The sequence below is a fragment of the Mesorhizobium oxytropidicola genome (assembly GCF_056174625.1).
The window spans coordinates 229,450-344,792 of record NZ_CM149692.1; the positions used below are offsets into that span (position 1 = coordinate 229,450).

Below are 115,343 nucleotides of genomic sequence, written 5' to 3' on the forward strand. Positions count from 1 at the left end.
GACAGGCCGTGCTCGTGCAAGGCGTCAAGGATGGCGCGGTCGGCATCGGCGCCTGAAGGAGCCGGCAGCATCCGCTCGGCGAGCGTGATGGCGCCGAGGCGAACGGTTTCGCGCACGCGCACGGCGCGGCGCTCGCGGTCGAAGCTCGTCTGCCGGCGCGTTTCGATCCGGTCGGTGAGCGCGGCGCGAATGTCGTCCTCGCTTATTGCTGCGGCGGCCGTGATGCGGGCGTTCTGCGCCTTGCCCTGCAGGTCGGCGACGACCAGAAAAGGCTCGCCTGCCAGCGGGTCGGCGGCATCGAGCATGGCGCCGGAGCCATTGGCCAGCACGAAGCGCCCGCGCTCGCCGCGCGCCTTGGCGACGCGGTCCGGCCAGGCGTTGATGAGAAGAGAACCCGCAGGTGCAGCTTTGCTGTTTTCGTCCCGCCCACCTGCCTGGCCAGCCGCTCAGCCAGTTGCCGCGCGGCGGTGGCACGAGGCGATCTTTCCCCGCGAAAGCGCATCAGCCGCCGTTCGAGATCGGCGCCATCGCCGCCAAGGCCGCGTTCGGTGAGCGATACGGCGAGCATAGCCGCCTCGAAGGCATGGCCGCCCTTCGCAGCCTCGGCGACCATATGCGCCAGCCGCACCGGCAGAGCGAGCTTGCGCATCGACGCGCCGGCTTCCGTCAGGCGCCCTGCCTCGTCGATGGAATGGAGCGCGCGCAGCAGCACCCTTGCCTCGTTGAGCGCCGGCGCCGGCGGTGGATCGAGGAAGGCGAGGCCGGTCGGGTCGGCGACGCCGAAGGCGGCACAATCGAGCAACAGGCCGAAAGGTCGGCCTCAAGGATTTCCGGCGGCGTGAAGGCGGGAAGTGCTGATGTCTGCTCGGCGCGCCACAGCCGGATAGCGACGCCGGCCTGCGTGCGCCCGGCGCGGCCGGCGCGCTGGTCGGCGGATGCCTTGCTGACGCGCACCGTCTCCAGCCGTGTCAGGCCGCTGGCCGGCTCATAACGCGGCAGGCGCGACAGGCCGGAATCGATGACGACGCGCACGCCGTCGATGGTGATGGAGGTTTCGGCGATCGACGTCGCCAGCACCACCTTGCGGCGGCCCGGTGGCGCCGGCTTGATCGCGGCGTCCTGCGCCTTGCCGTCGAGCTGGCCATAGAGCGGGACGATGTCGGTGTCGGCGCCGACCTTGCCAGCCAGCCGTTCGGCGGTGCGCTCGATCTCGCGCTGGCCGGGCAGGAAGGCCAGCACGCTGCCGCTCTCGTCGGCAAGGGCGGCTCGGATCGCCTTGGCCATGGCATCCTCGATCGGGACGCCGGCCGGCCGTTCGTCATAGGAGACATCGACGGGGAAGGCGCGGCCCTCGCTTTCGATCACCGGCGCGCCCGACAGGAGTTTGGCGACACGGGCACCATCCAGCGTCGCCGACATCACCAGCAGTCTGAGGTCCGGCCGCAACGCACCTTGCACGTCGAGCGCCAGCGCCAGGCCGAAATCGCCGTCGAGCGAGCGCTCGTGGAATTCGTCAAAAATCACCGCCGAGACGCCGGGCAGTTCGGGATCATCGAGGATCATGCGCGCCAGCACGCCCTCGGTGACGACCAATATCCTGGTTTTCGCCGAAGTGCGGTTTTCCATGCGCATGGCATAGCCGACGGTCGCGCCCGGCTCCTCATCAAGCAATTGCGCCATGCGACGGGCGGCGGCGCGGGCAGCGAGCCGGCGCGGCTCGAGCAGCACGATCTTGCCGGCACCCAGCCACGGCGCATCGAGCAGCGCCAGCGGCACCAGCGTCGTCTTACCGGCGCCGGGCGGCGCCACCAGCACCGCGCTGTTGCCGGCGCCAAGCGCCGCGCCCAGCGCCGGCAGCACGGCTGTGACCGGAAGCTCCGGCAGGGATCTTGTCGTCATCGCGTCCGAATATCAGCGGTAACGGTCGCCGTGCAACCGGCGTGGTCTCAAAGCCGGGTGCGCGCAAACGGGTTCCAGCGCACGGTGCCGAGCCGCACCTCCTCGCGCACCATGGTCAGCAGGCCGGCCCCACCGACGATCGCGAGGCCGACCAGCGACAGCCAGTCGGGGTATTCCTGGAAGAACAGCGCGCCGAGGATCACCGCCCAGACGATCTGCGAATAATGCGTCGGCGCGATCCGGTTGGCGGGCACATATTTGGCGGCGAGCAGCTGCATGAACTGTCCGCCCGCGGTGAAGGCGCCAGCCATCGCCAGCCAGACGAACTGCATGGCATTCGGCAAGGTGAAGGAGGTGGCGGCGGCGCCGACCCCGTTGAACAACAGGCCATAGCCGACAAGCACGCCGAGCATCGATGTGCGCTTCTCCTGCTGGGCAAGTGACCGCAAGAGAATGACGCTGGTCGCGGCGAGGAAGGCATTCACGAAGGCGGCAAGATGGCCGAGGTTCAATTCGCGGAACCCAGGCCGCACCACCAGCATCACTCCGGCAAAGCCGGCGAACACGGCCAGCCATCGCCAGGGGCCGACCTTTTCCTTCAGGATGACGGTCGACAGAATGGTGACCAGCAACGGCGCCAGGAAGATCAGCGCGTAGACTTCGGCCAGCGGAATGTGGGTGAAGGCATAGACGCTGAGCACGCCGGACGCGATGCCGGCCCAGGCGCGGGCCTGCACGGCCCATGGCCGCTTCATGCGCCAGAAATCGCGCCAGCGCTCGCCCACCGGGCGGGTGAAGAACAGGAAAAAGCCGGCAAACAAAGTGGCGAAGAAGCCGATCTCGAAGACGGTGAACTGTCCGCCCAGGCTCTTGATAACGGCATCGCTGCCCGAATAGCTTGCATAGGCGAGCAGGGCGAGCAGGATTCCGTTCGGCACGTTTTTCCATTTCCGGGGAGAGAGTCGTTGAAAATACTGGCGCTCGGTGCGCATCCGGACGACATCGAGATCTTCATGTTCGGTACGATGGCCGCCTATGCGGCGCAAGGCGCAGAACTGACTTTTGCCGTGGCCGCGGATGGGGCCAAGGGTGGCAAGAGTGATGCCACGGTTCTTGCCCGTGTCCGAGGAAGCCACGGCGGCGGCAGCACTACTTGGCGCCGCGCCGCGCTTCCTCGACTTTCCCGATGGCGGACTGGTGGCCGATGCCGCGCTGATCGGTACGCTGAAAACGCTGATCCGCGAGACCGGGCCGGATCTGGTGATCACGCATGCGCCCAACGACTATCACGCCGACCACCGGGCGCTGTCGGACGGCGTGCGTATCGCGGCCTCGTTCGCGGTTCCGGTGCTGCATGCCGACACGATGGGCGGCACCGGGTTCTCGCCGACGCACTATGTCGACATTTCCGCCTACCGGGATATCAAAACACAGGCGATCCGCGCGCACCGGTCGCAGCGGCCGGAGCAATATGTCGACAGGGCACGCATCCAGAATGAATTTCGCGCCGGTCAATGCAACGCTGTCCCCGGTTCTTTGGCCGAGGCCTTTCGCTTCGAGCCGACATTTCCCTTCGCCGACATACGTGCCTTGTTGCCGCCCGCGCCACCTGTGCGGCCGGTGACGCCAAACACGAACGCCGTCAGCGAAGCCGGCTGAGCGACTGCCGGAGGAACCATCCGGCGGTCATTTCCCAACGATTTCAATCACCCGTTTCGTCATGCTGCGGCGCAGCAACGAATTCGCTTGCCTTGTTTAGTAAAAATTGCATTACTAAACAAATTACTAAACATCTGCCGCGCTCCGGCGCCGCCATGTTTGGGCCTCTGAGGAGAGAGGTTGAGGGCTCTTGAAACCGTCATCCGGGCGCGTTTCGCAAATGGGAGGAAGGCATGAAATCGAGCTTGAAAATGGCGTTGGGACTGGCCTCGGCGATTGCAGCGTCGACAGCCGTCTCAAACGCCGCGCACGCTGAAGACCTGACGCTTTGCTGGGCCGCCTGGGACCCCGCCAACGCACTCGTCGAACTGTCCAAGGATTTTACCAAGCAAACCGGCATCGGCATGAAATTCGAGTTCGTGCCGTGGACCAACTATGCCGACCGTTTCCTCAACGAGCTGAACTCGCACGGCAAATTGTGCGATCTGATCATCGGCGACAGCCAGTGGATCGGCGGCGCCGCGGAGAACGGCCACTACGTCAAGCTGAACGACTTCTTCGACAAGGAGAAGATCAGCATGGACGACTTTGTGCCGGCGACCGTGGTCGGCTATTCGGAATGGCCGAAGAACACGCCGAACTACTGGGCGCTGCCGGCGATGGGCGACGTCGTCGGCTGGACCTATCGCAAGGACTGGTTCTCCAAGCCTGAATTGCAGAAGGAATTCAAGGAAAAGTATGGCTGGGATCTCGGCCCGCCGGCCACTTTCGACCAGTTGAAGCAGATCGCCGAATTCTTCCAGAAGCGGCAGATCGACGGCAAGACCGTCTATGGCGCCTCGATCTACACCGAGCGTGGCTCGGAAGGCATCACCATGGGCGCCATGGACGTGCTCTACAGCTACGGCTTCCAGTATGAGAACCCGAAGAAGCCCTACGAGATGGAAGGCTTCGTCAATTCGGCCGACTCGGTCAAAGGCCTGGAATTCTACAAGGCGCTTTACGACTGCTGCACCCCTCCGGGCGCATCGAACAGCTACATGGGTGAAGGCGTCGATGCCTTCAAATCCGGACAGGTGGCGATGCACATGAATTTCGCCTTCACCTGGCCCGGCCTGCAGAAGGACGAGAATGTCGGCGGCGACAAGATCGGCTATTTCGTCAATCCCAAGGGTCCCGGCGGCGCCCAGTTCGCCCAGCTCGGCGGCCAGGGCATCTCGGTGGTGTCCTATTCCGACAAGCACGAAGCGGCGCTGAAATACATCAAGTGGTTCGCCAACAAGGACGTGCAGGCCAAGTGGTGGTCGCTTGGCGGCTATTCCTGCCTGAACGCCGTGGTGAAGGATCCGAAATTCCCCGCCAGCCAGCCCTACGCCCAGGCCTTCCTCGACTCGATGGCCATCGTGAAGGACTTCTGGGCGGAACCGAGCTACGCCCCGCTGCTGCAGGCGTCGCAGAAGCGCTTCCATGACTATGTCGTCGCCGGCCAGGGTTCGGCCAAGGATGCACTCGACGGCCTGGTCAAGGACTGGACCCAGGTGTTCCAAGACGATGGCAAGATGTAACCGGCTCCTCCCGAGCTAGGCGGAAGCGTCCCGTGCCGCCCTTGGCACGGGACGCAGTTCAGATAAATTCCATCACAGAGACGACCCAAGTGACCGAAGCAGGACTGACCATGCTCAATCGGACCGCGGAGAACGTTGCCCGGGCGACCCCGGAACCGTTGGCCCGCAAGGTCCGTGGCATCAGCGACAAGGGCCTCGCCTGGCTGTTCATCTCGCCGACGATCCTGTTGCTGCTCGCCATCAACATCTTCCCGCTGTTCTGGGCGATCTATCTGTCGTTCACCAATTACCGGGCCAACCGGCCGAACGAAGTGGTGAAGAATCTCGGCTTTGCCAACTACCAGCGCATCCTCGGCGACCAGGACATCTGGATCGCCATGCAGACGACGGCGCATTTCGTGTTCTGGACCATCCTGTTGCAGACGCTGATCGGCTTCACGCTGGCCTGGCTGATCGACCGGAAGTTCCGCGGCCACGCCTTCTGGACGACGCTGATCCTGGTGCCGATGATGCTGTCGCCGGCAGTGGTCGGCAATTTCTGGCGCTTCCTCTACGAGCCGCAGATCGGCCTGTTCTCCTATGTCATCTCGTTCGTCAGCGGCATTCCGCCGACAAGCATCCAGATGCTCTCCAACGTGTCGCTGGCGCCGTGGTCGATCATCATCGTCGATACCTGGATGTGGACGCCCTACGTGATGCTGATCTGCCTCGCCGGGCTGCGCTCCATCCCCGAATACATCTATGAGGCGGCCGAGGTCGACCGCGCCTCCAACTGGCGGCAGTTCTGGTCGATCACGCTGCCCATGGCGCTGCCCTTCATCATGCTGGCGGTGCTGTTTCGCGGCATCGAGAACTTCAAGATGTTCGACATGGTCAACCTGCTCACCGGCGGCGGGCCTGGCTCGACCACCGAAGTAGCGTCCATCACGCTGAAGCGGCAGGCTTTCGAGAGCTGGCGCACCGGCTATTCCTCGGCCTTCGCCATCATCCTGTTCGTCGCGGTGTTCGGCCTCGCCAACATCTACGTCAAGGCGCTCAACAAGGTGAAGCAGAGATGAGCCTGACCACTGCCCATTCGGTCGTCGCACCGTCAGCGAATTCGAAGCGCATCGCCGGCGCGATCATCATCGCCTATGCGCTGATCTCGATCGTGCCGCTCTTGTGGATCTTCGCCACCAGCTTCAAGACGCCGCCGGATTCGATCGCCTATCCGCCAAAAATCGTGTTCCAGCCGAGCATCGAGGGCTATTGCAATCTGTTCACGACCCGGACGCGGCAGACGCCGGAATACATCAACTCGCTGGGGCCAGCGACCGGCTTCTGCGACGAGACCGTGCGCAAGCGCAACATGGTGATCGCCGGCCCGTCGAACTTCCTGCCGCGCTTTGTCAATTCGCTGATCATCGCCTTCGGCTCGACCTTCTGCGCCGTCTTTCTCGGCACGTTGTCGGCCTATGGTTTCTCGCGCTTCAAGGTGCCGCTGGCCGACGACCTTCTGTTCTTCATCCTGTCGACGCGTTTCATGCCGCCGATCGCGGTCGCCATTCCCATCTACCTGATGTACCGCGAGCTTGGCCTGTCGGACACGGCGCTCGGCATGATCCTGCTCTACACGGCGGTCAACGTGTCGCTGGCCGTGTGGCTGCTCAAGGGCTTCATCGACGAGATCCCGCGCGAATATGAAGAAGCGGCGATGATCGACGGCTATACCAGGCTACAGGCCTTCTGGCGCACGGTGCTGCCGCAGGCGACCACCGGCATCGCGGCGACCGCCATCTTCTGCCTGATCTTCGCCTGGAACGAATATGCCTTCGCGGCACTCCTGACCTCGGGCACGGCGCAGACCGCGCCGCCGTTCATCCCGACCATCATCGGCGAGGGCGGCCAGGACTGGCCGGCGGTGGCGGCCGGCACGACGATCTTCCTGGTGCCGATCCTGGTTTTCACCATCCTGCTTCGCAAGCAATTGCTGCGCGGCATCACCTTCGGTGCGGTGCGCAAATGATTGGTGTCGGAATAAGTCGACCCCCACTCCGTCGAGCTTCGCTCGACACCTCTCCCCCGATCGACGGGGTAGAGGAAGGGCGCGAACTTCATTCAGCCAGGCTCCCTTCCTCTCCCTCCGGAGGGGGGAGAGGTGGCGCTGCGAAGCAGCGACGGAGTGGGGGAACCACCAGGCAACTATCTCTCCCCTTAAACGGGGAGAAGGAAGGGAGCTACGCATGACGCGCCCCGCCATCTCCAGGAAATCATCTTGGCCCCGTTGGGCAAGGCGCGGGCTGATGGAAAACATCGCCACGGCGCTGATCGCCATCGGCTTCCTGATGCTGTTCCAGCCCTTCGCGCTGGCGCTCTACACCTATTCCTTCATCACGATGCTTGCCGGCACCGTGATGTTCATCATCGTCTCGAAATTCCCGGAATAATCATGGCCGAGATCCGTGTTCAGCATCTGAGAAAGGCCTTCGGCGATTTCGTCGCCGTGCAGGATTCCAACTTCGTCGTCGAGGATGGCGAGTTCTTCGTCATGCTCGGCCCGTCGGGCTGCGGCAAGACAACGACCTTGCGCATGATCGCAGGGCTCGAACTGCCGACGGGTGGCGAGATCCTGCTCGGAGGCGAGGACGTCACCATGCTGCGGGCACGCGAGCGCGACATCGCTTTCGTGTTCCAGCTGTTCGCGCTCTATCCGCACATGAATGTGCGTAAGAACATCGGCTTTCCGCTCTTGGCACAAGGCATGCCGTCGGCCGAAATCCGCACCCGCGTCGAGGAGACGGCGAAGCTTTTGCGAATCGACCATCTGCTCAACAAATCCGTGTCAGGCCTTGCCGGCGGCGACCGTCAGCGCGTGGCGCTCGGCCGCGCCATTGTGCGGCGGCCAAAATGCTTCCTGATGGACGAGCCGCTCGGCACGCTGGACACAGAATTCCGCGACCTCATGGTCCACGAGCTGCGCGAACTGCACAACCGCATCCACGCCACCACGGTCTATGTCACGCACGACCAGATGGAAGCGATGTCGATGGCCGACAAGATCGCTGTCATGAACCACGGCGTCATCGAACAGTTCGGCACGCCACGTGAGATCTATGACCGTCCCGCAACCATGTTCGTCGCCGACTTCATCGGCTCGCCGCCTATGAACTTTCTGGGCTTTGGCGGTGGGCTCGCCAAGGGTGCGAAGGAGATTGTCGTCCAGGGCGCGAAGGTCGCGGTGCCGGAGGTGCGCGAGGATATCGCTCCTGCCGACATGGCGCTTGGCATTCGGCCAGAACACATCCGCTTCGACGATGCCTCGAAGCTGCGCGGCGCCATTTACGGCACTGAATATCTCGGCACCACGCAGATCGTCGCGGTGGAAACCGCGGACGGCATCATCAAGGCGCGGGTGCCGGCCGAAATCCGGCTCAATGCCGGCGACCATGTCGGCCTGGCCCTGAATAGCGCGCGGCTGTCGCTGTTCGACAAGGGATCGGGCCGCGCGGTGAGAACCGCGGTCCACGACACCGCCTCTCTGGGGAGAGCGCAGCATGGCTGACGTACACATCAAGAACGTGACCAAGAGCTTTGGCGAGCATGTCGCCGTCAACGGTCTCGACCTGCATATAGCGGACGGCGAATTCGTCGTGCTGCTCGGGCCGACCGGGGCCGGCAAGACGACGACGCTGCGGCTGATCGCCGGGCTGGAGCGGCCGGATGCCGGCACGATCGAGATCGGCGGCCACAACGCCACGACGCTGTCGCCGGCCGAGCGCGACACGGCCTTCGTGTTCCAGCAGTACTCGCTCTATCCGCATCTGTCGGTCTACGACAATCTCGCCTTCCCGCTGCGCTCGCCGGCACGCAAAATCCCGGAAGACCAGATCCGCCGGCGGGTCGAGGAGGTGGCGAAGATGGTACGCATCCATCACAAGCTCGCCAACCGTTCGACCAAGCTGTCGGGCGGCGAAATGCAGCGCGTCGCCATCGGCCGGGCCCTGGTGCGCAAGCCGGCCATCTATCTGATGGACGAGCCGCTGTCGTCGCTCGACGCCAAGCTGCGGGCGGATTTGCGGCTCGAGCTGAAGCGCATCCAGTCCGAACTCGGCGCCACCATGCTCTATGTCACGCATGATCAGATCGAGGCGATGACCATGGCCGACCGTATTGGCATCCTCGCCGACGGCGTGCTGGTGCAGATCGGGTCGCCGCGGACGATCTATTCGGAGCCGGCAAACCTGCATGTCGCGGCAAGGCTCGGCCAGCCGGCGATCAATCTTCTGCCGACCGGCCTGCTGCCCGATGGCGGCGCGCCTGCCGGCACCAGGACGATCGGCGCACGCACCGAACATCTGACGATCGAGAAAGCCAGGAATGGTCATGCCGACGGCGTCGTCGACTGGGTCGAACATCTCGGCGACCAGAACCACCTGCATGTGACGGTGGGGCCGAAGAAGCTGGTGACGCTGACCGACCCGGACACCGATCTGGCGCAAGGCGACAAGGTGATGATCCGCTACCGCTCGCCGCTCTATTTCGGCGCCGATGGACAAAGATTGATGTGAACGGCTTCGGTGTTTCCCCTGCAAGGGGCAACGCCGCTTCTGATTGACGATCGCGAATACGGGACGAATTCGATGAAGCACTTTTTCAACCGCAGGGAAACGATCGTCAGCGAGGCTCTGGACGGCCTGTTGCGCACCATTGGCTCCGGCGAGCTCGCGCGCCTCGACGGCTATCCCGAGATCAAAGTCGTGCTGCGCGCCGACTGGGACAAGACGGAGGTCAGCGTCGTTTCCGGCGGTGGCGCCGGGCACGAGCCTTCGCATGCCGGCTTTGTCGGCAAGGGCATGCTGACGGCGGCGGTCTCCGGCGAGATCTTCGCCTCGCCAAGCGTCGAAGCGGTGCTGGCGGCCATTCGCGCGGTCACCGGCCCGGCCGGCTGCCTGCTGATTGTCAAGAACTATACCGGCGACCGGCTCAATTTCGGCCTGGCCGCCGAGAAGGCGCGCGCCGAGGGGTTTCGCGTCGAGATGGTGATTGTCGCCGATGACATCGCGCTGCCCGACATCGCCCAGCCGCGCGGCGTTGCCGGCACCCTGTTCGTCCACAAGATATCAGGCCATCTGTCGGAGGCCGGCCATGATCTGGCCGACATCGCAGTGGCGGCGCGGGCGGCGGCGAAGGACATCGTCTCGCTCGGCATGTCGCTGTCGTCCTGCTCGATCCCCGGCCAGCCGCGCGAGGACCGGTTCGGCGAGAATGATGGCGAGCTTGGCCTTGGCATCCATGGCGAGCCCGGCGTCGAGCGCATCGCGGTGCAGAGTGCGGACCGGTTGGTCGCGATCATGGCCGAGCGCCTGGCGGCGCGGCTCGATCCCCAGGCCAGCCATGCCTTGCTGATCAACAATCTCGGCGCGGTGCCGCCGCTCGAAATGTCGCTGGTTGCCAATGCGGTGCTCGCCTCGCCGCTGGCCAGGACCGTCAAGCTGGCGATCGGCCCCGGGCCGCTGATGACGGCGCTCAACATGAACGGCTTCTCGCTGTCGCTGATACGGCTCGATGCGGCGCGTGAGGCCGCCCTGCTCGCACCGGTCGGCCCGCACGCCTGGATGCCGGCCAAACCGGTCGCGGCACCTGTCATCGTGCCGATGGCGAAAGCCGCCGGACAAAGTGCTGTAGACACGGCCAGCCAGGATGCCGGCACCAGGCGCCTCATCGTCACGGTCTGCGAAAAACTGATTTCACTTGAAGCTGCATTGAACGGGTTGGACGCCAAAGCCGGCGACGGCGACACCGGCTCAACGGTGGCGACCGGCGCGCGCAGCATCCTGGAACGGCTTGATGCCCTGCCATTGGCCAGTCCGGCGGCAACCCTTGGCGCAATCGGCGACATATTGAGCGCGTCGATGGGCGGCTCGAGCGGCGTGCTGCTGTCGATCTTCTTCACTGCGGCGGCACAGGCCCTCGGCGGCGGGGCCAGCTTGTCCAAGGCACTGCTTGCCGGGCTTGAGCGGATGACTTTCTACGGCGGCGCCAAACCGGGCGATCGCACCATGGTCGATGCGCTGGAGCCCGCGCTGAAAGCGCTCGACGCCAATGGCCTGGAGGAGGCAGCAACAGCCGCCCGGCGCGGCGCTCAAGCCACGTCCGCCATGGAGAAGGCGAAGGCCGGACGGTCCGCCTATGTCGGCACCAAACTGCAAGGCGTGGTCGACCCCGGCGCCCATGCGGTGGCCGAGGTGTTCGCGGCCGCCGCCACGCTGCTTGTCTCGGCCTGACGCATGCACCAGTTGTCGAATGACCGTTCTTTCGCTACTGCCGGCAGACTGGAAACCGGGATTTTGGGCGACATGGCGGCGTTGAACCTTGCCAGGCTGATCGCGGTGGCCGCCGATACGGTTGCCGCGCACGCCGAGGAATTGACGGCGCTCGACCAGGCGATTGGCGACGGCGACCATGGGCTGAACATGAAGCGCGGCTTCGAGGCCGTGCGGGCCGATGCTGACGCGTTCGCCGCAAAGCCGCTGCCCGACGCCCTGAGGGCGATCGGCACCAAGCTGGTGATGACGGTGGGCGGTGCTTCCGGCCCACTCTTCGGCACGCTGTTCATGGCGCTCGGCAAGGAGATTGCGGCGGACCCCGATCGCGACAAGCTGACGGCGGCCTTCGGCAAGGCGATCGAAGCGGTGGCCGCGCGCGGCAAGTCGCAGATCGGACAAAAAACCATGCTCGATGTGCTGCAGCCGGTGCATGACGCCCTGGCTGGCGGAAAGACGGCGGCGGAGATCGCCGACATTGCCGACGCTGCCGCCGAGGCGACCGTGCCGATGAAGGCGCTGCGCGGCCGCGCCTCGTTCCTCGGCGACCGCTCGATCGGTCATATGGATGCCGGCGCGCGCTCGACCGCGCTGCTGGTGCGCGCGGTGGGGCAAGCGATCGGGGAAAGCGCATGAGCAATGTCGGGATCGTGATCGTGTCGCATTCGCCGCTGGTCGCGGAGGGCACGGCCGACATGGTACGCCAGATGGTGGGCGACGAAGTGCCGCTTGCATGGTGCGGCGGAAACGGCCATGGCGGACTCGGCACCAGCGTCGAGGCGATCATGGGCGCCATCGACAAGGCGTGGTCGGAAGCCGGCGTCGCCATCCTTGTCGATCTCGGCGGCGCCGAGACCAACTCGGAAATGGCGGTGGAGATGATCGGCGAGCCGCGTGCGCAGAAGATCATCGTCTGCAACGCGCCGATCGTCGAGGGCGCGGTGATGGCCGCGACCGAATCCTCCGGCGGCGCCTCGCTGAAGGAAGTGGTGGCGACGGCGCACGAATTGTCGCCGTCGTGAGTGAACGGGATTTCTGAAAATGTCCGCAGCCGCCGAAGCGACCGTCCTGATCACCCACGATGTGGGCCTGCACGCGCGTCCGTCGGTGAAGTTCACCAAGCTGGCCAAGACGTTTGCCGCCGACGTGGAAATCGCGCTTGCCGCCAACGGGCCATGGTTCGACGCCAAGAGCATCGTCAAGGTGATGGCGGCCAAGGCGCCGAAGGGCACGGTGCTGCACATCAGGGCCAGCGGCAACGGCGCCGATGATGCGGTGCGCGCACTGATCGACCTGGTGCAGCGCGATTTCGACGAGGACGCCGGTCATGTCCGCTCGGCGTGAGGCTGGCGCGCGCGTTCGCCGGCCCGCGGGGAATGCGGGCCATGCGGATTGAGGGTGTTCCGGCCTCGGCCGGCTATGCCGAGGGGCCGCTGTTCAACCTCGACCGGCCGCCAGCCGTCTACGCAGGCAAAGCCACAGCTGCTGAAGAGAAGACGGCGCTGCAAGCCGCGATCGGCAAGGCGGTGAGCCGGCTTACCGCCATGGTGGAGGCCACCGACAGCGATGCCGCCGGCATACTCGAATTCCACATCGCCATGTTGGAGGACGACGCGCTGAGCGGCCCGGCCTTCGCATCGATCGCTTCCGGGCGGACCGCCGACGTGGCCTGGCGGCAGGCACTCGATGCCGAGATCGCCGGCTACGAGGCCTCCGACCAGGACTATTTCCGCGCCCGCGCCACGGATTTGCGCGACATCAGGGACCAGGTGCTGCGCGCCCTGACCGAGGACGGAGACCGCGCCGCGCCTTCCGGTGCCATCCTCTGCGGCGAGGACATCGCGCCGACGCGCTTTCTCGAAACCGACTGGAGCCATGGCGGCGGCATCGCGCTGAAGGCGGGCAGCGCGGCCAGCCATGTCGCCATGCTGGCGCGCTCGCGTGGCGTGCCGATGGTGGTAGGGCTGCGCGAACCGCTTGCCAGTCTTGCCGGCATGGCGCTGCTCGACGCCGAGCACGGCAGCATCGTCCTGGCGCCGTCGCCGGCGGAGATCGGATCGTTCCGGCAGTCGTCCTCTTCCTTCGCCACCCGCCAGGGCAAGGCACAGCGTTTTTTGGCGCGGCCAGCGGTGACCAGGGCCGGCACGGTGGTGCGCGTGCAGGTCAACATCGCCGACCCGTCCGATGTCGACGGCATCGACATCGCGACGTGCGACGGGGTCGGCCTGATGCGCACAGAATTCCTGTTCGGCAAGACGTTGCCGAATGAGGAGACGCAGTATCGCGCCTATCGCAAGGTGCTGGATTGGGCCGGCGACAAACCGGTGACGATCCGCACCGTCGACGCCGGCGGCGACAAGCCGGTGCCGGGCTTCACCGTGGAGGAGGGCAATCCGTTCCTCGGCCTGCGCGGCATCAGGCTGTCGCTGGCGCGGCTCGACATTTTTCGCGTACAGATCAGGGCATTGCTGCGCGCCGCGCCACACGGCAATCTCAGGGTCATGTTTCCGATGATCGCCATGGCCGATGAGTATGAGCGCGCAGCCGCTCTGTTCGCCGAGGAACAGGCCGCCCTTGCCGCGCGCGGCGTCGCCCACAAGATGCCGCCGCTCGGCATCATGGTCGAGGTGCCGTCGGTGGCCATCGCGCCGGAGGCATTTGCCGGCGTCGCCTTCTTCTCGATCGGCTCCAACGATTTGACGCAATATGTGATGGCGGCCGCGCGGGACAACGCTGCTGTCGCCCATTTAAATTCGGTCCGCCATCCGGCGGTGCTGCGGCTGATCGGCTCGATCACCGCCTTCGGACAGGAAAACGGCATTCCCGTCAGCCTGTGCGGCGATGCCGGCGGCGACCCGGCCGCGATCCCTTCGCTGCTCGAAGCGGGCTTGCGCGATCTGTCCGTCGCGCCGGCGCAACTCGCCATGGCCAAGGCGGCCATTTCAGATGTTTCGGTGTAGGGCTGGCATGGTCGACATCAAACCCGAACCCGGCTCCGAAGAGGCGATACGCGCCTACAAGACGATCCTGTCGCAGGTCATCGACCAGCGCCCGTCCGGCATGCGCCAGCGCCTTGCCGACGCGCTTGGCAAGCACCGCAGCTTCGTGACGCAGATTTCAAGCCCGGCCTATACGGTTCCGATTCCGTCGAAGCATTTGCCGGCTATTTTTTCTGTCTGCCATTTCAGCCCGGCCGAGCGGGATCAGTTCCTCGCCGCCTACCATCAGGCGCATCCGGGAAAAATGTCGATCGCGGCGGGCATGCGCAAGACGCGGCATGTGTCACTCGTCGTGCCCGATTTCGGCGACGACAAGCAGAACGCGGCGCTCGACCGGGCGATCAACGAATTCATCCAGAAGATCACCAGCATCGCCGGCAAGGGTGGCGGCTGACCATTCTTGCCGGGCTGTTTGGGAGGACGCCATGAAGAAATTTATGAACGCGGTGGACACAGTGCTGACCGAGAGCCTCGACGGTTTCGTGGCCGCGCATGCCGATATCCTCGTGCTTGGCGAGGAGCACAAATTCGTCCGCCGCAGGACCTTGCGGCCGGGCAAGGTGGCGCTGATCTCCGGCGGCGGCTCCGGCCACGAGCCGCTGCATGGCGGCTTTGTCGGCCATGGCATGCTGGATGCCGCCTGCCCCGGCCAGGTGTTCACCTCACCGACGCCGGACCAGATGCTGGCGGCGGCGCAGGCCGTCGACACCGGCGCCGGCTGCCTGTTCATCGTCAAGAATTACGAGGGCGATGTGATGAATTTCGACATGGCGGCGGAAATGTCCGATGGCGTCCTGCAGGTGGTGACCAATGACGATGTCGCCGTCGAGAATTCGTCCTATACGACCGGCCGGCGCGGCGTCGCCGGCACGCTGGTGGTGGAAAAGATCGTCGGCGCGGCGGCTGAGCATGGCCTGGCACTGCCGGTGCTGAAGACGCTGGGCGAACGCGCCAACGCCGCGACCCGCTCGATGGGTGTGGCACTGACCAGTGGCACCGTGCCTGCCGCCGGCAAACCGACCTTCGACATCGGCGACGGCGAGATGGAATTCGGTGTCGGCATCCATGGCGAGCCCGGCCGCCGCCGCGACACGTTGAAGAGTGCCGATGCGATCGCGGAAGAGATATGTACCGCCATCCTGGGCGATCTCGGCGACAGAGCGAAAGGCCCGGCGCTGCTGTTCGTCAACGGCTTCGGCGGCACGCCGCTGATGGAGCTCTATCTGATGTACAACAGCGCGCGCAAAATTTTCGACAAGCGCGGCGTGACGGTAACCCGCTCGCTGGTCGGCAGCTATGTCACCTCGCTCGACATGGCCGGCTGCTCTATCACGCTGACCATGCTCGATGACGAAATGACCGGTTGGTGGGACGCGCCTGTCCACACGGCGACCTTGCGCTGGGGCATGTGACGCTGGCTTCGGCCGCGCTTTTCTGCGACCATCCCGGACAATTCATTTAGCGATAACATTTGTCCTGGTTGATGCTGCCGTCCCTCACCTGCGCCGAAGAAAGACTGCTGCTGCGTTTCGCCGATCCGGAGGCTGCGGCAGTCGGCGAAGAATTGTCGGCAAAGGCTCTATCAGCGCTGCTGGACAATGCCGAATTCCACGGCGTCCTGCCGATCATGCTGCGCAAATTGCAGGAGCGTGGCGACGCGCATCTGCCGTCGGACGCCGGTTTGCGGGAGAGACTGGACGATCTGCGCGACAAGGCGACGATCGCCACCGGCCAGTCGATGCTGCTGCAATATCATGGCGACCGCATCATGAAGGGGATAGCGGCGCAAGGCATTCCGGCGCGGATCGTCAAGGGACCGGTCTTCGCGCGAAAGCTCTACCGCAACGTTTCCGACCGGCCGTTCACCGACATCGACATCCTGATCGAGCCCGCCAACCTTGCACGGGCAAACCAGGTGATCGCGGCATGCGGCTTCGTGCTCGGTAGCGACGAGGCCGAATCCTACCAGCTGCAGGAATTCAAATGGCTGGAAAAGGAGAATTCCAGCCTGCTGGTCGAACTGCATGGCGACCTGGTGCATGACACCGGGATGCGGCGGCGCCTGTCGCTGGGGTTCCGCAAACTGGGCATCATCGACGGCGAAGCGACGGACACGCCGGCGGCGCTTCTGACGATCGCCATCGTGCACGCCGCCGGCGGCCACAAGTTCCATCGCCTGCAGCTTTGCGTCGACGTGCTGCAAGGGGTGCGGGCGCTACAATCGTCGGAATCAGAAACCCGCCTGCTCGACGCCGCCCGCGTGACAGGCATCGAGCTCGAATTGGCGATCGTGCTCAACGTGACCGGCGAGCTGTTCGGCGAGGCCCACGCGCTCGAGCTCGCCGGCCGGATCAAACCAGACCTTTCGATACGGCTCGCCAAGCGGTTGATCACGACAACCACGCTGCTCCGGGTCAATTCCCGCGAGAAGATCGGCTCGCGCCTGCGCCGCGATGCCTTCCGCTGGATACAGCGTCTGGCCAAGGCCAGGCCGTACGCCGCCTGAACCTCCGGTTCAGTCCTGCCTGGCCAATGTGGCGCCTATCAGCGCCGCCGCATCGGCCGGGTGCGCGCCCACTTCCAGCGTGAATGTCAGCACCGAGGACACCAGTCTGCCGATCGTCGCCAGCCGGCGCTTCTGCAGCGGCAAGAGGCCGGTCAAGCCGGTGCGGACATTGTCCATCGCCAGCGCCACCATCGCGTCGGTCCGGGCCATGGGCACGAGCCGGGTCTCACTGTCTGCGGACCGCGCCAGATGCAGCAGGGCCGCCACCGGCCTGGCGACCGGGCTTTCGATGCGGACAATTTCGCTCAACCGTTCCAGCGAGACGGCCTGTTCGCCATTCCTGTCCCATACAGGGCCGAGGCAGGGCGCAACCTGCGGGATCATTTCGGCAGTCTTCTGGTGGATCTTGACGTGGCGCGGCAGGCCCCAGGCCAGGGGCTTGCCCGAAGCGACGTTCAGGATCATGGCATCGTCGGAGCAAAGGCCAAAGCCTTGCGTTGCCAGCGCCAGCGACGTCGTCGTCTTGCCGGTGCCACTCGGCGCGTGGATCAGCACGACGGCATCGTGCCCCGGCAGTGTCAGCCCGGCGGTGTGCAGCATATGCTGGCCGCCGGCGTCGAGTGCGGCATCCAGCACCAGCATCGACGGCGTCCAGGTGGCTTTCGCACCAGGGCGAACCCGGAGTTCAGCCCACCGTCCCTCATCATTGATGGCAACGGTCTGGCGCCCGGGAAAGACGAGATGGGTGATGCCGCCCTCGGTGATCATCCGGCAGTAGCCGTCTTCGGGTATGTCGCCGTCGAAGACGAGCGATCCTCCGGGTGCCTCGTCCAGAACATCCGCCTCGGTGATATCGAGGCGAAAGCCCGGCTCGACAGCACCTTCGATGCGCAGGATGCCCAGCATCCTGTCGAAATCCTGCCACAGTTCGGGGCGTTCGGCCGATATGCCGAGGATTTGACCGTTGAGACCGTAACACGCTGAAGGCCTGGTCAAGCGGGGCGCGCCTTCGAGGCATCGGCGTGGTGGCGATAGATCTCAACCATGCCCGGAAGGCTGTCACTGACCACCGGCCTGCCGTCTAGGCAGACCCAGCAATGCGCCGAGACGCGTGGCGTCTGCAGCGACTTCGGATCGACGCCAAAACGCAGCTCCGGATCGAAGCCGGCGAGGCGCAGGAAACGATGGCCGAGCAGGCCTTCGCGCAGGCATCTGCGGTCGCGCATCAACCAGGGATGGCGCACAGTGCGGTTGACGCGGGCGACGATGTAGGCGGCGGGCAAGCCGCGATAGGGCGTCGAGGAGGCAAGCGGCGCCCATTTCAGCACGTCCTCAAAGCTGCGCCTGGCGATCAAGGCCGGCATCAGCCGGGCGCTTGCCCAGAGATGGCAGCGAAACAGGGCACGCAGGAGCGGATTGTCAGCCATCAAGCGCCTGGGGCGGCAAGAATACCTTCCGAGACCAGATCGGCGGCCAATGCCGCCATATCCTCGTCGAGCGTATCCTTGTCGACCTCGAACTCCTGGCAAAGCAGGCCGACGATCTGATCGAGGCTGCGCGCGCCATCGACCTTGTCGAGGAAGGCTTCGGTCGTGCCGTTGCAGGTATAGAGCTGGCCGCTGCGCGCCAGAAGCACGACCGCACCGTCGCCGACATGCTGAACCGAGGCATCGTCCGCCAGCCGCAAAATCGTTCCAGAGACAATTTCCATCGCCAACCCCGACAAGCCTGCAAGAACCCCGAAATGAGATAGCGCGGTGGTGGGGCGCTGTCTATCGGCCGGCCGGGGGAGATGGCCCACGTTGCTTTGCCTTTGCGACGGAGTCCTGCCGATCGCAGAATGCGGCCTCAACTGCTCCCGGCCGAAAACCGTCCCAGAAATAGTCGTCGCGATGACGCCCCAGGCAAGTGTGTTGACGGGCCGGACAGTTGCGTTCCTTCCCCTAAGTAAGGTAAGGACTCCCGGGGTTTTGGGGAGATAGCGTATGCGTTACAACTGGGAGCGGGCTCCGACGACTTTCGAACGTCATCGGAAAACCCTGGCGGCAGCCATTTTGATCTTCGGCGGCGTAGGCCTCATGCTTGTGGCCCTGCCGATCTAGTGCAGTCGACATTTTGTCCAATGAATGCCGTTCGTTAGACGGCTATCGGTTGGTCAGTGAGGTTGCCCGGTCACGGCGATGAAGCGGCGGTCGCGTCCTTCAAAGCCCTGACTGAAGCGCTGAACCAGCACGGCGATCACTGCCGGTTTGCCGGGAGGTGTGTACTCATAGGATTCCGACAGGCTGTAGGAAGTCGGGCAGTTTCTCGATCCCGGCACGGCCTTGTCCTCATGCAAGGTCTTGAACGGCTTGCCGTCCTGGCCCTGCAGCGTCAGCCGGAAGCCGAGCGCCTTGCCAGTCTTATCCCCTTGAAGCGTCTTGTTGCCTTGAAGTGCCTGGTCGCCCTGCTGGGTGTCGTCGAAACTCCCTGAACAATCGACCGTGCTGTTGGCCAGGATCTCGTCCAGCTGGATCGTCGAAACATCCGTCTCGTCGTAGAGCGGCGAAAGCCATTTCTGCGACACCTGCTCGAGGCGCGAAATGTCGTTGTAGCCGACGATCTCGCCGGGAAAAGTGAATTTGTCGGAGGCAGTCTGCTTGCCGCGCGCTGCGATAGCGTATTTGGCCAAGATTGGTGCCGCTTTGGCAGCCGCTTGCGCCCTCGCCTGTTCGAGGGTCAGCGTCGCGTCCTCGGATTCGTCGACGATCAGGATTGGCTTGCCGCCGACGAATTCATCGCTGCGGGTGTCGATGATATCGATCTCGGAATAACCGGAAGCCGAGGCGCCGCCATCAAGCTCACCATATTGCTCGAAGGCGAAATAGCTGCCATCGGGCGAAAAGCCGATGATGCGCCTTGCCGCGGCGTCTCCGGCCAGAGCAGTTGCGGTTGAGATGGCGAGCACCGCGCCGATCGTCAGCGCAAACACCGGTTTTGCCATGATTGGCGCTGGATGGCGCATTGTTCATATCCTCCGCCGAGACGACGTCACTTCACGATACGGGACGTCAGGGGTCAAGCCGGGACCGGCTCAGACGAAAATCAGGGAAGACAGCGCCGGAAAAAACAGCATAGGCTGTTGGCAAAGACGGCAAACGGTTCCTGGGGAGGTTACGGATGGCTTCACGCTACCACGAGGTCTATGACGGCTGGAAACGCGACCCGGAACAATTCTGGGCGGACGCGGCCGGCGCCATCGACTGGTATTCGCCCTGGGACAAGGTGTTCGATGCCACAGCGGGCGTCTATGGCCGCTGGTTCACCGGCGCGACCTGCAACACCTGCTACAACGCCATCGACCGGCATGTCGCCGGCGGGCGCGCCGACCAGATCGCGCTGATCCATGACAGCGCCATCACCGGAACGGTGAAGAAATTCACCTATGCCGAGCTGAAGCGCGAAGTGGTGGCGCTGACCTCGGTGCTGAAGAACCGGGGTGTCGCAAAGGGCGACCGCGTCATCATCTACATGCCGATGGTGGCGGAGGCGGCCATAGCCATGCTCGCCTGCGCCCGCATCGGCACCGTGCATTCGGTCGTCTTCGGCGGCTTTGCCTCACATGAATTGGCCACCCGCATCGACGACGCCAAGCCGAAGCTGATCATCTCGGCCTCCTGCGGCCTGGAGCCGGGCCGGATCGTTGCCTACAAGCCGTTGCTCGACAAAGCGATCGAGATGTCCCGTCACAAGCCGGATGCCTGCCTGATCCTGCAGCGTGACCAGATGCGCTGCGATTTGAAGGAGCATTTCGACATCGACTATGCCGATGCCGTCGCGCGCGAGCGGGCGGCCGGCGCCAATGTCGACTGCGTGCCGGTGCTCGCCACCGACCCGCTCTACATCATCTACACCTCAGGCACGACCGGCCAGCCCAAGGGCATCGTGCGCGACAATGGCGGCCACATGGTCGCGCTGAAATGGACGATGGAAAACGAGTTCGGCGTCAGGCCGGGCGAAGTGTTCTGGGCGGCGTCCGATGTCGGCTGGGTGGTCGGCCATTCCTACATCGTCTACGGCCCGCTGCTGCATGGCTGCACCAGCATCCTGTTCGAAGGCAAGCCGATCGGCACGCCCGACGCCGGCACCTATTGGCGGGTGATCTCGGACCATGGCGTCGTCGCGCTGTTCACCGCGCCGACTGCCTTCCGCGCCATCAAGGGGCAGGATCCCAAGGGCGAGTTCGTTCCCAGATACGATCTGTCGAAATTCCGCACCCTGTTCCTCGCCGGCGAGCGCGCCGACCCCGAAACCATCAAATGGGCGGAGCAGAAGCTCAACGTGCCGGTGGTCGACCATTGGTGGCAGACCGAGACCGGTTCGCCGATGACCATCAACCCCGCCGGGCTCGGCCTGCTGCCGGTGAAATACGGTTCGCCCGGCGTGCCGATGCCCGGCTATGACATCCGCGTGCTCGACGATGCCGGCCACGAGGTGCCGCGCGGGACGCTGGGCAATGTCGTGGTCAAGCTGCCGCTGCCGGCCGGCTGCCTGCCGACGCTGTGGAACGCCGACCAGCGCTTCCGCCAAGCCTATCTCGAGGAGTTCCCCGGCTTCTACAAGACGGCCGATGCCGGCATGCTCGACGAGGACGGGTATCTCTATGTCATGGCCCGCACCGACGACATCATCAACGTCGCCGGCCACCGGCTGTCGACCGGCGCCATGGAAGAGGTGCTGGCCGCCCATCCCGATGTCGCCGAATGCGCCGTCGTCGGCATCGCCGATGCTATGAAGGGGCAAATTCCATTGGGCTTCGTGGTGCTGAACGCCGGTGTCGTGCGCGACGGCGGCGTCATCGAAAAGGAGGTGGTCGCGCTGGTGCGCGAGCGCATCGGCCCGGTCGCCGCCTTCAAGACCGTGGTGACGATCAAGCGCCTGCCCAAGACGCGCTCGGGAAAGATCCTGCGCGGCACCATGCAGAAGATCGCCGACAAGGAAGCGTGGACCATGCCGGCGACCATCGACGACCCGGCCATCCTCGACGAGATCACCGCAGCGATGAGGGCGCGCGGGATCGGCGTTTGAGGTCAATGCGGCAAGTGGTTCCGCGCAACCTTCCCTTGCCGGTTGGCCAATCCTGACCGGCAAGCAATACTTTTATTGTGCAATGCAGCAAGCCACCCTACAGTGAGGGCGGGGGCCATCCGACGGTGCGGTATGGCTCAGCAGAAAATTACGTTTGGCGGCGTCGACATATTGCGGTTTCTCGCCGCCGTGCTTGTGATGGTCTACCACTATGGCTTCTGGGTGTGGGCTTATCCCGATGGCATCTCGGCGCAGGCCACGGGTGGTGTTCCCCCGCAGCCTGGTATAGGCGCCTGGGTCGGGTCAGGCTGGGTTGGCGTCGAGATCTTCTTCGTCATCAGCGGTTTCGTCATCGCCTTCAGCGCCGAAAAATCGACGCCGCTGCGGTTCTTCGAAGCCAGAGTGAAGCGACTGGCGCCGGCCGTCTGGATTTGCGCACCGGTCACAGCTGTGCTGCTTCTTCTGATCGGCCTGAGCTGGCCGACCGATGCGGCGGTCCGGCTGGTCCGCACCGGCCTGTTCGTGCCCTATGGTCCCTGGGTCGACAGCGTCTACTGGACACTCGGCATCGAGATCGCCTTCTACGCCATCGTCTGGGTCCTGCTGCAGCTTGGCCGCTTCCATCTGATGGAGGTGGTCGCCATCGCCATTGGCCTGGTCAGCACGCTGTTCTGGTGCCTCTATTATCCGCTCGGCTGGGCCGACTTCGCCGAGACGCGCTGGCTGCAGCTTACCCTGGTGCACCACGGCTGCTTCTTCGCCGTCGGCGTGCTGCTCTGGCTGATGCGGTTCAAGGCGCTGACGCCCTCGCGCGTTGCCTTCTGCCTGCTGTTCCTCGGCGGCGGTGTGCTGCAGATCGCCAGTTCCGTCGACCTCCACAGCGTCAAGGTCAATGCGGTGATGCCCTATGCACCGCCAATCCTGATCTTCCTCGTCGCGATTGCCTTGATGGCATGGTCGCTGCGGCTCGACCTCAGCTGGAGCGGCTGGCGCCGGATCGGCCTGATGACCTATCCGCTCTACCTGATCCACGACGTCGTCGGCGCTGCCATGCTCGGGCCGATGGTCCGTGCCGGGCTGCCTTATCTCCTGTCGATGGCGATGGTCTCCGCGACGATGATCGCGGTAAGCTGGCTGGTGGCCACCGAGGCCGAACCGCGCATCCGGCTGCTGCTCGACCACACCGTCTTCCGCTACCGGCTCAAGGCCGCTTAAGACGCCATCGTCCGGTTGAGGAAATTCGTGTTCGTTCCTGCCGGCATCAGGTCCGGGGCGTCGGCCTCCAGGCCGTGCAAAACCTGATCAGGCGATGGCGCCGCCACGCCTGCTGTCTGGTAGCCGACCTCCAGCTCTTCACGGAAAGATCCATTGACGCTGCCATCATGGAGGTCGACATGAATTCGGCGCCGGAACGTGTCAGGGCTTCACGAACCGATAGGCGAAGCGATCGGTCTCGCCTTTGATCGAGGGATCGAAGACCTTGATCGAGCGCGGATCGTCCTTGTTCGCGAGCGTTGTGCTTTCCGCGTCCAGTACGAAGCCGGCCGCCTCCACCTCCTCGCGAACGGAGGCAGGGTCGATCCGATGCAGCGCCTGGGTGTCGCTCGTGCCCGACCCAGCGGCGGCGGCGTGGTCGACGATGACGTAGGACCCACCGGGCTTCAGCCGCTTGTAGACAGCTCGATTGAAGTCGGCCGCCGTCGCACCCTTCTTCTGAATCAGCGCGGTGTGGAGGTCGTGGTAGAACAGGTGCAGCCACAGGACATCCGCTGGCTGCGTGACCTCCGGCATCGCGACGAGGTCCGCCGAGACGGCTTCGACATTCTCTCGGCCCGGCTCCTTCGCGAGCGTCCGCATGCGGCCAACCGGATCGTTCTTGAAGTCGGCGACTTCGGCCGGCACGAAGCTGTAGACCCGACCTTCGGGACCTACGACGTCGGAGAACAGGCGCGTCCAATCGCCGTCGCCGGGGTAGACGTCAATGACTGTGGAGCCCGCATCTACACGTGCGAACCGGATCAACTCGGATAGCTTGGATTGGTCGTACATCGGAATCTCCTTTACGGTTGGGCATTAGACGAGCGCGCGGCGTACAATGGGGCGATTTTCGGCTGATCCACCGTCTACCCCGAACCGATGGCCGCAGAGGGCCAGCGCTCCGCAGGCCCGGACGCGTCCATCCGCGAGGCCCGGGCCAGCGCTTGCGTGTCGACGTATTCCCGGATGGTGGTCAGTCTGCCGTCCCGGACGGTGATGGCGAAGATCCAGTCGTCCTCGAACGTCTTGTTCGTGGCTTTGATCTTCCCCCTGGCGAAGCCGACGACCAGCACCCGGTCTCCCTGCGCTACGAATTCCCGGGGTTCGGTGGACGTTTCTATCGACTTGGATGCCGTCTCAAGCAAATCCGCCAGCCCGGCGTGTCCGTGGCGCGTTCCGGCCAGCGGCCAGTCCTCGCCCGGGATGATCCACTCGATGTCTTCGGCGACCAGGGCCAGCAGAGCCTCCTTGTCGCCGCTGCCGATCGCGGCGAAGAAGTCCTTCACGGTCTGGATGTTCTTCTCGATACTCATGGGAATTTCTCCATTTCGCTTGGGTCGGATCTTACCCGACCCGATCCGGGCATCGTGGGCCTGCCTGTTGGCACGTCGTGCTCATCCGTCGAACTTGGCCAGGTCCTTAAAGATCAGTTGACCCCAGCTATTTCCGCGCGCCTGGACCAGCAGCCCACCTTCCGACAGCCCGCCAAGTTTGATCGGCGAGAAACCGAGCTTTTCCGCGAGCGCAGCAATCTCCGCTGCGGCAGCGTCATCGTCGCTCGCCAGAAATACGACTCTTCTGCCACCATGTAGGGCCGGATCCTGATCAAGGACGGCAGCGACCAGATGGTTGAAGCCCTTGACCAGTTTTGCACCAGAAAATGCCTGTGCAACGAACTTGGAAGAAGGCTGTCCCCCCAGTTTTTCAGGAGGCACGCCGTAGGCATTTGTCATATCGACGATGGTCTTCCCCTGCCAGGTGGCGAGCGCCTTCGCGACATCCGGGTGCGACTCGAAACGAACAGCCAAAAAGATGATGTCCGCCTTGACCGCGTCCGCCAGCGTTTTGGGAATGATCGTGGGCCCAATCGCGGCGGCATCGGCTGCAAAGCTTTCCGGGTCGCGCGTGGTTGCAACGGACACGTCGATGCCCTTGCGGGCAAACGCCTTGGCCACGGCCTTGCCGATATTGCCGAAGCCGATAATTGAATAGCTCACAATGTTTCTCCTAATCTTGTGTTGGAACTAAAGTTTGAGAAGCGGGATCACACTACTGGCGGGGCTGAAGGGCCAGCCACAGGACCGCGCCGGGCTCAAACCTGCGCCATGCCTCCATCAACGGCGAGATCCACACCGGTGATGTAAGAACTATCATCGGAGGCGAGGAACGTGACAGCAGCCGCGATTTCCTCAGGTTTGCCCCTGCGACCCATGGGGATCTGTGAAGCAAACTGGGCGACCGCTTGCTCGGCTTGCTCAGGGGTAAGGCCCGCCGTTGTCTCCAAGGCGGGGGTCTCGATGGCTCCGGGGCTCATCGTATTCACTCGGATTTTGCGGTCTTTCAGCTCTAGAGTCCAAGCGCGCGAGAAGTTGCGCACTGCCGCCTTACTCGCGGCGTATGTGCTAAACCCCGGCAACCCCAACACGTTCGAAACCGAAGAATTCAGAATAATCGAACCGCCGTCTTTGAAGAGGGGAAGGGCCTTCTGCACCGTGAAGAACAGCCCCTTCACGTTCACGTCGAAGGTCTGATCGAAGTGGGCCTCAGTAGCTGCTGCGAGCGGTGCGATTGTCCCTGCGCCGGCGTTCGCGAAGAGAACGTCGATGTGACCATGTTTCTCTTTCACGATGGCATAGAGCCGGTCCAGATCTTCCAAGCGCGACACGTCGCCGACGACCGTCGTAACGTTTCTCGTGATGAAAGCTGCGGCCTCCTTCAGCTCTTTCTCTCGTCGCCCAGTGATTACGACGTGTGCACCTTCTTCTACAAAGCGCTTGGCCGTCGCCAAGCCAATCCCGCTGCTTCCGCCTGTGATGACTGCAACCTTACCTTCGAGTTTTTTCATAATCTTTCGCCTTTGGTCGTGTGTTTTGGTTTTCGTAAAGTTTGAGAAGCGTGGCCCTCGCCGGGGTCAGAGTTGTGCCAGGCCGCCGTCGACGGCGACCTCACTGGCGGTCATGAAGCTGCTGTCCGACGATGCGAGAAAGGCCGCCACCGCCGCGATCTCCGCGGGATCGGCCATGCGCTGGAGCGGAGTCATCGCGCCGTAGGCCTTCTGGCCCTCCTCGCCCAGCGCTTCCTTGGCGAGTTCGGTCGCCGTCGCCCCGGGCGACAACACGTTGACCCGGATGCCGGTGCCCTTCAGGTCCTCCGCCCAGGTCCGCGCAAGATTGCGCACTGCCGCCTTGCTCGCGCTGTAGGCAGTGAAACCCGGGGCGCCTGTGGTGCCGGCGCTCGATCCGGTCAGGATGATCGAAGCGCCCGGGCCCATCAGCGGCAACGCCTTCTGGACCGTGAAAATCGTACCCTTCACATTGGTGTCGAAGGTTTCGTCAATGTGCTCGGCGGTGATCCGGCCGAGCGGAAGCGGGCCTCCGGCCCCGGCATTGGCGAAGACGATGTCGAGGCTTCCGCGCTCGGCCTTCACCGCCGCGTAGAGCCGGTCGAGGTCGGCCTCATCCGAGACCGAGCCTTTCACCGCGCGGGCATTGGGCCCGAGGTCCGCCACAGCGGCGTCGAGCGCTTCCTGTCGGCGGCCGAAAATGAAGACGAAGGCGCCCTCCTCGATGAATCGCTTTGCCGCGGCGCGGCCGATGCCGGTGGCGCCGCCGGTGATGACGGCGGTCTTTCCATTCAATCTGGTCATGACGTGCATCCTTCCAGGCTTCCGCCTTGGTCATTCGGGAAAGCCCCGAGACCTTGAAGATGGGTCTGCTGAGGTCAGGCGTTGAGTGAGGAAGCGCGCACATCGGTGGTGCGAAATCGATCCGGTACGGCTATTAACGGCAGCCGCGACGATAAGGTTCCGCCATTTAGGATTAGGCCGCGCTTGTTGGCATGGGCTATGATAACCGCCCCGCGCCACCCACATACGAGATGCTGTTCGATGTGTTGGACACGGGCTTTGGAAGGCGCACCGCGCGGTGCGGGATTGCACCATGATCGACTGGGATGACGTTCGCTACTTTCTCGCCGTCGCGCGCGGAGGCTCGGTGCGGGCTGCCGCCACGCGCCTCGGGGTGAATCATTCAACTGTGCTGCGACGCATCGCCCAGCTCGAGGAACGCCTCGGGGCGCACATGTTCGAAAAGCTGCCTTCGGGCTACCGCCTGACGGCTGCGGGCGAGGAGGTCCTCGAGCTCGCGGACCAGATGGAAGCGTCGTCGCTCCAGCTGGAGACGCGCGTCTTCGGTCGCGACCAGAGCGTGCGCGGGCTTCTGCGCGTGACGCTGGCACCGACCCTCGCGACAAACCTGCTCATGCCGGACTTCGCCGATTTCGCGCGTCTGCATCCGGATATCGAGATAGAAATCCTGTCGTCCGGCGAGCTGGCAAATCTGACCAACCGAGAGGCCGACGTGGCGATCCGCGTCGTCTACGACCGCAAAACCCTGCCGCTCAATCTTCACGGCCTGAAGGGGCCGGAGCTGTTCGGCGGCGTCTACATGTCCCGGGATCGACTGGCCGCATGGCGTGCGGGCGCGCCTGACCCCATCCGGTGGATCGTCATAAGCATTCATGGAATCCCGCAATGGGCCAGTGAGGGTGAGGTTCGCACCGCCGAAGTTCCGTTCAGGGTCACGGACGGCGAGGCGCAGATCGTCGCGGTGCGGCAGGGGCTCGGGATGACGACACTGCCATGCTTCATTGGCGATGCCGACCCCCTGCTGGTGAGGGTGCCGGGCGCCGACCTGCACATGTACGGAACGGTTTGGCTTCTCACGCAGGGCGAGACACGCAAGACGAAGCGCGTGCGGCTCTTCACCGAGTTCGTATCCCGCAGGCTCGCCGCCTACGCGCCGCTTCTCACGGGACTGTCCGTATCGCGCGACTGACGCCCCGGCAGGTCGCCGGGATTCCAGCCTTGGCGCATGAACAGTGCTTCATCGCCAATTCCGTCAAGGCGGAAATCCGGGTAGCCGCTGCCTAGACCGCTGCCTTGCTGCGCACTTCGGACTTGTCGAGATAGTAGGTCGAATATTTGTCGAAGAATTTCTCCGAAGCGCCGAACGATCCGTATCTGGCGAGCTTCTTCAGGTCGACCTTGTTCAGTACCGCGCCGACGATCTTGTTGGCGACGTAGGGTTCGGATTCCAGCATCGACCGCACCATGGCGCGTGGCGTGCGGCCCCATTCGGTGACCAGCACGAAGCCATCGACCAACGGGGCGAAGGCCTTGGCGTCGACCACCGGCCCGAGCGGCGGCAGATCGACGACGATGTATTCGAAGGTCTCCTTGGCGTTCTCGATGAAGCGCCGCATTCCGGCTGAGGACAAGAGCTCGCTGGTGTGCGAAAAGTTGCCGCGCAGCACGGCGGGGATGATGGCGAGCTTGGTCTGCCGGTCGATCTTGCCGACCGATTGCCAGGTCTGGCCGTTGACCACGGCCTCCATCAGGCCCTGCTCGGCCTCCATGCCGAGGCTGCGGCTGAGGCCCGGATTGCGCAAGTCACCGTCGATGAGCAGCGTCCTGGCGCCATTGGCGGCAAGCAGCCCGGCGAGATTGGCCGCGACCGTCGACTTGCCTTCGCCGGGAAGCACCGAGATGACGCCGACGACTCGGCTGCCTTGCCCTTCCATCACGACATCGAAGGCGATCTTGGCGCTGCGCAGCGTTTCGGCGAACATCGATGCCGGAGCGTCGATGCTGACCCGCATGCGCGCGCGCCTTTCGATGGCGGCCGGCGACCTGGCTGCCTTGGCATCCGGCTGAGCCTCGGCCGGCTTGTCCTCCTTGGCGGGTCTGCTGCCGACGGTCGGCAGGTATCCGAGGAATTTGAGGCCGACGCGGTCGCGGACCTCCTCGCCGGTCCGGAAGAACCGCTCGTTGAATTCGTTGAGGCCGCCGAAGCCGGCGCCCATCAGCACGCCGAGCACGAGCGACAGTCCGAGCACGATGATGGTGCGCGGGCTCGAGGCGGAGAGCGGCGTCGAGGCATCCGAGATGATGCGGATCTTGCCGACCGGGAAGGATTGCTGCTGCGCGGCCTCCTCGTAGCGGCCGAGGAACGTCTGATAGAGCGTGGTGAGCGCTGTCGCCTTCTGGTCGAGATCGCGCAACTGGACCTGCGACTGGTTGTCGATGGAACTCTTGCCCTGTGCTGCGGCGACATTGGCCCTGAGCGCGGTCTCGCGGGCCTGCGCCACCTCATACTCGTTGCGATAGCTTTCGGTGAGCTGCTTCAGCTCGCCGAAAATCTGCGCCGATATGTCGGCCTTTTCCTTGGCAAGCGCCACGGCTTGAGGATGATCGGGACCGAAATTCGCCTCGACATCCTGCTGCCGCTTGGCGACGGTGAGGTAGCGGGTCTTGAGCGCCGAAATGACCGAGCTGCTCGGCTGGTCGGCCGATATGGCAGCATCCTTGAAGGCGTTGTCCGAGCCACCTTCGACAATCGACTTGTATTGCTGGTAGCGGGCGCTGGCGCGCGCCGTGTCGGCCTGCGCCACGATGAGCTGAGCGTTGAGGTCGGCAAGCTGCTTGTCGCTCATCAGCTGGCCATCGCTGTTGGCGGACAGGCCGTGTTCGGCCCTGAATTTCTCGACTGCCAGCGATGCCTGCTGCGAGCTTTCGCGCAGTTCCGTCAGCCGGCCCTGCAGCCAGACCGCCGCACGCTCGGTGGCGTCGAAGCTGGCATCGAGCTGATCGGCAAGATAGGCGTCGGCATAGGCTTTGGTGATGGCTTTCGCCAGTCCCGGGTCCGTCGCCTGATAGCCAAGCGCGATGACGTAGCTTCGTCCGACGCGATCCGCCCGGATCTCGTTCTGCAGCTTGAGGATGGCGTAGTCGCGGCCCGCCGCGGCAATCATCGCATCGCGCGTTGCGGGGTCGAGCTTGCTGAAGTCACCCATGCCCGGCATGGGCGCGCTGGGGTGGACATACTGGATCAGGCCGCGGATCAGGCCGACGCCCCGGGCAAGCGCCGACTGCGGCGGATTCATGAACGCTTCGTTCTGGTCGAGTTTGAGCTTGTCGACGACCACCGCGGCAAGCCGCGTCGAGGTCAGGATCTCGATCTGGCTCAGAATGGCGCTATCGGTCTGCATGGTCGTCGACGCCGCCGAAATGTCGTCGACGATCTTGTTCAGGCCCTCGTCGATCAGCACGCTTGAGACCGACACATATTTGGGCGGCGTTGTCTGCAGATAGAGCATGCCCAGGAAAAGACCGATGGCGGCACACACGGCAACCACCTTGACCTGCCGCGCAGCCATACCGAGCAGCCGCTCGATATCGATGAAGTCGTCGCCATTTGCTGCGTCCGAATTCGGCAGTGGCATCCTCTTGTCGAGAGGAAAATTGGCATAATTCATCGTCGGTCCAATCCCAGAGCCTGTTGCGTTCCCGATCATCGGGTTGAGGCTCTATCTCTTTGTTTGGGCATGATCTTTTCCGAAACTTCCGGGATCATGCTTTGGCTTGCAGGCGCGCCTCAACGGTCGGGAGCATTGCCAAGAAGCAACGCAAGCTTCATGCCAGACGGCGGGGGCCTGTCGGCCCCTCGCCGCCAGCCATCCGGCAATACTCCCGAAAGATGGGCATTATGCGGCTTCTTCCTGGCGTTCATGCGACCGGACGAACTCCTGAAGCATCTCGAAAACCGGGCCCTTCATGTCGTTGCGCGCCAGCGCGAAGGCGATGTTGGCCTGGATGAAGCCTTCCTTGGACCCGCAATCGAACATGCGGCCCAGGAAAGGCTGGGCGAAGAATGGCTGGTCCTTCGACAGGCGGACCATGGCATCCGTCAGCTGGATCTCGTTGCCGGCGCCGCGCTGCTGATTGCCCAGCAGCGCGAAGATCTCGGGCTGCAGGATGTAGCGGCCGTTGATGTAGAAGTTGGACGGCGCGTTGGCCGGGGCTGGCTTTTCAACCATGGCCGTGACCTCGAAACCACCGCCAATGTCGGCGCCGCGGCCGACGATGCCGTATTTGTTGGTCTCGCTCGGATCGCAACGTTCGACAGCGATGACGTTGCCGCCGGTGCGCTCATAAAGGTCAACGGTCTCCGCGAGACATCCGCGCCCGCCGAAGGAGACCATGTCAGGCAAAAGCAGGGCGAAAGGCTCGTTGCCGATGACCTCGCGGGCGCACCAGACGGCGTGGCCGAGGCCCTGCGGCGATTGCTGGCGGATGAAGGAGGTGGCGCCGGCCACCGGCAGCATGCTTTCGAGCGCCTCCAGCTGGGTCTTCTTGCCGGTCTGCTCCAGGGTTCCGATCAATTCCGGATGCAGGTCGAAATAGTCCTCGATGACCGCCTTGTTGCGGCCGGTCACGAACACGATGTGCTCGATGCCGGCTTCGAAGGCCTCATCCACCGCATATTGCACGACAGGCCTGTCGACGACGGGGAGCATTTCCTTCGGCATCGACTTGGTCGCCGGCAGGAACCGTGTTCCAAGCCCCGCCACCGGTATCACGGCCTTCCTGATTTTCTTCATCGCAAATTCCTTCTGAGGAGATCGACTGCAGTTCCTTCACAGGCCACGAAAAATCCCTCCATGTGCCTGCATCTTCACCTCCCCGCCCCCACGGCAAACTGTGCCGCTACTCGTCGCAACCGCACGGCAATCGGCATCCCCATATGCCTGACCGCCGCCGGGTCGCTGAGCGCCGTCCGGATCGCCTTGAGCGGGGACCGCGCCTTGATGTGCTGAACCATCGCCAGGAAGGAGGCTGCCTTGCGCAGGCTGCGGCCGCGCCGGACAAAGGCCGCCTGGGCTGCCTCGTCCATCCGATGGGTTTGAGCGAATACGGCATCCGCCTTGCGCATTGCTTCGACATGATGAAGCTCAAGCACACGCGAGATGGAGCCGCTGCGAATATGATAGGCGTAGCCGATTTCCGGCTCGACCACGCATCTGCCGCCCTTGGCGAGCGCCTCGGCAAACAGGATGTAGTCCTCGCCGATCCTCAGTTTCTCGTCATAGCGAAGCCGGTTCTCGTCCAGGAACCGGCGCTGGAAGATCGGCTTGAGGTAGCCGAGGTTGAACTTCGATTCGAAGACGATGTTGCCGGCGATGTAGGTGGCCAGCGAAATCTCGCGCAGGCCTTCCAGATACTGCCGCGGGAACATCGCATCCTCGACCACACCGTCCTCGCGGACGACCTGGAGATTGTCGACGGCGATCTGGGCATCGGCCTTTTCGGCGCGGTCGATCATGGCGGCGAGACGGCCGGGAAAGACGGCGTCGTCGGAATCGAGAACCGCGATCCACCTGCCGCGGGCGACGTCGAGCCCGGCATTTCGAGCGCCGCCGGGACCGCGATTGTTGGCCAGGGCGACGACGCGCACGATGTCCCCGGGATAGGCCCGAGCCACATCGAGCGTGGCGTCGCGCGACTGATCGTCGACGACGATGATCTCGACGCTGACACCCTTCTGCGCAATGGCGCTGGCAATCGCCCGGTCGAGCGTCGCCTCTGCATTGTAGGCCGCGATCACAACGGAAACGTCGGGAACGAAGGAGACGTCAGGCTGCACGCTTGCCTCCTTCCCCAGGTGAGGATTGGCCGTAGAGGCGGATTTCGCGGACGCCGACAAGGCCGCTGACGACGCCGATATGCATGATGCCGCGCAGCACGCTGCGGTTCCTGCGCACCGGGCTGGCGACGACGGGAAGTGCGGCGGCGAAACAAAAGGCTGCCTTTGCGGAGGCGAGGCCAACATGCTTGATCAGCCCGATGCCTCGCGTATTGCTGCCCAGGAGGTGACCATGCGTCTGGCCGACGCGAAAACGGCGGCGGCCGAGCCAGTCGAACGCGGCCCTCGAGCGCGGCACAACTTCCTCCACCCAGGCGTCTTGAGCGAAGGCGATGCGGCCCCCGGCCTTGACCATCTGATCGAAGAATTCGGTGTCCTCGCCGCCGGTCTGACCGCGCGCCAGGCTGAAGCGACGGCCGCGCAGGCTGTCCGATCCCATGCGCAGCAGGACGTTGCAGGTGTAGCCGGTGCGAATCTCGCCCGCGCACCCAGACCGGCAAGGTCGAGTGAAAATCGCCGCGCCGCATCCATTCGGGCGCATCCGGGCGATAAAGCGCCCGCACCGGGCCGAGCACGGCTGTTGCACCAATTTCCTCGGCCGTCGCCACCAGTTCGGCCAGCCAACGGGCGGAGGCAGTCTCGTCGTCGTCGATGAAGGCGAGGAAATCCGCCTCGCTGGCATCGAGGCAAGCGTTGCGGGCGACCGAGATGTTGCGCGCGGGCGCATGCCGATAGCGGACCGGCAATTTCAACTCCTGCGACAGTGCCGTCACCAGCGCCTGCGCGCTCGGCGTGTCGTCATTGTCGGCGACAATGACGCTGATATCGAAGCCTTCAGGCATCTCCATGGCGGCGAGCGAGCGCAGCGTGTCGGCCAGTTCCGTCCGGCGGAACGTGCACACGCCGATGTCGATGCTGCGGTTCCTGGCCTGAACCGCCATCACGCCACCCCACGTCGCGCGCCGAGGCCAAGAAGCTGCAGCCAGAAGCCGACGGACCAGCCGAAATGCATGACCATGGCAGAGACACCGGCCAGTGCGATATCGGCATTGCGCTGGCGAATGGCCGCCAGCAGGCCGTAGCCCAGGCACACCGCAGCCCAGATCAGCAGCGGCACCGCCGCGATCCAGTGCACGAAGGAGAAGGCCGCCAGCAGAACCACCGGGAAGACCGCCAGCGGCACCATCTGCCGGACCTTCGGGATGACGCGGTGCTTCAGCACATTCTTGGCGCGGCCGCGGCCATAGCCGAGATACTGGAAATAGAGACCTTTGAGCGAGGCGCGCGGGTAATAGACCATCTGCGTCTTGCCGCTCATCCAGATCCTGTAGCCGGCCTGCCGCAGCCGGTAGTCGAGCTCGGCATCCTCATTGTGGCTGAAGGTTTCGTCATAGCCACCGACTGCGCCGAAGGCCGATATCCGCATCAGCGCGTGATGGCCGTGGTCGACCCACTCTCCGGCGGAGAGGTGGCGATGCTTGGAGCCTCCGGTGCCGAGTTTCGAATTCTGCGCCGCCGCAACCGATTTCTGCACGGCGCCGCTGCCGCTGGTCAGCATCGAAACCACCACCGAATCGGCACCCGTGGCTAGCGCTTCCTCAAGCAGCCGGTCGCAGTAGTCGTCGGGATAGCCGCCATGCGCGTCGATGCGGATCAGATACTCCGCGCCTTCACCGAACGTGCCGACGGCGAGATTGATCGCCGCGCTCTGGATGCGCCGCTTGTTGTGAAGCAAGATAACGCGCGGATCCTTGGCGGCGACCTGCTCGACAATGGCCAGCGTGCCGTCGGTGCTGCCGCCATCGGCGACGACGATCCGGGCACCGAGCCTTTCAGCCGCCGGGCAGAGCTGGCCGAGCAGCGCACCGATATGGGCTGCCTCGTTCAGGCAGGGGATCACGATCAGGCTGGAGGGAAGCGCTTGTGTCATCGGGCGATGTCCATCCTATGCCAGGGCCCCAGTCGCCAGGGGTTCGCGCACGGTCGTCAGGCGGCGCAGTTTTTCGACCAGTGCGCTGCAGTCGCTGCGATCGTAGCTCCACGTCCTCGGATTGTGTGCAAGCACGCGCGCTTTCAGCTTGCCGAAGCGGTGCTCCTCCATCTTGCCGAGTGCTGATTCGATCGCGTCAGGCGTCGCCTTGGGTAACAGGATGCCGATGTCCTGCTGGCTGAGGAACCGTCCCGTTTCCGTATGGCCCATCGAGATCGGCACCGCGCCGAAGCGGCAGCCTTCATAGAGGCGGTTGGGCAGCAGCCATTCCGAATTCTGTCCCTCTTCGAAGAAATCGATCGCCCAGGAGAAATGGACGTCCTGGTAGATCGCCGCCATGTCCTCCGGGTTACGGTAGGGTCCGCGAAACGACAGAAAGGGCTCGGCATCGACGAAGGCATGGAAATCCGGGAATTCGGAGAGCGCCGGACGACCGCGCAGCACGACTTCGAAACGTCCATCCATGTGGCGCGTGAAATCGGCCAGCAGTTTGAGCGAGCGGCGGCAGCGCAGCGCGCCGAACCAGCCGATCCGCCATGGCGGGGCGACAGGCGCTGCCACCGCCTCACGCTCGCCGGGCAAGATCGCCGCCGCCTCGAAATATTTGTTCTCGACCAGCTCGACAGGGGCGGCGACCTGGCGGAAGGGTTTGAAATAATTGGCGATAAAAGCGGGCGAACTGGTCACCAGCAGCTTCACGTCTCGCGCCAGATGGCGCTCCGTGGCGCGCAGTGCCTTGCCCAGGACATCGTCGCGGAGCACCAGACGGTGGATGTCGAGGCATTCATAGACGATCGGCACCGTGGCGCCGAAAGTCGACCTGGCGCGACGAGCAAGCGCCAGCATTTCCAGATTGCGCGCGATGATGAGGTCGGGCCGCGGCATGCCCCTCAGCTTCGAGCCTATCGAAACCGCCGCTTTCGCCACCGCCGTCAGGCGCTGGGCGAATCGGCCATCACGCGTCGCGCCAAGGTCGATCGGCTGCAATCCTTCTATATCGGCAATCGGCGTCGCGGTGCGGCGGAAGCCCGCCAGGGTAACCCGGGCGCCGCCTGTCCTGAGCATTGTGATCCGTCGGCGAACCGCCGGATCGGAAACATCGTGCACCAGGTACAAGACATGCAGCATGAAAACTCGACCGCTGTTTGACCCCACCCAAAGGGATGCTAGTACAGCTCTTGCTGCATCGCAACATTTTTGGCGCAGATATGGACATTTTGTGTTGCACTGCAAAATTATTGCCGTAGTTTGGGGTTGGCGGCGGTCGTGGATTTTCAGAGTGTCGGAAATCCGCGCAAAAATCAGGAATCCTGAATTTGGAAGCCAACCCATTCGATCCGCCAGAAGGCTCGCTGCGCAAATCGGTCGGGCGCGGCGCGGTGGTGACCGCCATGTCGCAATCGGTGCGGGTCGCGACACAGATCATATCCGTCATCGTGCTGTCGCGGCTCTTGTCGCCGCAGGATTTCGGTGTGGTGGCGATGTGCGCGCCGGTGCTGGCCTTCATCGCGCTGTTCCAGGATTTCGGCCTGACCCAGGCGACGATCCAGAAATCGGGCATCCGGCATGAGGAGGTGAACTACCTCTTCTGGATCAATGTCGCCGTCAGCGCCATCCTGGCCTGCGTGCTTGCAGGTGCGGCACCGCTGGTCGCCGCCTTCTACGGCGAGCCGCGCGTGGCCGGGCTGGTCGCCGCGTTCGGGCTGCAGATCATGGCCTATGGGCTCGGCGCCCAGCATCTGGCGCTTTTGACGCGGCGCATGCAGTTCGGCCGCCTGGCGACCATCGATGTCGCCAGCGCCATCGCCGGGCTGACTGTGTCGATCGCCTGGACCTTCATCGACCGTTCCTACTGGGCGCTGTTTGCCGGCACACTGACCGGTGCCGTGCTGCCGACGCTATGCTATTGGGCAAGCTCGCGCTGGCGGCCCGGCCTGCCGCGCAAGGTCGCGGGCATTGGCGAACTGATCAATTTCGGCGCCGGCATCACCGGCTTCAACTTCGCCAATTTCTTTGCCCGCAACCTCGACAATGTGCTTATCGGCAAATATTGGGGTGAGCAGCAACTCGGCCTCTATGACCGCGCCTACAAGCTGCTTCTGTTCCCGCTCAGCCAGATCACCAATCCGCTGTCGAAGGTCATGGTGCCGGCGCTGTCCAGGCTGAAGGACGAGCCGGACCGCTACCGCAGCGCCTATCTGCGCGTGATGCCGCTGATCCTTTTGGTGGCGCTGCCCGGTGTCGCCTTCGCCACCGCCATGTCGGATGTGCTGATCCCCTTCGTGCTCGGCGAGCAGTGGCGCGCAAGCGCCGCGATCTTCCTGGCGCTCGGCTTTGCCGGGCTGCTGCAACCGCTCAACAACCCGGCGGGCTGGCTTTTCGTCAGCCAGGGCCGCTCCGGCGACTTCATGCGCTGGGGCATCATCACCGCCGTAACCTCGGTGCTCGCTTTCGCGATTGGCCTGCCCTATGGCGCGCTCGGCGTGGCGATCGCCTATGCGGTCAGCGAATATCTGCGCACGCCGTTCCTGTGGCTCTATGTCGGCAAAAGCGGACCGCTGCAGGCCAGCCACGTGCTGCGCGCCGCAACGCCGTTCGTGCTCGGTGCGCATCTGGCGCTGGCGGCGGTCTGGCTGATCAAGCCGATGCTGCCGCAGCAGCATGTCATCGCCCTGGCCAGCGGCGCCATTCTTGCCTATCTCATCACCATTGTCATCGCGCTGGCCTTCGCATCCGGCCGCGAGGCCTTGCGCGAGGCCCTGAAAATGCTGCCGGCAAGACAGCCGGCGGCAACGCCGCGCGAGGCACAATAATTTCGGCGCCTTTTTCGAGCCATCCACATCCACACGAACATCAGGTCTGATTCATGCACTACCGATCGATCTCCGACATGAACGACACGATCGTCGGCAACCTTCACCGGCTGCCGCGCGACATCGACCTGGTGGTCGGCGTTCCCAGAAGCGGCGTGCTGGCGGCGACGCTGGTCAGCCTTGCGGCGAACATTCCGATGACCGACCTGGACTCCTTCCTGGAAGGCCGGGTCTATACATCAGGCATCACCAAGCGCCGCGCCGCGCTCGACCGCAAGGTCTCGGACATGCGCAAGGTGCTGGTCATCGACGACAGCATCGCCGGCGGCAATGCCATGCGCGATGCCCGTGCCCGTATCGAGGCTGCCGGCATCGAGGGCGATTTCACCTATGCCGCGGTGTTCGGCCTGGAGCCGAAGCACCCGGAAACCGACCTCGTCTTCGAAGTGGTCCTGCATCCGCGCATGTTCCAGTGGAATTTCATGCACCACAAATTCCTGGCGCAATGCTGCGTCGACATCGATGGCGTGCTGTGCCTGGATCCGACCGAAGCGGAAAACGACGACGGTCCGGCCTATGAGAAATTCCTTAGCGAAGCGCGGCCGCTTCATGCCCCGACCCACAGGATCGGCTGGCTGGTCACCAGCCGGCTGGAGAAATATCGCGCGCTGACCGAGGCCTGGCTGGCCAAGCACGAGATCAAATACGACCAACTGATCATGCTCGACCTGCCGAGCAAGGCGGAGCGCCAGCGGCTTGGCGCGCATGGCAGCTTCAAGGCCGATTTCTACCGCAAATCCAACGCCATCCTGTTCATCGAAAGCGAGCATGCGCAGGCGCTGAAGATCACGGAGCTGTCGGGCAAGCCGGTGCTGTGCGTCGAAACGCACATCGTCAGCTTTCCCGATGCGCTGTCGCTGCCGGCGCTCGGCCAGGCGGCGCGCAACCTGCCGGCCAGGCTGCGGCAGGTCAACTCGCAGGAAGGCCGCAAGGGCGCCGCCAAAGCCTTGGCCCGCGCCCTGCTTGGCGCGCGCGGCTACGAGACGCTGAAAAGCCGGGTCAAGCGCCCGGCCTGATCGGCATCGCCATTTACGTGCGCGGCGGCGTGCCCTTCAGGCCGCTTGGCGCGCGCGTTGCTGCACCGCCCTGTCCAGTATCGAGAAGAAGGTGACGAACTGGCGGTCGGGATCGAGCTCCGGGCGCCCCGCAAAGCCGCGCGCGAGGCTTGAAACCCGCTCGTATTCCTTGTTGTCGTTCCACAGCTGCCTGACGGCCGCGACCCAGTCGATGAGCGGCGCGTCGTAGTCGAGCACCGCGCCGCCAGGGCCGATCGCTTCAGGCAGGCCGCCGCGCCGCGAGCCGACGACCGGAATGCCGCTGCAATGGGCCTCTGACGCCACACGGCCCCAGGCCTCCTCCCATTTCGAGGGCGCAAGCAGGATCCTGGTGCGGCCATAGACTGTCTTCATGTCGTTGGTGCGGCTCTCCAGCGTGACATTGCCGAGTGGCCTGATCGTCTCTTCGATGCGCGCGCGATGGTCGTCCTCCAGCTTCCAGCTTTCGACGAACAGGAACGGGATTTCCGGGCAAGCGCCGGCAATGCGCACCGCCAGCTCAAAACCCTTTTCCTCATAGGGGTTGATCAGGGTGACGAACTGGCCCGTGGTCGGCGTGCTGTACTGCGTCGGGTTGATGGTCGGCGGGATCACCGTCGCCTCGATACCGAATTCCCTGCTGTAGGTGCGCGCGGTGAATTCGGAATTGGCGATGTAGAGCGCCGAGCGCAATTCGCGCAGGTCACCGCCCAGTTCATGAAACTCGACATTTCTGAGATAGACGACCAGTGGCACACCCTCAGCCTCCAGCGCTTTGCCGAGCGGAACCGACTTGTGGCACTGGACCACCGCGACGTCAGGCTTCTGTCTCCTGACGGCAAACCCTGCTGCTTCCCAGGGAAACCATGTCCTGATCACCGGATAACCGGGAACGCTGTCGACGACCGCGGGTTGCCGCAAGAGTTTCATCTTGGCGCGCGCCTTGAGGCCGAACATGCCGTCGCCGAACAGAGCGGCGAGCACCGACGCTTCATGGCCATGTTCGATCAGCTGCTGCGCCAGATGATGCGTGCTGGACTGGACGCCGCCGCCGAACTCGGGCGGATAGCCGTTGCCGCTGGCAAAGAGGACTTTCATGAACCGGATCCTTGTCGCATTCTGATATTCTGGTTCGTCTGATCAGGGGCCATTTGCGCCTCACGCGCTCTGTGGCGGGTCAAGCGTCGCGAACGGGTTGGTGCAGGAGTGCCATCCGGTGAACCGGATCGGATCGTCAGGCGAACTGCGCCAGGCGTAGTCCGTCAGCATATGAAACTCCGCGATGACCCAGCGGTCGAACTGTAAGAGATCTTCCCGCTTCTGCTGGGGCAGGAGGCGACGCGCCGCGCCCAATTTGAGCTCCTCCACCAGAGTGACGGCATCGCTCAATTTCTCGCTTGGAAAGACCCACGGATTCCGGTTGCGGAACTCCAGCACGAACTGCTGCAGATGCTCGATGCGCATGTTCAGCCTGCCGAAATATTTTTCCAGCGTGACGCGGACCAGATCCTCGTCCGAAAACGAGGAGACGGCGGCATAGGCTACGCCCGTCGAGGCGACACCACCTGCCAGGATGGCCAATGCCGAGCGCCGTGTGACTTCGATCATCGGCCCGCTCCCCTCACGCGATCCGGCTCGCCGCCCGAAGCGACAAAGCCGCCGCGGTCAGGCTTGGGTTGGCGCAAGAGCAGCTCGGATAGGTGCTGGTGCCGACGACAACCAGGTTTCTCAACCGGTGATGGATCATGTTGCTGTCGATGACCGAATCGGCGGGGCCGGTGCCCATCCTAAGCGTGCCCTGGACATGCGATTCCGTTGGCCGGATGCCGCGGTCGAAGAGCCGTTCGACCGGCAGCGGGGCAAGCAGCCCAGGCAATTTATCCAGCGCCCGGGCCATGCCCTTGACCGCGTAGTCCGACGGTGCCTTGAAGGAGACAAACGCATTGTCGTCCTCGTCGAGGGTGACGAAATTCTCGTGATCGAGCAGGTTTTCAGTGACCACGACGAGCGGCAGCGTCTGGCGCAACCGCCCCTTCTCGGCGCGCATCCCGTGCTGCCAGCGGTTTTCGAAATAGACCAGTGCCGCCGCATGCTCGGACCGGTGCGGACCGTCATAGAGGCCGAAATTCAGGCCGGTGGTGATGGTGCTGCCGTCGAAATTGTCGACGCCGTCGAGATAGACCTCGAAATTCCAGCCATAGGATTCGTGCAGGCCGCGCCCGACGAATTCGTCTCCCAGGCCGGATCGCAGCATGATCGCGGCGCTCTGGATGGCATTGGCGCCAAGGATGAAGAGATCGCCGCTGACCTGATATTCCTTGCCATCATGGACGAAGGTGACCGAACGGACCGTGCCGCCGACATGGTCGAGCCTGCGCACTTCCGCACCGAGGCAGACTGAGACGTCGGGATGCTCGAAGACATGTATCAAGCCGTTGTTGACGGTGAATTTGGCGTCAGCCGGACACAGCCAGCAGCGCAGATTGGCACAGCACGAGCTGCGCTGCGCGGTCGGCACCCTCGCCCGCGCGGTCGGCATGACGAAATGCTGGTCGGGCTGGGCCGCCTTCATCATCTTGTCCGGCGTCGACATGCGATGCGGCGGTTGCGGAAACGGTTTCGAGCGCGGCAGCATCGCCGCCATGTCGGGATCACCCGAGATCGACATGATCTCTTCGGCGTCGCAGTAGAACGGCTCGACATCGTCATAGCTGATCGGCCAGTCATTGCCGATGCCGTAGGTGCTTTTCAGCCTGAAGTCGTTGGGGTGGAACCGAGGCGTCTGCGCGAACCAGCAGTTGGTGCCGCCACCCAGCCCGATCGTGTAATTCCACGGCTTGTCTGCATTGTCGGTCTTGTAGGTCGTCTCGTCATCGATGTCGGTGTTGGCGTTCTGGCCGAGCTGCCATTCATGCGTGTTGTGCCGGCCCCATTCCAGGACCAAGATGCGCGCCTTACGCCGCTTGGCGAACTCGTGCAGGAAGAAGGCCGAGCCAAAGCCGGAACCGATCGCGACAACATCGAAATGATCCCTGGTGATTTGCTCGGGCTTTACGTCCAGCACCATCAGCCACAACTCCTTTCCGCGCCGGGCGCGCCCGCAAGATTGAGCTTGCGGCTCTGCGCGGCTCTCATGCCGCCATTCTGCCGATCGAGTGGTATTCGATGCCATGGCGCGCCACGACCTTGGGGTCGTAGAGGTTGCGGCCGTCGAAGATGACCGGCGTGGTTAACGCATCCTTCAGCGCATCGAAGGACGGGGCTCGAAAACTCTTCCATTCGGTGGCGATGAGCAGCGCATCGGCGCCGCGCAGGGCCGCTTCCTTGGTGCCGCACAGCATCAGATCGTCGCGCAGGCCGTAGATGGCCTGGCATTCCTGCATCGCCTCGGGATCATAGGCCTGCACGGTCGCGCCGGCCTTCCACAGCGCTTCCATCAAGACACGCGCCGGCGCCTCGCGCATGTCGTCGGTGTTGGGCTTGAAGGCCAGGCCCCAAAGCGCGAAGGTCTTGCCCTTGAGACTGCCCTTGAAGTAGCGGTTCACCTTGTCGAACAGCACGGATTTCTGGTCGTTGTTGCGCTCCTCGACGGCGCGCAGCAGCTTGGCGTCGAATTTGACGCCCTCGGCGGTCTTGATCAGGGCGCGGACGTCCTTGGGAAAGCACGAGCCCCCATAGCCGAGACCCGGATAGATGAAGTGGTAGCCGATGCGCGGATCGCTGCCGATGCCTTTGCGCACCTCCTCGATGTCGGCGCCGAGTTGCTCGGCCAGATTGGCCATCTCGTTCATGAAGCTGATCTTGGTCGCCAGCATGCAGTTGGCGGCATATTTCGTGAATTCGGCGCTGCGCACGTCCATCACGATCATCTTTTCGTGGTTGCGGTTGAAGGGCGCGTAGAGCTCGCGCATCACCGCCTCGGTCTCCTCGCTCGAGGTGCCGACGATGATACGGTCCGGCTTCATGCAGTCGGCGACGGCCGAGCCTTCCTTGAGGAATTCCGGGTTGGAGGCGACATCGAAGCTGAGGTCCTCGCGCCCTCTCTTCTTCAGCGTCTCGGCGATCCTGGCCTTCACCTTTTCGCAAGTGCCGACCGGCACGGTCGACTTGCCGACGACGATCTTGGCGCTGTCCATTTCGCGGCCGATGGTCTCGGCGACCGCCAGCACGTATTTGAGGTCGGCCGAACCGTCCTCGCCGGGCGGCGTGCCGACCGCGATCATCTGGATTTCACCATGCCGGACAGCGGCGGCCGCATCGGTGGTGAATTTGATGCGGCCGGCGGCGTGATTTTCCCTGACGATGCTTTCGAGGCCTGGCTCGAAGATCGGGACGAAGCCCTGGTTGAGGCGCTCCACCTTGTTTTCGTCGATATCGACGCAAACAACCTGGTGACCGACCTCGGCAAGCACCGCCGCCTGCACGAGGCCGACATAGCCAATTCCAAACACCGTCAAGTTCATTCGGTTTCATTCCTGTTCATGGCCGCGAACCATTTTTGCTCCGGCCGGTTCAATTCGTCTTTCCCAACTCTTTTACGCTGCATACGAGCGATTCCGGAAACTGGCAGGGATCGCCGAGCGCGGTGAAGGCGACGCGTTCGACCTGCAGCGAAAGCTTGCGGCCCGGATCCGCGAACGCGCCCATCCAGCCTTTCATGGTGTCGCTGCCCCAAAGGCTGAAGAAGATCTTCTGCGCATGGCTGGGCAGCTTCGCCGGATCGGTGATGGTGTTCACCAGCTCGCCATTGACGTACCAGCGCAAACTGTCCTTCTGCCAGACGAAGGCGTAGTCGTTGAAGGCCTTGTCGGTGCCACCCGGCACCTCGATCAGCTTCTCGTTCTTGCCCTTACCGGCGATATAGGCGTTGACCTGCACCTTGGAGGTGTCCTTGGTCAGGATCTCGAAGTCGATTTCGTCCCAGGGCTGCTTATCGGACGGGCCGATATAGGAAAAGAAAGCCGCGTTGAGGCCGGGACCGGTGTCGGTCTTCAGCCGCGCCTCGTAGGTGCCGTAGCCGAAGCGCTGCTTGGTCTGGATCTCGCCGCAGGCGAACTCGCGATCCTTCAGCTTCTGCTTTTCGAAGCCAAGCGACAGCACGCCGTCGGAAAGTGCGACAAGTCCCTTCGACCACGTGCAATTCTGATGGCTGCCGTTGTTCCAGCCGTCGGAAACATACCAGCGCGAGCGATCGAAGCTTTTGAAATCATCGACGAAAGAGGGGGCGGACTGGATATCCTGCGCATGGGCGGGAGCCGCAAAGAGGCTGCCGAGAGCAGTCAGCAACAGCCCGCCGATCAAGCCCAACCGCCTCAGGTCGGCTTGCCGGGTCTCATGCGAGAAGGACGTTGCGTCAATTGCTGTCGTGGACGTGGTTTTCGGATCCGAATTCATACCAAACTTACCTTTGTGCTGTGCGTCCCCAACCCAAAGTCGACGTTTGAACCGCTTCCAAACGGGCCAACCTTGGCCTTCTCTTTGACCCTCCCGAATTCCCTCTCCTGTCTGCATCATACCTTTGAAGCTTGCATCATGCCTTTGAAGTAGCCCCACGCCCTCATCGTCACGCCCGACCGGCGCCCGCGGGCCTTGCGAAATCGACCGTGGTAGCCGAATCGGACGCCCCATCCTCGTCGAAGACCAAATCCAGCGAATGGCGGAGTTCCTTCATCATGCCGTTCTGGCGCGACAGCGCCGCGATGCGGCGCTCGCAATTCAGGATCGACTGCGTCAGCGCGCTAACCTCGGATGAGCGCCTGTCAGAAGCGGAGCCGTTCTCCATGGCTTCGACGAGAAAGGCGGCGTTGGTCGCCGTCTTTCGATAGCGGCTCTCCAGGCCGGTCTTCTCGGCCTCGATCTCGGCTGCAATCTGCTCGAACAGCTTCGCCAGCCGGTCGAGGCGCGCAATGTCGGCCTGCCGGTCGCGGGCCGGATCCCTTGATCTGAAGCCGAATATCGAGGCCATGGCTTAAATTCCTGTCATCGCCGGCTTGCATGCCGGGCTACTGGCCGATCCCCGCAACCGGGGCTGAAAAACGTGTACCGCATCGTCCAACTCCACCGATGGGAGAGACTTCGGACCAATCCGATCGGGGGCCAGTTCGGTTGGTCGTTCGTTTTGCTGCACCGCAACATAGACTGCCATCCCTGGAGCCGAGAGGCAACCACCCAATTCGTAAACTCATAAATCCGGTGGAAATGCTTTGCGCGGTGAGTGTGCCGTTGGCGGGTGAACCGGGCATTCCCAGTCCCTTACCGCTCCTTGCCCGCGCTGGTCCCGGCCATCAGGAAACGCAGCGGCGGCACATGCTTGTGCCCGGAGACAAGGCCAACACGCCGAAACAGCGCCTCGAGCTTGTCGGAAGCCACGCCGTGGACGATGGGAACCAGGTTGGATTGGCTGGCGAAGGCATAGGCCGCCGCCGAAGCCAGCCCACGCTCGGCCTTCACGTCGAGGAAATTGCGCAGCCGGTATTTGTTGCGGACATGCCGCTCGTGCCGCCGCAGCACCGCCTTGGAGCCTTCCGGCAGGCTGTCGATCGCCAGCAGCGCCAGATCGGCGTCGGCCAGCCGTTTCAGGTCCTGCGTCTTGTGGCGACCGCTCAGCGAATCGGCGCGCACAATGGCGCCGTAGCCGCAGGAGCGGATGACCTTGAACCGGGCTCCCAAGGCGACCGCGCGGGCGTAGAGCTCATAATCCTCGCCCAGCCGCAGGCTCTCGTCGTAGCGCAATCGGTGCCGGTCGAGGAAGGCGCGGCTGATCACCGGCTTCAGGAAGCCAAGCTCGCCTCTCTGCACGCGGCGCCTGGAGATGTTGCCTTCGACGAAGCGCTCGAAGTCGAGGAATTCCGGATCGGCGGCAAAATCGGGGGCGACGATCTTGGTTGCGTCGCTCGTCGCATCATCCCTGATGAGCATGATGTTGTCGGCCGCGAAATCCCAATCGGAGGCGGCAAACAGGTTGCGGAACCGGCCCTCGAGGAAGAAGTCGTCGGCGTCCAGAATGCTGATGAAAGGCGCTTTCGACCCGGCGATCGCGGCATTGCGGGCGAAGGAGGGGCCGCGATTGACGTCAAGGCGCATGACCTTAAGCCGGCCGCTGCCGTCGTCGGCGGAACGGGCGATCTCGGCCGTATTGTCGGTCGAGCCGTCGTCGACGACGACGACCTCCGCCACCTCAGGCTCGCGCAACGCGGATGCGATGGCGACCGCGATCGTGCGCCCGCATTTTTGGCCGCGATGATCACGCAGACCTCGGATTTCGTCATCGACATGGGTTTTGCCTCTTGCACAGGTTCCGATATGCCCTCGCCCTGTACGTATTGCGACGCGACAGCCATCACGGACTGGCCGGCCGCTCGAAGATACGGCGGCTGATGTCCGCCGACGCTGCCCAGCCGGCTTCGGCCAGGTAGCGGACGGGAGCCCTGCCGCACAATTCCCACAACACCGTGCGCCGCTGCGGCCATCGCAAGGACGACAACCATGGCGCGATGACCATGTTGAGCAGGTCCTCATTGCCGATGCGCGACAGGATCGGCTTGGCCCGCTCCGACAAAAGCGTGCCGGTGCCGCCCAGCAGCACATCGGCGGCGCGCAGGCCGAGCAGCAGCGTATCGTCCAGCCCCTGGCTCACCGCCGCATCGAGCACACGCTGCTGATCGGCCTCGTCGAGACGGTTGGCGCTGGCCCTGATATCGCAGACATAGCCGGCGCAGGGTTCGCGGTTGAAGAGTGCCTTGGCGACGCTGATGCAGGACAGCATCAGCGTGTCGGCGACCGAGGTGAACGGCACTTCGGTCCCGGTGATCTCGACCAGCCGTTTGCGCCGCAGGAACCCGTCGGCATCGCGCGGACTGGGCGAGCCGGGCTGCTGGAGCCGATAGTGAAGATCGACCGTGGACGGCCCGTTGCCGCGGATCATGTGCTGTTCGCCAAGAAAACGGACCCACCAGACGGAACGTGACTTGCCAGCAACCTCGTAGCCGATCGAGCGCAGCGCATCGCGCGCTCTCGCGAACCCGGCCGGGGAAACCAGTATGTCGACATCGCCCGAAGGCTTCATGAAATGGTCGTCGTAGAGCAGATGCTGCTGGAACGGACCTTTCAGAAAGACGAAATCGATCTGCCTGTCGCGCAGCGCCTGGTGGATGGCCATCGAATCCATGAGGCAGGCGGCATTCATCGAAACCGTCCGCCGGCGATAGGTATCGAGCCACTGGAAAAGCTCTACCGGCCTTTCGCCCGCCGGGGCGCGCGACAACGCCTTCAGAACGAAGATGGCGACCTTGTTCAGCCTGGCGATGTCGGCGACGGCGGTGGCGGAAAGGTCCGGCGTCGACACATCGACGGCCGAGGCCGCCGCGCCAGAGAAATACAACCGCAGGCAGGCCTGCACATAGGCAATCTCGTCGGCGCAGTCGGCGGCGCGCAGTCGTTCATAGGAACTTTCCGGCAAGGCCATTAAGCGCATGATCTCCAAAATGCGGTTTGCGCGACGCGTATGCTGCAAGTGCGAAGCAAAGCATCCTCAAAAACTTCGGCGCCGTAAAGTCTTTCCTTTCGCAGTGCGAAATTTTGCAACCAGAGCGTTTGCCGACCTTTGCGAACACCGTGCAGCATACGATTGGGATTCCGGCTCCATCGAGGCGTCTTGGCTGGCCATATCTACGGGTCGACTAACAAAAATCCATCTTTTTAGCGATGCCTAAAAAAGCGTCACCAATATAACCTTTTTATGCAAGCAAAATCAATTGCTTAAAGAATCAGCAGCCAATGCCTGATCGCACTTGTTTTCAGGAGCAAGAAGGTGGAATTTTGAGCAGTTGCACACGCATGGTGACGTCCGCAACCCGTAATTGATTAACCGGGGGTAAATGAGGCTTGACTCATAAATGCTGCCATGCAGCTATTGCACCGCAGCATGAAAGTGCTGACGGCACTCGACAGGCCGTTTCCAGTCCTCATTGGAGAGTAAAATGGAACAGAATGTTGAAAAGCACGAGTACGAAACGCCAAGCCTGACGGTACATGGTTCCATTGAGACCATCACCCAGGGCGGCGGTGGCAGCACGGCAATCGACGCGTCGTTTCCCGCGCACACCCCAATTGGCGACCTGACGTTCTCCTGAGACTAGCCTGATCCTGGAGGAGTGACGTTGGGCCTCCGGGATTCAATAACATAAATGGAGCCGGGGATGAAAATCCCCGACTTTCCCTTTTTAACTGACGACGCGTAGATCGTGTGTGTAAACGAGGTTTTGGCATGAACTGGAACCCATCCGAGCGCGATTGCGTAACTGCCACTGGGGATGCCGTGGCTTGCGAATTTGGCGATGGCCTCGCGCTGCTCAACCTGAAATCCAATATCTATTACAGTCTCAACGGCGTCGGCGCGTTCATCTGGGAGCTGATCCAGGAGCCGAAGTCTGTCGCCGATATCCGCGGCGCCGTGCTTGAGCGCTACAATGTCGACGCCGAGCGCTGCAAGGCCGACGTCGACGCGCTGCTGAAAGGCCTGGCCGAAAATGGACTTGTGAGGCTGCAGCATGAGGCACTTGTCTAGGCAGGCTCCGCAAAAGGCCATGATCTCGCGGCAAAGACCTGCGATGGACCAAAGACCGAGGCCTGCGAAACGCCGGCCCAGCCGGAACTTGGCCAGGGTTCTGTCCCTGAGCGGCTCGGAAGTACTTTTCCTCTGCCATTGCCTGCTGGTGGTCGCGACCGTCCGGCTGGGACTGACATTGTTCTCCTACAACCGTGTTCGCGGCATGGTGACCCGGCTCAATGCGCGCCAGTGCGCCAGCATGGGCGAACTGCGGCTCGTTGCCTGGGGGGTTGCCGCAGCCGCGCGGTTCGTGCCGCGCGCCACCTGCCTTACCCAGGCGCTTTCGGCCAATACATTCTCGCGCGCCAGGGCAATGCCTCCAACATCCGCTTCGGCATCGAACGCGGCACGGGCGAGCAGTTGAAGGCGCATGCCTGGCTGATCAGCGACAACCATGTCGTGCTTGGCGGCTCCGTCGACGGCTTTGCGCATCTGGTCGACCACGGCAGCCGATGAGCGGCGTGGCCGGCATCCTGCTGCGACAGGGACCGCCGGCGGCGGACGGGGCGAGCGACATCCAGCAGATGCTGGCACGCATGCGCCATCGCGGCCCCGACGGGAATTCGTGGTGGCTGGACAATGGCATCGCGCTTGGCCACGCATGGCTCAACACCACGGATGAAGCCGGCCCCGGCCCGCTGACCATGGCCGGCGGCAAGCTCGCCATCACCGCCGATTGCCGGCTGGACAATCGCGACGAGTTGATGGCAAAGCTCGGCATCAGGGACAAGTCGGTCGCGGACGCGACTTTGGTGATGCGGGCCTATCTGCGCTGGGGCGAATCCTGCCCGGTGCACCTGCAGGGCGATTTCGCCTTTGCCATCTGGGACGCCGAGCGGCAGCTGTTGTTCTGCGCGCGCGACCATTTCGGGGTCAAGCCGTTCTACTATCACGCGGCGGACTGGCGTTTTGCCTTTGCCTCCGAGATCGGGCCGATGCTTGGCCTTGACGGGATCGGTGGGCGCATCAGCGAGCACCGCATTTCGGGATTCCTGGCTGGACTTCCCGACGACCCACAATCCACCCCCTACAGCGATATCTTCAGCCTGCCGGCGCGTCACAGCTTGACTGTCACCACGCAACAGGTGGTGCTGCGCCGATATTGGCAGATCGAGCCGTCGATGCGGCCAGTTCGGTCAGATGCGGCGGAGGAATTCGCCCATCTCTTCGCGCAATCGGTGCGCAATCGCATGCGCGGAAGCCCGTCGATCGGCGCGATGCTGAGCGGCGGCCTTGATTCCTCGTCGATCGCCTGCGTCGCCAGCCTGCAGAATGCCGCCGAGCGGAAACCGAAGCTGCCGACCTTTTCGCTGATTTTCGAGAAAGGCTCGCCGATGGACGAGCGCGCCTTCATCGATGCGGTGCTCGATCAGCAGAAGACCGACCCGACACTGATCCCTGTCGGCAATTATGCGCCCTTCGCCGAGTTCGAACGGGTGCTGGAGGAGCAGGAAGGCACCTTCCTAGCGCCGGGACTGACGCTGACCCGCGGCATCTACCGGACGGCGGGCGCCAAGGGCATCAAGGTGCTGCTCGACGGCCATGGCGGCGACGAGGTCGTTTCCCAGGGACATGGCCATCTGCACGAGCTTGCCAATGGCGGCAGGTGGCTGGACCTTTGGCGCGAGGTCCGCAGCGCCTCCAACACCTATGGCGACAGCACGCTCGGCCTCTATTTCCAGTTCCTGACCCTTTACGGACCGGCATGGCGGATCGCCAGGGCGAGACAGCTGGCGAACCGTGTGCTGAACAGGATACGCAAGCCCACGCAGCGCGGCCGCAGCTGGCGCGACCTGATCAATCCGGATCTGGCCAGGCGCACCGAGCTCATCGACCGCTTCCACCGGGCCGGCTACATGCCGCCCGGCGTCCAGGCCAGCGACGCGCTCAGCCATCGCTGGATCCTGTCGAATGGCTATGTGCCGCACTCTTTCGAGGTGCTTGACAAGGCGGCCGCCAATTTCGGCGTGGAGCCGCGTTATCCCTTCTGGGACAAACCGCTGGTCGAATTCTGCCTGGCGCTGCCGGGCGAGGAAAAACTCAGCCATGGCTTTGGCCGCTACGTGCTGCGCCGCGCCATGGAGGGCATCCTGCCGGCGGCGGTCCAGTGGCGACGCACCAAGATCGATTTCACCGCCAATCTGGTCAATGGCATGGTGCGCAACCACCGCGACCTGCTGGAACAGCTGCTGGTTTCGGATGCCGGCCGCATCGCGCCCTATGTCAACCTGCCACTAGTGAACGCCGCCTATGCGCGGCTGCTCAGCCAACCCGATCAGGCGGCCCCCCTCGATGTCCAGTATGTCTGGCGTTCGGCTTCGTTGTCCCTGTGGCTGCGGCAGGTCCAGCACGCCGGGAGCCCCGCATAATGCCCCGCACCCAGCCGCTCGCCGCATATCCTGGTGATCCTGCTCCTCATGGCGGGATGATGCGGGAGCGACGTTACTACCGGGCCTATGGCTTGATCATCGCGTCCGACGTGGCATTGCCCGAGCTGGAGCCGGCGGAGCCGGCGGCGGCGGATATCCTGATCGCGATCGGCACGATCGACATGCCGAAGCCTTCGCCCGAGACCGCGACAATCTTCCGCTTCGAGCCCGACCGGCAATATCTGGCATGGCATGCCGTCGGCGCCTTCCTGATCAGCGATTTCAGCCGCATCGACATCGAGCCGGCGCCCGGCGTCGACGACGCGCTGCTTGCCTTCCCGCTGCTCGGGCCGGTGATGGCGCTGCTGCTGCACCGGCGCGGCCTGCTCGTCCTGCATGCCAGCGCCATTGCAGTGGCCGGCAGGGGCGCCATCTTCATGGGTGACAAGGGCGCCGGCAAATCGACGACGGCGAGCGCGCTGATCCGGGCCGGTCATGATCTGCTTACCGACGATGTCGTGGCGCTGGATCTTGCCAAACCGGACGCGCCGATGATCGTTGCGGGCTTTCCCCAGATCAAGCTTGCCGCCGATGCCGCGGCCGCGATTTCGCTTGGCCAGGCAGAGGTGCGGCCGCAAGTGCATCCGCAGATCGAGAAGATGCAGCATCGCCTGCACGGCGCCTTCTCCGGCGGCACAGTGCCGGCGACCAGGATCTATGTCCTCGAGCGTGGCCAAAAAGCCGCGGTCACGGCGTTGCCCGGCATCGCGGCCTTGCCGGCGATCATCAAATTCTCCTATGTGACGCGGTTCGGCCGCGCGGCGCTGTCCGGCGATTTCGCAGCGCTGCATTTTCGCCAATGTTCAGCAATCGCTAACCATGTCGGCGTGTTCCGGCTGGAAGTTCCAACCGGGCTCGACAGGATTGGCGAGGCGGTGGAGCTGATCGAAACCGATCTGGCGGCCCAGGATCCGGTGGCCGGGGGTCTGGCGGCCAACCGCCGGCCGCGGTGAGCGCAATCATGTCGAAGTCCTCAATCCTTCGTCTGTCGCTGTTTCGCGATGTCGCCGCGTTCGGCGCCGTCATTGCCCAGATCGGCGGGCGGCGGACCTGGTCGGCGCTGCTGTTCCTGATGCTCGGCAGCCTGACGGAAGGCATCTCGATCCTGCTGCTTGTGCCGCTGCTGCACCTGGTCGGGCGCGCCGACCAGGATTTCGCGGTGCGGTTGCCGAACAATGATTTTGTGCGCTGGCTGGTGCCGGACGGAACGCTGCAGCTGACGACGGTGCTGTGCGCGCTGGTCGCGCTCGTTGCCGTGCAGGCCGCGTTCAACCGCTTCAAGTCGGTCTACATGGCGAGGCTTCTCTTTGATTTCATCAACCGTTTGCGCATGAACCTGTTCGAGAGCATCGGCAAGGCGCGCTGGGGCGTGTTCTCGCGCATGCGCAGCTCCGATCTCGACCATGCCCTGACCGGCGACATCGATCGCGTCCAGGGCGCCGCCTTCTCGCTGCTGATGCTGGTACAGATATCGGTGCTTTTGGTGGGCTATCTCGTGATCTCGATGTTCATCTCACCGGTCATGACGGCGTTTGCCATCGTCATCGGCATCGTGATGTTCGTGGTGCTGCAGCCGTTTCGGGCACGCGCCACCGCCTTTGGCCGGGTCCTGACCAGCAATCGCCAGGATCAGTACCGGACGGTTTCGGAATTCCTCGGCGGCATCAAGGTGGCCAAGAGCCTGAATGTCGAGACCAGCTATTTCGCGCAGTTGCAGGCGACGCTGGAAAAGATGAAGGCCGACAACATCGACTATGTCAGCAACAGCTCGATCGGCACCGCGGTGTTCCAGGTGGCGAGCGTCGTGGGCCTCAGCCTGTTCATCTATGTGGCGCTGGTCCGCTTCAACCTGTCGCTGGCCGAAATTGTCGTGCTGCTGCTGGTCTTCATGCGCATCGCACCGCGCTTCATGGACATGCAGACGCAGGCCCAGCAGGTGCTGATCAACCTGCCCGCCTATACGGCCATGCGCGGCCTGCAGGCCCGTTTCGACGCCGAGCGCGAGCCGGGCCATGCCGACGCTGGGAATGCCGACAAACTGTCGCTCGATACAGGGCTGAACATTCGCGGTGTCTCCTTCGGCTACGACGACGGCACCGGCAAGACGGTGGTGAGCGACATCACCTTCGGCCTGCCAGCCGGCAAGGTGACCGCCCTGATCGGCCCCTCGGGATCGGGCAAAAGCACGATCGCCGACATGCTGCTCGGTCTGCTCGAACCGACCGCCGGCAAGATCCTCGTCGACGGCGTCGAGATCGATGCCAGCAATCGCCGGCGCTGGCGCGATCAGGTGGCCTATGTGCCGCAGGACGTGTTCCTGCTGCATGACACGATCGCGGCGAACCTGCGTCTGGCCGCGCCAAAGGCCAGCGACGACGATCTGTGGACCGCGCTGCGCGCCGCGCATGCCGGCGAATTCGTCGAAAGGCTCGACCAGCGGCTCGACACGATCGTCGGCGACCGCGGCGTGCGCCTCTCAGGCGGCGAGCGTCAGCGCATCGCGTTGGCGCGTGCGCTGCTGCGCAAGCCGTCGCTGCTCATCCTCGACGAGGCGACCAGCGCGCTCGACTGGCAGAACCAGTCGCTGATCGCCAGGTCGATCGACGGATTGCGCGGCACGATGACCATCCTGACCATCGCCCACCGGCCCTCGATGATCGCTTTCGCCGACTGGGTTGTGGCGATGGAAGACGGCCGTGTCGTGGAAGTCGGACAGTATCAGCGGCTGAAGGCAAAGCCGGCGAGCCGGCTGTCGAGGATGCTGTCCGGAGAACAGTCGGAAACCGAACCTGCCAATGTGGCCTGAGATCCGATCCTTTCCGACGAAGACCTAATGCAGGCTGCGCCGGGCGCTGCCCAGCTTCTCGCCTTCGGTCACGTCAGGCGAGTTCAGCTTTCTCTCGGCTTCACGCAGCCTGTCAGCCGGCGTCGGCGCACTCCTTGCGATCATGGTATAGACGAGCACGAAATAGCCGGCCTGGATGATCACGGCGCAAATGATGACACGCAACAACGTCGTGCCCAGCGAAGCGCCGCCGAGCCAGGACCAGGCAACAACGATTGCGAGAGCGAAAATCATCCCAACGATGAATTTTGGAAGCGACATACCCAACAGCCCATAAACCGGCCCGGGTTATATCAAACGATAGCCCCACCCGAGCGCCGTCCCTTGTTCTGCGGGCTTGTAAAGGTGCCCGCTATCGACCGGTTGCTTCCGGCCTTTCAACCTGTCGCCACTCTGACAGGTATAATTTGCAATTCTATTAAGGCGAGCAGGAGGCGGCAAGGGCAACCGCACATATTTTTGATTGAGCTTGCGCGATCGACTCTGTCATGCTGCAACGCACACCACCGCAATTCACTCAACCTGCAGCCACCGGCCCTTTTCAGTACAACTCACAATATTGTGTAGTATTTTATGTTAATAGTCGCGAACTTCGCCCCTTCCTAAAGCACTAATATGTACCGTTCCCGGCCATCGAGAACGCCTTGCCCAAAAATCGCCCCAAAAAGATCCGCATTTTTTTCCGCTTGCCCATTTCTTGTCACAAATGTGCTAAGCATCCTGAAAAATGTGCATTGCTAGCTTATTATTTAGTCAATTCATGACGCGACTATTTCAACGGCCCGGGAAATTGTGTGTTGCGCTGCAGCATTTTTTTGGTATCGTGTGGTGAACCATTCGTTCAACGCATGGAGTTTCCGCATGAGGGATATTGCCAAGTCGGCCACGGCGGGCTTTTCGCAGGCTGACACCGATTTTCCGCCGCCGATCGGCGGCCTCATCAAGCGCAGCTTCGATATTGCCGGCTCACTGGTTGGTCTGATCGCTCTTAGCCCGCTGTTCATCATGATAGCGCTGCTGGTCAAATTTTCCGACGGTGGATCGATTTTCTACGGTCATCGGCGAATCGGTCGCGGCGGACGGATTTTTCCGTGCCTGAAATTCCGCACCATGGTTCCGGACGGCGACAAGGTGCTGGCCGCCTATCTCGCCACCAATCCGGACGCCAATGCGGAATGGATTGCGACCCGCAAGCTGAAGAACGACCCGCGCGTCACCCGTGTCGGCGCGGTGCTGCGGAAGCTCAGCCTCGATGAACTGCCGCAGATCATCAACATCCTGCAGGGCGATATGAGCCTTGTCGGGCCTCGCCCGGTGGTGCGCGACGAGCTGGAAATCTACGGCAGCGCCGCCGTCTACTATCTGAAGTCGCGGCCCGGTCTGACCGGCCTGTGGCAAGTCAGTGGCCGCAACGACGTCTCTTACGACAGCCGCGTCGCCTTCGACCGCCATTATGTCGAGAACTGGTCGCTGTTCGGCGACGTGCGAATCATCATCAAGACCGTGCCGGCCGTCTGGATGTCACGCGGCTCTTACTGACCGGCCGCCGGCACCAGGCATCCGGCGGCAAGCTCATCGGGCGATGGGGCTAAAACGGATCGGAACGTTCAGTTGAAAACAGATATGTTCGAAGCCTTTGGCAGCGGCCGCTTTTCCGGCCGCTCTCGGCTTATGGCCACCTGCCTCGCGATGTCGCTGGCTTTTCTTCCCCAGGTCGCCATATCAGGTGAATACCATCTCGGCTCGCAGGACAAGCTGACCATCCGCATCGCCGAATGGCAGACCGTCGAGGGCACGTTCCGCGACTGGTCGGCCGTGAACGGCGAATACACGGTCGGCCCGGGCGGAACGCTGTCGGTGCCGTTCGTCGGCGAGCTGCCGGCGGCCGGCAAGACCACGGCGGAAGTCGCGGCGGCGATCGGCGAGGCGCTGCAGCGCAAGCTTGCCCTGTCGGACAAGCCCGAAGCTTCGGTCGAGATGGCGCAGTTCCGGCCCTTCTACATCTCGGGCGAAGTGCAGAACCCCGGCCAGTTTCCCTATGTGCCCGATCTGACGGTGCTGAAAGCGATCAGCGTCGCCGGCGGCATGAGGCGCAGCACCGATTATGGCCCCCAGCTCGGCAAGGATCTGGTTACCGCCAAGGGTAATTTCGATATCTCCGACGACCAGCGCGTCCGGCTGCTCGTCCGGCGTGCCCGCATCGATGCCGATCTGGCCGGCAAGGCGAGCTTCGAGGCGCCCAAGGAGGTCGAGGGCGATCCACGACTGCCGACCATCGTCGCCGACGAGATGACGATCCTGACGGCAGATCAGAAGGCGCTGAAGCTGAAGCTCGAGGCGCTCGACGATCTCAAGGGTGTCCTGCAGTCCGAAATCGAATCGCTGCAGAAGAAGATCGTCAACCAGCAAAAGCAGGTCGACCTGGCGCAGCAGCAGCTCGCCAGCATCGGTCCGCTGGCGCAGAAGGGTCTGGTCGCCAATGCCAGGCTTCTGGATTCGCAGCAATCCGTCACCGACCTGCAGGGCAAGATCCTCGACTATGAGACAGCCATCCTCACCGCCAAGCAGGCGATCAGCAAGGCGACACAGGACGCCATCGATGCCCAGAACACATTGAGCTCGACCCTCGCCGCCGACCGGCAGCAGACCGAGGCCGATTTGAACGAGGCCGCGCTGAAGGTGAATATGCAGAAAGGCCTGATCGCCCAGGCCAGCGATCCCGCGACGACGGCCGCCATCACCAGCGACCAGCAGCCTACCCTGCTCTATTCGCTGGTGCGCAATGTCGACGGCAAGACCAGCGAAATCGCCGCCAAGGAAGACACACCGGTGCTGCCCGGCGACGTGATCAAGGTCAAGCTGGCGCCATTGGCCAGCCAGTAAGGCCCGGACTTCGGCGCGATCCAGCATTTCGATCCATAGCGCAGAGAATTTCAACCTCCGCCAGGCCCGCCTGGCGGAGGTTTTGCTATGTGCGATTTCAGGCCGCGAAACGATAAAGCACGGCGCCTTCGAAGGAGTTCAGGAGAATGTCATTACCCAGAGGGCCTATACGTTTTTGGGCGACTTTGTCTGGGCTCATGTCGGGTCGGCAGCCGCCGGGCGGCCGGCATGCCGGGGCCAGGCTGGCTCGCCCCTTGCCGCATTCGCCGGGTCGAAGGCTGGCGACCAGCGCGTGCGGGCGACCGGCAGCCGCGCCAGCTTGAAGTAGCTGAAATACATCAGGAAGGAGCCCATGATGTAGGGGTTGAGGACCTCGACCTCGACGAAGGAGCGGATGAGCAGCAGCACCATCACGCCGAAGAGCACCACCGATTCGGCCTGCCATGCCTTGAAGATCACCGTCGAGACATGGCCGTAAAGCGTGCGCAGCATGATCAACGAGATCATCACCGCCCCGGTGAAGCCGAGCTCGACAAGCGCCTCGACATAGGTGTTGTGGAAATGGAAGCCGGTGCGGGTGGTGATGTAGAATTCGTTCCACAGCCGCTCGGCCTCGGCAAAACCCTGCACCCAATAGGCGGCATAGCCGACGCCGAGGATCGGCGAACGCTGTGCGGCGTTCCAGCCCTGCTCCCACAGATAGGTCCGCCCGGTCAGCGTCGAATCCTTGCCGAAAATGCCAAGCACGAAGTCCATGAGCCCGAGATTGAGCGCAACAACGGCCACCACGACGATCAGGCCGGCGCCGACCAGGAAGATCACCCGGCGGTAACGCCGTGACAAAAGCTTGCTCATGGCAAGAAGCGTAATCAACGCCAGAACCGCCGGTATCGAGGCCATCGACGTGGCAGAATGCGAGACGGCCAGCACATAGGCCGACAACAGCACGACGGGCACCGTCAACATGAAGCTCAGCCGGCCACGCCGCAGAAAAACAAGGAACACCACGGAGAAATAGATGCCGAGCGAGCCGACAAAGCCGATCTGGTTCTTGGAGGCGAAGGCGCCGACGAAATTGTAGGTGCCGTCAAGGACGTCCTCGGAATAGGCCCCGACCTTGAGCGAATAGAGCATGACGAAGAAGATCCCGATCAGGGCGCCGAGCGTCAGGGTGCGCACGCTGACGGTGCGCGCCGCGACATAGGCGCAGGCGATGTGGACAGGTACTGGACCGCCGTTCTGGCGGTAACGCCGGGCGCCTGCGACCAGAAGATGGAAAAACAGATATAGGCCGCGAACAGCAGCGGCAGCCAGGCGCTGGACAGCTGCCGCAGGAAGCGCCGGTAATCGACCAGGATGAGCGGCAGCCAGACGGCGTAGTAGGCCAGGATCAGCACCTGGCCGAAAATGACCGAATAGGAGAACGCCCAGATCGAGACGGCCACGGCGAAGGCGCCATAGACCGAGTTCTTCTCGGGATCGACCAGCAGGGACTTTGGAATTTTCATCTCAGAGTCCCGCCGACGCAACCCAGGCCCGGCAGGCCACAAGCCGGCCGGCATATCCGCAAACAGGGGCGTGCAATAAACGGCATCTCCATTGTGCAGTGCAATATAACCTATCGCACCGCATGCTCAATGGCAAATCCGGTCACCTTGTCTTACAGGAACGCGAACGGGGAGAGATCAGCCGGTGGCCCGCCCCGCCACGGCCGCCTGGGTCAACGACGAGAACGCTACCACAACGCTCCGCCGGTGATCTGGATGTTTTCCATGGTGATGCCCTTAGCCAGGTCCGAGCACAGGAACACGGCCAGCGCGGCGATCTCCTGCGGCTGCAGCATGCGCTGCTGCGGGTTGCCCTTGGCGATCTCGGCCATTGCTTCCTCCGCGGTGCGCCCCTTGCCCTCGCGCTCGACGACCTGCGCCACATTGCGGCGCATGAGTTCGGTCTCGACCCAGGTCGGGCTGATCATGACGCAGGTAACGCCGTGGGCAGCCCCTTCCAGAGCCACGCAACGGGTCAGGCCAAGGAGCCCCGCCTTGGAAGCGCAATAGGCCGGATTGTCCTTCCAGCCGACGGAGGCGGCGGTCGAGCCGATGTTGACGATGCGGCCCCAGCCGCGTTCGATCATGCCGGAAAGCACGGCACGGGTGGCGCGGAAGGCGCCGGTCAGGTTGGTGTCGACGATCTTGTCCCACAGCGCGTCGGAATGTCCGCAGACCGGTTGCTCGGCGGTGGTGCCGGCCGCGTTGACCAGGATATCGGCAGGACCGATGGCGGCTTCGGCTTCCGCCACGAAACGGTTGGTGACCTCGCTGTCACGGACATCGAGGTGAGCAGCGTGCACCCTGGTGCCATGGGCCGACAGGGCCGCGCGCACGCGGCCGATTTCGTCGACGCCGGGATAATAGGCGGCATCGGATCTGTCGGCGCCGGCAGGCGCGATGTAGGAGCCGACGGCGACATTGGCGCCGGCTTCAGCCAAGGCGGTGGCAATGGCGAAGCCCATGCCCGAAAAGCCGCCGGTGACGATTGCACCGCGCCCAGCAAGGTTTGTCATCGCGTGCTTCTCCAATGGTTGGGGCAGGCAATCAGGTTCCGGAGTATTTGTCGACGCGGTTCACCTTCTCCTAGAGCGGCTTGCCCAGCCATTCGCGATAGAAGCCTTCGAGATCCGGCTGGAAATCATGCACGATGGGATAGCCGGGTGCTGCCGCTTCGACCTCATGCATGGTGCCGCACTGAGGGCAGATGAATTCGCGGATCTCCATCCACTGCGGATCGGGTATATCGCTGTTGGGATAGATTTCGCGCAGCGATTCCTCGGTGTTGCGCACGATGATCGAAGCCTTGAGCTTCCAGTTCTTGCGATAGTCGCCGAAGGAATGGCCGCACTCGCAGCGTGTCACCCGCTCATCGCCGCTCTGGCAGATGAACAGGTGATCCGAGACCGGCAGCAGGATCGGATCCTTCCAACCGACGCGGTCCTGCAGCACGGCGACATATTTGAAGAAGCGGTCGTCATCCTTGTAGGCGCTCATGACGCGGCGCGTCTGCGGCCAGGGCAGCGTGCCCGCGACCAGATCGGCGATGACTTCCTTGCTGTACGAGGTCATGGCTTTGCTCCCGGCGTGAAGATCGATCTGGCGTCGACACTCCAGAAATCGCTGAATTCCGTGGTGAAGCGCGACGACAGCTTGATCGCGCTGGCATACATTTTCTTCACCTCGGGGGCGAAGTCGGCCTTTTCGACACGGCTGCGCTCGGTGGCGATCCACTCGGAGACCGGCTTTGCCTGCGCAAGCCGCCTGGCGCGCATCTCGGTGCGGTGGCGCTTGGTGGCCTCGATGTTGGCGACGGGATAGCCGTCCTCGTCCTCATCCAGCATGATGCCGAAGATGCCCTCGGCCGCTTCCTTGGTCAGATAGCCGTTCTCGACATCCAAAGCCGTCTTGAGCGGATCGCGCTCCAGCACGTCGCCATAACCGCCGCCGCCATTGTAGGAATGGGTGAAGACGTCGCCGGTCTTGTGCGGGGCGGTGATGTAGGGCCCTTCCATCGTCACATGCTCGCCCTGCAGCCGCAGTTCGAGTTCGGAGCGATGCGGGTTGGTGCCAGTGTGGTGCGCCAGCGGCGCTCGTTTTTCGGCGAGTTCGAAGATGTTGGAGTTGCGCACCGCGCGGTGCTTCTGGCAGGTCGGCGCCGGATAGCCGCCGCACATGCCGCCATTGTCGAACACGCGGGAGGAATGTTCCGATGTAACCAGCCGCAGATGGTCGGTCTTCGAGACCAGCCAGGTCGAGACGAAGGAGCAGCCGCCGCGATATTTGCCGGCGCCGCCGGAATTGGGAACGATCGAGCGGCCGATATAGAGCATCGGCATGTTCTGTTCCCATACCTCGATATTGCCCATGTCGGATTCCGGGTTCCAGCCGACATAGGCGGTATCGAGCCCGTCCTTGATCGCCAGCGCGCCGGAGCCGGCGGCAGCGCATTCGAAATGCGCCATGCCGAACAGCTTGCCGTACTGGCTGGTGCCGCCCATCTCGATCATCGGGCTGTTGACCTGGCCGACGAAGGCTTCCTCGACGAAGCCGCGTCCGATGAAGGAGCGTGACAACAGCCGCTGGAACACGCCATAGGCCGGCAGCAGCAAGGCCCATGAGGTGGCGGTCGCCACCATCTCGTTGTCGGGGTTGGTCCAGGTGCCGTGCGGCAGTTTCAGCTCGGTCGCCATCCAGGCGCCGTCATTGACCAGGCCTTCGAAGTTCATGTGCTGGGTCAGGGTGACGAACATGCCGCCATCCATGCCGGCCGGGGTGCAGTTCATCGAATGGTAGCCCCAGGGCTGCGTGCCCTCGAAATCCATGATGATCTTGCCGTCGGTGGTGATCTCCATCTCGATCGGCATGTTGTAGAGCCAGTCGGGATCGCCGAGCGGCTGATAGCCTGGCTTGCCAGCGGTGACGTGGCCGTAAAAAGTGTGGCCGCGATAGATGCCGGGCACGGTGAGCTGGCGCGTGCGAGCGAGCTGCGCGCGGCGGCCTTCCTCGATGAATTCCTTCGACACTTTCATCCAGTAGTCGAGGCCGATCTCGTCGATCAGCGCCTTAACGCTTTCGCGCATGTCGATGCAGGAGGCGACCTTGGCCTTCTCGTCGAGCACCCAGTAGATCGGCATGCGCAGATTGCGCTCGCAGCGGATGACATAGTCGCGACGGATCTCGTCGTTCTCGCCGACCTTTTCGGCGCAGACGAACAGGCCTTCGGTGAAGCGCTCCTGGGCAAGGGCCACGTCGCCGCCGGGGGTGATGCCGCCGGCCTCAAGTTCGTGACAGACCGCGCCCGCCCAGCCGACCAGCTTGCCTTCATGGAAGATCGGCACCACGTCCATCACATCGGGCACCTGCACGGTGCCGATGAAGGCATCGTTGTTGGCGAAGATGTCGCCGTCGCGGATGCAGGGGTTTTCCTCGTAGCCGTTGCGGATCATCCATTTGATGAAGCGGCTCATCGTGTGCACATGCACCATGATGCCGTTGGAGAGCGCGATGGCGTCGCCTTCCGGCGTGTAGATGGCGACGACCATTTCGCCGACTTCACGCACGCCGGGCGAAGCCGAGATGCGGCGGGCCATTTCGCGCGCCGAGACGCAATAGGCGCGCAGCTTGGTGTGCAGTGTTTCGAACTTCAGCGGATCCTGGTTGCGCAGCGTGAGTTCGGTGATGCCGTCATAGCAGCCGGTCTCCTCCATGAGCCGTTCAGATTCGATCAGCCTTTCGCGGAGGCGGAGCGCGGAGGCGGGTTTGTCCAGCATGGCGTTCGCCCTTCTCAAGCGTGGGTGTAGTGCAGCAGCGTCCATTCATCGACATGGACACGGTCCTGCGGATGAACGACGAGCGTGGTGGCGGGATGTTCGATGATGGCCGGGCCGATGACCTCGTGTCCGGGCTGCAGACGATCCATCTCGTAGAGATTGGCCTTGTGCCAGCGCCCGCCGATATAGGCCTCGCGCACACCCTTGTGCGCGGCGGACGGGTCCGCCTTGCCGAGCGGGCGCTTCAAGAGCACCGGCTTGACCTTGTCGGCGGTGGCGATCAAGCCCAGCTCGGTGATCGAGAAGCCGGCTTCGCCATAGCGCGAGACGCGATGGTTGACCTTGGCGTAGACCGCTTCGAACTCGTCGATAACCCTGCGCATGTCGTCGGCCGATTGAATGGCCGACAGCGGCGCCATCACCTCGACGTCCTCAAGCTGGCCGGTGTAGCGCATCATCAGGAACGGCACGGTCTTGATCTTGTCGCGCGCATGACCGTCCACGATCATTTCGTCGACCGCCGCCCTGGTGAGATCGTCCCAGACATTGGTGACCTTCTTGCCGAAGGCGACCAGCTCGTCGTCGCTGGCGCGGGCACCGATGTCGTGCTGCGTCGACACCGAATGCCGGCGCATGAAATCGGCGGTGGTGCAGCCGAAGGCCGAGAAGGCGGCGGCGAACTGGAAGGTGATGATGTCCTTGAAGCCGATGCCCCTGGAGCAGCCGGCCAGATGCAGCGGACCCGAACCGCCATAGGACAGCAGCGTGAATTCGGAGGGGTGGATGCCCTGGCCGGAGATGACGCGGCGCAAGGCGTTGTTGGCGTCGGCCTCCAGCATGTCGATCATGCCTTCGGCGGCTTCCTCGACACCGACGCCAAGCAGGCGCGAGCATTTTTCCTCGAAGGCCGCCCTCGCCTTCTCGACCTGCAACACGACCTTGCCGCCGAGGAAATAATATGGATTGAGGCGGCCGAGGATGGCGTCGCAGTCGGCGATGGTTGGTTCGGTGCCGCCCTTGGCGAAGCAGATCGGGCCGGGATCGGAGCCTGCACTTTCCGGCCCGAGCGAGACCTTCTTGGTCAGCGGGTCGACCTTGAGGATCATGCCGGCGCCGGCGCCGATCGTATCGAGATGCAGCGTCGGCACATTGAGCTTGAAGCGGTCCATCAGCGGCTCGTTCTCGATCCGCGTCTGGCCACGGGTGATAACGCCCATGTCGAAGGAGGTGCCGCCCATATCCGAGCAGATCAGCGAATCGTTGCCGATCAGCTTGCCGACATAGGCCGCGCCCAGGATGCCGCCGATCGGGCCGGAGATCATGGTTTCGTGCAGGCGCGGGTGATTGATCGAGGTCAGGCCGCCGAAGGAGAGCAGCGTCTGCACGCCATATTTGAAGCCGTATTTCTTCGAGATGTCCTCGATACCCCTAAGCTGCTTGCGGCCGCGCGAGGTGGCGTAGGCCTCGATCAGCACCGAGTTCAGCCGCGACTGCTCGCGGATGACCGGGCGGACCTCGTGGCTGGTGTAGACAGTGATCTCGGCGCCGACCTTGTCGATCTCCTCGCGGCAGATCTCGGCGATGCGTTTCTCGTGCACCGGATTGACGTGCGAGAAGATCGTCATGATGCAGATGCCCTCGACCTTGTCGGCGATCAGCTTTTTGGCCGCAGCCGCGACCTCATGCTCATAGAGCGGCAGCACGATGTCGCCGAACTGGTCGATACGCTCGGTGACGCCATGGGTGCGGCGGCGCGGCACCAGCGGATCGGGATGGTGATGGGTCACCGCATGCAGGCGATCGGCATAGGAATAGTCGGCCCAGGCCTGCAGGCCGCGGCCATCAGGATCATGTCTTCCAGGCCCTTGGTGGTGATCAGGCCGAGGCGACGGCCGGTGCGCGACAGCAGCGTGTTGAGCATGCCGGTGCCGGAATAGAGCACGACATTGACGCCGGAAAACAGCGATTCCAGCGAGATACCCCAGGCATCCGCCGCGTCCTCGGCCGATGCCAGGAAGCCCTCGGCTTCGTTCTTCGGCGTGGTTGCCGACTTGCCGATCTTGAAGTGGCCGTCCTGATCGACAAGGATCGTATCGGTCATGGTGCCGCCGGCGTCGATGCCGATGACAATGGGGTTTGTAGTGATCTGGTCCACGGGTCGCTTTCCCTCTTCGAGAATGACCGCAGGCTAGATTCTCGGGGTCGGATCGCGCCATATGCCAAAAGACACAATGACGGGCAGGCGCGGTTCGCCGAGAAAAGGACATGCGCATGGGCAATATCTGGGCGCCGCTGGCCAAGGCGATCGCGGCCACCGGCACCGACCGGCATGTCGACTGCCTGATCGACCTGATCGGCGCCGACATTGCGCATGATTTGGTTACGGTCACCCGCTACTCGGCGACCAAGACGCCGGAATTCGTCAAGCACCGGCGTTTCTCGGACGAGATGGTGCGGCGCTATCTCGACAATTACTACGTCTTCGACCCGTTCTACGCCTCGTGGCGACGCGAGCGCCGTCTTGGCATCCTGCCACTCAAGGGACTGGCGGACGAAGAAGCCAAGCGCGGCCAGTACATAGCCGGCTTCCTGGCGCAGTCGGAAATCTGCGACGAGGTCGGCATCATGCTGGCCGATGGCGGCGACTGGTGCCTGGGTATCTTCCTCGACCGCTCGACCAGTTCGTTCAAGGACAGCGAGATCGCTCTCCTGGACGAGCGCCTGCCGGTGTTCGAGGCGCTGCACGCACTCGATATCAAGGCGCGCGGACGCGAGTTCTTCCGCACCTCGGCGCCGACCGGTCCCGGCGCTTCGCCGCGCCAGGAGCCGACCATCCCGGTGAGCCTGTGGCCGGAACTGTCGCTGCGCGAGCGGGAACTCGTCCAGTTGATCCTCGCTGGACATCCGACAGCGAACATCGCCGAGCGGCTCGGCATCACCGTCGGCACTGTCAAGAACCACCGCCGGCGCATCTATGAAAAGCTCGACATAACCACCGAACGGGAGCTTTTTTTGCAGTTTTTCCAGCACCGGTAGCGGCCTCCCTCTGCTGGCCTACCAATATCCCGTTCGGCGACTGCGATGCCGCCTTGAACTTGGTTGCCGTTGACTTCACATTCGCCGCCGATTGGGAGGAAGACCACATGCCGAACTTCGCGGGACGCTTTGCCGGCAGGTCGGCGGTCATCACCGGCGGGGCCTCCGGCATCGGCCTGGCGGTTGCGCAAAGGATTGTCGAGGAAGGCGGACGCGTCAGCGTCTGGGATCGCGATCCGGCCCAGATCGAACAGGCGAAAGCCGTTGTTCCCGGGCTGCATGGGGTGATGGTGGACGTTGCCGACGCAGCAACCGTCGAAAGCGCTGCCCGGTCGACCATCGAAACCCTTGGCGGCGTCGACATCCTGGTCACCAGCGCTGCCATCACCGGGCCGAACATGACGACCTGGGCCTATTCGGTCGAGGATTGGCAAAGGGTTATCGACATCAACATCAACGGCGTCTTCTACTGCAACAAGGCGCTGGTGCCGCACATGCTCGAGCGCAACTATGGCCGCATCGTCAACATCGCCTCGATCGCCGGCAAGGAAGGCAATCCCAACGCCTCCGCCTACAGCACGTCAAAAGCCGCGGTGATCGGCCTGACCAAGTCGCTCGGCAAGGAACTGGCCAAGACCAAGGTGACGGTGAACTGCGTGACGCCGGCGGCCGTGCGCACGGCGATCTTCAAGCAGATGAGCCAGGAGCACATCGACTTCATGCTGTCCAAGATACCGATGGCTCGCTTCGGCGAGGTCGAAGAGGTCGCGGCGCTGATCTGCTGGATCGTCTCGGAGGAATGTTCGTTCACGACGGCCGCCGTCTTCGACGTTTCCGGCGGCCGCGCCACGTATTGACCCGGGCCGGAACATCCCCACATTGGCCCGTGCAACTACAATTCCGCGTGACGATGCAACGATCGGAACTGGACAGGCGTAAGTCGCTGACGTCTGAATGGGCGGTGACACAACAGGGTTTGCGGGAAAGCCATGACACGACGAGACAGTTTGGTGATGCCCCATGGCCGCCGTACCGGGGCCTCGCGATCGACAGGAGCCGCGACCATCCGGCTGGAGTTTGCATCGCTTGCCTGAAGCAGATCCCGCCGCACTGTCCGATGACGAGCTTCTGGACCGCTACCAGCGCGCCGCCTTCGGCTATTTCCTGGAAAATGTGAACCCCGACAACGGCCTGGTCGCCGACACGTCGCGGCCGAACTCGCCAGCCAGCATCGCCGTCGTCGGTTTTGCCCTGTCCTGCTATCCGATCGGCGTCGAGCGCGGCTGGATGACGCGCGCGGCGGCGGTGGAGCTGACGCTTGCGGCGCTGCGTTTCTCGGCCAGCCCGCAAGGCGGCGGCGACGACGTCACCGGCCACAAGGGTTTCTACTACCACTTCCTCGACATGCGGACCGGGCTGCGCGTCTGGCGCTGCGAGCTGTCGATGGTCGATACCGCCTTGCTGATATCAGGCATGCTGGTGGCCGGCGCCTATTTCTCAGGCGAGAATGAACAGGAAGCCGAAATCCGGCAACTGGCCGAAGCGCTCTATCGGCGCGTCGACTGGCGCTGGGCGCAAGGCAGCACTCCGACCTTGCGGCAAGGCTGGAAGCCGAAGAGCGGCTTCCTCCACTATGGCTGGGAGGGGTACAACGAGGCGACCATCCTCTACGTACTGTCGATGGCCTCGCCCGACAGCCCGACCTCCAACGACAGCTATGAGGCCTGGACGGCGACTTACCAGTGGGAAAACATCTACGGCCATGACGTGCTCTATGGCGGGCCGCTGTTCATGCATCAGTTCTCGCATGCCTGGATCGATTTCGCCGGCATCCGCGACGCCTTCATGCGCGAGAAGAATTCCGACTATTTCGAAAACAGCCGCCGCTCGACCTACCTGCAGCGCGACTATGCCCGCCATAACCCCTATGGCTTTGACGGCTATGGCGAGAACCTTTGGGGGCTCTCCGCCGGCGATGGGCCGGGCGGCTTCCGCGCCAGCGTGGAACGACGGAGGCACCGGTTTTCCGGCTATGCCGCGCGCGGCGCACCGTTCGGGCCGGATGACGGGACGATCGCGCCATGGTCCTATCCGGCTTCGCTGCCCTTCGCACCTGACATCTGCCTGGCTGCCATGCGCCATCTCGGCGACCGCTACCCCGAAGTGATCGACAATTTCCGCCTGCCGAGCGGCTTCAATCCGACCTTGGCCAACCGGCGAAAATTCGGCCGCAACGGCTGGGTGTCGGAAGGCCATTACGGGCTGGACCAGGGCATCGTGGTGATGATGATCGAGAACCACCGCTCGCGCCTGATCTGGGAGCTGATGCGCTCCAATCCCCACATCCGCCGCGGCCTGGGCAAGGCCGGCTTCACCGGCGGCTGGCTGTCCCAGGCGACAGGGGACGGCGATGTCGCGTGAACGGACAAAGGCCACCACCTTCCCTGTCGACCGCAACGACGTCGACCTGATCCGAGCCGCGCATCCGCCGCACTGGAAGAACCCGGCCCCCGACGGCCAGTACAATCTTGTCGTCATCGGCGCCGGACCGGCCGGGTTGACCGCGGCGCGTGACGCCGCGAGTCTTGGCGCGAAGGTCGCGCTGATTGAGCGCGGGCTGATCGGCGGCGCCTGCGTCAATGTCGGCGGCGTCCCGTCGAAGGCAATCATCCGCACGGCCAGGCTCTATGCCGACATGCGCGATGCCGAGAATTTCGGCGGCGACACGCCGGAGCGTCTTCACGTCGACTTCGAGCGGGCCATGATGCGGATGCGGCAGATCCGGCAGCGGCTCAGCCGCATCGATTCTGCCTCGGCCATCGCGGCCGAAGGCATCGACCTCTATTTCGGCGAGGCGCGCTTTGGCGGACCGGACACGGTGGCGGTGGCCGATAAGACGCTGCGTTTCAAGAAAGCCCTGGTCGCGACCGGTGCGCATCCGAGCGGGCCGGCGATCCCTGGACTTGCCGAGGCCGGCTATCTCGACAATGAGAGCATGTTCAACCTCACAAAATGCCCTGAGCGGCTCCTGGTCATCGGCGGCGGGCCGCTTGGCTGCGAGACGGCGCAGGCCTTTTGCCTGCTCGGGGCGAAGGTGATCCTGGCGCAGAGCGATCCGATGTTCCTTCCCGGCGAGGAACGCGACGCCGCGCAGATCCTTTCGGACGCGCTGGCGCGCGAGGGGGTCGAGGTGCGCCTGAACACCGAAGTGGTGGCGGTGCGCAGGGAAGGCGGCAAGAAGCTCGCCGACCTTGTGCGGGACGGCGACACGACGACGATCTCCGTCGACGAGATCATCACCGGCGTCGGCCGTTCGCCGAATGTCAGGGGTCTCGGCCTCGAGGAGGCCGGGGTGGCGTATGACACCAAGGGCATCAAGGTGGACGATCACCTGAGAACCACAAATCCGCACATCTACGCGGCGGGCGATGTGTGTCTCGAATACAAGTTCACTCATACCGCCGAAGCGACGGCGCGCATTGTCGTGCGCAATGCCCTGTTTCGCGGGCGCGAAAGGCTCAGTGAACTCGTCGTGCCCTGGTGCACTTATACCGATCCGGAGATCGCCCATGTCGGGCTCTATCCGATCGAGGCACGCCGGAACGGCATTCCGGTCAAGACCTATACGGTGTTGATGCATGATGTCGCCCGCGCCGTGATGGACGGCGAGGAGGAAGGGTTCGTCAAGATCCATGTCCGGGAGGGATCCGACCGCATACTGGGGGCGACGGTCGTCGCCAGCCATGCCGGCGAGATGATCAATGCGGTGACGCTCGCCATCCGGTCGGGCATGGGATTGCATGCCCTGGCCGATGTTATCCATCCCTTCCCGACACAGGCACAAGGCATCAAGATGGCGGGTGACGCCTACAGGCGAACCCGTTTCACCTCCTTGCGCAGGCGTTTGGCGGCGCGCTGGCTGGCCTGGTCCAGACGATGAGCCTGGCCGCCCGCCGAGAGCTCGGGACGGAAATATTCAAAAGCAGGCACTGCTTGACGAAAGCCTTGTTCAGCTAAACAAGGTGGCTCCGCTGTTTGTGGTCACGGAATCGTTATCATGCCATCTGAATCGGACCCCCTGCCTGACGCAACGCCCCCGGCGTCCGCATCGAACGGCGCAGGCACGCAACCGGCTGTCCCCGTGCAGGCCCAGAAACGTACGCTGATCGTGTCGCACGACCCGGCCTTTCCCGCAGCATCAGGTTCGGATCTGAGAAACTACCGCAACGCCGAAGCGGCCGCCAGGTTCGGACCGGTCTGCCTCGTTTCGGTGCGGCCGAAGATAGCCAAGAAGGCTCCCGGTCCGCTAATCCGCGTCGAGGGCCTGTCGATCGAGGGCGAGCCTCGCACGGCCTCGATCGGTTGGTGGCGCTCAAGGGCGGAGAGTCGCATACCGCGTTCCGCCCTGACGCGGCTTGAGACGCTGGCCCGTGAATTCCGCCCGGACACCATCATTGTCGAGGGCGTCGGCCTGTTCAAGCTGCTGCGGCCCCTGCGGCCGCTGGCCGAGCAGCTTATTCTCGACATGCACAATGTCGAGTCCGACCTGGCCGGACAGATCAGGCGTCTCAGTGCCAGCGATCCGCCGCGGCATTCAGCGTCCGGTACCTTGAAAGAAAAGCGCTGTCCCTTGTCGACAAGGTATGGGTCTGCTCGAACCTGGATCGCCAGAAGCTGATGATGCTTTCCCGGCACAAGATCCCGATCGACATCGTTCCGAACGGAATTCCGCAAGCCGTCGAGGGTTCCGGGCAGCTGCCTGCCGAGCCGTCGACTAGCAACGGCTTTCCGGTGATCGCGTTCATCGGCCATCTCGCCTATCCGCCGAACGTCGATGCCGCGCAGCGATTGGCCAGTGTCATATTGCCCCGTATCCGAAACGCCCTGCCGGATGCCAGGCTTGTCCTGGCTGGACGCACACCGAAACCGGAGGTGCAGGCATTGGCCAGATTGCCTGGTGTGGAGCTCATTGAAGATCCCGCTGATGTCGCGCCGCTCTTGTCCAGCGCGCATCTCACCATCGTCCCGCTGACGGCGGGCGGCGGCACACGCATCAAGATCCTGGAAGCAATGGCCTCGGGCGTGCCGGTGATCGCCACGCCGATCGCGGCCGAAGGCCTGGACCTGGTCGAAAACGACGAGGTGCTGCTGTCTGACACTGACGAAACGCTGGCCGAGATGGCCATCGGACTCTGTCTCGACCCCCAACGCAGGGCGCGGCAGCGCCTTCGCGCGCATCAGGCGGTATGGGCCAGGTTCGGCCCGCAAGCGATCCACGACGCCGTTCGTGACGGGCTTGGACCAAACGGCGCCGCCGTATGATTCCAGCAATCCTGCACCAGACATGGAAGAGCGACACCATTCCCGCGCGTTTCCAGGCCTATGCCGACAGCTGGAAGCGGCACAACCCGCACTGGACGGTGATGTTCTGGAGCGACCGGATGCTGCTCGAATTCGTGGCCGGGCACTACCCTGATTTCCTGCCGATGTTCTGCAACTATACGAATGGCGTGAAGCGGTCAGATGCTGCCCGCTACATGCTGCTGCATCATTTTGGCGGCGTCTACGCCGACATCGACTGCGAATGCGTCGCCCCCTTCGATCCGATCATGGACGAGACCCGTGTCGTGCTGTGCAAAGAGCCGGCTTCGCATGCGGCCCTCCAGGCGGATTTTCGTGGCCTGCCCTACCTCCTCTTCAATGGGACAATGGCGAGCCCGCCCAGACATCCGTTCTGGTTGCATCTCCTGTCCATGATGCCTGGGCTCGCCGGCGCCAAGGACGTGCTCGACGCGACCGGTCCTTGCCTGTTGACCTCGGCGCAACTCGCCTACAGCGATCAGGCGACCTTTGCCATTCACCCCTCCGGCCTGTTCACGCCGGTGACGTCGGACGGCAGCACGGAGCGTGAGGCCGGCGACGATACGGCAGCACTTTCGATCCATCACTGGGCCGGCACATGGTGGATCCCGGAGGCGCCGCCGAAATGGACGACCAAGCTCCGCAACCGGGCCTACCGACTCCGCTATCTCCTGACGCGCGGCGCCTATCTGGATGAGGCGGTGGCGAAAGCCGTCGTCGACAAGGCCGTCCTGTCGGCGCCGCCGCCTTCAGGCGGCAACATTGCCATCCTGGTCCCGCTTCGCGATGCCGCCGACCTCATCCAACCATTCCTCGATACGCTGGACGGGCTCGACTACCCCAAGGACAGGATCAAGCTGGTCTTCTGCGAAGGCGACAGTCTGGATGGAAGCTGGGAGCGCTTGCAGGCCGCAATCGCACAATTAGCCGGCAAATATCGTGACATTGTGCTGCTACAAAAACAGGTCGGCATCAGGTTCGACAGGGCGAAACGGGCAAAGCCGAGGATGCAACGAGCCCGGCGCGGCGCGATTGCCAAGGTGCGAAATCACCTGATCGATCACGGGCTGAAGGAAGACGACGACTGGGCGTTGTGGATCGATATCGACGTCTGGCGCTTTCCCGGCGATGTGCTGAACCGGCTGATTGCCACGCGGCATCGCATCGCGGTGCCCAACTGTGTGAAGATCGCCGGCGGCAGCAGCTTCGACCTTAACAGCTTCGTTATCCGACGGCAGACCAGGGATTATCGCTATTATCGCGAGATACGCGGCGGTCTGCACCAGCCTCCCCTGCAGACGCCATATCGCTATCATCTCAGTGATGTCAGGCATCTCGACATCATCGGCCTCGATGCGGTCGGTGGGACCATGCTTCTGGTGGATGCCGCTCTGCATCGCGGCGGCCTTCGCTTCCCCGAAATTCCCTACCGCGACCTGATCGAGACCGAAGCTTTCGGCGTGCTCGCCAACGATCTCGGCATCCGGCCGGTCGGTTTGCCGAAGCTGGAGATACTACACGTGCCATGGTGAAGTGGCAGCCAGCCGGAGTTCTTGCCTAAAGCAATTCCAGGAAAAGTGTGAGCGGTTTTCCGTCTGGAATTGCGTCAAGAGAGTTGGAGTGGTTCGCCGTTTCCATGAAACGGTGAAACGCTCTAAGCGGCTCCAGATAGACCTGCGGCCGCAGACGTCGCCAAGCGTCAGTCGTGCAACTCCCGTGAAATCGGCGGGCCGACCGAAAATCCGGAGAATGTAACCTCGAAACCCTCGCGCTGTGGCGAACAGCACATCATGCCGACATCGACCGTCTTCGAGATCGGGAAATAGGCGAGCCGCACCGGCTTCCAGTGGCCGTCCGAAGCATCGAGATACTGGACGCGGATCGCCTCGCCATGACGGGTCAGGCGGATCTTCACGCCGTTAGGATCGGCATGAATGGCTACCAGCGACCAGTCCGACGTGTCGTTGGTGACGACGACGGAGAAATAGGCAAGGCCGTCGGTGTATTCGATGCCGGCCTTGATCCAGTGCATTTCGCTGAGCCGGACCATCAGCCCGGCCTGGTCGTAGAGCACCTTGTAGTCGCCCTTGACGGTGACTTCGGCGGTGAAATCGCCCTCGACCGGCCGATGCAGGAAATGGCCGTTGTCGCGCCAGAAACCGTATAAGGTCTCGCGCCAGAAATCGGTCTCCTTGCCGGTGCGCACGCGCACCGCATCGCCGTCGATGGCGTGATGCGGCGGCGGGTTGAGCCAGGTCAGATCCTGCAATGTCGTTGTCTCATACCGGTTCAGAGGTGAAGGTTCGCCGGACCGATGCGCCGGCGTCCGATCAGCCTGCGAATGTATAGGCGGTCTTCACCGTGGTGTAGAACTCCATGGCATAACGGCCCTGTTCGCGCGGGCCAAAGCTCGAGCCCTTGCGGCCACCGAAGGGAACATGGAAATCGACGCCCGCCGTCGGCAGGTTGACCATCACCATGCCGGCCTCGGAATTGCGCTTGAAGTGAGTGGCATGCTTGAGGCTCGAGGTGCAGATGCCCGAGGTCAACCCGAACGGCGTGTCGTTGGCGACGGAAAGCGCCTCATCGTAGTCCTTGACGCGGATGACGCTGGCGACGGGCCCAAAGATCTCCTCGCGCGAGCTGCGCATGGCGTTGGTGGCCTCGGTCAACAGCGCCGGGCTGAGGTAAAAGCCCGGTGTCTTGCGGTCGAGCCGCTCGCCGCCGAAGGCGAGCGTGGCGCCTTCCCTGACGCCGATGGCGATATAATCCTCATCCTGCTTCAGCTGGGTGGCGTCGACGACCGGGCCGATCTGGGTCTGCGCGTCGAGCGCATCGCCGATCACCAGCTTGCCCATACGGTCCTTGAGCGCATCGACGAAACGGTCGTGGATGCCGTCGGTGACGATCAGCCTGGACGAGGCTGTGCAACGCTGGCCGGTCGAGAAGAAGGCACCATTGAGCGCACAATCGACGGCGACCGCAAGATCGGCGTCGTCAAGCACGACCAGCGGGTTCTTGCCGCCCATTTCGAGCTGGAACTTGCGCATATGCTCGACACTTGCCGCGGCGACGCGCTTTCCCGTGCCGACCGAGCCGGTGAAGGTGATGGCGTTGACATCGGGGCTGTCGAGCATCGCCTGGCCGACCACCGAGCCCTTGCCCATGACGAGGTTGAGCACGCCCTTAGGCAGGCCGGCGCGGTGCAGGATGTCGACGATCGACCACGCGCTCTCGGGAACGAGCTCCGCCGGCTTGAAGACGATGGTGTTGCCGTGGGCCAGCGCCGGCGCGATTTTCCAGGCCGGAATGGCAATGGGGAAATTCCACGGCGTGATGATGCCGACCACGCCGACCGCTTCACGGGTGATCTCGACTCCCACGCCCGGCCGCACGCTTGGCACGACTTCTCCCGACAGCCGCAATGTTTCGCCGGCGAAGAAATCGAATATCTGGGCGGCGCGAATGGTCTCGCCGATGCCCTCGGCCAGCGTCTTGCCTTCCTCGCGCGCCAGATTGCGACCGATCTCGTCCTTGCGCGCCATGATCTCGTCGGACGCCTTCTTCAGCACCGCATGGCGCGCCAATGGACCGGAGCGCGACCACGCGGGAAATGCTGCCTTGGCGGCCGCGATGGCCTGCTTGGCCTGTTCGACACCTGCCGAGGCATATTCGCCGACGACATCGCCGGTGTCCGAAGGGTTGATGTTGCGGGAGCCGGCATCGCCAACCCATTCGCCATCGATGAGGTTCTTTCGAAACTGCGCCATGTCCTGGTCTTTCCTGCTGGTTGGCCGCGCGGCGGCATCTGTCTGAATTGGTATTTGCCAGACAAATGCCTTGCGGGAAAGCACGCACTGGCCGAACAGCCGCGACAAAAATCCCCAGGCGAGCCGTTACACCAACAGGACGATGCGGCAGAGCCCCATCGGCAGCCAACCCGGCTAATATCCGCAGAGCGTCTCGCAGGCCCAGGCGAATTGCCTTGTACAGCAGTGTCCATAGCCTTGATTTGCCCGATACGGCGTGTCATGCGTCGTGCCGATGGCAGCTCTCGAAACGACGACCCAGCGCGCCGGCGCCACCGGCAACATCAAGGCCACGCGCGAAGACTGGCTGAAGCTGGCGCTTGAAACGCTGATCTCGGACGGCGTCGAACGCGTCCGCGTGCTGACGCTTGGCCAGCAGCTCGACGTCTCGCGCTCCAGCTTCTACTGGTATTTCAAGAGCCGCCAGGATCTGCTCGACCAGTTGCTGGATCACTGGCGGCAGACCAACACAAAATTCATCGTCGAGCGCGCCAGCCGGCCTTCCGCGACCGTCATCCGCGGCGTGATGAGCATTTTCGAATGCTGGGTCGACGAGAAGCTGTTCGATCCGCGGCTGGATTTCGCGATCAGGGCCTGGGCCCGGCGCTCGCCCACCATCCGGCGCGCGCTCGACGAGGCCGACGAAGAGCGCGTCAATGCCATACGCGACATGTTCAAGCGCCATGGCTATGAGGACGAAGATGCGTTCGTGCGGGCCCGCGTGCTCTATTTCATGCAGATCGGCTATTACTCGCTCGAGCTCAACGAGCCGATGAGCACCCGCCTGGCCCAGGTCGCGTCCTATCTGCGCAGCTTCACCGGCCAGGAGCCTCCGGCGGAAGATGTCGAGGACTTCGCGCGCTACGTCGAGAAGACGCTTTCCGGCAAACGGTAGACGCCAGGCAGCGGCCGCCTCGGCCCTACCGCTTTTCTTAAATCCCATAGCCAGCTTGCTCCGGATCAGCTTCGCAGCTTACTAGACACATGTGTACAATGCCGATAAGGTGCGTCGTCAGAACCTGACGGAGTGCGACAGGATGAAATCGCAATACAGGGCGGTCGTTATCGGCGGCGGCGTGGTTGGGGCCTCGGTGCTCTATCACCTGGCGAAATTCGGCTGGAGCGATGTCGCGCTGATCGAACGCGAGGTGCTGACCGCTGGGTCGAGCTGGCATGCGGCCGGCGGCTTCCATGCGTTGAACGCCGACCCCAACATCGCCGCGCTGCAGGCCTACACGATCGACCTTGTGTCGGAGGTCGAGAAGGAATCGGGCCAGAATATCGGCATGCACATGACCGGCGGCATTTCGGTCGCCTCGGCGCCAGAGCGCTGGGAATGGCTTAAGGCCTCCTACCGCATCTTTCAAACCATGGGCATAGACGACGTCCATCTGGTTGGCGTCGATGAGATCAGGCAGCGCTGTCCGATCCTCAACACCGACGGCATGCTGGGCGGCCTCTACGCCGCGCGCGAAGGCCATATCGACCCCTCGGGCGTCGTCCACGCCTATGCCAAGGCGGCAAGGAAACGCGGCGCAGAGATCATCGAACACAACCGTGTGCTGGAACTCAACCGCCGCGCCGACGGCAGCTGGGACGTGGTGACCCAGAAAGGCGCCGTCATTGCCGAGCATGTCGTCAATGCCGGCGGATTGTGGGCCAAGCAGGTCGGCCGGATGGCCGGTATCGACCTGCCGGTGTCGCCGATGGAGCATCACTACCTCGTCACCGAGGCGCTACCCGAGATCCAGGCGCTCGACCGCGAACTGCCACTGATCGTCGACCTCGAAGGCTTCACCTATATGCGCCAGGAGCAGAAGGGCCTGCTGCTCGGCATCTACGAAATCAACCACAAGCACTGGAACATGGATGGCGCGCCGTGGGACTACGGCATCGAGCTGATCCAGGAAGACACCGACCGCATCGCCAACGAGCTGGCGCTTGGCTTCAGCCGCTATCCCTGCCTGGAGACGGCCGGCATCAAGCGCTGGGTCAACGGCGCCTTCACCTTCTCGCCGGACGGCAATCCGCTGGTCGGCCCGGTGCGCGGCGTTCCCAATTACTGGGTGGCTTGCGGCGTCATGGCCGGCTTCCTGCAAGGCGGTGGCGTCGGCAAGTCGCTTGCCGAATGGATGATCCATGGCGAGCCGGAAGCCGACGTCTATGGCATGGACATCGCCCGCTATGGCGACTTCGCTTCCAACCGCGAATACATCAAGCAGACGACCGGGCAATTCTATTCGCGCCGCTTCGTCATGAGCTATCCCAACGAGCAGTTGCCGGCGGGACGACCCTTGAAGACATCAGGCGCGCATGACGCCATGGAGGCGGCCGGCGCCCACTGGGGCAGTTCCTGGGGCATGGAAGTGCCGCTCTATTTCGCGCCGCTGGGGTTCGTCGAGACACCGACGCTGAAGCGGTCCAACGCCTTCGACATCGTCGGCCAGGAATGCCGCAAGGTGCGCGAAGGCGTCGGCCTGCTCGATATCACCGCCTTCTCGCGCTACGAGGTCTCCGGGCCGCAGGCGCAGGCCTGGCTCGACCGGCTGCTCGCCTGCGCGCTGCCCAAGCCAGGCCGCGCGAAACTTGCGCCGATGCTGGGCGAGAACGGCAAGCTCAAAGGCGACCTCACCGTCTTCAACTGGGGCGACGGCTCCTGGTGGATCATGGGGTCCTATTATCTTCGCCAATGGCATATGCGTTGGTTCGAGCCGCATCTCGCCGACGGCGTCAATGTGTGCGACATTTCGGACGCGGTCGTCGGCTTTTCGCTCGCCGGCCCCAATGCGCGCCGTCTGCTGGAACGGCTGACGCACCAGGATGTTTCGCATGAAGCCTTCGGCTTCCTCGCCTGCAAGACGCTCGATGTCGGCCTGGTTCGGGCCAAGGTCGGGCGGCTGTCGGTCATCGGCGAACTCGGCTACGAGATCCATTGCCAGGCCAACGAGCACGCCGGGTTGCGCCGCGCGCTGCTTTCGGCAGGAAGCGACCTCGGCGTCACCGAATACGGCTTCGGCGCTGTGAACTCTCTGCGGCTTGAAAAGAGTTTTGGCATCTGGTCGCGAGAGTTCACACAAGACTATACGCCTGATGAAACCGGCATGGACCGCTGGATTGCATTCGACAAGGGGACTTCATCGGCCGGGAGGCAGCGCTGAAAGACCGGAAAGCCGGCGCCAAGCGCACGCTGGTGACGCTCGAAATCGACGCCTTGGATGCCGACGCCAGCGGCTACGAGCCGATCTGGAGCAGAGGCAAGCTTGCCGGCTTCGTCACCTCGGCGGCTATGGCCATACGGTCGGCAAGAGCCTTGCCATGGCGCTTGTCGATCGCGATGCGGCCGGTATCGATACCGAGTTGACAACCCATATCGTCGGCGTCGAAAGAAATGCGCGCGTCATCGCTTCGTCGCCTTACGATCCAACGGGCAAGGCGATGCGGGCATGACCGGAAGAAGCGCTGCCATCCCTGCGGAAGACATGCCATGACCCGACGCTATTCCGCCCTGTCGCTGTTCAAGGAGGGCCTGGCCGGTCAGACCGGCTGGAAGCAGGCATGGCGCTCGCCCGAGCCGAAGCCGTCTTATGACGCGATCATCATCGGCGGCGGCGGCCATGGGTTGGCGACGGCCTATTACCTGGCCAAGAATCACGGCATCAACCGCGTCGCGGTGCTGGAAAAGGGCTGGATCGGTGGCGGCAACACCGGCCGCAACACCACCGTGGTGCGCTCCAATTACTACTATCCGGAAAGCGTCGAACTCTACGGGCTGGCGCACCGGCTCTATGAAGGCCTGTCCAAGGACTTGAACTACAACGTCATGCTGTCGCAGCGCGGCATGGTCAATCTATGCCACTCGACCGCCGAAATGGAGATCGGCGCGCGCACCGTCAATGCCATGCAGATCAACGGCATCGATGCGGAGCTGTTTTCACCAGAGGATGTGCGCCGCGTTGCGCCGATCTACAATTTCTCCCCGGATGCGCGTTTTCCCGTGTTCGGCGGCATCTGGCAGGGCCGGGCCGGAACCGCGCGCCACGACGCGGTCGCCTGGGGTTATGCGCGGGCGGCGAGCCGGCTCGGCGTCGACATCATCCAGAATTGCGAGATCACCGATTTCATTATCGAAGGCGGCCGCTGCCGTGGCGTGCAGACGACGCGCGGCGCGATCCGCGCCGACCGCATCGGCATGGCGGTGGCCGGGCACTCCTCGGTGCTGGCGGCCAAGGCCGGCTTCCGGCTGCCGATCAATTCCTATGCGCTGCAGGCCTGCGTCTCTGAGCCGGTCAAGCCGATCCTCGACACGGTGGTGCTGTCGCCCGGCTGCGGCGTCTATGTCAGCCAGTCCGACAAGGGCGAGATCGTCATCGGCGGCGGGCTCGACCGTATTCCTTCATACGCGCAGCGCGGCAATCTGCCGACGCTTGAAACAGTGATTGCCGGCCTGCTGGAGATGTTCCCGATCTTCGGCCAGCTGAAGCTGATGCGGCAATGGGCGGGCATTGTCGACGTCGTACCGGATTCCTCGCCGATCGTCGGTCCCTCGCCGCTGCCCAATCTGTTCCTCAATTGCGGCTGGGGCACGGGCGGCTTCAAGGCCAGTCCCGCCGGCGGCACGCTGCTGGCGAACCTGCTGGCGACCGGCAAGCACAATGACATCAGCCGTCCCTTTGATCTGGATCGCTTCGCCAGCGGGCGGCTGATCGACGAAGCGGCCGGCTCCGGCATCGCGCATTAGAGGATCTTATGCAGCTCTTCCCATGCCCGTTCTGTGGTCCGCGCGACGAGACCGAATTCCACTATGGCGGCGATGCCGGCAATGCCCGGCCCGATGGCGCCGAGGTGCCGATCGAGCGCTGGGCCGGATATCTCTACCTGCGCGGCAATCCGAAGGGCACGGCGCGCGAAATCTGGGTGCATATGGCTTGCGGCGAGTTCTTCGTTATGGAGCGTGACACCGTTACGCACAAGGTGCTGTCGTCGACCGCCCTTGGCGGGGAGCACGCGGCGTGACCGCCTCGCGCCTCACCACCGGCGGCAGCGCCATCGACCGCTCGCGGCCGCTCCGCTTCAGCTTCGACGGCGCAACGGTCGAAGGCTTTGCCGGCGACACCATCGCCTCGGCCCTGCTCGCCAATGATGTCGCGGTCGTCGGCCGCAGCTTCAAGTACCACCGGCCGCGCGGCATCTGGGGCGCCGGTGTCGAGGAGCCGAACGCACTGGTCGATGTCGGCGGCCCACAGGCGACGCCGAACACGCGCGCCACGACCGAGCCGGCGCGCGACGGGCTGGTGGCGAAGAGCGTCAATGCGACGCCGAGCGCGCTTACCGATCGCAACGCCTTTCTCGACCGCTTTTCGCGCTTCATTCCGGCGGCGTTCTACTACAAGACCTTCATGTGGCCGGACTGGCACATGTTCGAGCCACGCATCCGCGCCATGGCCGGGCTGGGCAAGGTCGACACGGACTGGACCTCGCCGGGCACTGCAGACCAGCTCAACCACCATTGCGACGTGCTGGTGGTGGGCGCTGGCCCGGCCGGGCTGGCGGCAGCAAAACTGGCGGCCGGCGCAGGCCTTTCCGTCACGTTGGTCGATGACCAGCAAAAGCCGGGTGGATCGCTCGGCCACCGCGCCGGCGAGATCGATGGCAAGCCGGCGGCCGTGTGGATCGACGAGACGGTTGCCGAAGTCGTCGCCGGCGGCCACCTGATCCTGCCTGCGACCACCGCCTTCGGCATCTACGACCACAATCTGGTCGGGCTGAACCAGCGTCATTTCGATGGCCGGCGTGACACGCTGTTGCGTGTCCGGCCACGCCAGACCGTGCTGGCGACCGGCGCGATCGAGAGGCCGCTGCCCTTCGCCAACAATGACCTGCCGGGCATCCTGTCGGCGGATGCGGCACTCGCCTATCTCAGGCGCCACGCGGTGCTCGTCGGCCGCCGCTTCGTCGTCGCGACCAACAATGACAGCGCCTATGAAGTGGCGGAGGCGGTCGCCGAGGCCGGCGCCGACGTCACGCTGGTCGACATCAGGCGTGACGGCATGCCCACCACCAAGGTGCGGCTGGTCAAAGGGCGGGCGCTTGCCGCGGCCAAGGGCAGGCTGCGCGTCGAGGGTGTGACGCTGGATGACCGCACAAAGCTCGATGCCGATTGCGTGCTGGTCTCGGGCGGCTGGACGCCGACCATTCATCTGTTCGGCCAGGCCAAGGGCAAGCTCTCCTGGAGCGAGGCAAGCGCCGCCTTCGTGCCGGGCGATCCGGTCGACGGCATTGCCGTTGCCGGCGCTGCAGCCGGCGCGGTCTCCCTGTCGGAGGTGTTCGCCGGCTCGAAGAAAGCTGTCGCATCGCTTGGCGAGACGAAGGCAACTCTGCCGCGCAGCACCGGACCTGAGGCGACGAGCGGCATAGCGGCTGCGTGGCCGGTGCCCGGTTCGAAGGGGCGCATCTGGATCGACTATCAGAACGATGTGACGGTAAAGGACGTCGAGCTGGCGGCGCGCGAAAACTTCGTCTCGGTCGAGCACCTGAAGCGCTACACGACGCTCGGCATGGCGACCGACCAGGGCAAGACCTCCAACCTGCCCGGCCTGGCGCTGATGGCCGGGATTACCGGCCGCACGGTGCCGGAGGTCGGCACCACCACCTATCGCCCGCCGTTCACACCGGTGCCGCTGGCAAGCTTTGCCGGCGCGCGCGTTGGCGAGTTGATGGCGCCGGTGCGGCGGCTGCCGCTGGAGAATGTGCATCGCGACAGCGGCGCCGTCTTCCAGGAATATGGCGGCTGGCTGCGGCCGGCTCATTATGGTGGCCGCGACGCCGACGCGGATCGCGCCATCCAGGACGAAGCGTTGCGCGCGCGCCGGTCGGTCGCGCTGTTCGACGGTTCGACGCTGGGCAAGATCGAGGTGATCGGGCCCAAGGCGGCCGAATTCGTCGATTTCCTCTACTACAACACCATGTCGACGCTGAAGCCGGGCCGTTGCCGCTACGGTTTCATGCTGTCGGAGAACGGCGTGGTCTTCGATGACGGCGTGCTGGTGCGGCTGGACGAGCATCGCTTCGTCGTCTCGTGCTCGTCCTCGCATGTTGCTGCCGTGCACGCCCGGCTGGAGGAATGGCGCCAGGACCGTTTCGGCCGTGACGCCGTCTATATCCACAACGCCACAGCGGACATGGCGACGCTGACCGTTTCTGGACCGAACGCCCGGAAGCTGCTGGAAACAGTCGATCTTGGCCTCTCGCTCGACGATGCCGAGCTGCCGCATATGGCGGTCGGCCACGGCAGCTATGGCGGCGACGCGGTCCGCGTCGCGCGCGTCAGCTTCACCGGCGACAGGAGCTATGAGGTGTCCATCCGCGCCGATCGCGCCGAGCCCTTGTGGGCGCATCTGCGTCAGGCCGGGCAGGCATTCGATGCCGTCATCATTGGCCTCGAAGCGCTGATGATCCTGCGCGCCGAGAAAGGCTTCATCGTCATCGGCAAGGACACGGACGGCACCACGCTGCCACACGACCTTGGTAGCGAGGGCCCGCGCGCCAAACGCCAGACCGAATATGTCGGCCGCCGCTCGTTGTTCACCGAGGAGGCGTCGCGTGGGGACCGCCTGCAGCTTGTCGGGCTGACGGTGCCGCAAGGCGGAGCGCCGCTGCCGACTGGCGCGCATGGCATCCGACGGGTCGATGGCAAGCTGCACAGCCAGGGTTTTGTCACGTCGAGCTATCAGAGCCCGACGCTTGGCCGACCGATCGCGCTCGGCCTGATCGAGCGTGGCGCGGCACGCCACGGCGAGACGATCGAAATCCAGCATCTCGGCAAGGTCCGCACGGCAACGATTGCCGCCCCTTGCGCCTTCGACCCGGCAGGGGAGCGGCTCCATGCGTGACCTCGCGGAAAAATGGTCCGTCGCACCGGACTGGCGGAACGCCACGATCGAAGTACCGGGACTCAAGATAGGCGCGGTTACCGGGCTGCACCAGCGTCTGGTCAGCGGCGACCTGGCGGCATGGGCCGAGGCATCCGGCTTCGATGGAACGGCCGTTGGCGCATTCGGCCTGGCGGAAGGCATACGCTATTCGGTCCGCATCGCGCGCGACCGCCTGCTCGCCGTGTCCACCACGCCCATCGGCATGGCCACGGGGTGGTTCCCCGAGGGATTCGCCGTGACGGAGATCAGCGCCGGATTGCAGGTGTTCGAGGTAGAAGGGCCGGCGCTTGGGGCCTTCATCGCACGCGGGACAACGCTCGATCCAAATCAGGCGAGCGCCAGCGCGGCACTGTCCTTCGCCGGTATCAGCGCCATCGTGTACCGCTATCAGGGCAGCTTGCGCATCCATCTCGACCGTGGCCTCGCCACCTATCTCTGGACATGGATGGAAACGGCCGCCGCCAACATCGCCGCCGGATCGCAGGATTAGCCGGCCACGACAGCGCCGACATCCCCGGCGGACTACCGCCCCCGGTCTCAGAGAGCTTCTCTTGCGCAAGTCGCTCGCAAGGGCTGGACGCCGTCGCGCAAGGGTTCGACTGTGTAATCTCCATTCATGAATCGACGTCGCAGTTTTGCCGGAGCAATTGCCGATCATGGTCCAAAAGCACACGAGCCGGTCATCCCTCCATCCCTGGATCGACACCGTCTGGCAAACCGTATGTTTGAGCGACGGGATTTACAAAGCCACCCCGGACGGCTCGTGGGATCTGCTCCGCAGCGTCGCGCCGGACGGAAGATCCGTGGTGTTCTTGAGCGGTCAGGCAACCGAGCCTGTCGACGTGCCATATGTCGAGGGCGAGCACTCGGTCGTCATCTCATTTGCCGCCCATGTCTATCTTGCGCGTGACAAGGAGGTGCGGACCGGCGCGGCGGTCCGTTTTCTGGATGTGGAGGAAGACGAGTTTTCATTGGGCGGCGTGAAGCTGCCTTTGCCGACATTCCTGAACGCCGAAGCTCTTGTCGATGAGATGATCGCGGCGGGGCTGCTTGCGTCCGACGACGTCGTGGCGAGGGCCTTCACCGAGAGGCCCAAGGCCGCCTCCAAACGCTCGGTGCGACAGCATTTCAAAAACACCACCGGTATTACGCAGAAGGATTTCCAGTTGATCCGCCGCGCGCAGGAGGCGGTTCGGCGCCTGAAAGCAGGCGATAGCGCCGCAGCCGTGGCTTTCGATCTTGGCTATACGGATCAACCGCACATGATCAAATCCATAAAGAAGATCATGGGTTCCCTGCCCTCAAACCTCGATGCTGTTCACAAGATCTGATGCCGGGCGAGGTTCGCTCGGCATCGGAGGTTCATGGCTGCGCTATTTCGCGACAAGCGCCGCGAATTGCTTGATGTCTTCGACATAGAACGCGGGATCTTCCCAGGCGGCGAAATGGCCCGCCTTTTCCATATCGTGAAATTGCACGACATTTCCCGAGGTCTGGCGGTCCGCCCATTCACACGGCAAGCGAACGCCGCCCGGGATCGGCACCTCAGTCGCCACCGCCACCGGCACCCCCGTGTTCTTTCCCTTGATGGTCGGCGGCTGCATCGCGTTTTGATTGTAAATGCGGAAAGACGAGGCCGCCGTTTCCGTCAGCCAGTAGATCATGATGTTGGTCAAGAGCGCGTCGCGACCAAATCTGGCATCGGCCTCGTCGCCGACCCCCATCCCGGCCATGAAGCTCATGATCCATGCGGCTAGGCCGACGGGCGAGTCGTTCATGGCGAAGGCGAGGCTTTGCGGCTTTGTCGCCTGGACCAGGTTGAAGGCGCCATGCATGAAGAACCATTGCTGGATCGCCCCGGCGTAACCCTGCTCCAGCCCGCTGAGGGCGCCAAAATCCGTGGTCTGGTCCGGGTAGCCCACATCGGTCAGGTGGGAGCCGATAAGCTTGTCCGGATGGCGCTGCGCCAGCGACATGGCGATCACCGACCCAGATCACCGCCAGCCACGATGAAGCTGGAGTAACCCAGCACGTCATTCATCAGGTGGGCAAAAATGTCGGCCACCTTGTCGGCGGGGAGCGCCGTCCTGCCGGAGAAGCCGGTCCCTGGAATGGACGGCACGACGACGTGAAATTCCTCCGCCAGCGCATCCACGACCTTGTGGTAGCGATAGAAACTGTCCGGCCAGCCATGCAGCAGAAGGATTGCCGTGGCGTCCTTCTTCTCGACGGCTGATGGACGAAATGCAGGTCGATCCCCTCGATATCAACCTTGTAGTTCGGCAATGCGTTCAGGCTGGCTTCGGCCTTTCGCCAATCATAGTCATGGAGCCAGTAGTCGGTCAGCTTCTTCATGTAGTCGAGGTTCGTGCCAGTCATCCATCCTGCTCCGGCGGGTTCATCCGGCCAGCGGGTGTGGCGCAGGCGCGCCTTGAGATCGGCGAGCTGGTCATCGGAAATGGCGATTTTGAACGGCATCGGCTTGGCCATGGTCGTATTCTCCTGTGAGACGGCGCTGCGATCGGTGAGACCGCCGAGAAGAGCTGCCGCGATGAGGCTTTTGGCAAATTCGCGGCGGTGCATTCTCGCAGCTCCTTGTTCTTTTTCGATGGAGCCAGACTATTGGAACGGCGGCCGCGCAGATTGTAAATTTGCGCAATTCATCCAGCCGGAGCGAGCGCCCGACAGGTCTCATCCTCCCGCCCCGTTTGAGGCATGCGGGATGCGCAACAACAAGCCGTGCAGCCTTCCGTCACCTCGCCAACAGAGAGTGCGGGCGGACGACTATTCCGCTTTTAGAGCGTGAACGACCAGAACAGGCAGGCCAGCGTCGCGGCGGCGAAGATCACGAAGAACAGGCTGCGCAACAGCACGTTGCGGCGCAGCTCGTTCATGACGAAGTGGCAACCGACGACCGCCACGGCAAACAGGAACCGCCAGTTCAGCAATGTGAGCATTGCGCTGCCCTGGCCGAAGGCCCATCGGGCGAGGAGGCCGCCGACGATGGTGGCGAACAGCACGATCACCGTCCAGAAAATCGCGTCGGCGCAATGGGTGAGGATGATGCTGGCCGCCCTGATCGGCAGGATCATCATCAACAGCGCGCTGAAGAAAAAGACGGCGGCCAGCGGAATGAAGGTTCCGGCATCGGCAATGCCGTCGAGGCGCCTGACGCCGATCGCGCCATAGGGATAGCCGTGCCTGGCCACCGCAAGGCTCAGCGCCATGAGCAAAGCGGTCAGCACGGCGACGAGTGCGAAGGTCGTGAGGGCTTTGCTCATGGTGTTCCTGTCCCGGACGAATCAGACAGGAACTTTGTAACGGGCGGTCGTAAATTGCACGTAAGCGAGGGTGCCGCCCGTGCGGATTTCGATCGGTTGCTATTCGGCGGCGATCCGGCCTGCCGCGCGGTTGGCCAGCACGAAGCCAACCTCGTCCACCGCCTGCGCCGCGCGCTTCAGGATCGCCTCGGAGCGTAGCACGCCGTCGGTGAAATCCTTGTCGGTGGCGTAGACGGCGGTCGGCAGGGCAAAAGCCTCGAAGAAGCCGAACAGCGGCCGCAACTGATGTTCGACGATCAAGGCGTGGCGTTCGCCGCCACCGGTCGCGGTCAGCACGATGGGCTTTCCCCGCAACGCCGCCGGATCGATCAGGTCGAAGAAGTGCTTGAACAGACCGGTGTAGCTGCCCTTGTAGGTCGGCGAACCAACCACCAGCACATCAGCCGCGAGGATCTGGGCCAGGATCGGCTGCGCCTGGCTGTCGAGGTCGCGCGCCCACCGTGCCGTGCCCAGCGATGGGCCGACATCCTCGATATCGTAGGTGCTGGCCGACAGGCCATGGCGCGCGGCAATGTTCCTGGTGACGAGTTCGACGAAGGCGCGCGTCTTTGACGGCCGGGTGATGTTGCCGGAAAAACCGACGACTGTGGGGTTTGACATGGCAGTGGGCCTCTTGGATGTCGAAGTTTGAAGTGGCGGGCTATCTGGCCCGCCGACGGGGAAATCAGCTCCAGGCGTGCAGCGGCGGATTTTCTCCGTTGAGGAAATACTTTCCGAGGATCGCGTACTTCCAGCGTACCGGATCGTGCAGCGTGTGGGTGCGGGCATTGCGCCAATGCCTGTCGAGATTGTGCTCTGCCAGAGTCGAGCGCGTGCCGGCCAGTTCGAACAGCTTGTTGGTCGCGGCAATCGCGATCTCGGTCGACAGGATTTTCGCCTCGGCGGTGACAATCTGCGCATGCGCCACCGTCTCGGCCGTCGGCTCGGCCACCGCCTTGTCGATCGCCAGGCCGGCCTTCTCCAGCAGCGCCTGCGCGGCGTGCAGGCGCAGCGTCAGGTCGCCGACCGCCTGGATGGTGTAGGGATCGTCCCAGGTATTGTCGACGCCACTGTCGATCCAGGCGCGGCTTCTGGTCCTGACGAAGTGAACCGTTTCGTCGATGGCCGCCTGGGCGATGCCGGTGTCCACCGCCACCTGGATGATCTGGAAGATGGCGCCGTCGGCAGTCGGTTTGTCATAGCCCTTGTAGCCGGGCACCAGATGCGTCTTCGGCACCTTGACGTTGTCGATGATGACGGTGCCGGACAGTGTCGTGCGCTGGCCGAAGCTCGACCAGTCGTCGATGACGGTCAGGCCCGGCGCGCCACGGTCGGCGATCGCATACCAGGCGCGGCCCTCGTCATCGAGCGCCACGATCGGCACCAGATGGGCGAGCAAAGCGCCGGACGAATAGAATTTGCGGCCGTTGACGACGACATGGTCGCCGGCATCGGTGAAACGGGTCTCGAAATCGGCGGCGCGCTTGGAGCCGAACTCGGAAAAGGCATTGCCGAACCGCGTGCCCTTCAGCGCTTCGGCAAACAGCAGCTTCTGCTGTTCCGCGTCGGAGACGGTGCGGATGGCAGCGATGACGCCGAGATGGTTCTGGGCGATCTGGCCGATGGAGGAATCCGCCGCCGAGATGATCTCGATCACCTTGGCCAGCGTCACGTAGGAGACTTCCGGCCCGCCGAATGCCTTGGGCACATTGATCGACCACAGGCCGCTTTGCGAAAAGGCGTCGAGTTCGGCAACCGGCCAGATGCGCTCGCGGTCGCGCCTGGAGGAGTCCTTGACGAATTCGACGGCGAGCGCATGGGCGACCGCGATCGCCTCGGCGTCGTCCTTGATGATGTGGGCCGGCGCCGACGGCCTTGCGACCGGCGGCACGGCGGCGGAGGCGTGGTCTGTCTTGACGGTCGAGACGGTCATTTCATTGCTCCTTGATATCTGATTTCAGGCAACGGCATGGAGATGGGCTGGTTTGGCAGCCGGCGATGGCTGTTGGCCGGTGGTCGATTGACCGAGATAGAAGGCGCGCACATCCTCGCGCTGGCGAAGATCGGCGGCCGCGCCGGAGAGAACGGAGACGCCGTTTTCGAGCACCGTGGCATGGTCGGCATATCGCAGAGCGACAGCCGAATTCTGCTCAGCGACCAGGATCGACAGGCCGGTCTCGCGGTTCAGTTTCCTCAGCGTCTGAAAGATGTCCTGGACGATGAGCGGGGCGAGCCCCATCGACGGTTCGTCGAGAACCAGCAGGCGCGGCCGCGACATCAGCGCCCGGCCGATCGCCGTCATCTGCTGTTCGCCCCCGGAGGTCAGGCCGGAAAATGTCCGACGCTTTTCCTTCAGCCGAGGGAAATAGGCGTAGATGCGTTCGAGATCGCCATTGATCTCGGCCCGGCGGCCGCTGCGGCCGATGCCGCCGGCGACCAGGTTTTCCTCGACGGTGAGGCTCTTGAAGCAGTGGCGGCCTTCCAGCACTGGAACCAGGCCGGCGCGCACGAGATCGCCCGGCTTGCGGCGCGAGACATCCGAGCCATCATAGCGGATGGTGCCGGCGTTGACCTGCCCGCGTTCGGCCGGCAGCAGATTGGAGACCGCCTTCAGCGTGGTGGTCTTGCCGGCGCCGTTGGCGCCGAGCAGCGCCAGGATCTCGCCGCGCCGGATCTCGAAGGAGACGCCATGCAGCGCCGTGATGGCGTGGTTGTAGGTGGCATGGATCGTGTCCACCGCAAGGATGACGTCATTGTCCGGCATGGGCTCTTCTTCCGCGGTTCGAGGAACCGTAAAGGGCCGGGCGCCACGGAAAGCTCTCCGTGGCCCCCGGCATTGGCTGATCAGTTGGTGGTCACGGCGTTGGCATCATCGGCCGTGCGCAGCTTGATGCCCTTCTCGGCGGCATAGGCCTCGGCGGACTTCTCGATGATCGGCCGCAGCAGCGCCCAGTCCGGCGCGATCCAGTCGGAGACGACGTTCCACTTCTTGCCGTCCCACTGCTGGAAGGTCACGTAGCCTTCGCCCTCGTGATTGTCCCAGCTGACATTGATCGAGTGGAACAGGTCCTTGGCGCCGAGCGCCTCGACCTTGGCCGGGTCGAGCTTGAGGTGTTCAAAGCCCCAGCGGACTTCGTCGCCGGTCAGTGTGCGGTGGCCAAACTTCTCCTGCGCGACGCGGATCGCCTCGACATTGAGGATGCCGTTGACGATGCCGAGATTGTGGTAGACCGAGCCGATGCGCGACTTGTCTTCGAGGTTGCCCTTACCGGCGCCGTAGACCGTCTTCACGATCTCCTGCACCACCGGATAGGAATTGCCGGAGGCCTGGGTGGTGATGGCGGTGTAGCCCTTGGCGGCGTCACCGGCCGGGATGACGTCCTCTTCGGAATTCGACCAGACATTGCCGACGATATGGTCGACTGGATAGCCGACCTTGACCGCCGTCTTCAGCGCCACCGGATTCATCACGCCCCAGCCGCGCAGGACGACGAAGTCCGGCTTGGCGCGGCGGATGGTCAGCCATTGCGACTGCTGCTCGTTGCCGGGATGCGGCACTTCGATCTGCTGCACCGTGAAGCCGTATTTCTGCGCCAGCAATTCATAGATCGGAATGGTCTCCTTGCCGTAGGGCGAGCCGTGATAGAGCACGACGATCTTCTTGCCCTTGAGCTTGTCGATGCCGCCTTCCTTGGCGGCGATGTAGTTCACGATGCCTGATGTCTCGCTGTAGGGATTGAGCAGCAGCGGGAAGACGTAAGGGAAAACACGTCCGTCGGTGGAGTCGGTGCGGCCGTGATTGACCGTGATCAGCGGCACCTTGTCGGCGGTGATGCGGTCGATCATGGCATAGGCGATGCCGACCGAAAGCGGGTTCCAGGCGGCAGCGCCGGCATGGCTCTTCTGCCGCTCGTAGCATTCGACGCCGCGCTCGACCTCATACTGGGTCTCGCATTCGTCCCAGGTCAGCTTGACGCCATTGACGCCGCCATCGCGGATGTTGATGAGGTTGAGATAGTCGATGAAGCCGCCGAAGAAGCCGGTGCCGCCGGCCGCATAGGGTCCGACGCGATAGCTCTGCAGCGGGAAATATTGTTCGTCGGCGTGGGCGGCGGGCAAGGCCACCGACACGATCATCGCCGCGGACAGCGCCGCCGCCTTGATTGTGCTGAGGAAGGTCATTGTCAGGATACTCCCGGTATGGGCCGTCTTGGTTCGGCCTCTGGTTCATTTTCAGATGCGAATGCGGGGCTCAGGTCGATTGCCAGGCGAACAGGAGCCGTCTTCGGACCCTGTCCCACAGGGCCGCCAGCCCGTCCGGTTCAAGGATCAGAAACAGGATGATGAGGGCGCCAAGCACGATCCGCTGGCTCATGTCGAGCACGCCCGAGTCAAAGACATCGCCGAGCAGGAAGCCGCCGAGACGGGACAAGCCAAGCGGAAAGACGACGATCAAGGCGGCGCCGAAGAACGCGCCACGGATCGAGGCGAGGCCGCCAATGATGATGATGAACAGGATCTGGAACGAGCGGTCGAGATCGAAGCCGGCCGGCTCCACGGTCCGCAGATAAGCGAAGGCCCAGATGACGCCGGCGACGCCGATGATGAAGGACGAGATGGCGAAGGCCAGAAGCTTGGTCTTCAGCACCGGTATGCCGATGATGCGGGCAGCGGTCTCATTGTCGCGGATAGCGATGAAATTGCGCCCGGTCTGCGACGACACCAGCCGATAGGCGAGGAAGGTGAGGATGCTGACGGTGGTCAGCGCGAACAGATAGCGGCCGACGGCGCCATCGAAAGCGAAGCCTGAAATCGACAGCTTCGGCGCGTCGATAACGCCGGACGCCGAGTCGTTGGAGAACCAGCTGAACTTGGTCAGCGCCCATTGCACGAAGAACTGCGCGGCAAGCGTCGAGACGGCGAGATAGAAGCCTTTCAGCCGCAGGCTGGGCAGGCCGAAGACGATGCCGATCGCGGCGGCGACGATGCCGGCCAGAAAGATGCTGCCGACCAGCGGCAGGCCCTCGATCCTCAGGTTGAAATTATAGGCGGCGAAGGCACCCGCCGCCATGAAGGCGGCGCTGCCCAGCGAAACCTGGCCGGCATAGCCGGTGAGGATGTTCAAGCCCACACCGGCAAGGCCGAGTGCCAGGAACGGCAGCAGTATGGCCTCGAACAGATAGCTCGAGCCGATCAGCGGCACGACACCATAGGCGAAGGCGAGCAACAGCACGGGTGCGATCCATTTCGACAGGACCGGCGCGGACGAAAAATCACTTGTAATCGCGGCCATGGCTCAGACCCTTTCCACAAGCTTCTGGCCGAACAGGCCGGAGGGACGGATCAAGAGGAAGACGAGGGCTACGACATAGGCGAACCAGCTCTCGATGCCGCCGCCGAAATAGTCGCCGATATAGACCTCGGCGAGCTTCTCGCTGGCGCCGATCAACAGCCCGCCAACAATGGCGCCAAGGATGGAATCAAAGCCGCCGAGCACCAGCACCGGCAGCGCCTTGAGCACCACCAGCGACAGCGAGAACTGCACGCCGAGGCGGGCGCCCCAGAGCAGCCCGGCGACCAGGGCGACCAGGCCGGCGGCGGCCCAGACGGTCGCCCAGATCAGCGGCAGCCGCAGACCGACAGCAAGGGCGGCGAACTGGTCGTCGGCGACGGCGCGGAAGGAGAGGCCGATGCGGGTGTAGCGGAAGAACAGCGACAGCAAGAGAACCATGCCGGCCGCAACCACCGCGGCGAAAATATCGAACTGGCTGATCAGCACGCCGCCGACTTCCAGCGGTACATCCTCGATACCGAGGTCGAGGCCGTGGACCTGCGTGCCCCAGATCAGCTGGGCGGCGCCCTCGATGATGTAGGACAGGCCGAGTGTTGCCATGAAGAGTGTGATCGGCGGCTTGTTGGTGAGCGGCCTCAGCACCGTGCGCTCGATGGCGATGCCGATCGCCACCATGACGGCGAAGGTGGCCACCAGCGCCAAGGAGAAGGGAACACCGCGCTCGACCAGACTGACGAAGGTGAGTGCCGCGAACAAGAGCAGCGCGCCTTGTGCGAAATTCAGCACGCCCGATGTCTTGTAGATCAGCACGAAGCCGATCGCGACCAGCGAGTACATGACGCCGGAGAGCAGGCCGCCGACGAGCACCTCGATGAAGAACTGGTAGTCGAAATCGGCGATCATATGCCTGCCCCGTCCTCATTGTCGGAGGCGACTCCGAGATAGGCATCGATGACGCGCTGATCGTTCCTGACTTCGTCAGGCGTGGCGTCGGCGATCTTGCGGCCGTAGTCGAGAACGGCGATGCGGTCGGAGAGGCCCATGACGACGCCGACATCGTGCTCGATCAGCACGACGGTGGTGGCGAAGCGGTCGCGCGCGGCGCGCACGAAACCCGCCATCTCGCTTTCTCGCTGGCGGTCATGCCGGCCATCGGCTCGTCGAGCAGAAGCAGGCGCGGTTGCGCGACCAAAGCGCGGGCCAGTTCGACGCGCTTCTGCAGCCCATAGGGCAGCGTGCCCGCGAGACGATCGCGAACGGCGGTAAGATCGAGGAATTCGAGGATCTGGTCGGCGCGGCTCAAGGAGTCGCGCCGCTCGCCACGCGAGCGGCCGATGCCGAGCACCTGGCCGGCGAAATTGGAACGGACCTTGTAGGCGAGGCCGGAGGCGACATTGTTGAGAACGCTGAGGCCCTTGAACAGAGCAAGGTTCTGGAACGTCCTGGCGACGCCGAGATGCGCCAGGCGCTGCGTCGGCACCTGGGCATAGCTGATGCCGTCGAGCAGGACATGGCCACGGTCCGGCCGGTAGACACCGCTGATGACGTTGATCAGCGAGCTCTTGCCGGCGCCGTTCGGGCCGATGATGGCGCGGATTTCGCCTGATAGAACCGACAGGTCGATATCGGCCAGTGCGACGACGCCACCGAACGACAGGCCGATGCCCTGAAGCGAGAGCAGCGGAGCAGCGGCTTCCGTGACAGCCCCCGTCGGCTCGGCGCTGCCTTCGGACGGCCGCGCGGGACGGACTGCCGACGGCAGGCCGCGCGCGAAGACTTCCGGCGCATAGACCGAGGCCTCCATCATTCCAAGGGCATAACTGGCCAACGGCATTCCAATCGTCCTCGATTGCTTCAGCAGGCGCAAAGCCTCGTTGACGCTCGATGGATCGAGCGCGCCTGGGAACCTTCATTGGTGTGCAGGCCGGACTGCCCAGCCTGCCTTTTAAAAAGGGCTATTCCGCTGCCAGTGATGCCGCCTGCTCGGCGTCCTCCAGCTCGCGCACGAGCGGGATGACGTGCTTGCCGAAATATTCGACCTCCTCCTGGAAGTGCAGGAAGCCGAGCAGGATGAGATCGGCGCCGGCGCGCTTGAGATCGACGATGCGCTCGGCGACCTGCCTTGGCGTGCCGATCAGGTTGGAGCGGAAGCCGTCATTGTACTGGACCAGATCGTCAAAGGAGGATTTCGCCCAATTGCCCTCGCCTTCCGGTGAGGCCTTGCCGGCATTCTTGACCTCGTGTCCGAAAGCGTTGACGGCTTCGGGATTGGCCTTGGCGATGATTTCGGCGAGCACCGCCTTGGCCTCGTCCTCGGTCTCGCGGACGATGGCGAAGGCGTTGACGCCGACCTTGACGGAATGGTTGTTGGCCTTCGCCTTGGCCCTGATGTCGTCGACCTGCTTGGCGATCTCGGCCGGCGTGTTGCCGTTGGTGAAGTACCAGTCCGAAACGCGCGATGCCATGTCGCGAGCGGCGCGCGACGAACCGCCCTGGAAGATTTCGGCAGCTGCGGCGGTTTCGGCTTCAAAGAGTACTCGTTGAAGCGGTAGAAATCGCCGCGGAAGGTGAAGCTGTCTTCCGTCCATATTCCACGCAACGCACGGATGAATTCCTCCGAGCGGCGGTAGCGCTCGTCATGGTCGAGCCAATGCTCGCCAATGGCATGGAACTCACCGCGGAACCAGCCGGAGACGAGGTTGATGGCGACACGGCCATTGGTCAGATAGCTGATGGTGGCGAGCTGCTTGGCCGCCAGCGCCGGATTCCAGGGACCGGGCAGGATCGCCGCGATGACCTTGAGCGTCGTGGTGGCCGCCAGCAGGTCGTGGCTGAAGGCCACCGATTCATGCTGTTCGTCGGCGCCGTAGCCGGCGGTGAAACGGATCTGGCTCAGCGCGTAGTCGAAGCCGGCTTTCTCGGCGATCTGCGCCAGCTTGCGGTTGTATTCAGCCGAATGGTTGGTGCGCTGCTCGATGTTGGAAATCACCAGGCCGCCCGAAACATTGGGCACCCAGTAGGCGAACTTGACCGCGTCGGTTCCTGCGTGTGTCATGAACTGTCTCCCATTCAGGCCGTGTCATTGATCGGTCCGGCGTGGCCGGATTTCGCCAACATTTATTATGTCTACTGATTATATATACAAAGTAGGATTTTCCGTTTTTGGCGCCCGCTTGGGACGGAAATACCAATTTTTCCCTGCCAGGCCGGCTTCGGCTTGTCAGCGCGCGGCTGCAACGTCCCCGGCATTGGCGCCAACCGCCTCGACTGACGGAAGCCTGTCGACCAGCCTTGCAATCTCTCCCGCGACCATTTGGGCGTGGCGGGCGACCTCCGGCAGGCCCATGAGTTCGCCAAAGGTGCCTCGCGCCAGCGGACCGGCGACGAAAAGCCCGGCGACCGACCTGTCGTCCCGACCGATGGCACGGCTATCAAGTGTGGTCGCGATGCCGAGCCCATAGGCGTCAACCTTGATCAGCCCGGCCTCGGCCAGGGAGCGCAGCGCCGGATTGAGCCGTAGCGCCTGACCATGAGCCGGCCCTGTCGTGTTGATGACGGCATCGAAGCGCACCGTCTCGATCCGCGTCTGGCCGCGCCGCTGAAAGCTGACCGCGAGGCTCTCGCCCTCATCGTTCGACGCGACAAGCCTGGCGGCGATGGTGTCGAAGGTGCCGGCGGCCTGGCGGCGGTCGAGCACGGAAGCAATTTGCGGGGCGATCCTGAAGCGATGGACATCCCAGAACACACGCAACTGGCCGACCAGCCTTGCCCGTTCCGGCGGAGCAAGGGCGGCCCACAGCACCGGCCCCTGCAGGCGCAGCTGGTCGAAGACGGACTGCCAGTTGACATTGGCCTCGCGCGCCGACACCAGCGTCGCGCGGATGCTCTTCAGCAAGCCAAGCGCCGATGTGGCCGGCGATGATGCGAAGTCCCCAAAGGGTTCGCCCCGGACATCGGGATGACCGCGCGAGCGCAGCCCGCGGCGCGACAGCGCCAGGATGCGGCCGCGATGGCCACGGCGATCAAGCTCGGCGACCATGTCGGCCGAAGTCAGCCCGGAGCCGACGATCAGCACCGAGGCTTCCGGACCGATCCCGGCAAGTGCCGACGCGGCGTAGGGATCGGCGATGAAGCCCGGCGCTTCGGCCAGCGAGGCAAGCGCTGTCGGGATTGCGGGCGCAGGATGTGTCGCGGCGAGGATGACGATGTCGGCGGCGACAGGTCCGGCGGAGGTCTGGACGGTCCAGCCGGCACCATCGCGTATTACCTGCGTGGCCTGACCTTCGACGTGGCGGACCGCGCCTGAAGCCAAATACGGCGCGAGGTGCTCGGTAACGTAGCGGCCGAACACACGCCGGCGGGATAGGCGTCGCCGCTCTTCCAGAGCGCATCCGCGTCGTGCTCAAGTTCGCCACTGCTAGCCAACCAGCGCGCAAAATGCTGCTGGTCGTCGGGAGCCATGCTCATTCTGACAGCCGGAACATTGACCCGGTGCGATGGCTCTTCGCTGGAATAGGCCAGGCCGCCGCCGAGCGCCGGGCGTGGCTCGATCACCGAGATCGACGAGCGCTCCGGCGCCCGCGCCAGATGCCAGGCCACAGCCGCGCCGGAAAAGCCGCCGCCGATGATGGCGACGCGGAAGCGGCGGGCCGGAGGCAGCGCGTTCACGAGGCGCTGGCGAGCGACTTCGGCCGGTGGTCGCCGGCGATGGTCTCGCCGAACGGGCCGGTGTTGACCGACGAGCCGGCGGCTTTGACCGGATGATCTGTCGGCAGCTTCGGCAGTACGAGTTCGCCGAAACGATAGGCTTCCTCCAGATGCGGGTAGCCGGACAGGATGAAGGTGTCGATGCCGAGGCGCCGGTATTCGTCGATCCGCTCGGCAATGGTGTCGGGGTCGCCAACCAAGGCCGTCCCCGCGCCGCCGCGCACCAGGCCGACACCGGCCCAAAGATTGGGCGCGATCTCGAGTTTGGCGCGGTCGCCGCCATGCAGCGCGCTCATGCGCGCCTGACCAACCGAATCCATGCGGGCAAAGACTTTCTGGGCCGATGCGATGGTCGCGTCGTCGAGCCGGCTGATCAGCCTGTCGGCGGCGGCCCAGGCCTCCTCGGTGGTTTCCCGTGCGATGACATGCAGGCGAATGCCGAAGGAGAGTTTGCGGCCGGCCTTTTCGGCCAGTTCGCGCACGGTATCGAGCTTGCGCTCGACATCGGCGGGCGGTTCGCCCCAGGTCAGATATTTGTCGATCTCCTGCGCCGCCACTGTCGACCCGGCATCGGACGAGCCGCCGAAATAGAGCGGCGGATAGGGCGTCTGCACCGGCGGGAACAGCAGCCTGCCGTCCTCGATGTGGAAATGCTTGCCCTCGTGCTCGACCGTCTCGCCGCTCAGCACGCGCTTGTAGATTCGCAGGAATTCCTGCGTCACCTCGTAGCGCTCGGCATGCGAGAGGAAAATGCCGTCGCCCTTGTTCTCCAGCGGATCGCCGCCGGTGACGACATTAATGAGCAGGCGCCCGTTGGAGATGCGGTCGAGCGTGGCGGTCATGCGCGCGGCGAGCGTCGGCGACTGCAGGCCAGGCCGCACGGCGACCAGGAAGCGCAGCCGCTCGGTCTGCGGCACCAGCGCCGAGGCAATCACCCAGGAATCCTCGCACGACCGGCCGGTCGGCAGCAGCACGCCATAATAACCCAGCGTGTCGGCCGCCTTCGCCACTTGCGTCAGATAGGGCAGATCGACCGATCTGCCGCCCTCGGCGGTGCCGAGATAACGGCTGTCGCCATGCGTCGGCAGAAACCACAGAACCTTGATGAGGTCGGGAACGTCCTTGGTCACGGCCGGCCTCCCGCAATGCCGCGGCGGCGGCCTGACAGGGTTGAAAGCGGGGGCAGAGGGGCGGGCATGGCGGAGTCCTGTCCGGGAAAACCAGATCGCTCGCACACTTTGCTTATTCTATAAACTCTGTAGAGTTAGTTTATTCCAATTCCTCCGGTGAAATTGGAAATTCTCTCCGCAGGATCGCCGCAGCGGTCCCCCACAGTCACGTCGGGAGATTCCGAGGGCCCGGGTCGCAACGCGGCCAGATCAAGTGCGCTTCCACCTCGTTGAGCCGGTCTATCGAACATCAGGCATTCCAATATAATCTGATCATTCTGGTGAACGAAGACGTGGATTTGCCATGGACCTGGATCCTTCGACGCTCAATCGGGCGTTTCCGCTGCGCGATCAGATCTATCACAAGATCCGCAATCTGATTGTCATCGGCCAGATGAAGCCGGGGGAAGTCATCAACGAGGTGGCCATCGCCGAAGCCCTCGGCGTCTCGCGCACACCGGTGCGCGAAGCGGTCAAGCGCATCAGTGACGAGGGCCTCGTCACCATCCTGGCGCAGACCGGCACCTATGTCGCGCCGATCAACCGCGTCGACCTGGAAGAAGCCTATGTCATCCGCCGCGCCCTGGAGATGGAGAGCGCCAGGCGCGCGGCCGTCAAATTCACGCCATCGGCCGGCGAACTTCTGGAGGACAATATGGCGGCGCACCGGCTTGCCATATCGCGCGGCAGATATGCCACCGCGATCCAGCTCGACGACGTCTTTCACCGCACCATCGCCGAAATCTGCGGCCTGCCGAAAATCTGGCGCGCCGTCGACATCTCCAAGGCGCAGATGGATCGGGGCCGCTACCTCGTCATCCCGAAGCCCGGCTATGGCGAACAGACGATCGAACAGCACGGCGCCATTCTCGACGCACTGAAGCGCCACGACGCCGAAGGCGCCGCGCAGGCGATGGAGCACCACATCGAAACGTCGTTCCGCAACACGCTCGAAGTCGCCGCCGAGCTGCTCGGCTGAAGCCGGCCGCACTGGATCCGATCAGACATGCAAAGGCGGATTGATGGCGCGTGTCCGCCTCGGCACGATCTCGAGCTCGCCATCGGGCACGGCGGCCGCGATGCCGACAATGTGCCGGTCCGTCAGACGCAGGCTGCGGAACGCCCAACGCGAGGCATCGTCATCGATCTCGTCGCCGAAATGGGCAATGGGCGGAGAAACCTCCAGGTCCAGTTCAAGCTTCTTCACCGGCAAGGAGAGGCCAATGCCGCGCGCTTTCACATAGGCTTCCTTGAGCGTCCACAGCGTGAAGAAGAAATCCTGTCTCGCCTGCCCGCTCATGGTCTCGAAGCGCGCGCGTTCCCGGGGTGAAAGGACCGCCGGGGCCAGTTCGGCGAGACCGACATCGCGGTCGCGCGGCTCGGCGTCGACGCCGAACTCCGCGAAAGTGGCAATCGCGCAAGCCACCAGGCCATGCGTGTGGGACAGGCTGAAGTGGAGGCCACTGACGCCCAGCCTATCGTCGATGAAGGGGCGGCCGTGCCGGTTGGCGTCAAAGCGCCAGTGTTCCGGGGCGATAGCGCGGTAGCGCGACAGGGTGGTCCTGACCAGGCCGCGAACCGCGAGATGCTGAAGCCGGGCAGGCTCGGACTTGAAGGCGTCATGCCGATCACGCTCAGGCCTACTCAGGAGCCGCAGGCAGGCGGCCTGATCGTCCACGCCGAAGTCGTCGAGCGGGCACGTACCAGAGATCGACCCGGCCGCATCGTGGATCGCTTTCTTTCATGGCCGAAGCCGGCGTGGCGCGGGTGACGACATCACGATTGTTCCAGGCAAATCCGCAGCACTGCGTTCGATCGCGGCCCGATGACGATCCAGGAGCGGAGGACTGCGATGCGCGTCTTCATGTGTCCGGGACAGGGTATCTTGTCGCGACCCACCACCCTGATCGTCCAGGAGGGCGGTTACCCCTCGCCGAGGCCTGGGCTGTCACTGGCGGCGTTTCTTCGAGGATTTGGCGCAGGGCAGGCCCGCTGACGCTTGTCGTTGGCAGACCCGAAGAGACTGTTTGGTGGAGCCAATCGGAATCGAACCGACGACCTCTTGAATGCCATTCAAGCGCTCTCCCAACTGAGCTATGGCCCCACTCCCGGCAGTCAGCCGGCGCCGTTTCCGGCGAAGAGATCAGCGCGGGTTGGAACACCGCGCCGTTAGTGCAGGCGGCTTCTAACCCCGCCTTTCCAAGATATCAAGCCTTGAATATCGGCTTTTTGTTCACAGGCCGAGAAAGCCTGCAAACGTTGGCGTCCCGGGTCGATCAGACCTCGTCGTCGTCGTCGCCGACGCCGATCATGTCGGCAACGTCGTCGTCTTCTTCTTCTTCGTCGGCAAGGAAGGTGTCATCCTCTTCGTCGCCGAGATCAACGTCCTCGTCATCGCCGAGATCCGGCAGGTCGTCACCCTTGACGTCCTCGTCGGCCTCTTCGAGCGAGACGACTTCAACGCCCTCTTCGTCCTCGGCGTCCACTTCCTTCTCGGCCACTTCCTCTTCCTCCTCGAGGGCGGCGATCTTGCCTTCCTCGAAATAGGAACGCGGATAGGTCTTGCCGGTGTAGGGCGAGACGATCGGGTCCTTGTTCAGGTCGTAGAATTTTCGACCCGTCTCGGGGTCGATACGCTTTGTGCCAAGTTCGGTTTTTGCCACGGCAAGCCTCGTGAATAAAAGAGTGGTCCCCTTAACCACTGTTTGCGGCGCTGTCAAAGCCAAAAGCCGGCGTCACAAAACCAAGTCCTGAAAGGCCTCGCGCCAAGTGACGACCATGGGGATGACCATTTCGCCCCGGCGTGATACGAGACCGCCGCAACAAATGAAAAGCGCCGGCCCGCCGGCATTCCGTCCAGGGAAATTCCATGTCTCACGCCGCCGCTGCCAAGCCGGCCACCGCCCGTAAATCTCAAGCCCTTTCCGGCACCGCCCGCGTGCCGGGCGACAAGTCGATCTCGCATCGTTCCTTCATGTTCGGCGGCCTCGCCTCCGGCGAAACCCGTATCACCGGCCTGCTCGAAGGCGAGGACGTGATGCGCACGGGCGCAGCCATGAAGGCGATGGGCGCGCATATCGAAAAGCGCGGCGCCGAATGGGTGATCCGCGGCACCGGCAACGGTGCGCTCTTGCAGCCGGAAGGGCCGCTCGACTTCGGCAATGCCGGCACTGGCTCGCGGCTGACCATGGGCCTTGTCGGTACTTATGACATGGAGACGACCTTCATCGGCGACGCTTCGCTGTCGGGCCGGCCGATGGGCCGTGTGCTCGAGCCGCTGCGCCAGATGGGCGTACAGGTGCTGAAGGCGACGCCCGGCGACCGCATGCCGATCACACTGCATGGCCCCGAGCATGCCGCCCCGATCACCTACCGCGTGCCGATGGCCTCGGCGCAGGTGAAGTCGGCGGTGCTGCTCGCCGGCCTCAACACGCCGGGCATCACCACGGTCATCGAACCGGTGATGACGCGCGACCACACCGAAAAGATGCTCAAGGGTTTTGGCGCCAACCTGTCGGTCGAGACCGACGAACGCGGTGTGCGCCACATCTTCATCGAAGGCCAGGGCAAGCTGACCGGCCAGACGATCGCGGTACCGGGCGACCCATCCTCGGCCGGCTTCCCGCTGGTCGCGGCACTGATCGTGCCGGGTTCGGACATTGTCATCGAGAACGTCCTGATGAATCCTACCCGCACCGGGCTGCTTCTGACGCTGCAGGAGATGGGCGGCAAGATCGACATTTTGAACCCGCGCAATGCCGGCGGCGAGGATGTCGCCGACCTGCGCGTGCGTTATTCAGAGCTCAAGGGCGTCACCGTGCCGCCCGAACGGGCGCCGTCGATGATCGACGAGTATCCGGTGCTGGCTGTCGCCGCGAGCTTCGCCGAAGGCGAGACGCTGATGCAAGGCCTGGAAGAATTGCGGGTGAAGGAATCCGACCGGCTGTCGGCTGTCGCCAACGGGCTGAAGCTCAATGGCGTCGACTGCACCGAGGGCGAGGCGTCGCTCACCGTGCGCGGCAAACCCGGCGGCAAGGGGCTGGGTAGGCATCCCAACGGCCTGGATACCACCGTGCAGACGCATCTCGACCACCGCATCGCCATGAGTTTTCTCGTCATGGGATTAGCGACGGAAAAGCCGGTGACCATCGACGACCAGGCGATGATCGCGACGAGTTTTCCGGAGTTCATGGGATTGATGAAGGGGCTGGGCGCGGAGATCGAGTGAGATACGTTTACGTCCATTGGAAACATGACATACCGGAGGAGCCGTCCCACCTCTGGTATGAAGTCGCAGACGACAGTTTCCAGAACCGGACCATAGAATTCTATACCGATGGATCCGTTGGTTTCGCCATTCGCGGCAACGCCATCGATGGATCGGAGGATATCGAAGTCGGGGGAACAAGAAATTCTACCGAGGGCTTCCCTGATCTCGAAGAGATAATCGCAGACAGCCAGTTCGAGGCTTCCGAGGTCACAGCGGCGGATTTCGAACATCAATGGAGCAAAGCGCTTGAAGCGAGACCCCACATGAGCTCGCATATCACCATCGCCATCGACGGACCCGCCGGCGCAGGCAAAGGCACGCTCGCCCGGCGTCTCGCCGACCACTACCGGCTGAACCTGCTCGACACCGGCCTCACCTATCGTGCGGTGGCCTACGCGCTGATCCAGCACGCGCTGCCGCTCGACAATGTCTCGGCGGCCGAAACCGCCGCCCGCCAGGTCGATCTGGCCAAGCTCGACCGAGGAGTCTTGTCGGCGCATGCCGTTGGCGAGGCTGCCTCGAAGGTCGCGGTTTATCCGACCGTGCGGCGCATCCTGGTCGAAAAGCAGCGCGCATTTGCCAGGACGCCGCCGGGCGCGGTGCTGGACGGGCGCGACATCGGCACTGTCGTCTGCCCTGATGCCGACATCAAACTCTATGTGACGGCGAGCGCGGAGGTGCGCGCCAGGCGCCGGCTGGCCGAGATCGAAAGCATCGGCGGCACCGCCAATTTCACCGAAATCCTCGCCGACATCGTGCGCCGCGACGAGCGCGACATGGGCCGCGCCGACTCACCCTTGAAGCCGGCCGCCGACGCGCACTTGCTTGATACCAGCGAAATGGCTATAGAAGCCGCGTTTCTCGCAGCCATGGCGATCATCGACGAGGTCATGGCCAAGAGAAACAAGGCCTGATCCGGGTTTTCTCCCGCATTTCCGTTGCCGGAAACGAAGAAAATACCCATATCGGGCACGAACCAGCCTGCCAGCATTCTTCATGCGCCGGAATTGCCGCTTTAAAGCGGCCCAGGGCTTTTAAAGCCCGGAACGCCGGCAGGCCAACGCAACGCTAACCCACGGCGCCCGTCCCGCTCAGAGATGCGGGGCACTCCAGGAGAAAATATGTCAGCTGCAAATCCCACTCGCGATGATTTCGCGAGCCTGCTCGAAGAATCTTTTACCGCCGGCCATTCCGGCGAAGGCCAGGTCGTCAAGGGCATCATCACCGCCATTGAAAAAGACATGGCCATCATCGACGTCGGCCTCAAGGTCGAAGGCCGCGTGCCGCTGAAGGAATTCGGCGTCAAGGGCAAGGACACCACCCTCAAGGTCGGTGACACCGTCGAAGTCTATGTCGAGCGCATCGAGAACGCGCTTGGCGAAGCGATGCTTTCCCGCGAAAAGGCCCGCCGCGAAGAGAGCTGGGTCCGTCTCGAAGAGAAGTTCACCAAGGGTGAGCGCGTCGAAGGCGTCATCTTCAACCAGGTCAAGGGCGGCTTCACCGTCGACCTCGACGGCGCCGTGGCCTTCCTGCCGCGCAGCCAGGTCGATATCCGCCCGATCCGCGACGTCTCCCCGCTGATGCACAACCCGCAGCCCTTCGAGATCCTCAAGATGGATCGCCGCCGCGGCAACATCGTGGTGTCGCGCCGCACCGTGCTCGAAGAGAGCCGCGCCGAACAGCGTTCGGAAATCGTGCAGAACCTCGAAGAAGGCCAGGTTGTCGAAGGCGTCGTCAAGAACATCACCGATTACGGTGCGTTCGTCGACCTCGGCGGCATCGACGGCCTGCTGCATGTCACCGACATGGCATGGCGCCGCGTCAACCATCCGACCGAAATCCTCAACATCGGTCAGACGGTCAAGGTGCAGATCATCCGCATCAACCAGGAAACCCACCGCATCTCGCTCGGCATGAAGCAGCTCGAGAGCGATCCGTGGTCGGAGATCGGCACCAAGTTCCCGATCGGCAAGAAGATCAAGGGCACCGTCACCAACATCACCGACTACGGCGCGTTCGTCGAGCTGGAGCCGGGCATCGAAGGCCTCATCCACGTTTCGGAAATGTCGTGGACCAAGAAGAACGTGCATCCCGGCAAGATCCTGTCGACGACGCAGGAAGTCGACGTTGTCGTGCTCGAGGTCGATCCGGCCAAGCGCCGCATTTCGCTCGGTCTCAAGCAGACGCTGGAAAACCCGTGGGAAGCGTTCGCGCGCAGCCATCCGGTCGGCAGCCAGGTCGAGGGCGAGGTCAAGAACAAGACCGAGTTCGGCCTGTTCATCGGCCTCGAAGGCGACGTGGACGGCATGGTGCACCTCTCCGACCTCGACTGGACCCGTCCGGGCGAGCAGGTCATCGAAGAGTACAATCGCGGCGACATGGTCAAGGCGCAGGTGCTCGACGTCGACATCGAGAAGGAGCGCATCTCGCTCGGTATCAAGCAGCTGGCCCGCGACACGGTCGGCGAAGCAGCGACTTCGGGCGAACTGCGCAAGAACGCCGTCGTCACCTGCGAAGTCATCGGCGTCAAGGATGGCGGTCTGGAAGTGCGGCTGGTCGACAGCGGCATCGAGACCTTCATCAAGCGCTCCGATCTGAGCCGTGACCGCGACGAGCAGCGCCCCGAGCGCTTCACCGTCGGCCAGAAGGTCGATGCCCGCGTCATCGCCTTCGACAAGAAGACCCGCAAGCTGCAGGTCTCGATCAAGGCGCTGGAAATCGCCGAAGAGAAGGAAGCGGTCGCCCAGTACGGCTCGACCGACTCCGGCGCTTCGCTGGGCGATATCCTGGGTGCCGCGCTGAAGAAGCAGGGCAACTAAGTCCTTCGCAACGCGAAACCCTTCGCGTCATCTCGAAAACAAAACCCCGCCGGAGCGATCCGGCGGGGTTTTTCTTTGGAAGCCAGGTCGACTTCTGGCGAAAGCCAGGTCGACGGACGCTGAGCTATGCCCGGCCGTAGAGCGGCACCAGCGTTCCGCTCATCGCCTGGTTGGCGGGCGAGGCGAGATAGGCGATGGCCTCGGCCGCCGCTTCGAGGCTGACCCATTTGGTGAAATCGGCATCCGGCATGTCGGCGCGGTTTGCCGGCGTGTCGAGCGTCGACGGCGCCACGGCATTGACCAGGATGCCCTTGGCCTTGAGCTCTTCGGCCATCGCCACCGTCATGGCCGCGACCGCCGCCTTGCTGGCCGTGTAGGCGACCATGCCGGCACCGCGCCTGGGATCAAGACCCGCGCGTGCGGTGACGTTGACGATGCGGCCTGATGTGCCCGATGTCAGCATCGAACGGATTGCGGCGCGGCTGCACAGGAAGGTGGTGCGGGCGTTGGTGTCCATCATCTCGGCAAAGGACGCCGATTCGATCTTTTCCACCGGCGCCATGGCGAAACCGCCGGCCAGATGGATCGATCCCCACAAGGCAGGAACCTGGGCATAGAAACTTTCAACCTTGGCGGAGTCCGACAGGTCGACATTGTGCGCCAGCTTGACATTCTCGTGCGCGGCGAAAGGAAAATGCTGGGGTGCCGCGGCGTGCGCGTTCGGCACATGGCAGATCGCGCCCTGTTCCAGCAGCCGGCCAACCACTGCACCGCCGAGCGCGCCGGTTCCACCGGTCACAACGATATGCCTGCCTTGAAGTGTTTCCGTCATCCTGGACCGCTCCTGTCGTGTTTTTATGATTTTGTCGCTTGTTGTGCCCCGCCGACGCGAAGCGTCGCGCCTTTCCGGCGATCACTCAACTGATATCTCGACATGGCAGCTGTCGCGTCTTTGCATGCGTCAGAACGCATATGCCGTCAGCCATGTGGCTGTCGCGGCACAGCCGAGCCGGCAAAGCGTCCGATGCAGGTTGGACAATCAACGCTGGCCTGCAGGCTTCAATCGACCGTGATTTCGATGACGCAGGGCAATCCCGTTGCCCGGGCGCGCTTCAGCGCCTGTGGCAAGGCGCCGATCTCGGCCAGCCGTTCGGCTGATATGCCATAGGCTTCGGCCAGCTTGCAGAAATCCGGCGGCGCCGGCGAGACCCCGACAGGTTCGACGCCGACATCGAGCATCGAGGTTTCGATCTCGCGATAGCCCCTGTTGTTCCAGACCACGAAGATGACCGGCGCGTCGGAATCAAGTGCGACACCCAGTTCCGGCAATGTGAACTGGAAGCCGCCGTCGCCGGTCAGGCAGACGACCGGCACGTCGGGCATGGCAAGGGCGGCGCCGATTGCCGCCGGCGGGCCGTAACCAAGCGCGCCGAAGCCGGTGGCGGCGTTGAACCAGCCGGCCGGTCGATCGTGGTCATAGTAGAGGTTCGCGGCGTAGATCGGCTGTGTCGAGTCGCCGACGATGATGGCGCCCGGCAAAGCATCGCGGATCGTTTCCACGGCATGCACCTGCGCCACATAGGCCGGGCTGAGCTCGGCGAATGCCGCCTTCCGTGCCGCGGCGGCACGTGCCTCACCGTCCGGCGCGGCGGCATGGGCGGGGCCGATCGCCGCCAGCAAGGCTTCGATTGCCTCGGCGCAGTCGGCCTGGATGCCAACCGTCACCGGGCGGCGCGCGAGCTGATCGGCGCCGATGTCGATGCGAATCAGGTTGGAAGGCAGCACAAAGCCACCGTCGCCATAGCCGTCATAGTCGGTCGGGCCGAATTCGGTACCGGCGGCAATCACCAGATCGGCCTCGGCCATCAGGGCACGAACCGCCTTCAGGCTTGGGCTTGCCGGTACGCAGAGCGGGTGGCGGTGTAGCAGACCGCGCGCATTGGTGGTCTCGACGACCGGCGCGCCGAGGGCCTCGGCCAGCCGCCGCAGCGCCGCCTCGGCCCGCTTGGCGCCGCCGCCGGCCAGGATCAGCGGATGGCGGGCAGTGGCGATGAGTTTGGCTGCACTTGCTATTGCCGCACCGTTCGGCGCCGGCGGGGCCGAATTGCTCAGCAGCGCCGCGATATCGTCAGCCGGTATGACCATGACATCGGTCGGGATCTCGATGTGCACCGGGCCGGGCCGCGAGGATGAAAACAGCGCGAAGGCCTGCGCCAGCGCGCCCGGCAATTCGTTGGCCTGGGTGACGCGTAGCGACAGCAGCGCCACCTTCTCCATCATGCCCCGCTGGTCCGGCAGCTCGTGCAGGAAGCCCAGCCCCTTGCCCAGCGTCGGCATGGCGTTGACGCCGGATATGACCAGCATCGGCACCGAATCGGCGCGCGCCTGACCCATGGCGGTGATGGTATTGGTCAGCCCCGGTCCGGTGATGACGAAGGCGACGCCCGGTCTGCCGCTGGCACGGGCATAACCGTCGGCCATGAAGCCGGCGCCCTGTTCGTGGCGCGGCGTGACATGGCGGATTTTCGAGCGCGCCAGGCCTCGGTAGAGCTCGACCGTGTGGACGCCTGGAATGCCGAAGACGGTGTCGACGCCATGCGCTTCGAGCAGCGTGATGAGGGCTTCGCCGAGTGTTGTCATTGGTTCTCCTCCCTTAGAGCCGATCACTGTTCGGAACAGTGATCGGCTCGGTCCCTTTGTTTTCAACGCAATTCCGGACGGAAAACCGCATGTCACTTTTCCTGGAATTGCTTTAGCGGCGCGAGGCCTAGTTCGGCCTCGACAGTCTTGATGCCAATCGCCGCCAATTCGCCGGGCGAGAACATCTCGCCGGCCAGGCAGCCTTCAATCCAGAGTCCGTCGATGATCGCATTGATCGCGATGGCATGGTGGCGCAATTGGCTTGCGTCCGGCGTGCGCCGTTCGGCGGCAAGCACCTCGGTCACAACCGCTTCCACCTCATTGCGAAAGCCAAGGTAGCCTTCGCGGTGGGCGCGAGCCAGGCTCGGATCCGCACCGGCACGGCCGATGAAGGTTGCCCAGAGTGAAAACACCCGCGCGTCGATGATCGGCACGTTGAGGTTGGCGGTGACGAAAGCCGCAAGGCGCTGGCGCGGTGAGGCATCTTCCATGACCAACGCCGCTTTCGCCTGCTCGGTCATGCGGTCCATGAGCGCCGCATAGGCTTCCTGCAGCAGTTCTTCCTTGCCGGGGAAATAGTGCCGGATCAGCCCGGCGGTGACGCCGGCACGCAATGCGATGGTGCGCAAGGTGGCGCCCTGCAGGCCATGTTCCGCCACGCTGTCCAGAGTGGCCTCGATCAGATCCTGCCGCCGCCGCTCTTCGCCCTCGCGGCGGAACCTGCGGCGGGTTGGCGCATTCATTGGCGCAGGATCGGCCGCGTCAGGCATGTCGGCCCACCCTCGCAGGCGATGCAGAGCGCATCCGCCTCGAAGATTTCGACCGTGCAGCCGGCGGCTTCCATCGCGGCCTTGGTTTTTGGAAAGCCCGCAACGGCAATGACCTTGTGTGGGCTGGTCGGCAGCACATTCAGGCTGAGGCCGTTGGAAGCCGCGAACTCGTCGGCGTCGCCTTCGACCAGCCGGATGTTGCGCGCTTTCAGCATCTGATAGAACGGGGCCGGCAAAAGCGGCGAATAGACCAAAGCGAGGTCGTCGGCCAGCGGGCTGATCACCGACATCAGATGCAGGCATGCCTCTTCGCCCTGCCATAGCGGCAGGTCAAAGCCGTAGACGGAAACGCCCAGCGGCGTCAGCAGGCTGGAGACCTGCTGGATGCCTTCCTGGTTGGAGCGGACACCGCGCCCGATCACCAGCGTGCGGGCGTCCAGCCAGACACAATCACCGCCTTCGACCTGGCCAGGCGCCTCGACGCGACCGAGGATCGGAATGCCCAGCCTTGTGTAGGTTTCCTCATGCAGCGAGGGCTCGCTGGCGCGCAAAGGCTTGCCCATGGACAGAATCAGCGCGCCGCGGTCGGTCATCAGCGACGGGTCGTGCGTGAACACCGAATCCGAAAGGCCATCGGCCTTGTCCTCGATCCATTCGATTTCGGCACCGGAAGCCGCCACCAGTTCAGCAAGGAGCGCATGCTGCGATGCTGCTTTCGCCGGATTGAATCCTGGGCCATAGTGCCAGGCAGCTTTGTCGGCGTTGCGCATGGCGTTGGCCGCCGACCGCATCAGCACGCGTCGCAGCGGCGCCGCCATGGACTGTGATCCGAAAGCGCTCATCGGAGCCCTTTTTAGCTGAAAAAAATCGAGAAAATTTCATGAGAGGCTATTTATACACTTGCACAACAAGCTCGCAAGTGCCGTAATGAGTGGGATTGACGGGCTCGCGCCGTTGGGTCCATGCTGAAGTCTGGAGCGGGGCAGTACAGCGTATATGTTGATTAGCCGAATGGACGTTCGACGAACTGCCGCCGACCATACAGAGGTCACCCGGTGAGCGCGGTGGAAGCTGCCGCGGTCCAATCAGGCAAGGCGCAGGACGGCGCTGCCGAAGCCATCCATGTCGAAAACCTGCACAAGAAATTCGGCCAGTTGCATGTGCTGAAGGGCGTGTCGCTGTCGGCGCGCGATGGCGAGGTGATCGCCATCATCGGCGGCTCGGGCTCGGGCAAATCGACGCTGCTGCGCTGCATCAACTGCCTGGAAAACCCGACCAGCGGCATCATTCGCGTCAACGGCGAAGAGATCAAACTGAAGGCCGATAGTCACGGCCACACCATTCCCGCCGACCGCAGGCAGATCGAGCGCATCCGCTCCAAGCTCGGCATGGTGTTCCAGAACTTCAACCTGTGGAGCCACATGACGCTGATCGAAAACGTCATCGAGGTTCCCGTGCATGTGCTCGGCGTCAAGCGCGACGAGGCGATCGCCCAGGCCGAAAAGCTGCTTGTGCGCGTCGGGCTTGCCGAAAAACGCGACGTCTATCCCGCCTATCTGTCGGGCGGCCAGCAGCAGCGCGCCGCGATCGCCCGCGCGCTTGCCATCAATCCGCGCGTCATGCTGTTCGACGAGCCGACCTCGGCGCTCGACCCGGAACTGGTCGGCGAGGTGCTGAAGGTGATCGGCGATCTGGCGCGCGAAGGCCGCACCATGGTGCTGGTCACCCACGAGATGAAGTTTGCCCGCGAGGTCGCGACCCACGTCGTCTATCTCTACAACGGGCTGGTCGAGGAAGAAGGCCCGCCGGAGCAGATCTTCGGCGCACCGAAATCCGAAAGGCTGAAACAGTTCATCCGCAACATCGGCTAGGGACAGGCCGGGACGGAAGAAAACCGGGAACGAACAACAAACTGGGAGTTTGAAATGAAGACTGTGCTGAAGACATTCGCCGCGGCGCTGCTGCTCGGCGTCGCCGCCATGGGCGTGGCCAAGGCCGATCCGGTCAAGATCGGCGTCGCCGCCGAGCCGTATCCGCCCTTCACCTCGCCGGACGCTTCCGGCAAATGGGTCGGCTGGGAGATCGAGTTCATCGACGCCGTGTGCGCCGAGGAGAAACTCGACTGTGTCATCACGCCCGTTGCCTGGGACGGCATCATCCCGGCGCTGACCACCAAGAAAATCGACCTCATCGTCTCGTCGATGTCGATCACCGACGAACGCAAGAAGACGATCGACTTCTCCGACAAGTACTACAACACGCCGACGGCGATCATCGGACCGAAGGATCAAAAGTTCGGCGCCTCGCCTGACGACCTCAAGGGCAAGGTACTCGGCGTCCAGGTGTCGACCGTGCACGCCGTCTACGCCAAGAAGCACTTCGGCGCCACGGCGTCCGAGATCAAGGAATACCAGACGCAGGACGAGGCCAACCAGGATCTCGCCGCCGGCCGTCTCGACGCGGTGCAGGCCGATTCCATCGCGCTCGGCGAATTCCTCAAGTCGGACCAGGGCAAGGCCTGCTGCGACCTGAAGGGCATGGTGGCTCCGGATCTCGAGGTGCTCGGACCGGGCGTCGGCGCTGGCGTGCGCAAGGAAGACACCGAGCTGAAGGGAAAGATCAACGCCGGCATCAAGGCGATCCGCGCCAACGGCAAATATGACGAAATCTCGAAGAAGTACTTCGATTTCGACATCTACGGTGCCGACGCGCAGTCGAACTGACGACCCTCGCATCAGCCGGAGGCACGACGTCAGGTCGTGCTCTCCGGCTTCCCACGCATGCTTGCCGCCGGCCACTGGCGTCGGCGGATAGAGCCAGCAATCCGGGGGCAAAGCTGATCGACGCATTCCTTCCGGCCTCGGCGGCCGGCATCATCGAACTCCTCTCGCCCGCGCCCGTCGGCTGGGGCGGCACACTCATGCTCGGGCTGCTGCATTCGCTGGAGATTGCCGTTGGCGCCACGATCGTCGGCCTGCTCATCGGGATCTGCGGTGCCTATGGCAAGCTTTACGGCGGACCGGTCGTGCGCGACCTGCTCGCGGTCTACACCACCGTGGTGCGCGCCGTGCCGGAACTGGTGCTGATCCTGCTGCTCTATTATGCCGGCACCGACCTGATAAACCAGGTGCTGACCGCGATCGGTTACCAGCGTGTCGATATTAGCGGGCTGGTGGCCGGCATAGCCGTGCTCGGCTTCTGTCAGGGCGCCTATTCGACGGAGGTCATGCGCGGCGCGATCCTGGCCATCCCGCAGGGCCAGATCGAAGCCGCCCGCGCCTTCGGCATGTCTCCCGGCCTTCTCCTGCGGCGCATCACGCTGCCGGCGATGCTGCCCTTTGCCATTCCAGGTCTTGCCAATCTGTGGCTGATCGCGACCAAGGACACCGCGCTGCTGGCCGTCGTCGGCTTCTTCGAGCTGACGCTTGCGACGAGGCAGGCGGCAGGCGTTACCAAGGCCTATCTGATATTCTATCTCGCCGCCGGCGTGCTCTATCTCGCGGTTACGTTGTTTTCGAACTTCCTGCTTGGCCGCGCCGAGAAATGGGCGCGGCGCGGCATGCCTTCGATCAAGGAGGCACGCTGATGGCGGGCGAAGCAGCCATCATCAACACGGCGGCGCGCGCCTCGCTCTGGCTGCAGCCGCATCGCATCGTCCTCATCCTGATCGCGCTCGGGCTGGTGCTGTCGGCCGCCTTTTTCATGCGCTGGGACTGGCTGCCGCAATATTGGGAAATGGGCCTGATGGGCATCTGGCGCGCCCTGTGGATCCTGGCCGTCACCTGCGCGCTCGGCTTCCTGATCGCCGTGCCGGTCGGGCTGGCGCAGGCCGCCGGTTCAATCTGGGTTGCGGCACCGGCGAAAGTCTTCTGTACCATCATCCGCGGTACGCCGCTGCTGTTGCAATTATGGCTGCTCTATTACGGGCTGGGCTCGCTGTTTCCGCAATATCCATGGATCCGCGACTCCTGGATGTGGCCCTATCTCAGACAGGCCTGGCCGTATGGCGTTCTGGCTCTGACCCTGTCCTTCGCCGGTTACGAGGGCGAAGTGATGCGCGGCGCCTTTGCCGGCGTGCCCAAGGGACAGCTGGAGGCCGCCCGCGCCTTCGGCATGAGCCGCTGGAAGATCTTCCGGCGCATCTGGCTGCCGCAGGCCTTCTACCGGGCGCTGCCGACGCTGACCGGCGAGACCGTGTTGCAGTTGAAGTCGACGCCGCTGGTGGCGACGATCAGCGTGATCGACATCTTCGCCGTCGCCGGCAAGGTGCGGCAGGACACCTACCTCACCTACGAGCCCTTGCTGCTGCTGGCGTTGATCTATATGGCGATCACCGGCATTCTGGTCCTGGCCCTCAGCCGGATCGAGGCGCGGATTCCGGTCAAGGTCGGCTAGGAAGACGTGGTGAATAGCGAGTAGTGAGTAGCGAATAGGGGCGCCTCGCTATTCCCCTACTCGCTACTCCCTATTCGCTACTCACTTAGGAACCTATTGCGATGCAACTCAGTCTCGACCAGGCAACAGGATTGTGCCGGATGGCGGCACTCGGCGCCGGCGCCAATGAGGAGGCGGCGCAATCGCTCACCGCCTCGATCATCGCCGCGGAGGCGGAAGGGCTTTCGACCGTCGGCCTGTCACATTTCATCGATTATCTCGAAGCGCTGGAAGCCGGGCGCATCGACGGCAATGCCGATCCGGTGATCACCAGGCCGGCGCTGGCGATCTATCTCTCCGACGCACGCGGCGGACTGGCGCATACCGGCTTCGACCGGACGATCGACGATCTTGCCAAGGCGGCAAAACTGTTCGGCGTCGCCATCTTCTCGCAGAAGAACGCCTATACGTGCGGCGCGCTCGGCTATTTCACCGGCAGGCTGGCCGCACAAGGGCTGGTGTCGTTCGCCGCGACCAACGGCCCGGCGGTGCTTGCCGGCTCGGGCTCGGTCAAGCCGGTCTATTGCACCAACCCGATGTCGTTTGCCGCGCCTGCCGCCGACGGCGCGCCGCTGGTCATCGACCAGTCGTCGAGCGCCACCGCCTTCGTCAACATCCGCAAGGCGGCCGAGGACGGCAAGAAAATCCCCGAAGGCTGGGCGCTGGACGCCAGCGGCAACCCGACCACCGACCCGGCCGCCGCCATGAAGGGCGCCATGCTTGCCTTTGGCGGCCAGCGCGGCGCCAACATCGCGCTGATGGTCGAAGTGCTGGCGGCGGGCATTTCCGGGGCCAACTGGTCGCTCGATGCGCCCTGGTTCAGCGGCGGGCCGGACAGCCCCGGGACCGGCCTGTTCGTGCTGGCCATCGAGCCCAAGCTGCTCGACCCGGATTTCGAGCAGCGGATGAAGGACCAGCTCGACCGCTTGCGCCGCCGCTATGGCGTGCATGTGCCGGGCCGTGCCCGGGCGGAAGCCGCCGAGAAGGCGCAGGCGCGCGGCATCAACGCGCCCAAGGCGGTGGTGCAGCGCATTTCCGAATTCGCCGAGCGCTATTCGGCCTGAATAGATTTTTTCCGCGCCTCGGTGAACCTTCCCGCGCGCCACGACGACGAATAGCTGTCCGGGTTGGGTTTGCCCGGTCGGTGTCTTCTGTCGGATGCGTCCAGGGCTGGGGCGGGCGTCTCACGCCACGCTGATACCGTCTCAGGTCAGGCCGCCTCGTTGGACCCTGGTTTCGACATGAACCGCACCCGGAAAACCCCGTTTCGGCGGGGTTTTCTGCGTTTCGTCCTGCACACATAAACATGATCGTGAAAGTTAACTTTTGTTAACTTGACTTGACGGGAGCCATCGGGCGTTTGCGAGGAGATATTCAACCAGACAGGAGTACGATGTCCGTAACCACCGACGCTTCCCGCGGCAGACTGATCATTCCGGCGCTCGGCCGCCTGTATTCGTCGCTGCATGACGCCGGCGAAACCGTGCTGCGCGTCGTCGCCGGCGCGTTCCTCACCATCCATGGCTCGCAGAAGATCACCAATCCCTTCGGCGCCGCCGAGATGGTCGAAGGCCTCGGCTTCTATCCCGGCGCCTTCTGGTCGTTGCTTTTGGCCTGCACCGAGTTTTTCGGCGGCATTTTCATCGCCATCGGGTTTTTGACGCGCCCGGCCGCTTTTGCCGGCCTGTTTGTGTTGCTGGTGACCGTCTGGTTCCATTGGGTCACTATGGGCCAGGGTTTTTCGGGCGCCGAAAAAGTCGCTTTTGTGGGCCGCGATCCTGCTCTTCTTCGTCATTCGCGGCGGCAACAGTCACTCGGTCGACGCCCGCATCGGCAAGGCGTTCTAACAAGCTTTGAAGAGGGGTGACGCGACGACGCGTCACCCTTTGCCTTTGGCGCAAAACCGACTATGAAACGGCTTCAGCCAAGCCATCTGGAACGTGCGCCGGAGCCAGCCATGACCGAAATCCTGCAGACCCCAAAGCTCGTCGTCGTCTTTGGCGGTTCTGGCTTTGTCGGCCGCCATGTCGTGCGCGCGCTGGCCAAGCGTGGCTACCGCATCCGGGTCGCCTGCCGGCGGCCCGACCTTGCCGGCCATTTGCAACCGCTCGGCAATGTCGGCCAGATCCAGCCGGTGCAGGCCAATGTGCGGGTGCGCTGGTCGGTCGACCGCGCCGTGCAAGGTGCCGACCATGTCGTCAATCTCGTCGCCATCCTGCATGAGACCGGCCGGCAGAAATTCAACACCGTGCACGACTTCGGCGCCCGCGCCGTGGCCGAGGCAGCGCGCTCGGTTGGCGCCGGGCTCACCCATATTTCAGCACTTGGCGCTGATCTGGGCTCCGAATCGGATTACGCGCGCACCAAGGCGCTTGGCGAGAAGGCCGTTCTGGAGACGATCGCCGATGCCGTGATCTTTCGGCCGTCGATCAATTTCGGACCAGAAGACAGCTTCTTCAACCGCTTCGCCAACATGGCGCGCTATTCGCCAGCGCTGCCGCTGATCGGTGGCGGCCAGACCAAGTTCCAGCCGGTCTATGTCGGCGACGTCGCCGAAGCGGTGGCGCGCTCGGTCGACGGCAAGATCGGTGGCGGCCAGATCTACGAGCTCGGCGGCCCCAATGTGCTCACCTTCAAGGAGTGCATGGAAGAGCTGCTCGCCGTGATCGAGCGCAAGCGCCTCTTGGTGCCGGTGCCGTGGTGGGTGGCCAACATCCAGGCCTCGATCCTCGGCCTGTTGCCCAATCCGTTGCTGACCAAGGACCAGGTGATGCAGCTGCGCGAGCACAACATCGTTTCGGAAGCCGCCGCTAAGGCCAACCGAACACTCGCCGGGCTCGGCATTCAGCCGCAATCGATCGCGACGATCCTGCCGAGCTACCTCTGGCGCTTCCGCGCCGCCGGCCAGTTCCAGCAGCGCAAGCCCGCGGCATAATTTCCAGAAGAGCCTTGCCCTTCAACGTTGTCGCGATGTGACCTGCATCGGCAACCCGCCTTGCGGCTGCGTCGTCAATTTCTGCACTGGCCAGGGCTTGGTCTCGGCGGTCGTATCGAAGCGGAAGCGCGACAACAGGATGGCGAGCGCGATGATCGCCTCCTGCATGGCGAAACTGGCGCCGATACAGACGCGCGGGCCGGCGCCGAACGGCAGATACTGGAAGCGATCGATTTTTTCGCGGTTCCCCGGGTGGAAGCGCTCGGGCAGGAAGGCATCGGGCCTGTCCCACAGCTTCCTGTGGCGATGGACGACCCAGGGCATGACCAGCACGGCCGCGTGCTTGGGGATATAAAGATCCTTCCAGGTCTCCGGAACGATCGGCTCGCGGTTGATCGAGGGCGCCGGCGGGTAGAGCCGGAGCGCCTCGTCGAAAGCCGCGCGGGTCAACGGCATGGCGTCGAGCCATTTCGTCGGATCGGGCTCGCGCGCCAGCACCTCGTCGATCTCCTGCTCGACGCGGTTACGCTCCCACGGCGATTCGGCCAGGCAATAGAGCGTCCAGCCCAGCGCCCGCGCGGTGGTCTCATGGCCGGCGCCGATGAAGGTGATGATGTTGTCCTCGACTTCCGAGCGCGTCAGCCCGTCGGGGCCTTCGGCCTTGAGCAGCAGCGTCAGGAAATCCTGCGGCACGCCATCGGGATCACGCTTGAAACGCTCCTCGCGCATCTTGACGGTGTCGGTGACGATCTTGCGGAAATAGGCCATGGTCTTGCGGCCACGGATGCGGGTGAGCCGCGGCAGCCAGTCGGGCGCGCGCAGCAGATCGAGCGGATCGACACGGCCCATGGTCTCGAACAAGCGGTCGATCTCATTGGCGAAACTGCCCGGCTCGCCCGCGATCTCGCCGGAGAACAGCGTCTCGGCCAGAATGTCGTAGGTGAGCAGCGTCATGTCATGGGCGATGTCTGATGTGCCGCCGTCCTCGTAGCGGGTGACAAACTCCAGCGTGCGCTTCAGCATCGGCTGGGCAAAGCCGAAGATGTGGCGCGGCGTGAACACCGGCGCCATCGCCTTGCGCGACCGCTTCCACACCTCGCCCTCGGCGGTCAGCAGGCCATCGCGCAGGATC

General features: G+C 63.8%; 96 protein-coding genes, 1 tRNA gene and 13 pseudogenes (2 of these 110 only partly in view). 54 read left to right on the top strand and 56 right to left on the bottom strand.

Annotated elements, in window-relative coordinates; translation table 11 throughout:
* Together hrpB and AC0V8S_RS01090 are read right to left on the bottom strand one after the other, a co-directional pair.
* Positions 1-1,899 (bottom strand): annotated as a pseudogene (gene hrpB / locus AC0V8S_RS01085) (ATP-dependent helicase HrpB) (it extends 561 nt beyond the left edge of the window).
* A gap of 47 nt (positions 1,900-1,946) precedes the next feature.
* Complete coding sequence (locus AC0V8S_RS01090; RefSeq protein WP_475436509.1) at positions 1,947-2,837, bottom strand: DMT family transporter; 891 nt, start codon at positions 2,835-2,837, stop codon at positions 1,947-1,949.
* 27 nt (positions 2,838-2,864) lie between these two features.
* Here AC0V8S_RS01090 and AC0V8S_RS01095 point away from each other — a divergent pair.
* From AC0V8S_RS01095 to AC0V8S_RS01165, 15 genes and pseudogenes are all read left to right on the top strand, one after another.
* Positions 2,865-3,558 (top strand): annotated as a pseudogene (locus AC0V8S_RS01095) (PIG-L deacetylase family protein).
* Between the two features lie 233 nt (positions 3,559-3,791).
* A complete protein-coding gene (locus tag AC0V8S_RS01100; protein WP_475436511.1) occupies positions 3,792-5,123 on the top strand; it encodes an ABC transporter substrate-binding protein in 1,332 nt (443 codons plus the stop codon).
* 110 nt (positions 5,124-5,233) lie between these two features.
* On the top strand, positions 5,234-6,181 hold the full coding sequence (locus AC0V8S_RS01105) for a carbohydrate ABC transporter permease (protein ID WP_027040434.1): 948 nt from the start codon (positions 5,234-5,236) through the stop codon (positions 6,179-6,181).
* Entirely contained in the window at positions 6,178-7,128 is a 951-nt protein-coding gene (locus tag AC0V8S_RS01110) for a carbohydrate ABC transporter permease (RefSeq protein ID WP_056569523.1), read from the top strand. Before AC0V8S_RS01105 ends, AC0V8S_RS01110 begins: the two co-directional genes overlap by 4 nt.
* A 217-nt stretch (positions 7,129-7,345) precedes the next feature.
* On the top strand, positions 7,346-7,549 hold the full coding sequence (locus tag AC0V8S_RS01115; RefSeq protein WP_475436512.1) for a hypothetical protein: 204 nt from the start codon (positions 7,346-7,348) through the stop codon (positions 7,547-7,549).
* 2 nt (positions 7,550-7,551) lie between these two features.
* Positions 7,552-8,664: an ABC transporter ATP-binding protein gene (locus tag AC0V8S_RS01120; protein ID WP_475436513.1), complete on the top strand. Its 1,113-nt coding sequence runs from the start codon at positions 7,552-7,554 to the stop codon at positions 8,662-8,664.
* A complete protein-coding gene (locus tag AC0V8S_RS01125; RefSeq protein WP_475436515.1) occupies positions 8,657-9,670 on the top strand; it encodes an ABC transporter ATP-binding protein in 1,014 nt (337 codons plus the stop codon). Before AC0V8S_RS01120 ends, AC0V8S_RS01125 begins: the two co-directional genes overlap by 8 nt.
* 72 nt (positions 9,671-9,742) lie before the next feature.
* A complete protein-coding gene (locus tag AC0V8S_RS01130) occupies positions 9,743-11,386 on the top strand; it encodes a dihydroxyacetone kinase subunit DhaK (protein ID WP_475436517.1) in 1,644 nt (547 codons plus the stop codon).
* Between the two features lie 72 nt (positions 11,387-11,458).
* Complete coding sequence (gene dhaL, locus AC0V8S_RS01135; protein ID WP_475436519.1) at positions 11,459-12,061, top strand: dihydroxyacetone kinase subunit DhaL; 603 nt, start codon at positions 11,459-11,461, stop codon at positions 12,059-12,061.
* Positions 12,058-12,447 (top strand): dihydroxyacetone kinase phosphoryl donor subunit DhaM, encoded by a 390-nt coding sequence (gene dhaM, locus AC0V8S_RS01140; protein ID WP_027052679.1) that lies wholly within the window; start codon positions 12,058-12,060, stop codon positions 12,445-12,447. The genes dhaL and dhaM overlap by 4 nt, the downstream gene beginning before the upstream one ends.
* A gap of 19 nt (positions 12,448-12,466) precedes the next feature.
* On the top strand, positions 12,467-12,769 hold the full coding sequence (locus AC0V8S_RS01145; RefSeq protein WP_183455737.1) for an HPr family phosphocarrier protein: 303 nt from the start codon (positions 12,467-12,469) through the stop codon (positions 12,767-12,769).
* 41 nt (positions 12,770-12,810) lie between these two features.
* Positions 12,811-14,385, top strand: coding sequence for a phosphoenolpyruvate--protein phosphotransferase (gene ptsP / locus AC0V8S_RS01150; RefSeq protein ID WP_475436521.1), 1,575 nt, complete (start codon positions 12,811-12,813; stop codon positions 14,383-14,385).
* 7 nt (positions 14,386-14,392) lie between these two features.
* On the top strand, positions 14,393-14,818 hold the full coding sequence (locus tag AC0V8S_RS01155; RefSeq protein WP_172347219.1) for a hypothetical protein: 426 nt from the start codon (positions 14,393-14,395) through the stop codon (positions 14,816-14,818).
* A 31-nt stretch (positions 14,819-14,849) separates the two neighbouring features.
* Positions 14,850-15,836 (top strand): dihydroxyacetone kinase subunit DhaK, encoded by a 987-nt coding sequence (dhaK, locus tag AC0V8S_RS01160; RefSeq protein WP_183455731.1) that lies wholly within the window; start codon positions 14,850-14,852, stop codon positions 15,834-15,836.
* Positions 15,837-15,907: 71 nt separating this feature from the next.
* Positions 15,908-16,930, top strand: a complete 1,023-nt coding sequence (locus AC0V8S_RS01165; RefSeq protein ID WP_475436523.1) for a nucleotidyltransferase family protein — start codon at positions 15,908-15,910, stop codon at positions 16,928-16,930.
* A 9-nt stretch (positions 16,931-16,939) separates the two neighbouring features.
* Here AC0V8S_RS01165 and AC0V8S_RS01170 read toward each other — a convergent pair whose 3' ends face one another.
* The 4 genes from AC0V8S_RS01170 to AC0V8S_RS01185 form a co-directional block, all read right to left on the bottom strand.
* Entirely contained in the window at positions 16,940-17,926 is a 987-nt protein-coding gene (locus tag AC0V8S_RS01170) for a serine kinase (RefSeq protein WP_475436525.1), read from the bottom strand.
* Positions 17,923-18,357, bottom strand: a complete 435-nt coding sequence (locus AC0V8S_RS01175) for a lasso peptide biosynthesis B2 protein (protein ID WP_183455727.1) — start codon at positions 18,355-18,357, stop codon at positions 17,923-17,925. The genes AC0V8S_RS01170 and AC0V8S_RS01175 overlap by 4 nt, the downstream gene beginning before the upstream one ends.
* Positions 18,357-18,641, bottom strand: a complete 285-nt coding sequence (locus tag AC0V8S_RS01180) for a PqqD family protein (protein WP_095200908.1) — start codon at positions 18,639-18,641, stop codon at positions 18,357-18,359. Before AC0V8S_RS01180 ends, AC0V8S_RS01175 begins: the two co-directional genes overlap by 1 nt.
* Before the next feature lie 444 nt (positions 18,642-19,085).
* The gene (locus AC0V8S_RS01185) at positions 19,086-19,934 is read right to left on the bottom strand and encodes a DUF2259 domain-containing protein (protein ID WP_475436527.1); all 849 of its coding nucleotides are present in this window, start codon (positions 19,932-19,934) and stop codon (positions 19,086-19,088) included.
* A gap of 155 nt (positions 19,935-20,089) precedes the next feature.
* Between AC0V8S_RS01185 and AC0V8S_RS01190 the strand changes: the two genes are divergently transcribed.
* Both AC0V8S_RS01190 and AC0V8S_RS01195 read left to right on the top strand, forming a co-directional pair.
* Positions 20,090-21,997, top strand: a complete 1,908-nt coding sequence (locus AC0V8S_RS01190) for a propionyl-CoA synthetase (RefSeq protein ID WP_475436529.1) — start codon at positions 20,090-20,092, stop codon at positions 21,995-21,997.
* A 132-nt stretch (positions 21,998-22,129) separates the two neighbouring features.
* Positions 22,130-23,212: an acyltransferase family protein gene (locus AC0V8S_RS01195; protein WP_475436531.1), complete on the top strand. Its 1,083-nt coding sequence runs from the start codon at positions 22,130-22,132 to the stop codon at positions 23,210-23,212.
* Positions 23,213-23,413: 201 nt separating this feature from the next.
* Here AC0V8S_RS01195 and AC0V8S_RS01200 read toward each other — a convergent pair whose 3' ends face one another.
* The 5 genes from AC0V8S_RS01200 to AC0V8S_RS01220 form a co-directional block, all read right to left on the bottom strand.
* Complete coding sequence (locus tag AC0V8S_RS01200) at positions 23,414-24,046, bottom strand: class I SAM-dependent methyltransferase (protein ID WP_475436533.1); 633 nt, start codon at positions 24,044-24,046, stop codon at positions 23,414-23,416.
* 74 nt (positions 24,047-24,120) lie between these two features.
* A complete protein-coding gene (locus AC0V8S_RS01205; protein ID WP_475436535.1) occupies positions 24,121-24,567 on the bottom strand; it encodes a nuclear transport factor 2 family protein in 447 nt (148 codons plus the stop codon).
* A gap of 81 nt (positions 24,568-24,648) precedes the next feature.
* Positions 24,649-25,251 (bottom strand): NADPH-dependent F420 reductase, encoded by a 603-nt coding sequence (locus tag AC0V8S_RS01210; protein ID WP_475436537.1) that lies wholly within the window; start codon positions 25,249-25,251, stop codon positions 24,649-24,651.
* Between the two features lie 95 nt (positions 25,252-25,346).
* Positions 25,347-26,099 carry an SDR family NAD(P)-dependent oxidoreductase gene (locus tag AC0V8S_RS01215; protein ID WP_475436539.1) on the bottom strand — a complete coding sequence of 251 codons (753 nt, stop codon included), beginning with the start codon at positions 26,097-26,099 and terminating at the stop codon, positions 25,347-25,349.
* A gap of 66 nt (positions 26,100-26,165) precedes the next feature.
* Positions 26,166-26,900: an SDR family NAD(P)-dependent oxidoreductase gene (locus tag AC0V8S_RS01220; RefSeq protein ID WP_475436541.1), complete on the bottom strand. Its 735-nt coding sequence runs from the start codon at positions 26,898-26,900 to the stop codon at positions 26,166-26,168.
* A gap of 292 nt (positions 26,901-27,192) precedes the next feature.
* Here AC0V8S_RS01220 and AC0V8S_RS01225 point away from each other — a divergent pair, with 292 nt between their 5' ends.
* Complete coding sequence (locus AC0V8S_RS01225; RefSeq protein WP_475436543.1) at positions 27,193-28,089, top strand: LysR family transcriptional regulator; 897 nt, start codon at positions 27,193-27,195, stop codon at positions 28,087-28,089.
* 91 nt (positions 28,090-28,180) lie between these two features.
* Here AC0V8S_RS01225 and AC0V8S_RS01230 read toward each other — a convergent pair whose 3' ends face one another.
* The 6 genes and pseudogenes from AC0V8S_RS01230 to AC0V8S_RS01255 form a co-directional block, all read right to left on the bottom strand.
* Positions 28,181-30,568, bottom strand: coding sequence for a polysaccharide biosynthesis tyrosine autokinase (locus tag AC0V8S_RS01230; protein WP_475436544.1), 2,388 nt, complete (start codon positions 30,566-30,568; stop codon positions 28,181-28,183).
* A gap of 228 nt (positions 30,569-30,796) precedes the next feature.
* Positions 30,797-31,693 (bottom strand): UTP--glucose-1-phosphate uridylyltransferase, encoded by an 897-nt coding sequence (locus AC0V8S_RS01235; protein WP_010913093.1) that lies wholly within the window; start codon positions 31,691-31,693, stop codon positions 30,797-30,799.
* A 74-nt stretch (positions 31,694-31,767) separates the two neighbouring features.
* Positions 31,768-32,736 (bottom strand): glycosyltransferase family 2 protein, encoded by a 969-nt coding sequence (locus tag AC0V8S_RS01240; protein WP_475436546.1) that lies wholly within the window; start codon positions 32,734-32,736, stop codon positions 31,768-31,770.
* Positions 32,726-33,677: pseudogene (locus AC0V8S_RS01245) on the bottom strand (glycosyltransferase family 2 protein). The gene AC0V8S_RS01240 and the pseudogene AC0V8S_RS01245 overlap by 11 nt, the downstream one beginning before the upstream one ends.
* Entirely contained in the window at positions 33,677-34,666 is a 990-nt protein-coding gene (locus AC0V8S_RS01250) for a glycosyltransferase family 2 protein (protein ID WP_475436548.1), read from the bottom strand. The pseudogene AC0V8S_RS01245 and the gene AC0V8S_RS01250 overlap by 1 nt, the downstream one beginning before the upstream one ends.
* A gap of 15 nt (positions 34,667-34,681) precedes the next feature.
* Entirely contained in the window at positions 34,682-35,854 is a 1,173-nt protein-coding gene (locus AC0V8S_RS01255) for a glycosyl transferase family 1 (RefSeq protein ID WP_183455705.1), read from the bottom strand.
* A gap of 188 nt (positions 35,855-36,042) precedes the next feature.
* Between AC0V8S_RS01255 and AC0V8S_RS01260 the strand changes: the two genes are divergently transcribed.
* A complete protein-coding gene (locus AC0V8S_RS01260; RefSeq protein ID WP_475436549.1) occupies positions 36,043-37,539 on the top strand; it encodes a lipopolysaccharide biosynthesis protein in 1,497 nt (498 codons plus the stop codon).
* Between the two features lie 53 nt (positions 37,540-37,592).
* Positions 37,593-38,615, top strand: a complete 1,023-nt coding sequence (locus tag AC0V8S_RS01265) for a phosphoribosyltransferase (protein WP_475436551.1) — start codon at positions 37,593-37,595, stop codon at positions 38,613-38,615.
* Between the two features lie 36 nt (positions 38,616-38,651).
* Here the strand turns inward: AC0V8S_RS01265 and AC0V8S_RS01270 are convergent, their stop codons facing one another.
* The 8 genes and pseudogenes from AC0V8S_RS01270 to AC0V8S_RS01305 form a co-directional block, all read right to left on the bottom strand.
* Positions 38,652-39,731, bottom strand: a complete 1,080-nt coding sequence (locus AC0V8S_RS01270) for a glycosyltransferase (RefSeq protein ID WP_183455699.1) — start codon at positions 39,729-39,731, stop codon at positions 38,652-38,654.
* A 60-nt stretch (positions 39,732-39,791) separates the two neighbouring features.
* A complete protein-coding gene (locus AC0V8S_RS01275) occupies positions 39,792-40,241 on the bottom strand; it encodes a hypothetical protein (protein WP_475436552.1) in 450 nt (149 codons plus the stop codon).
* Positions 40,242-40,254: 13 nt separating this feature from the next.
* Positions 40,255-41,700 carry a GMC oxidoreductase gene (locus AC0V8S_RS01280; RefSeq protein ID WP_475436553.1) on the bottom strand — a complete coding sequence of 482 codons (1,446 nt, stop codon included), beginning with the start codon at positions 41,698-41,700 and terminating at the stop codon, positions 40,255-40,257.
* 64 nt (positions 41,701-41,764) lie between these two features.
* Complete coding sequence (locus AC0V8S_RS01285; protein WP_183455694.1) at positions 41,765-43,096, bottom strand: UDP-glucose dehydrogenase family protein; 1,332 nt, start codon at positions 43,094-43,096, stop codon at positions 41,765-41,767.
* 49 nt (positions 43,097-43,145) lie between these two features.
* Entirely contained in the window at positions 43,146-44,027 is an 882-nt protein-coding gene (exoK, locus tag AC0V8S_RS01290) for an endo-1,3-1,4-beta-glycanase ExoK (protein ID WP_475436555.1), read from the bottom strand.
* 169 nt (positions 44,028-44,196) lie between these two features.
* Positions 44,197-44,598, bottom strand: a complete 402-nt coding sequence (locus AC0V8S_RS01295) for a hypothetical protein (protein WP_183455689.1) — start codon at positions 44,596-44,598, stop codon at positions 44,197-44,199.
* Between the two features lie 287 nt (positions 44,599-44,885).
* Positions 44,886-45,907: pseudogene (locus tag AC0V8S_RS01300) on the bottom strand (glycosyltransferase family 2 protein).
* A 65-nt stretch (positions 45,908-45,972) separates the two neighbouring features.
* A complete protein-coding gene (locus AC0V8S_RS01305; protein ID WP_475438554.1) occupies positions 45,973-47,097 on the bottom strand; it encodes a nucleotidyltransferase family protein in 1,125 nt (374 codons plus the stop codon).
* 514 nt (positions 47,098-47,611) lie between these two features.
* Between AC0V8S_RS01305 and AC0V8S_RS01310 the strand changes: the two genes are divergently transcribed.
* From AC0V8S_RS01310 to AC0V8S_RS01335, 6 genes are all read left to right on the top strand, one after another.
* Positions 47,612-47,764, top strand: coding sequence for a lasso peptide (locus AC0V8S_RS01310; protein ID WP_010913078.1), 153 nt, complete (start codon positions 47,612-47,614; stop codon positions 47,762-47,764).
* Positions 47,765-47,898: 134 nt separating this feature from the next.
* Positions 47,899-48,198 (top strand): PqqD family protein, encoded by a 300-nt coding sequence (locus AC0V8S_RS01315; RefSeq protein ID WP_183455683.1) that lies wholly within the window; start codon positions 47,899-47,901, stop codon positions 48,196-48,198.
* 231 nt (positions 48,199-48,429) lie between these two features.
* Positions 48,430-48,696, top strand: coding sequence for a lasso peptide biosynthesis protein (locus AC0V8S_RS01320; RefSeq protein ID WP_475436558.1), 267 nt, complete (start codon positions 48,430-48,432; stop codon positions 48,694-48,696).
* Complete coding sequence (locus AC0V8S_RS01325; protein ID WP_475436559.1) at positions 48,693-50,609, top strand: lasso peptide isopeptide bond-forming cyclase; 1,917 nt, start codon at positions 48,693-48,695, stop codon at positions 50,607-50,609. Before AC0V8S_RS01320 ends, AC0V8S_RS01325 begins: the two co-directional genes overlap by 4 nt.
* The gene (locus AC0V8S_RS01330; protein ID WP_475438555.1) at positions 50,606-51,622 is read left to right on the top strand and encodes a phosphoenolpyruvate carboxykinase (ATP); all 1,017 of its coding nucleotides are present in this window, start codon (positions 50,606-50,608) and stop codon (positions 51,620-51,622) included. The genes AC0V8S_RS01325 and AC0V8S_RS01330 overlap by 4 nt, the downstream gene beginning before the upstream one ends.
* Positions 51,623-51,630: 8 nt before the next feature.
* Positions 51,631-53,475 carry an ABC transporter ATP-binding protein gene (locus AC0V8S_RS01335; protein WP_475436560.1) on the top strand — a complete coding sequence of 615 codons (1,845 nt, stop codon included), beginning with the start codon at positions 51,631-51,633 and terminating at the stop codon, positions 53,473-53,475.
* Positions 53,476-53,499: 24 nt separating this feature from the next.
* On the opposite strand, the gene AC0V8S_RS01340 is transcribed toward AC0V8S_RS01335, so the two are convergent.
* Positions 53,500-53,775 carry an exopolysaccharide production repressor exox gene (locus tag AC0V8S_RS01340; protein WP_475436562.1) on the bottom strand — a complete coding sequence of 92 codons (276 nt, stop codon included), beginning with the start codon at positions 53,773-53,775 and terminating at the stop codon, positions 53,500-53,502.
* Positions 53,776-54,375: 600 nt separating this feature from the next.
* Between AC0V8S_RS01340 and AC0V8S_RS01345 the strand changes: the two genes are divergently transcribed.
* Together AC0V8S_RS01345 and AC0V8S_RS01350 are read left to right on the top strand one after the other, a co-directional pair.
* Positions 54,376-55,053 (top strand): sugar transferase, encoded by a 678-nt coding sequence (locus AC0V8S_RS01345; RefSeq protein ID WP_095200881.1) that lies wholly within the window; start codon positions 54,376-54,378, stop codon positions 55,051-55,053.
* An 84-nt stretch (positions 55,054-55,137) separates the two neighbouring features.
* Positions 55,138-56,397 carry a polysaccharide biosynthesis/export family protein gene (locus AC0V8S_RS01350; protein WP_475436564.1) on the top strand — a complete coding sequence of 420 codons (1,260 nt, stop codon included), beginning with the start codon at positions 55,138-55,140 and terminating at the stop codon, positions 56,395-56,397.
* A 195-nt stretch (positions 56,398-56,592) separates the two neighbouring features.
* On the opposite strand, the pseudogene AC0V8S_RS01355 reads toward AC0V8S_RS01350, so the two are convergent.
* The 5 genes and pseudogenes from AC0V8S_RS01355 to AC0V8S_RS01375 form a co-directional block, all read right to left on the bottom strand.
* Positions 56,593-57,905 (bottom strand): annotated as a pseudogene (locus AC0V8S_RS01355) (O-antigen ligase family protein).
* 227 nt (positions 57,906-58,132) lie between these two features.
* Complete coding sequence (locus AC0V8S_RS01360; RefSeq protein WP_183455671.1) at positions 58,133-58,960, bottom strand: SDR family NAD(P)-dependent oxidoreductase; 828 nt, start codon at positions 58,958-58,960, stop codon at positions 58,133-58,135.
* A 70-nt stretch (positions 58,961-59,030) separates the two neighbouring features.
* On the bottom strand, positions 59,031-59,516 hold the full coding sequence (locus AC0V8S_RS01365; RefSeq protein ID WP_183455669.1) for an acetone carboxylase subunit gamma: 486 nt from the start codon (positions 59,514-59,516) through the stop codon (positions 59,031-59,033).
* The gene (locus AC0V8S_RS01370; RefSeq protein WP_475436566.1) at positions 59,513-61,717 is read right to left on the bottom strand and encodes a hydantoinase B/oxoprolinase family protein; all 2,205 of its coding nucleotides are present in this window, start codon (positions 61,715-61,717) and stop codon (positions 59,513-59,515) included. Before AC0V8S_RS01370 ends, AC0V8S_RS01365 begins: the two co-directional genes overlap by 4 nt.
* A gap of 14 nt (positions 61,718-61,731) precedes the next feature.
* Positions 61,732-63,818 (bottom strand): annotated as a pseudogene (locus tag AC0V8S_RS01375) (hydantoinase/oxoprolinase family protein).
* Between the two features lie 164 nt (positions 63,819-63,982).
* Between AC0V8S_RS01375 and AC0V8S_RS01380 the strand changes: the two are divergent.
* The 7 genes from AC0V8S_RS01380 to AC0V8S_RS01410 all read left to right on the top strand — a co-directional run bounded on the left by AC0V8S_RS01380 (position 63,983) and on the right by AC0V8S_RS01410 (position 71,646).
* Positions 63,983-64,753 (top strand): helix-turn-helix transcriptional regulator, encoded by a 771-nt coding sequence (locus tag AC0V8S_RS01380; protein ID WP_183455663.1) that lies wholly within the window; start codon positions 63,983-63,985, stop codon positions 64,751-64,753.
* Between the two features lie 107 nt (positions 64,754-64,860).
* Complete coding sequence (locus tag AC0V8S_RS01385; RefSeq protein WP_183455661.1) at positions 64,861-65,610, top strand: SDR family NAD(P)-dependent oxidoreductase; 750 nt, start codon at positions 64,861-64,863, stop codon at positions 65,608-65,610.
* A 229-nt stretch (positions 65,611-65,839) separates the two neighbouring features.
* Positions 65,840-67,174 (top strand): glucoamylase family protein, encoded by a 1,335-nt coding sequence (locus AC0V8S_RS01390; protein WP_475436569.1) that lies wholly within the window; start codon positions 65,840-65,842, stop codon positions 67,172-67,174.
* Positions 67,164-68,693: a mercuric reductase gene (locus AC0V8S_RS01395; protein ID WP_475436570.1), complete on the top strand. Its 1,530-nt coding sequence runs from the start codon at positions 67,164-67,166 to the stop codon at positions 68,691-68,693. The genes AC0V8S_RS01390 and AC0V8S_RS01395 overlap by 11 nt, the downstream gene beginning before the upstream one ends.
* 201 nt (positions 68,694-68,894) lie before the next feature.
* On the top strand, positions 68,895-69,431 hold the full coding sequence (locus tag AC0V8S_RS01400; RefSeq protein ID WP_475436572.1) for a hypothetical protein: 537 nt from the start codon (positions 68,895-68,897) through the stop codon (positions 69,429-69,431).
* Positions 69,431-70,075 (top strand): glycosyltransferase, encoded by a 645-nt coding sequence (locus AC0V8S_RS01405; RefSeq protein ID WP_475436573.1) that lies wholly within the window; start codon positions 69,431-69,433, stop codon positions 70,073-70,075. Before AC0V8S_RS01400 ends, AC0V8S_RS01405 begins: the two co-directional genes overlap by 1 nt.
* Positions 70,072-71,646: a glycosyltransferase gene (locus AC0V8S_RS01410; protein WP_475436575.1), complete on the top strand. Its 1,575-nt coding sequence runs from the start codon at positions 70,072-70,074 to the stop codon at positions 71,644-71,646. The genes AC0V8S_RS01405 and AC0V8S_RS01410 overlap by 4 nt, the downstream gene beginning before the upstream one ends.
* A gap of 167 nt (positions 71,647-71,813) precedes the next feature.
* Here the strand turns inward: AC0V8S_RS01410 and AC0V8S_RS01415 are convergent, their stop codons facing one another.
* Together AC0V8S_RS01415 and AC0V8S_RS01420 are read right to left on the bottom strand one after the other, a co-directional pair.
* Entirely contained in the window at positions 71,814-72,383 is a 570-nt protein-coding gene (locus AC0V8S_RS01415; RefSeq protein ID WP_475436577.1) for a DUF1349 domain-containing protein, read from the bottom strand.
* A gap of 61 nt (positions 72,384-72,444) precedes the next feature.
* A complete protein-coding gene (locus tag AC0V8S_RS01420) occupies positions 72,445-73,884 on the bottom strand; it encodes an aldehyde dehydrogenase family protein (protein ID WP_475436578.1) in 1,440 nt (479 codons plus the stop codon).
* Between the two features lie 274 nt (positions 73,885-74,158).
* Here AC0V8S_RS01420 and AC0V8S_RS01425 point away from each other — a divergent pair, with 274 nt between their 5' ends.
* The 7 genes and pseudogenes from AC0V8S_RS01425 to AC0V8S_RS01455 all read left to right on the top strand — a co-directional run bounded on the left by AC0V8S_RS01425 (position 74,159) and on the right by AC0V8S_RS01455 (position 83,185).
* Positions 74,159-74,818, top strand: a complete 660-nt coding sequence (locus AC0V8S_RS01425; protein WP_475436580.1) for a TetR/AcrR family transcriptional regulator — start codon at positions 74,159-74,161, stop codon at positions 74,816-74,818.
* Positions 74,819-74,960: 142 nt separating this feature from the next.
* Positions 74,961-77,370: pseudogene (locus AC0V8S_RS01430) on the top strand (GcvT family protein).
* A 37-nt stretch (positions 77,371-77,407) separates the two neighbouring features.
* Complete coding sequence (locus AC0V8S_RS01435) at positions 77,408-78,661, top strand: sarcosine oxidase subunit beta family protein (protein ID WP_475436581.1); 1,254 nt, start codon at positions 77,408-77,410, stop codon at positions 78,659-78,661.
* A gap of 8 nt (positions 78,662-78,669) precedes the next feature.
* Entirely contained in the window at positions 78,670-78,936 is a 267-nt protein-coding gene (locus AC0V8S_RS01440; protein WP_475436582.1) for a sarcosine oxidase subunit delta, read from the top strand.
* Positions 78,933-81,812, top strand: coding sequence for a sarcosine oxidase subunit alpha family protein (locus AC0V8S_RS01445; protein WP_475436584.1), 2,880 nt, complete (start codon positions 78,933-78,935; stop codon positions 81,810-81,812). Before AC0V8S_RS01440 ends, AC0V8S_RS01445 begins: the two co-directional genes overlap by 4 nt.
* Entirely contained in the window at positions 81,805-82,344 is a 540-nt protein-coding gene (locus AC0V8S_RS01450) for a hypothetical protein (protein WP_183455638.1), read from the top strand. The genes AC0V8S_RS01445 and AC0V8S_RS01450 overlap by 8 nt, the downstream gene beginning before the upstream one ends.
* Before the next feature lie 166 nt (positions 82,345-82,510).
* Positions 82,511-83,185 (top strand): helix-turn-helix domain-containing protein, encoded by a 675-nt coding sequence (locus AC0V8S_RS01455; protein WP_475438556.1) that lies wholly within the window; start codon positions 82,511-82,513, stop codon positions 83,183-83,185.
* Between the two features lie 42 nt (positions 83,186-83,227).
* On the opposite strand, the gene AC0V8S_RS01460 is transcribed toward AC0V8S_RS01455, so the two are convergent.
* The 15 genes and pseudogenes from AC0V8S_RS01460 to ssuD all read right to left on the bottom strand — a co-directional run bounded on the left by AC0V8S_RS01460 (position 83,228) and on the right by ssuD (position 96,304).
* A complete protein-coding gene (locus AC0V8S_RS01460; RefSeq protein WP_475436586.1) occupies positions 83,228-83,830 on the bottom strand; it encodes a hypothetical protein in 603 nt (200 codons plus the stop codon).
* A gap of 5 nt (positions 83,831-83,835) precedes the next feature.
* The gene (locus AC0V8S_RS01465; protein WP_475436587.1) at positions 83,836-84,009 is read right to left on the bottom strand and encodes an alpha/beta fold hydrolase; all 174 of its coding nucleotides are present in this window, start codon (positions 84,007-84,009) and stop codon (positions 83,836-83,838) included.
* A 125-nt stretch (positions 84,010-84,134) separates the two neighbouring features.
* Positions 84,135-84,437: pseudogene (locus AC0V8S_RS01470) on the bottom strand (epoxide hydrolase N-terminal domain-containing protein); the annotation flags it as partial.
* Positions 84,438-84,649: 212 nt separating this feature from the next.
* Complete coding sequence (locus AC0V8S_RS01475; protein ID WP_475436588.1) at positions 84,650-85,135, bottom strand: hypothetical protein; 486 nt, start codon at positions 85,133-85,135, stop codon at positions 84,650-84,652.
* A gap of 99 nt (positions 85,136-85,234) precedes the next feature.
* Positions 85,235-85,795 carry an FMN reductase gene (gene msuE, locus AC0V8S_RS01480; RefSeq protein ID WP_475436590.1) on the bottom strand — a complete coding sequence of 187 codons (561 nt, stop codon included), beginning with the start codon at positions 85,793-85,795 and terminating at the stop codon, positions 85,235-85,237.
* Between the two features lie 64 nt (positions 85,796-85,859).
* Positions 85,860-87,107 carry an SfnB family sulfur acquisition oxidoreductase gene (locus AC0V8S_RS01485; RefSeq protein ID WP_475436592.1) on the bottom strand — a complete coding sequence of 416 codons (1,248 nt, stop codon included), beginning with the start codon at positions 87,105-87,107 and terminating at the stop codon, positions 85,860-85,862.
* A 24-nt stretch (positions 87,108-87,131) separates the two neighbouring features.
* Positions 87,132-87,938 (bottom strand): ABC transporter ATP-binding protein, encoded by an 807-nt coding sequence (locus tag AC0V8S_RS01490; protein WP_475436594.1) that lies wholly within the window; start codon positions 87,936-87,938, stop codon positions 87,132-87,134.
* 80 nt (positions 87,939-88,018) lie between these two features.
* Positions 88,019-89,356, bottom strand: coding sequence for an ABC transporter substrate-binding protein (locus AC0V8S_RS01495; protein ID WP_475436596.1), 1,338 nt, complete (start codon positions 89,354-89,356; stop codon positions 88,019-88,021).
* A gap of 70 nt (positions 89,357-89,426) precedes the next feature.
* The gene (locus AC0V8S_RS01500) at positions 89,427-90,467 is read right to left on the bottom strand and encodes a branched-chain amino acid ABC transporter permease (protein WP_475436598.1); all 1,041 of its coding nucleotides are present in this window, start codon (positions 90,465-90,467) and stop codon (positions 89,427-89,429) included.
* Positions 90,468-90,470: 3 nt separating this feature from the next.
* Positions 90,471-91,370 (bottom strand): branched-chain amino acid ABC transporter permease, encoded by a 900-nt coding sequence (locus AC0V8S_RS01505; protein WP_475436600.1) that lies wholly within the window; start codon positions 91,368-91,370, stop codon positions 90,471-90,473.
* Positions 91,367-92,301, bottom strand: a pseudogene (locus AC0V8S_RS01510) (ABC transporter ATP-binding protein). Before AC0V8S_RS01510 ends, AC0V8S_RS01505 begins: the two are co-directional and overlap by 4 nt.
* 121 nt (positions 92,302-92,422) lie before the next feature.
* Positions 92,423-93,522 (bottom strand): annotated as a pseudogene (gene sfnG, locus AC0V8S_RS01515) (dimethylsulfone monooxygenase SfnG).
* A gap of 165 nt (positions 93,523-93,687) precedes the next feature.
* Positions 93,688-94,779 (bottom strand): FAD/NAD(P)-binding protein, encoded by a 1,092-nt coding sequence (locus tag AC0V8S_RS01520; RefSeq protein ID WP_475436602.1) that lies wholly within the window; start codon positions 94,777-94,779, stop codon positions 93,688-93,690.
* Positions 94,731-95,135, bottom strand: a complete 405-nt coding sequence (locus AC0V8S_RS01525) for an FAD-dependent oxidoreductase (protein WP_475436604.1) — start codon at positions 95,133-95,135, stop codon at positions 94,731-94,733. The genes AC0V8S_RS01520 and AC0V8S_RS01525 overlap by 49 nt, the downstream gene beginning before the upstream one ends.
* Positions 95,132-96,304, bottom strand: coding sequence for an FMNH2-dependent alkanesulfonate monooxygenase (gene ssuD, locus AC0V8S_RS01530; protein WP_475436606.1), 1,173 nt, complete (start codon positions 96,302-96,304; stop codon positions 95,132-95,134). Before ssuD ends, AC0V8S_RS01525 begins: the two co-directional genes overlap by 4 nt.
* Positions 96,305-96,647: 343 nt before the next feature.
* Between ssuD and AC0V8S_RS01535 the strand changes: the two genes are divergently transcribed.
* Complete coding sequence (locus AC0V8S_RS01535; RefSeq protein ID WP_183455611.1) at positions 96,648-97,322, top strand: GntR family transcriptional regulator; 675 nt, start codon at positions 96,648-96,650, stop codon at positions 97,320-97,322.
* 21 nt (positions 97,323-97,343) lie between these two features.
* Here AC0V8S_RS01535 and AC0V8S_RS01540 read toward each other — a convergent pair whose 3' ends face one another.
* The 3 genes from AC0V8S_RS01540 to AC0V8S_RS01550 form a co-directional block, all read right to left on the bottom strand.
* Positions 97,344-98,021 (bottom strand): 4'-phosphopantetheinyl transferase superfamily protein, encoded by a 678-nt coding sequence (locus tag AC0V8S_RS01540; protein WP_183455609.1) that lies wholly within the window; start codon positions 98,019-98,021, stop codon positions 97,344-97,346.
* A 350-nt stretch (positions 98,022-98,371) separates the two neighbouring features.
* Positions 98,372-98,447: transfer RNA gene (locus tag AC0V8S_RS01545), tRNA-Ala, on the bottom strand.
* Between the two features lie 172 nt (positions 98,448-98,619).
* On the bottom strand, positions 98,620-99,006 hold the full coding sequence (locus AC0V8S_RS01550; protein WP_095200844.1) for a TIGR02300 family protein: 387 nt from the start codon (positions 99,004-99,006) through the stop codon (positions 98,620-98,622).
* Between the two features lie 206 nt (positions 99,007-99,212).
* Between AC0V8S_RS01550 and aroA the strand changes: the two genes are divergently transcribed.
* The 4 genes and pseudogenes from aroA (at position 99,213) to rpsA (ending at position 103,432) form a co-directional block, all read left to right on the top strand.
* Complete coding sequence (gene aroA, locus AC0V8S_RS01555; protein WP_475436607.1) at positions 99,213-100,571, top strand: 3-phosphoshikimate 1-carboxyvinyltransferase; 1,359 nt, start codon at positions 99,213-99,215, stop codon at positions 100,569-100,571.
* Positions 100,568-100,801 (top strand): annotated as a pseudogene (locus tag AC0V8S_RS01560) (DUF6881 domain-containing protein); the annotation flags it as partial. The gene aroA and the pseudogene AC0V8S_RS01560, both read left to right, overlap by 4 nt.
* Positions 100,802-100,876: 75 nt before the next feature.
* The gene (gene cmk, locus AC0V8S_RS01565; protein WP_475438557.1) at positions 100,877-101,527 is read left to right on the top strand and encodes a (d)CMP kinase; all 651 of its coding nucleotides are present in this window, start codon (positions 100,877-100,879) and stop codon (positions 101,525-101,527) included.
* A gap of 207 nt (positions 101,528-101,734) precedes the next feature.
* Entirely contained in the window at positions 101,735-103,432 is a 1,698-nt protein-coding gene (rpsA, locus tag AC0V8S_RS01570) for a 30S ribosomal protein S1 (protein WP_096452929.1), read from the top strand.
* A 124-nt stretch (positions 103,433-103,556) separates the two neighbouring features.
* On the opposite strand, the gene AC0V8S_RS01575 is transcribed toward rpsA, so the two are convergent.
* The 4 genes from AC0V8S_RS01575 to AC0V8S_RS01590 all read right to left on the bottom strand — a co-directional run bounded on the left by AC0V8S_RS01575 (position 103,557) and on the right by AC0V8S_RS01590 (position 107,684).
* On the bottom strand, positions 103,557-104,264 hold the full coding sequence (locus AC0V8S_RS01575) for an SDR family NAD(P)-dependent oxidoreductase (RefSeq protein WP_475436608.1): 708 nt from the start codon (positions 104,262-104,264) through the stop codon (positions 103,557-103,559).
* A gap of 227 nt (positions 104,265-104,491) precedes the next feature.
* Positions 104,492-106,072 (bottom strand): 5-guanidino-2-oxopentanoate decarboxylase, encoded by a 1,581-nt coding sequence (locus AC0V8S_RS01580; RefSeq protein ID WP_183464943.1) that lies wholly within the window; start codon positions 106,070-106,072, stop codon positions 104,492-104,494.
* Positions 106,073-106,164: 92 nt separating this feature from the next.
* Entirely contained in the window at positions 106,165-106,815 is a 651-nt protein-coding gene (locus AC0V8S_RS01585; protein ID WP_244661947.1) for a TetR family transcriptional regulator C-terminal domain-containing protein, read from the bottom strand.
* Positions 106,812-107,684 carry a dimethylarginine dimethylaminohydrolase family protein gene (locus tag AC0V8S_RS01590; protein ID WP_475436609.1) on the bottom strand — a complete coding sequence of 291 codons (873 nt, stop codon included), beginning with the start codon at positions 107,682-107,684 and terminating at the stop codon, positions 106,812-106,814. The genes AC0V8S_RS01585 and AC0V8S_RS01590 overlap by 4 nt, the downstream gene beginning before the upstream one ends.
* Positions 107,685-107,897: 213 nt before the next feature.
* Between AC0V8S_RS01590 and AC0V8S_RS01595 the strand changes: the two genes are divergently transcribed.
* The 7 genes and pseudogenes from AC0V8S_RS01595 (at position 107,898) to AC0V8S_RS01625 (ending at position 114,211) form a co-directional block, all read left to right on the top strand.
* Positions 107,898-108,713, top strand: a complete 816-nt coding sequence (locus AC0V8S_RS01595) for an ABC transporter ATP-binding protein (protein WP_475436610.1) — start codon at positions 107,898-107,900, stop codon at positions 108,711-108,713.
* 54 nt (positions 108,714-108,767) lie between these two features.
* The gene (locus AC0V8S_RS01600; RefSeq protein ID WP_475436611.1) at positions 108,768-109,565 is read left to right on the top strand and encodes a transporter substrate-binding domain-containing protein; all 798 of its coding nucleotides are present in this window, start codon (positions 108,768-108,770) and stop codon (positions 109,563-109,565) included.
* A 197-nt stretch (positions 109,566-109,762) separates the two neighbouring features.
* Positions 109,763-110,428 (top strand): ABC transporter permease, encoded by a 666-nt coding sequence (locus tag AC0V8S_RS01605; protein ID WP_096452923.1) that lies wholly within the window; start codon positions 109,763-109,765, stop codon positions 110,426-110,428.
* Positions 110,428-111,237, top strand: a complete 810-nt coding sequence (locus AC0V8S_RS01610) for an ABC transporter permease (protein ID WP_096458389.1) — start codon at positions 110,428-110,430, stop codon at positions 111,235-111,237. The genes AC0V8S_RS01605 and AC0V8S_RS01610 overlap by 1 nt, the downstream gene beginning before the upstream one ends.
* 101 nt (positions 111,238-111,338) lie before the next feature.
* Positions 111,339-112,340 (top strand): Ldh family oxidoreductase, encoded by a 1,002-nt coding sequence (locus AC0V8S_RS01615; protein ID WP_475436612.1) that lies wholly within the window; start codon positions 111,339-111,341, stop codon positions 112,338-112,340.
* Between the two features lie 329 nt (positions 112,341-112,669).
* Positions 112,670-113,123, top strand: a pseudogene (locus AC0V8S_RS01620) (DoxX family protein).
* A gap of 110 nt (positions 113,124-113,233) precedes the next feature.
* Positions 113,234-114,211, top strand: a complete 978-nt coding sequence (locus tag AC0V8S_RS01625; protein WP_475436613.1) for a complex I NDUFA9 subunit family protein — start codon at positions 113,234-113,236, stop codon at positions 114,209-114,211.
* A gap of 21 nt (positions 114,212-114,232) precedes the next feature.
* Here the strand turns inward: AC0V8S_RS01625 and AC0V8S_RS01630 are convergent.
* Positions 114,233-115,343, bottom strand: a pseudogene (locus tag AC0V8S_RS01630) (cytochrome P450) (it continues 262 nt past the right edge of the window).

Coding starts and splice junctions, on each gene's coding strand:
- AC0V8S_RS01100 (WP_475436511.1), top strand. CDS start 3,792: ATGAAATCGAGCTTGAAAATGGCGTTGGGACTGGCCTCGGCGATTGCA.
- AC0V8S_RS01105 (WP_027040434.1), top strand. CDS start 5,234: ATGCTCAATCGGACCGCGGAGAACGTTGCCCGGGCGACCCCGGAACCG.
- AC0V8S_RS01110 (WP_056569523.1), top strand. CDS start 6,178: ATGAGCCTGACCACTGCCCATTCGGTCGTCGCACCGTCAGCGAATTCG.
- AC0V8S_RS01115 (WP_475436512.1), top strand. CDS start 7,346: ATGACGCGCCCCGCCATCTCCAGGAAATCATCTTGGCCCCGTTGGGCA.
- AC0V8S_RS01120 (WP_475436513.1), top strand. CDS start 7,552: ATGGCCGAGATCCGTGTTCAGCATCTGAGAAAGGCCTTCGGCGATTTC.
- AC0V8S_RS01125 (WP_475436515.1), top strand. CDS start 8,657: ATGGCTGACGTACACATCAAGAACGTGACCAAGAGCTTTGGCGAGCAT.
- AC0V8S_RS01130 (WP_475436517.1), top strand. CDS start 9,743: ATGAAGCACTTTTTCAACCGCAGGGAAACGATCGTCAGCGAGGCTCTG.
- dhaL (WP_475436519.1), top strand. CDS start 11,459: ATGGCGGCGTTGAACCTTGCCAGGCTGATCGCGGTGGCCGCCGATACG.
- dhaM (WP_027052679.1), top strand. CDS start 12,058: ATGAGCAATGTCGGGATCGTGATCGTGTCGCATTCGCCGCTGGTCGCG.
- AC0V8S_RS01145 (WP_183455737.1), top strand. CDS start 12,467: ATGTCCGCAGCCGCCGAAGCGACCGTCCTGATCACCCACGATGTGGGC.
- ptsP (WP_475436521.1), top strand. CDS start 12,811: ATGCGGATTGAGGGTGTTCCGGCCTCGGCCGGCTATGCCGAGGGGCCG.
- AC0V8S_RS01155 (WP_172347219.1), top strand. CDS start 14,393: ATGGTCGACATCAAACCCGAACCCGGCTCCGAAGAGGCGATACGCGCC.
- dhaK (WP_183455731.1), top strand. CDS start 14,850: ATGAAGAAATTTATGAACGCGGTGGACACAGTGCTGACCGAGAGCCTC.
- AC0V8S_RS01165 (WP_475436523.1), top strand. CDS start 15,908: ATGCTGCCGTCCCTCACCTGCGCCGAAGAAAGACTGCTGCTGCGTTTC.
- AC0V8S_RS01175 (WP_183455727.1), bottom strand. CDS start 18,357: ATGGCTGACAATCCGCTCCTGCGTGCCCTGTTTCGCTGCCATCTCTGG.
- AC0V8S_RS01180 (WP_095200908.1), bottom strand. CDS start 18,641: ATGGAAATTGTCTCTGGAACGATTTTGCGGCTGGCGGACGATGCCTCG.
- AC0V8S_RS01185 (WP_475436527.1), bottom strand. CDS start 19,934: ATGCGCCATCCAGCGCCAATCATGGCAAAACCGGTGTTTGCGCTGACG.
- AC0V8S_RS01190 (WP_475436529.1), top strand. CDS start 20,090: ATGGCTTCACGCTACCACGAGGTCTATGACGGCTGGAAACGCGACCCG.
- AC0V8S_RS01195 (WP_475436531.1), top strand. CDS start 22,130: ATGGCTCAGCAGAAAATTACGTTTGGCGGCGTCGACATATTGCGGTTT.
- AC0V8S_RS01200 (WP_475436533.1), bottom strand. CDS start 24,046: ATGTACGACCAATCCAAGCTATCCGAGTTGATCCGGTTCGCACGTGTA.
- AC0V8S_RS01205 (WP_475436535.1), bottom strand. CDS start 24,567: ATGAGTATCGAGAAGAACATCCAGACCGTGAAGGACTTCTTCGCCGCG.
- AC0V8S_RS01215 (WP_475436539.1), bottom strand. CDS start 26,099: ATGAAAAAACTCGAAGGTAAGGTTGCAGTCATCACAGGCGGAAGCAGC.
- AC0V8S_RS01220 (WP_475436541.1), bottom strand. CDS start 26,900: ATGACCAGATTGAATGGAAAGACCGCCGTCATCACCGGCGGCGCCACC.
- AC0V8S_RS01225 (WP_475436543.1), top strand. CDS start 27,193: ATGATCGACTGGGATGACGTTCGCTACTTTCTCGCCGTCGCGCGCGGA.
- AC0V8S_RS01230 (WP_475436544.1), bottom strand. CDS start 30,568: ATGAATTATGCCAATTTTCCTCTCGACAAGAGGATGCCACTGCCGAAT.
- AC0V8S_RS01235 (WP_010913093.1), bottom strand. CDS start 31,693: ATGAAGAAAATCAGGAAGGCCGTGATACCGGTGGCGGGGCTTGGAACA.
- AC0V8S_RS01250 (WP_475436548.1), bottom strand. CDS start 34,666: ATGACACAAGCGCTTCCCTCCAGCCTGATCGTGATCCCCTGCCTGAAC.
- AC0V8S_RS01255 (WP_183455705.1), bottom strand. CDS start 35,854: ATGCTGCATGTCTTGTACCTGGTGCACGATGTTTCCGATCCGGCGGTT.
- AC0V8S_RS01265 (WP_475436551.1), top strand. CDS start 37,593: ATGCACTACCGATCGATCTCCGACATGAACGACACGATCGTCGGCAAC.
- AC0V8S_RS01270 (WP_183455699.1), bottom strand. CDS start 39,731: ATGAAAGTCCTCTTTGCCAGCGGCAACGGCTATCCGCCCGAGTTCGGC.
- AC0V8S_RS01275 (WP_475436552.1), bottom strand. CDS start 40,241: ATGATCGAAGTCACACGGCGCTCGGCATTGGCCATCCTGGCAGGTGGT.
- AC0V8S_RS01280 (WP_475436553.1), bottom strand. CDS start 41,700: ATGGTGCTGGACGTAAAGCCCGAGCAAATCACCAGGGATCATTTCGAT.
- AC0V8S_RS01285 (WP_183455694.1), bottom strand. CDS start 43,096: ATGAACTTGACGGTGTTTGGAATTGGCTATGTCGGCCTCGTGCAGGCG.
- exoK (WP_475436555.1), bottom strand. CDS start 44,027: ATGAATTCGGATCCGAAAACCACGTCCACGACAGCAATTGACGCAACG.
- AC0V8S_RS01295 (WP_183455689.1), bottom strand. CDS start 44,598: ATGGCCTCGATATTCGGCTTCAGATCAAGGGATCCGGCCCGCGACCGG.
- AC0V8S_RS01305 (WP_475438554.1), bottom strand. CDS start 47,097: ATGGCCTTGCCGGAAAGTTCCTATGAACGACTGCGCGCCGCCGACTGC.
- AC0V8S_RS01310 (WP_010913078.1), top strand. CDS start 47,612: ATGGAACAGAATGTTGAAAAGCACGAGTACGAAACGCCAAGCCTGACG.
- AC0V8S_RS01315 (WP_183455683.1), top strand. CDS start 47,899: ATGAACTGGAACCCATCCGAGCGCGATTGCGTAACTGCCACTGGGGAT.
- AC0V8S_RS01325 (WP_475436559.1), top strand. CDS start 48,693: ATGAGCGGCGTGGCCGGCATCCTGCTGCGACAGGGACCGCCGGCGGCG.
- AC0V8S_RS01335 (WP_475436560.1), top strand. CDS start 51,631: ATGTCGAAGTCCTCAATCCTTCGTCTGTCGCTGTTTCGCGATGTCGCC.
- AC0V8S_RS01340 (WP_475436562.1), bottom strand. CDS start 53,775: ATGTCGCTTCCAAAATTCATCGTTGGGATGATTTTCGCTCTCGCAATC.
- AC0V8S_RS01345 (WP_095200881.1), top strand. CDS start 54,376: ATGAGGGATATTGCCAAGTCGGCCACGGCGGGCTTTTCGCAGGCTGAC.
- AC0V8S_RS01350 (WP_475436564.1), top strand. CDS start 55,138: ATGTTCGAAGCCTTTGGCAGCGGCCGCTTTTCCGGCCGCTCTCGGCTT.
- AC0V8S_RS01360 (WP_183455671.1), bottom strand. CDS start 58,960: ATGACAAACCTTGCTGGGCGCGGTGCAATCGTCACCGGCGGCTTTTCG.
- AC0V8S_RS01365 (WP_183455669.1), bottom strand. CDS start 59,516: ATGACCTCGTACAGCAAGGAAGTCATCGCCGATCTGGTCGCGGGCACG.
- AC0V8S_RS01370 (WP_475436566.1), bottom strand. CDS start 61,717: ATGCTGGACAAACCCGCCTCCGCGCTCCGCCTCCGCGAAAGGCTGATC.
- AC0V8S_RS01380 (WP_183455663.1), top strand. CDS start 63,983: ATGCGCATGGGCAATATCTGGGCGCCGCTGGCCAAGGCGATCGCGGCC.
- AC0V8S_RS01385 (WP_183455661.1), top strand. CDS start 64,861: ATGCCGAACTTCGCGGGACGCTTTGCCGGCAGGTCGGCGGTCATCACC.
- AC0V8S_RS01395 (WP_475436570.1), top strand. CDS start 67,164: ATGTCGCGTGAACGGACAAAGGCCACCACCTTCCCTGTCGACCGCAAC.
- AC0V8S_RS01405 (WP_475436573.1), top strand. CDS start 69,431: ATGATGCTTTCCCGGCACAAGATCCCGATCGACATCGTTCCGAACGGA.
- AC0V8S_RS01410 (WP_475436575.1), top strand. CDS start 70,072: ATGATTCCAGCAATCCTGCACCAGACATGGAAGAGCGACACCATTCCC.
- AC0V8S_RS01420 (WP_475436578.1), bottom strand. CDS start 73,884: ATGGCGCAGTTTCGAAAGAACCTCATCGATGGCGAATGGGTTGGCGAT.
- AC0V8S_RS01425 (WP_475436580.1), top strand. CDS start 74,159: ATGGCAGCTCTCGAAACGACGACCCAGCGCGCCGGCGCCACCGGCAAC.
- AC0V8S_RS01435 (WP_475436581.1), top strand. CDS start 77,408: ATGACCCGACGCTATTCCGCCCTGTCGCTGTTCAAGGAGGGCCTGGCC.
- AC0V8S_RS01440 (WP_475436582.1), top strand. CDS start 78,670: ATGCAGCTCTTCCCATGCCCGTTCTGTGGTCCGCGCGACGAGACCGAA.
- AC0V8S_RS01450 (WP_183455638.1), top strand. CDS start 81,805: ATGCGTGACCTCGCGGAAAAATGGTCCGTCGCACCGGACTGGCGGAAC.
- AC0V8S_RS01455 (WP_475438556.1), top strand. CDS start 82,511: ATGGTCCAAAAGCACACGAGCCGGTCATCCCTCCATCCCTGGATCGAC.
- AC0V8S_RS01460 (WP_475436586.1), bottom strand. CDS start 83,830: ATGTCGCTGGCGCAGCGCCATCCGGACAAGCTTATCGGCTCCCACCTG.
- AC0V8S_RS01475 (WP_475436588.1), bottom strand. CDS start 85,135: ATGAGCAAAGCCCTCACGACCTTCGCACTCGTCGCCGTGCTGACCGCT.
- msuE (WP_475436590.1), bottom strand. CDS start 85,795: ATGTCAAACCCCACAGTCGTCGGTTTTTCCGGCAACATCACCCGGCCG.
- AC0V8S_RS01485 (WP_475436592.1), bottom strand. CDS start 87,107: ATGACCGTCTCGACCGTCAAGACAGACCACGCCTCCGCCGCCGTGCCG.
- AC0V8S_RS01490 (WP_475436594.1), bottom strand. CDS start 87,938: ATGCCGGACAATGACGTCATCCTTGCGGTGGACACGATCCATGCCACC.
- AC0V8S_RS01495 (WP_475436596.1), bottom strand. CDS start 89,356: ATGACCTTCCTCAGCACAATCAAGGCGGCGGCGCTGTCCGCGGCGATG.
- AC0V8S_RS01500 (WP_475436598.1), bottom strand. CDS start 90,467: ATGGCCGCGATTACAAGTGATTTTTCGTCCGCGCCGGTCCTGTCGAAA.
- AC0V8S_RS01505 (WP_475436600.1), bottom strand. CDS start 91,370: ATGATCGCCGATTTCGACTACCAGTTCTTCATCGAGGTGCTCGTCGGC.
- AC0V8S_RS01535 (WP_183455611.1), top strand. CDS start 96,648: ATGGACCTGGATCCTTCGACGCTCAATCGGGCGTTTCCGCTGCGCGAT.
- aroA (WP_475436607.1), top strand. CDS start 99,213: ATGTCTCACGCCGCCGCTGCCAAGCCGGCCACCGCCCGTAAATCTCAA.
- cmk (WP_475438557.1), top strand. CDS start 100,877: ATGAGCTCGCATATCACCATCGCCATCGACGGACCCGCCGGCGCAGGC.
- rpsA (WP_096452929.1), top strand. CDS start 101,735: ATGTCAGCTGCAAATCCCACTCGCGATGATTTCGCGAGCCTGCTCGAA.
- AC0V8S_RS01575 (WP_475436608.1), bottom strand. CDS start 104,264: ATGACGGAAACACTTCAAGGCAGGCATATCGTTGTGACCGGTGGAACC.
- AC0V8S_RS01580 (WP_183464943.1), bottom strand. CDS start 106,072: ATGACAACACTCGGCGAAGCCCTCATCACGCTGCTCGAAGCGCATGGC.
- AC0V8S_RS01585 (WP_244661947.1), bottom strand. CDS start 106,815: ATGAATGCGCCAACCCGCCGCAGGTTCCGCCGCGAGGGCGAAGAGCGG.
- AC0V8S_RS01590 (WP_475436609.1), bottom strand. CDS start 107,684: ATGAGCGCTTTCGGATCACAGTCCATGGCGGCGCCGCTGCGACGCGTG.
- AC0V8S_RS01600 (WP_475436611.1), top strand. CDS start 108,768: ATGAAGACTGTGCTGAAGACATTCGCCGCGGCGCTGCTGCTCGGCGTC.
- AC0V8S_RS01605 (WP_096452923.1), top strand. CDS start 109,763: ATGCTCGGGCTGCTGCATTCGCTGGAGATTGCCGTTGGCGCCACGATC.
- AC0V8S_RS01610 (WP_096458389.1), top strand. CDS start 110,428: ATGGCGGGCGAAGCAGCCATCATCAACACGGCGGCGCGCGCCTCGCTC.
- AC0V8S_RS01615 (WP_475436612.1), top strand. CDS start 111,339: ATGCAACTCAGTCTCGACCAGGCAACAGGATTGTGCCGGATGGCGGCA.
- AC0V8S_RS01625 (WP_475436613.1), top strand. CDS start 113,234: ATGACCGAAATCCTGCAGACCCCAAAGCTCGTCGTCGTCTTTGGCGGT.